The 115,343-nt window shown below is 71.0% G+C and carries 99 protein-coding genes, 4 tRNA genes and 1 pseudogene (2 of these 104 cut by a window edge); 48 read left to right on the top strand and 56 right to left on the bottom strand.

Going from position 1 to position 115,343, the window contains the following annotated elements; all coding sequences use genetic code 11:
• The 4 genes from recF to dnaA all read right to left on the bottom strand — a co-directional run.
• A protein-coding gene (recF, locus tag IE118_RS09350; protein ID WP_189557287.1) for a DNA replication/repair protein RecF crosses the window boundary here: on the bottom strand, nt 1-644 show its 5' portion. 478 nt of this gene lie to the left of the window's left edge; only the first 644 of its 1,122 coding nucleotides appear in the window; the start codon lies at nt 642-644; its stop codon lies beyond the left edge, outside the window.
• A 74-nt stretch (nt 645-718) separates the two neighbouring features.
• Complete coding sequence (gene gnd, locus IE118_RS09345) at nt 719-1,594, bottom strand: phosphogluconate dehydrogenase (NAD(+)-dependent, decarboxylating) (protein ID WP_189557286.1); 876 nt, start codon at nt 1,592-1,594, stop codon at nt 719-721.
• A gap of 139 nt (nt 1,595-1,733) precedes the next feature.
• Nucleotides 1,734-2,864 (bottom strand): DNA polymerase III subunit beta, encoded by a 1,131-nt coding sequence (dnaN, locus tag IE118_RS09340; RefSeq protein ID WP_189557611.1) that lies wholly within the window; start codon nt 2,862-2,864, stop codon nt 1,734-1,736.
• 856 nt (nt 2,865-3,720) lie between these two features.
• The gene (gene dnaA / locus IE118_RS09335) at nt 3,721-5,697 is read right to left on the bottom strand and encodes a chromosomal replication initiator protein DnaA (RefSeq protein WP_189557285.1); all 1,977 of its coding nucleotides are present in this window, start codon (nt 5,695-5,697) and stop codon (nt 3,721-3,723) included.
• A gap of 376 nt (nt 5,698-6,073) precedes the next feature.
• Here dnaA and rpmH point away from each other — a divergent pair, with 376 nt between their 5' ends.
• From rpmH to IE118_RS09290, 9 genes are all read left to right on the top strand, one after another.
• Nucleotides 6,074-6,211: a 50S ribosomal protein L34 gene (rpmH, locus tag IE118_RS09330; RefSeq protein WP_003975051.1), complete on the top strand. Its 138-nt coding sequence runs from the start codon at nt 6,074-6,076 to the stop codon at nt 6,209-6,211.
• A 21-nt stretch (nt 6,212-6,232) separates the two neighbouring features.
• A complete protein-coding gene (gene rnpA / locus IE118_RS09325; protein WP_189557284.1) occupies nt 6,233-6,604 on the top strand; it encodes a ribonuclease P protein component in 372 nt (123 codons plus the stop codon).
• Entirely contained in the window at nt 6,601-6,975 is a 375-nt protein-coding gene (gene yidD, locus IE118_RS09320) for a membrane protein insertion efficiency factor YidD (protein WP_189557283.1), read from the top strand. The genes rnpA and yidD overlap by 4 nt, the downstream gene beginning before the upstream one ends.
• A gap of 3 nt (nt 6,976-6,978) precedes the next feature.
• Nucleotides 6,979-8,244 carry a membrane protein insertase YidC gene (gene yidC, locus IE118_RS09315; protein WP_189557282.1) on the top strand — a complete coding sequence of 422 codons (1,266 nt, stop codon included), beginning with the start codon at nt 6,979-6,981 and terminating at the stop codon, nt 8,242-8,244.
• A gap of 15 nt (nt 8,245-8,259) precedes the next feature.
• A complete protein-coding gene (locus tag IE118_RS09310) occupies nt 8,260-8,772 on the top strand; it encodes a Jag family protein (protein ID WP_189557281.1) in 513 nt (170 codons plus the stop codon).
• Between the two features lie 116 nt (nt 8,773-8,888).
• Nucleotides 8,889-9,608, top strand: a complete 720-nt coding sequence (rsmG, locus tag IE118_RS09305) for a 16S rRNA (guanine(527)-N(7))-methyltransferase RsmG (protein WP_189557280.1) — start codon at nt 8,889-8,891, stop codon at nt 9,606-9,608.
• A 356-nt stretch (nt 9,609-9,964) separates the two neighbouring features.
• On the top strand, nt 9,965-11,041 hold the full coding sequence (locus IE118_RS09300; protein ID WP_189557610.1) for a ParA family protein: 1,077 nt from the start codon (nt 9,965-9,967) through the stop codon (nt 11,039-11,041).
• Nucleotides 11,038-12,138, top strand: coding sequence for a ParB/RepB/Spo0J family partition protein (locus tag IE118_RS09295; protein WP_189557279.1), 1,101 nt, complete (start codon nt 11,038-11,040; stop codon nt 12,136-12,138). Before IE118_RS09300 ends, IE118_RS09295 begins: the two co-directional genes overlap by 4 nt.
• 322 nt (nt 12,139-12,460) lie before the next feature.
• A complete protein-coding gene (locus tag IE118_RS09290) occupies nt 12,461-13,078 on the top strand; it encodes a GNAT family N-acetyltransferase (protein ID WP_189557278.1) in 618 nt (205 codons plus the stop codon).
• Nucleotides 13,079-13,188: 110 nt separating this feature from the next.
• Here IE118_RS09290 and trxA read toward each other — a convergent pair whose 3' ends face one another.
• From trxA to IE118_RS09255, 7 genes are all read right to left on the bottom strand, one after another.
• Nucleotides 13,189-13,521 carry a thioredoxin gene (gene trxA / locus IE118_RS09285; protein ID WP_007383275.1) on the bottom strand — a complete coding sequence of 111 codons (333 nt, stop codon included), beginning with the start codon at nt 13,519-13,521 and terminating at the stop codon, nt 13,189-13,191.
• A 41-nt stretch (nt 13,522-13,562) separates the two neighbouring features.
• Nucleotides 13,563-14,531 (bottom strand): thioredoxin-disulfide reductase, encoded by a 969-nt coding sequence (gene trxB, locus IE118_RS09280; protein ID WP_189557277.1) that lies wholly within the window; start codon nt 14,529-14,531, stop codon nt 13,563-13,565.
• A 191-nt stretch (nt 14,532-14,722) separates the two neighbouring features.
• The gene (locus tag IE118_RS09275) at nt 14,723-15,640 is read right to left on the bottom strand and encodes an anti-sigma factor family protein (protein ID WP_189557276.1); all 918 of its coding nucleotides are present in this window, start codon (nt 15,638-15,640) and stop codon (nt 14,723-14,725) included.
• Nucleotides 15,637-16,362: an RNA polymerase sigma factor SigM gene (gene sigM, locus IE118_RS09270; RefSeq protein ID WP_189557275.1), complete on the bottom strand. Its 726-nt coding sequence runs from the start codon at nt 16,360-16,362 to the stop codon at nt 15,637-15,639. The genes IE118_RS09275 and sigM overlap by 4 nt, the downstream gene beginning before the upstream one ends.
• A gap of 35 nt (nt 16,363-16,397) precedes the next feature.
• On the bottom strand, nt 16,398-18,119 hold the full coding sequence (locus IE118_RS09265; protein WP_189557274.1) for a protein kinase family protein: 1,722 nt from the start codon (nt 18,117-18,119) through the stop codon (nt 16,398-16,400).
• A gap of 148 nt (nt 18,120-18,267) precedes the next feature.
• A complete protein-coding gene (gene murJ, locus IE118_RS09260) occupies nt 18,268-20,562 on the bottom strand; it encodes a murein biosynthesis integral membrane protein MurJ (protein ID WP_189557273.1) in 2,295 nt (764 codons plus the stop codon).
• A gap of 42 nt (nt 20,563-20,604) precedes the next feature.
• Nucleotides 20,605-22,995, bottom strand: coding sequence for a DUF6049 family protein (locus IE118_RS09255; RefSeq protein ID WP_189557272.1), 2,391 nt, complete (start codon nt 22,993-22,995; stop codon nt 20,605-20,607).
• A 199-nt stretch (nt 22,996-23,194) separates the two neighbouring features.
• Here IE118_RS09255 and IE118_RS09250 point away from each other — a divergent pair, with 199 nt between their 5' ends.
• Complete coding sequence (locus IE118_RS09250) at nt 23,195-24,661, top strand: CCA tRNA nucleotidyltransferase (protein WP_189557271.1); 1,467 nt, start codon at nt 23,195-23,197, stop codon at nt 24,659-24,661.
• A gap of 98 nt (nt 24,662-24,759) precedes the next feature.
• Here IE118_RS09250 and IE118_RS09245 read toward each other — a convergent pair whose 3' ends face one another.
• The 4 genes from IE118_RS09245 to IE118_RS09230 form a co-directional block, all read right to left on the bottom strand.
• On the bottom strand, nt 24,760-25,257 hold the full coding sequence (locus tag IE118_RS09245) for an LppU/SCO3897 family protein (protein WP_189557270.1): 498 nt from the start codon (nt 25,255-25,257) through the stop codon (nt 24,760-24,762).
• Between the two features lie 122 nt (nt 25,258-25,379).
• Nucleotides 25,380-26,642 (bottom strand): MFS transporter, encoded by a 1,263-nt coding sequence (locus IE118_RS09240; protein WP_189557269.1) that lies wholly within the window; start codon nt 26,640-26,642, stop codon nt 25,380-25,382.
• Nucleotides 26,643-26,720: 78 nt separating this feature from the next.
• Nucleotides 26,721-27,803 (bottom strand): inositol-3-phosphate synthase, encoded by a 1,083-nt coding sequence (locus IE118_RS09235; protein ID WP_189557268.1) that lies wholly within the window; start codon nt 27,801-27,803, stop codon nt 26,721-26,723.
• 43 nt (nt 27,804-27,846) lie between these two features.
• Nucleotides 27,847-28,530 carry a PadR family transcriptional regulator gene (locus IE118_RS09230; RefSeq protein ID WP_189557267.1) on the bottom strand — a complete coding sequence of 228 codons (684 nt, stop codon included), beginning with the start codon at nt 28,528-28,530 and terminating at the stop codon, nt 27,847-27,849.
• 396 nt (nt 28,531-28,926) lie between these two features.
• Here IE118_RS09230 and IE118_RS09225 point away from each other — a divergent pair, with 396 nt between their 5' ends.
• Both IE118_RS09225 and IE118_RS09220 read left to right on the top strand, forming a co-directional pair.
• A complete protein-coding gene (locus IE118_RS09225; protein WP_189557266.1) occupies nt 28,927-31,548 on the top strand; it encodes a transglycosylase domain-containing protein in 2,622 nt (873 codons plus the stop codon).
• A 99-nt stretch (nt 31,549-31,647) separates the two neighbouring features.
• The gene (locus IE118_RS09220; protein ID WP_189557265.1) at nt 31,648-33,156 is read left to right on the top strand and encodes a glycosyltransferase family 87 protein; all 1,509 of its coding nucleotides are present in this window, start codon (nt 31,648-31,650) and stop codon (nt 33,154-33,156) included.
• 82 nt (nt 33,157-33,238) lie between these two features.
• On the opposite strand, the gene IE118_RS09215 is transcribed toward IE118_RS09220, so the two are convergent.
• The 3 genes from IE118_RS09215 to IE118_RS09205 form a co-directional block, all read right to left on the bottom strand.
• Nucleotides 33,239-34,270 carry an alanine racemase gene (locus IE118_RS09215; RefSeq protein ID WP_189557264.1) on the bottom strand — a complete coding sequence of 344 codons (1,032 nt, stop codon included), beginning with the start codon at nt 34,268-34,270 and terminating at the stop codon, nt 33,239-33,241.
• A 101-nt stretch (nt 34,271-34,371) separates the two neighbouring features.
• A complete protein-coding gene (gene femX, locus IE118_RS09210) occupies nt 34,372-35,493 on the bottom strand; it encodes a peptidoglycan bridge formation glycyltransferase FemX (protein ID WP_189557263.1) in 1,122 nt (373 codons plus the stop codon).
• Nucleotides 35,494-35,659: 166 nt separating this feature from the next.
• Nucleotides 35,660-35,974 (bottom strand): hypothetical protein, encoded by a 315-nt coding sequence (locus tag IE118_RS09205; protein WP_189557262.1) that lies wholly within the window; start codon nt 35,972-35,974, stop codon nt 35,660-35,662.
• Between the two features lie 314 nt (nt 35,975-36,288).
• Here IE118_RS09205 and rpsF point away from each other — a divergent pair, with 314 nt between their 5' ends.
• The 4 genes from rpsF to rplI all read left to right on the top strand — a co-directional run bounded on the left by rpsF (nt 36,289) and on the right by rplI (nt 37,998).
• Nucleotides 36,289-36,579, top strand: coding sequence for a 30S ribosomal protein S6 (gene rpsF, locus IE118_RS09200; RefSeq protein ID WP_019324683.1), 291 nt, complete (start codon nt 36,289-36,291; stop codon nt 36,577-36,579).
• Between the two features lie 78 nt (nt 36,580-36,657).
• The gene (locus tag IE118_RS09195; protein WP_189557261.1) at nt 36,658-37,254 is read left to right on the top strand and encodes a single-stranded DNA-binding protein; all 597 of its coding nucleotides are present in this window, start codon (nt 36,658-36,660) and stop codon (nt 37,252-37,254) included.
• A 42-nt stretch (nt 37,255-37,296) separates the two neighbouring features.
• Nucleotides 37,297-37,533: a 30S ribosomal protein S18 gene (rpsR, locus tag IE118_RS09190; protein WP_003949403.1), complete on the top strand. Its 237-nt coding sequence runs from the start codon at nt 37,297-37,299 to the stop codon at nt 37,531-37,533.
• Nucleotides 37,534-37,551: 18 nt separating this feature from the next.
• Entirely contained in the window at nt 37,552-37,998 is a 447-nt protein-coding gene (gene rplI, locus IE118_RS09185; RefSeq protein ID WP_149547905.1) for a 50S ribosomal protein L9, read from the top strand.
• Between the two features lie 91 nt (nt 37,999-38,089).
• Here the strand turns inward: rplI and IE118_RS09180 are convergent, their stop codons facing one another.
• Nucleotides 38,090-39,427 (bottom strand): MATE family efflux transporter, encoded by a 1,338-nt coding sequence (locus IE118_RS09180; RefSeq protein WP_189557260.1) that lies wholly within the window; start codon nt 39,425-39,427, stop codon nt 38,090-38,092.
• Nucleotides 39,428-39,886: 459 nt separating this feature from the next.
• Here IE118_RS09180 and dnaB point away from each other — a divergent pair, with 459 nt between their 5' ends.
• Complete coding sequence (gene dnaB, locus IE118_RS09175) at nt 39,887-41,365, top strand: replicative DNA helicase (protein WP_189557259.1); 1,479 nt, start codon at nt 39,887-39,889, stop codon at nt 41,363-41,365.
• Between the two features lie 28 nt (nt 41,366-41,393).
• Here the strand turns inward: dnaB and IE118_RS09170 are convergent, their stop codons facing one another.
• Complete coding sequence (locus IE118_RS09170) at nt 41,394-41,960, bottom strand: dihydrofolate reductase family protein (protein WP_189557258.1); 567 nt, start codon at nt 41,958-41,960, stop codon at nt 41,394-41,396.
• Nucleotides 41,961-42,195: 235 nt separating this feature from the next.
• On the opposite strand from IE118_RS09170, the gene IE118_RS09165 reads away from it, so the two are divergent.
• Complete coding sequence (locus IE118_RS09165; protein ID WP_189557257.1) at nt 42,196-43,581, top strand: serine hydrolase domain-containing protein; 1,386 nt, start codon at nt 42,196-42,198, stop codon at nt 43,579-43,581.
• A 60-nt stretch (nt 43,582-43,641) separates the two neighbouring features.
• On the opposite strand, the gene IE118_RS09160 is transcribed toward IE118_RS09165, so the two are convergent.
• Nucleotides 43,642-44,094 carry a GNAT family N-acetyltransferase gene (locus IE118_RS09160; RefSeq protein ID WP_189557256.1) on the bottom strand — a complete coding sequence of 151 codons (453 nt, stop codon included), beginning with the start codon at nt 44,092-44,094 and terminating at the stop codon, nt 43,642-43,644.
• A 9-nt stretch (nt 44,095-44,103) separates the two neighbouring features.
• On the bottom strand, nt 44,104-44,568 hold the full coding sequence (locus IE118_RS09155) for a MarR family winged helix-turn-helix transcriptional regulator (RefSeq protein ID WP_189557255.1): 465 nt from the start codon (nt 44,566-44,568) through the stop codon (nt 44,104-44,106).
• Between the two features lie 142 nt (nt 44,569-44,710).
• Between IE118_RS09155 and IE118_RS09150 the strand changes: the two genes are divergently transcribed.
• On the top strand, nt 44,711-45,919 hold the full coding sequence (locus IE118_RS09150; protein WP_189557254.1) for an MFS transporter: 1,209 nt from the start codon (nt 44,711-44,713) through the stop codon (nt 45,917-45,919).
• Nucleotides 45,920-46,008: 89 nt separating this feature from the next.
• Complete coding sequence (locus tag IE118_RS09145) at nt 46,009-46,431, top strand: GlcG/HbpS family heme-binding protein (protein ID WP_189557253.1); 423 nt, start codon at nt 46,009-46,011, stop codon at nt 46,429-46,431.
• A 66-nt stretch (nt 46,432-46,497) separates the two neighbouring features.
• On the opposite strand, the gene IE118_RS09140 is transcribed toward IE118_RS09145, so the two are convergent.
• From IE118_RS09140 to IE118_RS09115, 6 genes are all read right to left on the bottom strand, one after another.
• Complete coding sequence (locus IE118_RS09140; RefSeq protein WP_189557252.1) at nt 46,498-47,364, bottom strand: GNAT family N-acetyltransferase; 867 nt, start codon at nt 47,362-47,364, stop codon at nt 46,498-46,500.
• A gap of 77 nt (nt 47,365-47,441) precedes the next feature.
• Nucleotides 47,442-47,924, bottom strand: coding sequence for an NUDIX domain-containing protein (locus IE118_RS09135; protein WP_189557251.1), 483 nt, complete (start codon nt 47,922-47,924; stop codon nt 47,442-47,444).
• 87 nt (nt 47,925-48,011) lie between these two features.
• Nucleotides 48,012-48,917: a LysR family transcriptional regulator gene (locus tag IE118_RS09130; RefSeq protein ID WP_189557250.1), complete on the bottom strand. Its 906-nt coding sequence runs from the start codon at nt 48,915-48,917 to the stop codon at nt 48,012-48,014.
• A 278-nt stretch (nt 48,918-49,195) separates the two neighbouring features.
• Complete coding sequence (locus IE118_RS09125) at nt 49,196-50,368, bottom strand: cystathionine gamma-lyase (RefSeq protein ID WP_189557249.1); 1,173 nt, start codon at nt 50,366-50,368, stop codon at nt 49,196-49,198.
• On the bottom strand, nt 50,365-50,856 hold the full coding sequence (locus IE118_RS09120; RefSeq protein ID WP_189557248.1) for a low molecular weight protein-tyrosine-phosphatase: 492 nt from the start codon (nt 50,854-50,856) through the stop codon (nt 50,365-50,367). Before IE118_RS09120 ends, IE118_RS09125 begins: the two co-directional genes overlap by 4 nt.
• 5 nt (nt 50,857-50,861) lie before the next feature.
• The gene (locus tag IE118_RS09115) at nt 50,862-51,239 is read right to left on the bottom strand and encodes a phage holin family protein (protein ID WP_189557247.1); all 378 of its coding nucleotides are present in this window, start codon (nt 51,237-51,239) and stop codon (nt 50,862-50,864) included.
• 53 nt (nt 51,240-51,292) lie between these two features.
• On the opposite strand from IE118_RS09115, the gene IE118_RS09110 reads away from it, so the two are divergent.
• The 4 genes from IE118_RS09110 (at nt 51,293) to IE118_RS09095 (ending at nt 53,521) form a co-directional block, all read left to right on the top strand.
• Nucleotides 51,293-51,610 (top strand): cupin domain-containing protein, encoded by a 318-nt coding sequence (locus IE118_RS09110; protein ID WP_189557246.1) that lies wholly within the window; start codon nt 51,293-51,295, stop codon nt 51,608-51,610.
• A gap of 149 nt (nt 51,611-51,759) precedes the next feature.
• Nucleotides 51,760-51,972: a DUF5326 family protein gene (locus IE118_RS09105; RefSeq protein WP_189557245.1), complete on the top strand. Its 213-nt coding sequence runs from the start codon at nt 51,760-51,762 to the stop codon at nt 51,970-51,972.
• Nucleotides 51,973-52,253: 281 nt separating this feature from the next.
• Entirely contained in the window at nt 52,254-52,988 is a 735-nt protein-coding gene (locus IE118_RS09100; RefSeq protein ID WP_306430401.1) for an IclR family transcriptional regulator, read from the top strand.
• A 98-nt stretch (nt 52,989-53,086) separates the two neighbouring features.
• Nucleotides 53,087-53,521: an SsgA family sporulation/cell division regulator gene (locus IE118_RS09095; protein ID WP_189557243.1), complete on the top strand. Its 435-nt coding sequence runs from the start codon at nt 53,087-53,089 to the stop codon at nt 53,519-53,521.
• A gap of 81 nt (nt 53,522-53,602) precedes the next feature.
• Here the strand turns inward: IE118_RS09095 and IE118_RS09090 are convergent, their stop codons facing one another.
• Nucleotides 53,603-55,042 (bottom strand): YibE/F family protein, encoded by a 1,440-nt coding sequence (locus tag IE118_RS09090; RefSeq protein ID WP_189557242.1) that lies wholly within the window; start codon nt 55,040-55,042, stop codon nt 53,603-53,605.
• A gap of 254 nt (nt 55,043-55,296) precedes the next feature.
• On the opposite strand from IE118_RS09090, the gene thiC reads away from it, so the two are divergent.
• Complete coding sequence (gene thiC, locus IE118_RS09085) at nt 55,297-57,111, top strand: phosphomethylpyrimidine synthase ThiC (RefSeq protein WP_229846727.1); 1,815 nt, start codon at nt 55,297-55,299, stop codon at nt 57,109-57,111.
• Nucleotides 57,112-57,199: 88 nt separating this feature from the next.
• Complete coding sequence (locus IE118_RS09080) at nt 57,200-58,648, top strand: VWA domain-containing protein (protein ID WP_189557241.1); 1,449 nt, start codon at nt 57,200-57,202, stop codon at nt 58,646-58,648.
• 197 nt (nt 58,649-58,845) lie between these two features.
• Here the strand turns inward: IE118_RS09080 and IE118_RS09075 are convergent, their stop codons facing one another.
• The 3 genes from IE118_RS09075 to IE118_RS09065 form a co-directional block, all read right to left on the bottom strand.
• Complete coding sequence (locus tag IE118_RS09075; RefSeq protein WP_189557240.1) at nt 58,846-59,715, bottom strand: hypothetical protein; 870 nt, start codon at nt 59,713-59,715, stop codon at nt 58,846-58,848.
• A gap of 183 nt (nt 59,716-59,898) precedes the next feature.
• Entirely contained in the window at nt 59,899-60,981 is a 1,083-nt protein-coding gene (locus IE118_RS09070) for a metallophosphoesterase (protein WP_268248931.1), read from the bottom strand.
• A 371-nt stretch (nt 60,982-61,352) separates the two neighbouring features.
• Entirely contained in the window at nt 61,353-62,465 is a 1,113-nt protein-coding gene (locus IE118_RS09065; RefSeq protein ID WP_189557238.1) for a LacI family DNA-binding transcriptional regulator, read from the bottom strand.
• Between the two features lie 459 nt (nt 62,466-62,924).
• On the opposite strand from IE118_RS09065, the gene hisC reads away from it, so the two are divergent.
• The 5 genes from hisC to IE118_RS09040 all read left to right on the top strand — a co-directional run bounded on the left by hisC (nt 62,925) and on the right by IE118_RS09040 (nt 71,576).
• On the top strand, nt 62,925-64,004 hold the full coding sequence (gene hisC, locus IE118_RS09060; protein ID WP_189557237.1) for a histidinol-phosphate transaminase: 1,080 nt from the start codon (nt 62,925-62,927) through the stop codon (nt 64,002-64,004).
• Nucleotides 64,005-64,307: 303 nt separating this feature from the next.
• Nucleotides 64,308-65,813: a cytochrome ubiquinol oxidase subunit I gene (locus IE118_RS09055; protein ID WP_189557236.1), complete on the top strand. Its 1,506-nt coding sequence runs from the start codon at nt 64,308-64,310 to the stop codon at nt 65,811-65,813.
• A gap of 20 nt (nt 65,814-65,833) precedes the next feature.
• Nucleotides 65,834-66,838: a cytochrome d ubiquinol oxidase subunit II gene (gene cydB / locus IE118_RS09050; protein WP_189557235.1), complete on the top strand. Its 1,005-nt coding sequence runs from the start codon at nt 65,834-65,836 to the stop codon at nt 66,836-66,838.
• 12 nt (nt 66,839-66,850) lie between these two features.
• The gene (gene cydD, locus IE118_RS09045; RefSeq protein ID WP_189557233.1) at nt 66,851-70,360 is read left to right on the top strand and encodes a thiol reductant ABC exporter subunit CydD; all 3,510 of its coding nucleotides are present in this window, start codon (nt 66,851-66,853) and stop codon (nt 70,358-70,360) included.
• A gap of 157 nt (nt 70,361-70,517) precedes the next feature.
• Nucleotides 70,518-71,576, top strand: a complete 1,059-nt coding sequence (locus IE118_RS09040) for a M23 family metallopeptidase (protein ID WP_189557231.1) — start codon at nt 70,518-70,520, stop codon at nt 71,574-71,576.
• A gap of 4 nt (nt 71,577-71,580) precedes the next feature.
• Here the strand turns inward: IE118_RS09040 and IE118_RS09035 are convergent, their stop codons facing one another.
• The 4 genes from IE118_RS09035 to IE118_RS09020 all read right to left on the bottom strand — a co-directional run bounded on the left by IE118_RS09035 (nt 71,581) and on the right by IE118_RS09020 (nt 76,052).
• Nucleotides 71,581-72,468 (bottom strand): Cof-type HAD-IIB family hydrolase, encoded by an 888-nt coding sequence (locus IE118_RS09035; protein WP_189557229.1) that lies wholly within the window; start codon nt 72,466-72,468, stop codon nt 71,581-71,583.
• Between the two features lie 87 nt (nt 72,469-72,555).
• Nucleotides 72,556-73,458, bottom strand: coding sequence for an LLM class flavin-dependent oxidoreductase (locus tag IE118_RS09030; protein WP_189557227.1), 903 nt, complete (start codon nt 73,456-73,458; stop codon nt 72,556-72,558).
• A 153-nt stretch (nt 73,459-73,611) separates the two neighbouring features.
• The gene (locus IE118_RS09025) at nt 73,612-74,160 is read right to left on the bottom strand and encodes an RNA 2'-phosphotransferase (RefSeq protein WP_189557225.1); all 549 of its coding nucleotides are present in this window, start codon (nt 74,158-74,160) and stop codon (nt 73,612-73,614) included.
• A gap of 131 nt (nt 74,161-74,291) precedes the next feature.
• Nucleotides 74,292-76,052, bottom strand: a complete 1,761-nt coding sequence (locus tag IE118_RS09020; protein ID WP_189557223.1) for an SDR family oxidoreductase — start codon at nt 76,050-76,052, stop codon at nt 74,292-74,294.
• A 170-nt stretch (nt 76,053-76,222) separates the two neighbouring features.
• Between IE118_RS09020 and IE118_RS09015 the strand changes: the two genes are divergently transcribed.
• From IE118_RS09015 to IE118_RS08995, 5 genes are all read left to right on the top strand, one after another.
• Nucleotides 76,223-77,197, top strand: coding sequence for an ABC transporter ATP-binding protein (locus IE118_RS09015; protein WP_229846759.1), 975 nt, complete (start codon nt 76,223-76,225; stop codon nt 77,195-77,197).
• Entirely contained in the window at nt 77,187-78,101 is a 915-nt protein-coding gene (locus IE118_RS09010; protein ID WP_189557221.1) for an ABC transporter permease, read from the top strand. Before IE118_RS09015 ends, IE118_RS09010 begins: the two co-directional genes overlap by 11 nt.
• Nucleotides 78,102-78,153: 52 nt before the next feature.
• A complete protein-coding gene (locus IE118_RS09005) occupies nt 78,154-79,065 on the top strand; it encodes an ABC transporter ATP-binding protein (protein ID WP_189557219.1) in 912 nt (303 codons plus the stop codon).
• An 11-nt stretch (nt 79,066-79,076) separates the two neighbouring features.
• Nucleotides 79,077-79,796, top strand: a complete 720-nt coding sequence (locus tag IE118_RS09000; RefSeq protein WP_189557217.1) for an ABC transporter permease subunit — start codon at nt 79,077-79,079, stop codon at nt 79,794-79,796.
• A 314-nt stretch (nt 79,797-80,110) separates the two neighbouring features.
• Nucleotides 80,111-80,199, top strand: a tRNA-OTHER gene (locus tag IE118_RS08995).
• A 14-nt stretch (nt 80,200-80,213) separates the two neighbouring features.
• Here IE118_RS08995 and IE118_RS08990 read toward each other — a convergent pair.
• From IE118_RS08990 to IE118_RS08950, 9 genes are all read right to left on the bottom strand, one after another.
• Nucleotides 80,214-81,017, bottom strand: coding sequence for an HAD family hydrolase (locus IE118_RS08990; RefSeq protein ID WP_189557215.1), 804 nt, complete (start codon nt 81,015-81,017; stop codon nt 80,214-80,216).
• The gene (gene serS / locus IE118_RS08985) at nt 81,014-82,291 is read right to left on the bottom strand and encodes a serine--tRNA ligase (RefSeq protein ID WP_189557214.1); all 1,278 of its coding nucleotides are present in this window, start codon (nt 82,289-82,291) and stop codon (nt 81,014-81,016) included. Before serS ends, IE118_RS08990 begins: the two co-directional genes overlap by 4 nt.
• 550 nt (nt 82,292-82,841) lie before the next feature.
• On the bottom strand, nt 82,842-83,774 hold the full coding sequence (gene pheA / locus IE118_RS08980) for a prephenate dehydratase (RefSeq protein ID WP_189557212.1): 933 nt from the start codon (nt 83,772-83,774) through the stop codon (nt 82,842-82,844).
• A 70-nt stretch (nt 83,775-83,844) separates the two neighbouring features.
• Entirely contained in the window at nt 83,845-85,131 is a 1,287-nt protein-coding gene (gene efeB / locus IE118_RS08975; protein ID WP_189557210.1) for an iron uptake transporter deferrochelatase/peroxidase subunit, read from the bottom strand.
• 6 nt (nt 85,132-85,137) lie between these two features.
• Nucleotides 85,138-87,297 (bottom strand): copper resistance CopC/CopD family protein, encoded by a 2,160-nt coding sequence (locus tag IE118_RS08970; RefSeq protein WP_189557208.1) that lies wholly within the window; start codon nt 87,295-87,297, stop codon nt 85,138-85,140.
• Between the two features lie 13 nt (nt 87,298-87,310).
• Nucleotides 87,311-87,763, bottom strand: a complete 453-nt coding sequence (locus tag IE118_RS08965; protein WP_189557206.1) for a copper chaperone PCu(A)C — start codon at nt 87,761-87,763, stop codon at nt 87,311-87,313.
• Complete coding sequence (locus IE118_RS08960; RefSeq protein ID WP_189557204.1) at nt 87,760-88,416, bottom strand: SCO family protein; 657 nt, start codon at nt 88,414-88,416, stop codon at nt 87,760-87,762. The genes IE118_RS08965 and IE118_RS08960 overlap by 4 nt, the downstream gene beginning before the upstream one ends.
• An 88-nt stretch (nt 88,417-88,504) precedes the next feature.
• The gene (locus IE118_RS08955) at nt 88,505-89,257 is read right to left on the bottom strand and encodes a YcnI family copper-binding membrane protein (RefSeq protein ID WP_189557202.1); all 753 of its coding nucleotides are present in this window, start codon (nt 89,255-89,257) and stop codon (nt 88,505-88,507) included.
• A 296-nt stretch (nt 89,258-89,553) separates the two neighbouring features.
• On the bottom strand, nt 89,554-90,363 hold the full coding sequence (locus IE118_RS08950; protein ID WP_189557200.1) for a hypothetical protein: 810 nt from the start codon (nt 90,361-90,363) through the stop codon (nt 89,554-89,556).
• A gap of 220 nt (nt 90,364-90,583) precedes the next feature.
• On the opposite strand from IE118_RS08950, the gene IE118_RS08945 reads away from it, so the two are divergent.
• The gene (locus tag IE118_RS08945) at nt 90,584-91,045 is read left to right on the top strand and encodes an ATP-binding protein (protein ID WP_189557199.1); all 462 of its coding nucleotides are present in this window, start codon (nt 90,584-90,586) and stop codon (nt 91,043-91,045) included.
• A 75-nt stretch (nt 91,046-91,120) separates the two neighbouring features.
• Here IE118_RS08945 and IE118_RS08940 read toward each other — a convergent pair whose 3' ends face one another.
• Nucleotides 91,121-92,578 carry an aminopeptidase P family protein gene (locus tag IE118_RS08940; protein ID WP_189557196.1) on the bottom strand — a complete coding sequence of 486 codons (1,458 nt, stop codon included), beginning with the start codon at nt 92,576-92,578 and terminating at the stop codon, nt 91,121-91,123.
• A 219-nt stretch (nt 92,579-92,797) separates the two neighbouring features.
• Nucleotides 92,798-94,309 carry a PP2C family protein-serine/threonine phosphatase gene (locus IE118_RS08935; RefSeq protein WP_189557194.1) on the bottom strand — a complete coding sequence of 504 codons (1,512 nt, stop codon included), beginning with the start codon at nt 94,307-94,309 and terminating at the stop codon, nt 92,798-92,800.
• Between the two features lie 505 nt (nt 94,310-94,814).
• Between IE118_RS08935 and IE118_RS08930 the strand changes: the two genes are divergently transcribed.
• The gene (locus IE118_RS08930) at nt 94,815-95,480 is read left to right on the top strand and encodes a bifunctional DNA primase/polymerase (protein ID WP_189557192.1); all 666 of its coding nucleotides are present in this window, start codon (nt 94,815-94,817) and stop codon (nt 95,478-95,480) included.
• 129 nt (nt 95,481-95,609) lie between these two features.
• Nucleotides 95,610-96,119 (top strand): hypothetical protein, encoded by a 510-nt coding sequence (locus IE118_RS08925; protein WP_229846726.1) that lies wholly within the window; start codon nt 95,610-95,612, stop codon nt 96,117-96,119.
• 304 nt (nt 96,120-96,423) lie between these two features.
• Here the strand turns inward: IE118_RS08925 and IE118_RS08920 are convergent, their stop codons facing one another.
• The 3 genes and pseudogenes from IE118_RS08920 to IE118_RS08905 all read right to left on the bottom strand — a co-directional run bounded on the left by IE118_RS08920 (nt 96,424) and on the right by IE118_RS08905 (nt 99,242).
• Nucleotides 96,424-97,389, bottom strand: a complete 966-nt coding sequence (locus IE118_RS08920; RefSeq protein ID WP_189557188.1) for a DUF5926 family protein — start codon at nt 97,387-97,389, stop codon at nt 96,424-96,426.
• Nucleotides 97,390-97,590: 201 nt separating this feature from the next.
• Nucleotides 97,591-98,234: pseudogene (locus IE118_RS08915) on the bottom strand (ATP-binding protein).
• 177 nt (nt 98,235-98,411) lie between these two features.
• Nucleotides 98,412-99,242 carry a glycerophosphodiester phosphodiesterase gene (locus IE118_RS08905; RefSeq protein ID WP_189557187.1) on the bottom strand — a complete coding sequence of 277 codons (831 nt, stop codon included), beginning with the start codon at nt 99,240-99,242 and terminating at the stop codon, nt 98,412-98,414.
• A 289-nt stretch (nt 99,243-99,531) separates the two neighbouring features.
• On the opposite strand from IE118_RS08905, the gene IE118_RS08900 reads away from it, so the two are divergent.
• The 4 genes from IE118_RS08900 to IE118_RS08885 all read left to right on the top strand — a co-directional run bounded on the left by IE118_RS08900 (nt 99,532) and on the right by IE118_RS08885 (nt 102,817).
• A complete protein-coding gene (locus tag IE118_RS08900) occupies nt 99,532-101,007 on the top strand; it encodes a S1C family serine protease (protein ID WP_189557185.1) in 1,476 nt (491 codons plus the stop codon).
• Nucleotides 101,008-101,071: 64 nt separating this feature from the next.
• Nucleotides 101,072-101,158 (top strand) — tRNA-Ser (locus IE118_RS08895).
• Nucleotides 101,159-101,262: 104 nt separating this feature from the next.
• Nucleotides 101,263-101,703 carry a hypothetical protein gene (locus IE118_RS08890; RefSeq protein WP_189557183.1) on the top strand — a complete coding sequence of 147 codons (441 nt, stop codon included), beginning with the start codon at nt 101,263-101,265 and terminating at the stop codon, nt 101,701-101,703.
• Between the two features lie 253 nt (nt 101,704-101,956).
• Nucleotides 101,957-102,817 (top strand): GNAT family N-acetyltransferase, encoded by an 861-nt coding sequence (locus IE118_RS08885; RefSeq protein WP_189557181.1) that lies wholly within the window; start codon nt 101,957-101,959, stop codon nt 102,815-102,817.
• 9 nt (nt 102,818-102,826) lie between these two features.
• On the opposite strand, the gene IE118_RS08880 is transcribed toward IE118_RS08885, so the two are convergent.
• From IE118_RS08880 to IE118_RS08870, 3 genes are all read right to left on the bottom strand, one after another.
• Nucleotides 102,827-103,357, bottom strand: coding sequence for a DinB family protein (locus IE118_RS08880; RefSeq protein ID WP_189557179.1), 531 nt, complete (start codon nt 103,355-103,357; stop codon nt 102,827-102,829).
• Nucleotides 103,358-103,359: 2 nt separating this feature from the next.
• Nucleotides 103,360-103,791 (bottom strand): hypothetical protein, encoded by a 432-nt coding sequence (locus IE118_RS08875; RefSeq protein WP_189557177.1) that lies wholly within the window; start codon nt 103,789-103,791, stop codon nt 103,360-103,362.
• A 124-nt stretch (nt 103,792-103,915) separates the two neighbouring features.
• The gene (locus IE118_RS08870) at nt 103,916-104,782 is read right to left on the bottom strand and encodes a bifunctional DNA primase/polymerase (protein ID WP_189557175.1); all 867 of its coding nucleotides are present in this window, start codon (nt 104,780-104,782) and stop codon (nt 103,916-103,918) included.
• Nucleotides 104,783-105,141: 359 nt separating this feature from the next.
• On the opposite strand from IE118_RS08870, the gene IE118_RS08865 reads away from it, so the two are divergent.
• From IE118_RS08865 to IE118_RS08855, 3 genes are all read left to right on the top strand, one after another.
• On the top strand, nt 105,142-105,483 hold the full coding sequence (locus IE118_RS08865) for a hypothetical protein (protein ID WP_189557174.1): 342 nt from the start codon (nt 105,142-105,144) through the stop codon (nt 105,481-105,483).
• A gap of 259 nt (nt 105,484-105,742) precedes the next feature.
• Complete coding sequence (locus IE118_RS08860; protein WP_189557171.1) at nt 105,743-106,303, top strand: SigE family RNA polymerase sigma factor; 561 nt, start codon at nt 105,743-105,745, stop codon at nt 106,301-106,303.
• Nucleotides 106,304-106,450: 147 nt separating this feature from the next.
• Nucleotides 106,451-108,094, top strand: a complete 1,644-nt coding sequence (locus tag IE118_RS08855) for a long-chain fatty acid--CoA ligase (RefSeq protein ID WP_189557606.1) — start codon at nt 106,451-106,453, stop codon at nt 108,092-108,094.
• An 84-nt stretch (nt 108,095-108,178) separates the two neighbouring features.
• Here IE118_RS08855 and IE118_RS08850 read toward each other — a convergent pair whose 3' ends face one another.
• Nucleotides 108,179-112,414 (bottom strand): hybrid sensor histidine kinase/response regulator, encoded by a 4,236-nt coding sequence (locus IE118_RS08850; RefSeq protein WP_189557169.1) that lies wholly within the window; start codon nt 112,412-112,414, stop codon nt 108,179-108,181.
• 511 nt (nt 112,415-112,925) lie between these two features.
• Between IE118_RS08850 and IE118_RS08845 the strand changes: the two genes are divergently transcribed.
• Nucleotides 112,926-113,016, top strand: a tRNA-Ser gene (locus IE118_RS08845).
• A 212-nt stretch (nt 113,017-113,228) separates the two neighbouring features.
• Nucleotides 113,229-113,301: transfer RNA gene (locus tag IE118_RS08840), tRNA-Arg, on the top strand.
• A gap of 211 nt (nt 113,302-113,512) precedes the next feature.
• On the opposite strand, the gene IE118_RS08835 is transcribed toward IE118_RS08840, so the two are convergent.
• Both IE118_RS08835 and IE118_RS08830 read right to left on the bottom strand, forming a co-directional pair.
• On the bottom strand, nt 113,513-114,901 hold the full coding sequence (locus tag IE118_RS08835; RefSeq protein ID WP_189557605.1) for an FAD-binding oxidoreductase: 1,389 nt from the start codon (nt 114,899-114,901) through the stop codon (nt 113,513-113,515).
• Between the two features lie 158 nt (nt 114,902-115,059).
• Nucleotides 115,060-115,343, bottom strand: partial view of a potassium channel family protein gene (locus IE118_RS08830; protein ID WP_189557604.1) — the 3' portion only. 178 nt of this gene lie beyond the right edge of the window; 284 of the gene's 462 nt are visible here — the last part of the coding sequence; its start codon lies off the right edge, out of view; its stop codon occupies nt 115,060-115,062.

The following is a 115,343-nucleotide window of genomic DNA, read 5'->3' as shown; positions in this document are numbered from 1 at the left end:
TTGTCGGCCAGCGGCTGGAGGGCGCCGATCAGGTCCAGCCGCTGCGCCAGGAGCTCGGCGCCGGCCCGCGCCAGGTGCTGGTCCCACACGTCGAGCGTGGACAGGTCCAGCGTGCGTCCGCCGTGCCGGCGGGCCAGCGCGGCCGACTTCAGCAGGGTGTTGCGCTGCTTGAGCACCCGGTCGTAGTCGGAGCGGACCCCGGCCATGCGCGGCGAACGGGCGGTGATCAGCTCGTCCAGGAAGCGGCGCCGCTCACCGGGATCGCCCTTGATCAGGGCGAGGTCCTCGGGCGCGAACAGCACGGTGCGGACGATCCCCAGCACGTCCCGCGGCCTGACCTGCGAAGACCTGTTGATGCGGGCGCGGTTGGCGCGGCCCGGATTCAGCTCCAGCTCGATCAGCTGCTGCCGCTCACCCTGCCGGACCTGCGCCCGGACGATCGCGCGGTCGGCGCCCACGCGGACCAGAGGGGCGTCGGAGGAGACCCGGTGGCTGCCCAGGGTGGCGAGGTAGCCGACCGCCTCGACGAGGTTCGTCTTGCCCTGCCCGTTGGGGCCGACGAAGGCCGTCACCCCCGGGTCGAGCGGGACCTCGACCCGGGAGTAGGAGCGGAAGTCGGCCAGCGACAGATGCGTGACGTGCATGGTCGTTTCGCCGACCTCCCCGCGGCGTTGCGGACCGCCGAGCGGCCCTGTGGACGACGTGCGTGCCCTGTGGATTACTTCTTCTCGACCGCGTGACCGCCGAACTGGTTCCGCAGCGCGGCGATCATCTTCATCTGCGGCGAGTCCTCCTGCCGGGAGGCGAACCGCGCGAACAGCGACGCGGTGATCGCCGGCAGCGGCACCGCGTGGTCGATCGCCGCCTCCACCGTCCAGCGTCCCTCGCCGGAGTCCTGTGCGTAACCCCGGAGCCCGTCCAGGTGCTCGTCCTCGTCGAGTGCGTCGACCGCGAGGTCGAGCAGCCAGGAGCGGATGACGGTCCCCTCCTGCCAGGAGCGGAACACCTCCCGCACGTCGGTCACCGAGTCGACCTTCTCGAGCAGTTCCCAGCCCTCGGCGTAGGCCTGCATCATGGCGTACTCGATGCCGTTGTGGACCATCTTCGCGAAGTGGCCCGCGCCGACCTTGCCGGCGTGCACCGAACCGAAGTCGCCCTCCGGCTTGAGGGCGTCGAATATCGGCTGCACCTTGGCGACGTTCTCCGCCTCGCCCCCGTACATGAGCGCGTAGCCGTTCTCCAGGCCCCAGACGCCGCCGGAGACGCCGCAGTCGACGAAGCCGATGCCCTTCGCCGCCAGCTGTTCGGCGTGCTTCTCGTCGTCCGTCCAGCGGGAGTTGCCGCCGTCCACGACGACGTCACCCGGCTCGAGCAGCCCGGCGAGCTCGTCGATGGTGGACTGGGTCGGCCCGCCGGCCGGGACCATCACCCACACCACGCGCGGACCGCTGAGCTTGCCCACAAGCTCCCGCAGGCTGTGGACATCGGCGAGGTCCGGGTTGCGGTCGTATCCGAAGACGGTGTGGCCTGCGCGGCGGATCCGCTCGCGCATGTTGCCGCCCATCTTGCCGAGGCCGACGAGACCGAGCTCCATCAGTTGAGTTCCTTAGGTATGCGACGTGGCGTGACGGCACTTGTGTACCGGCGTCCGAGCCTAAACCCGGACGCTCGCGCACATCTGTGGGCATACGCGCTCACACGCACGCCCTCACCCGCGGCGTCGGCCCGGCCGCTCAGCCGCTGAGCCGCACCGGCATGATCAGGTACTTGTAGGCCTCGTCCGCCTCCGCGTCCACGGCCGGACGGCCGCTGAGCAGCGCCGGCTTGGTGGACGTGGTGAACGACAGCTGGGCCACCGGGGAGTCGATGGCGCTCAGACCGTCGAGCAGGAACGTCGGGTTGAAGGCGATCGAGATGTCGTCGCCCTCCAGCTGCGCGTCGACCCTTTCCACAGCCTGTGCGTCGTCGCTGGACCCGGCCTCCAGGATGAGCACGCCCTGCTCGAAGCTCAGCCGCACCGGGGTGTTGCGCTCGGCAACCAGGGCCACGCGCTTGACGGCCTCCACGAAGGGCGCGGTCTCGATCACGGCGACGCTGTTGAACTCCGTCGGGAAGAGCGTGCGGTACTTCGGGAGGTCGCCCTCCAGCAGTCGCGTGGTGGTCCGGCGGCCGGCGCCCTCGAAGCCGATCAGGCCCTCGCCCGCGCCCGAGCCGGACAGCGCCAGGATGACCTGGTCGCCGCTGGTGAGCGCCTTGGCGGTGTCCTGGAGCGTCTTGGCGGGCACCAGGGCGACCGCGGAGACCTCCGGGTTCTCCGGCTTCCACAGGAACTCGCGGACCGCGAAGCGGTAGCGGTCGGTGGAGGCGAGCGTGACGGTGTCGCCCTCGATCTCGATGCGCACACCGGTGAGGACGGGCAGCGTGTCGTCGCGGCCGGCCGCGATGGCCACCTGCTGCACGGCGGAGGCGAAGACCTCGCCGGGGACCGTGCCCGTCGCGTTCGGCATCTGCGGCAGGGCCGGGTACTCCTCCACAGGCAGTGTGTGGAGGGTGAACCGCGAGGAGCCGCAGACCACCGTCGCCCGTACACCGTCTGTGGAGATCTCGACCGGCCGGTTGGGGAGGGCGCGGGAGATGTCGGCCAGCAGCCGGCCGGAGACCAGGACGGTGCCCTCCTCCTCGACCTCGGCCTCGACCGACACCCGCGCGGAGACCTCGTAGTCGAAGCTGGAGAGGCTGAGCTGGCCCTCCTCGGCCTTCAGCAGCAGGCCGGCGAGGACAGGGGCCGGCGGACGGGCCGGGAGGCTGCGCGCCGCCCAGGCCACTGCCTCCGCGAGTACGTCGCGTTCCACCCGGATCTTCACTGTTGCCGCCTCCTGCTGTTGCCGGCGCTTCTCGCCCTGCCTGGCTTCGTCGTCTGACTCGGTGTCGTCCGCCCCTCGGCGGGGAAGGACACCGGGACCAGTCTGACGCACCGCACTGACAGTAGGTGCCTCTCGGGGTCAAGTCGTGACGAGGGGCAGCCGGGGCCGAGACAGCGAGTTGTGCACAGGACCCCCTTCGAAACGAATTCCTCGCTCTCTCTAGTTGGGAGTAGTAGTAGGGGCTGTGGATACCGTGGATAACCTCGTTTCCCCAGCTCAGAGTGGTTTTTTTGTCCACCGGCCCTGTGGGCGGCACCCGTGGACAACCCGGGGTTTCTGTGGAGAACAGAAAGTTCTGCACACAGCGTGCACAGGGAGGGCCGAGTTCTCCCCAGCTTCGTCCCCAGGTTCGTGGCTCTTTCCCACAGCCCTCTCCGGCAGCTTGGTGTGACGCCTTTCACTCGCCCCGGTGAGGAGGCGCGTCGCGTTGCCGAACAGTGGACAGCCATGTGGAGAAGCGCATGATCACTGGGGACAACCGGCTCCAGCCTGTGGGTTGCCCGTGGACAACTTGATGCACAGGGTGTGGACGGCTGCGTCGTCCACACCCTGTGGAGATCGTTCGTCCACGAATCCACAGGCGGCTGACCTGGGCGGACGGCGTGGGCGCCCCCGCTGCTGTGGACAAGATCGGGACAACTTCCCGGTCCCCAGCATGTGGACGGAAAAAAGTCCCCGAATCTGTGGAGGGAGGCCGTAACCCGGCCTCGAAATCGAACAGCGTGGGACGGGTGACGCACGAAGAAGGGCGCCCCCGGATCCCTCCGGGGGCGCCCTGAACCTGCCCGGGCGGCTGTCAGCCGGCCTTGATGCGGTTGGTGAGCTCGGTGACCTGGTTGTAGATCGAGCGCCGTTCGGCCATCAGATTGCGGATCTTCCGGTCGGCGTGCATGACCGTGGTGTGGTCACGGCCGCCGAAGAGCGCGCCGATCTTCGGCAGCGACAGGTCCGTCAGCTCCCGGCACAGGTACATGGCGATCTGCCGGGCGGTCACCAGGGCGCGTCCGCGCGAAGTGCCGCACAGGTCCTCCACCGTCAGCCCGAAGTAGTCCGCGGTCGCGCCCATGATGGCCGTCGAGGTGATCTCCGGGGCCGAGTCGTCGCCCCCGGGCATCAGGTCCTTCAGGACGATCTCCGTCAGCCCCAGGTCCACCGGCTGCCGGTTGAGCGAGGCGAACGCCGTCACCCGGATCAGCGCGCCCTCCAGCTCACGGATGTTCCGCGAGATCCGCGAGGCGATGAACTCCAGCACCTCCGGCGGGGCGTTGAGCTGCTCCTGGACCGCCTTCTTGCGCAGGATCGCGATGCGCGTCTCCAGCTCCGGCGGCTGGACGTCGGTGATCAGACCCCACTCGAAACGGTTCCGCAGCCGGTCCTCCAGCGTGACCAGCTGCTTGGGCGGCCGGTCGCTGGAGAGCACGATCTGCTTGTTGGCGTTGTGGAGCGTGTTGAAGGTGTGGAAGAACTCCTCCTGCGTCGACTCCTTGTCCGCCAGGAACTGGATGTCGTCGACGAGCAGGATGTCCATCTCGCGGTACCGCTTGCGGAAGCTGTCGCCCTTGCCGTCGCGGATCGAGTTGATGAACTCGTTGGTGAACTCCTCCGAGCTCACGTACCGCACCCGCGTGCCCGGGTAGAGGCTCCGCGCGTAGTGCCCGATCGCGTGCAGCAGGTGCGTCTTGCCGAGGCCCGACTCCCCGTAGATGAACAGCGGGTTGTAGGCCTTGGCGGGTGCCTCGGCGACGGCGACCGCGGCCGCGTGGGCGAAGCGGTTGGACGCGCCGATGACGAACGTGTCGAAGAGGTACTTCGGGTTCAGCCGCGCGGTGGGCTCACCCGGGCCGGTCGCCGGTGCCGGCTGGGCCGCCAGCGGGCCGGGCGCGCCCGTGGTGGGCAGGTTCGGGCCGACAGGGCCGCCGCGGTGGACGTGCCCCGAGCCGGGGGGCGGGTCGGGCACGTCCCGGCGCCGGGCGTCGCGCTGGTCGTAGTCGCCGCGCGGCGCCTCGTAGTCGGGACGCTGCTGGTCGTAGTCGGGGCGCTGCTGCTCGTAGGAGGACGGCCGCTCCATCGGCTGCGGGCGGTAGTCCTGGGCGGGCGGGCCGCCGTAGCCGTCCTGCGGGCCGTACCCGTCGCCCGGGCCGTAGGCGTCCTGGGACGGCGAGGCGTAGGGGTCCCGTTCCGGGAAGCCGAGACGCTGCTGCTGCCAGCCGTACTCCTCCTGCGGCGGCCGCGGCCAGGCACCGGGCTCGGGCCGCTGGTACTCCGACGGGTAGGCGGGGCGGGCGGTGGGGAGCTGCTGGTCGCCCGAGGGGCCCTGCTGCTGTTCGGCGCGGCGGCGGCCGTACCCGTCGTAGCCCTCGTAAGCGTCCCGGTCCTGCCTCTCGTGGCGATCGGGGCGATCGGGGCGATCGGGGCGCTCCTGGCGGACGGCGGGCAGCTCGGGCTCCTCGTAGCGCGGCTGCTGCGGGCGGGGCGCCGGCGGGGCGGGGGGCTCGCCGACGGTGTCGTCGACCGTGATCGCGATCCGGATCGGCCGGCCGCACTCGCGGCTCAGGCTCTCGCTGACGACGGGCGCGAGGCGCCCCTCGAGCACACCCTTGGCGAACTCGTTCGGCACGGCGAGTAGCGCGGTGTCGGCGACCAGCGCCAGGGGCTGGCAGCGCCGGATCCAGTGCTCGTCCTTGCCCTCGACCCCTTGTCCACGGCCCTCTCCCAGCAGCTGCTCCAGAACGCGTGGCCACACTGCGGCAAGATCGGCAGGTACGTCAGCCACAGGGCACGCTCTCTCACAGGTCCCTCGATCGTGTGATGCGGAGGACGGGGTCGGGATGTAAATCGGGTGGTGAAGGGTCAAGGGAACGAATCGGAGTCCAGCCACGGTAGTCAGCGCGGCGGGTATGGTTCAAGTTGTTGTCCCCAGGCTGTGGACAAGTGTCTCCCGGTGACCGCTGGTTTGACCGATTGACGCAGCCGCGCGTACCGTAACCAGGTCGAGTTGTCGATGGCTGCTGCCGCCTGCCTCCGATGGGCACAGATCGCGCAAGATGATCGGTCAGCGGTGCACTCGGGCGTAACGCGAGCTACTCGTGGGCGCACGGTGACAGCCAGGACGGCACCCCGCAACCACCGATTTCTTCTGGAGCCCCCGAGTGAGCAAGCGCACCTTCCAGCCGAACAACCGTCGTCGCGCCAAGACCCACGGCTTCCGGCTGCGTATGCGTACCCGCGCCGGCCGCGCGATTCTCGCGACCCGCCGCAGCAAGGGTCGCGCCCGTCTGTCCGCCTGATCCCGGTCAGGTCATGACGTCGTGCTGCCCACCGACAACCGGCTGAGGCGGCGCGAGGACTTCGCGACCGCGGTACGACGAGGACGCCGGGCCGGGCGCCAGCACCTCGTCGTCCACCTACGTAGCGGTGCCACGGACCCGCATGCGCCTGGGGAGAGCGCTCCCCCGTCGCGTGCGGGTTTCGTCGTGAGCAAGGCCGTGGGAGGTGCGGTGGTGCGCAACAAGGTGAAGCGCAGGCTTCGCCATCTGATGCGCGAGCGAGTCGACCTGCTGCCCCCCGGTAGCCTGGTAGTCGTACGAGCGCTGCCCGGTGCGGGCGACGCCGACCATGCACAACTGGCCCAAGACCTGGACGCCGCCCTGCGGCGGCTGCTGGGAGGGGGCGCGCGATGAAGTACCCGCTGCTGGCTCTGATCAAGATCTACCAGTGGACGATCAGTCCGCTGCTGGGGCCGGTGTGCAAGTACTACCCGTCGTGTTCCCACTACGGCTACACGGCCATCGACCGGCACGGTGCCGTCAAGGGCACAGCACTCACGGCCTGGCGCATCCTGCGGTGCAATCCGTGGTCGCTGGGCGGTGTGGACCATGTCCCGCCGCGCAAGCGCCCGCGGTGGCACGAAATGCTGCGTAACGCCTGGCGTGCACGCAAGGGCGGGACCTCCGCCGCCGTACCGGCCACCGAAGGACAGACTTCCCCCGCAGGTCCGACGAGTCCTTCGAGCCCGGCCGCAGAGACCTCGTCCCATGCCCAAGGAGCATGATTAGTGGACACGATTGCCAGCCTCTTCAGCTTCATCACAACGCCTGTCTCCTGGGTCATCGTCCAGTTCCACAGCGTGTACGGCGCCGTCTTCGGCCCTGACACCGGATGGGCCTGGGGCCTGTCCATCGTGTCCCTGGTGATCCTCATCCGCATCTGCCTGATCCCGCTCTTCGTGAAGCAGATCAAGGCGACGCGTGCGATGCAGACGCTCCAGCCGGAGATGAAGAAGATCCAGGAGCGCTACAAGAACGACCGGCAGCGCCAGTCCGAAGAGATGATGAAGCTCTACAAGGAGACGGGCACCAACCCGCTCTCCTCGTGTCTTCCCATCCTGGCCCAGTCGCCGTTCTTCTTCGCGCTCTACCACGTGCTCAACAGCATCGCGTCGAACGACACCGTCGGTGTGATCAACGAACGCCTGCTGGAGAGCGCGCAGAAGGCCCACATCTTCGGTGCCCCGCTCGCGGCGAAGTTCACGGACAGCTCGGAGAAGGTCGAGGCGCTGAACTCGTCGCTGACCGATGTCCGCGTCGTCACGGCGATCATGATCATCCTGATGTCGCTGTCGCAGTTCTACACGCAGCGCCAGCTGATGACGAAGAACGTCGACACCACGGTGAAGACGCCGTTCATGCAGCAGCAGAAGATGCTGATGTACGTCTTCCCCATCATCTTCGCCGTCTTCGGCATCAACTTCCCGGTCGGTGTCCTCGTCTACTGGCTGACCACCAACGTGTGGACCATGGGCCAGCAGATGTACGTCATCCACAACAACCCCACGCCGGGGTCCAAGGCCCAGGCCGCGTACCTGGAGCGCCTCCACAAGCAGGTCACCCGGCACGGCGGCACCCGCAACCGGCGTCAGCGCGTCATCATCAAGGCCATCGTCGCCAAGGGCCGGGACCGCAACGAGCACGAGCGCAAGTTCATCAACGGTCTCAGCAAGGCGGGTCTCGCGGCCCAGACCGACGGCGCGGTCATCAAGGGCGAGAGCACGGCCGCGGCCCAGGCGGAGGACGGTGCGACCACCGGAGCCACGCCCAAGCGGCAGCAGCCCAAGCGGCAGAGCAAGTCCCAGCGCCAGTCCACCCCGGCCAAGGCGGCGGGTGAGCCCACCTCCCTGACCAAGTCGGACGAGCCCCAGGGCACCACGCCCGCCTCCGCGGCGAAGAAGGGCGAGGCCAAGCCCGCCGGCAGTACCCGCAGCAAGGCCCAGTCCGGACAGCGCAAGGGTCCGCAGCGGCCCAAGTCCCCGTCCAAGAAGTAAGAAGGAGTCCATCCCGTGACGGAAGGCACCACCGCCGCCGCTGCCGAGGGCGCAGACACCCTGACCCGCCTGGAGCAGGAGGGCGAGATCGCGGCGGACTACCTGGAGGGTCTGCTCGACATCGCCGACCTCGACGGTGACATCGACATGGACGTCGAGGCCGACCGCGCCTCTGTCTCGATCATCAGCGACACGGGCGGCCGTGACCTGCAGAAGCTGGTGGGCCGTGACGGTGAGGTGCTGGAGGCACTCCAGGAGCTCACCCGTCTGGCCGTCCACCGGGAGACCGGGGACCGCAGCCGGCTCATGCTCGACATCGCCGGCTTCCGCGCCAGGAAGCGGACGGAGCTGTCCGAGATCGGCGCGAAGGCGGCCGCCGAGGCGAAGAGCAGCGGCAAGGCCGTGAACCTCGACCCCATGACGCCGTTCGAGCGCAAGGTCGTGCACGACGCGGTCAAGGCAGCGGGCCTGCGCAGCGAGTCCGAGGGCGAGGAGCCGCAGCGCTTCGTCGTCGTGCTTCCCGCCTGATCGGCTTCACGTTTCACCGGCCCCGTCTGTTGCGCAGGCGGGGCCTAGTGTTGTCAGCCCGATAGTTCTGGTGCCGGCGGTTCGTGTCGGCACGGTACGGAAGGACGGTCCCCCCAGTGACGGAGGCAGCGGAGCTTCCCCCTGCGCCCGAGCAGGCCCGCGAGGTGTTCGGCGATCGCTTCGCGGACGCGGTCCGGTACGCGGAGCTGCTCGCCGAAGCGGGTGTGCAGCGAGGTTTGATCGGTCCGCGTGAGGTGCCCCGCCTGTGGGAGAGGCATCTGCTGAACTGTGCGGTGCTCTCGGAGGTCGTGCCCGAGGGCGTGACGGTGTGCGATGTCGGTTCGGGAGCCGGGCTGCCGGGCATTCCTCTGGCGCTGGTCCGGGAGGACCTCAAAATCACTCTGCTGGAGCCGCTGCTCCGGCGCACCAACTTCCTCACCGAAGTCGTGGAACTGCTCGGCCTCGACCACGTCACGGTCGTACGCGGCCGAGCCGAGGAAGTCATGGGGAAGATTCAGCCGGTGCATGTGGTGACCGCCCGGGCCGTGGCTCCGCTCGACCGGCTCGCCACCTGGGGCATTCCTCTTCTGCGACCGTACGGCGAGATGCTCGCGCTGAAGGGTGATGCCGCCGAGGAGGAGCTGAAGAGCGCGAGCGCGGCGCTCAGCAAGCTCGGCGCCGTGGCGACCTCGATCGTGCACGTGGGTGACGGAGTCGTGGACCCGATGTCGACCGTGGTCCGGGTCGAGGTCGGCGAGAGCCCGGGAGGAGTGCGCTTCGCGGCGAAGCGCGCGAAGGCGGCTCGCACGGGGCGGACCCGGCGCCGACGCGGTTAGCGCGTGACTCCGCCCGTGGTGGACGGGCGACTCCGCCCCTCCCGCTGTGCGGGAACTGCTCGTCCTGAGGGTCGGGCGTACTCCACACAAGCTGCCAAACCTGCCCATGCCGGAGTGTCGCGGGGGGTGGGCCCTGGTCGCTGTGCATCGTGTTTCACGTGAAACGTCGCTCACTTCTGCACGGCATCATCAGTCGGGGCCGCGCCGCGGCCGAACCCCGGGACCGTAAGCCTCTCGGGTCCCTGGGTCAGGACTCTGTTCCCGACGAACCTGACCCCTCAAGGGGGATGGAGTTGTCCACAGAGGTGGATTTCTCCACAGAACGTCAGGCCTCACTGGTTCGCGACCCCGAAGGCATGGGAGGCTCTGTTCATTGCGAGCCTGAAGTCGAGGAGAGTGAATCCTTGCGGTCCGACGCCAACATCGCGGGACCGATGACCGACCCGGTCCCCGGTCCCCGTACCGAATCGATGGGGGCGGATGTTTCACGTGAAACACCGCCTCCGATGGACGACACTCCCATCGGTCGTGCTGCCCAGCTGGCGGTGGAGGCGCTGGGTCGTGCCGGTGAGGGTCTCCCACGGCCCGAGCAGACCCGTGTCATCGTGGTCGCCAACCAGAAGGGCGGCGTCGGTAAGACGACGACCACCGTCAACCTTGCCGCGTCACTCGCTCTGCACGGCGCTCGTGTCCTGGTGATCGACCTCGACCCGCAGGGCAATGCGTCCACCGCCCTGGGCATCGACCACCACGCAGAGGTCCCCTCCATCTACGACGTACTGGTGGACAGCAGGCCGCTTGCGGAGGTCGTTCAGCCGGTCCCCGACGTCGAGGGTCTGTTCTGCGCGCCCGCCACCATCGATCTCGCCGGTGCGGAGATCGAGCTGGTGTCGCTGGTGGCGCGGGAGAGCCGGCTCCAGCGGGCCATCCAGGCCTATGAGCAGCCGCTGGACTACATCCTCATCGACTGCCCGCCCTCCCTCGGTCTGCTGACGGTCAACGCCCTGGTGGCCGGTCAGGAAGTCCTGATCCCGATCCAGTGCGAGTACTACGCACTGGAGGGCCTGGGGCAACTGCTCCGCAACGTCGACCTGGTCCGGGGGCACCTCAACCCCACCCTGCACGTTTCGACGATCCTGCTCACCATGTACGACGGTCGCACGCGGCTTGCGTCGCAGGTCGCGGACGAGGTGCGCACCCACTTCGGCGACGAGGTGCTGCGGACGAGCATCCCCCGCTCCGTCCGTATCTCGGAGGCGCCGAGCTATGGGCAGACAGTGCTGACTTACGATCCAGGATCAAGCGGTGCCCTCTCCTACTTCGAGGCGGCACGAGAGATCGCGCTGAGGGGGGTCGGCGTCAGGTATGACGCGGCGCAGGCACACATCGGCGCACAGCAGAATGATCCGACCATGGTGGAGGGCGTCCAGTGAGTGATCGACGGAGGGGGTTGGGCCGCGGTCTCGGTGCGCTGATCCCTGCTGCCCCGACAGAGAAGACGGTGCCTCCGGCCGCGTTGGGGGGAGGCACCGCCTCTACCTCACCTGCCGCGGTTCCGGCGCTGCCGAATGACCGTGGCATCGCCGCCGCGAAGGTGGCGACACTGCCGTCCGTTTCACGTGAAACGGAAGAGGCGTTGGGAAGAGCCGTTGGTGTCCCCGCGCCGCCCATGGGTGCTCATTTCGCGGAGATCCCCCTCGACGCCATCACGCCGAACCCCCGGCAGCCGCGTGAGGTCTTCGACGAGGACGCACTGTCCGAGCTGATCACCTCCATCAAGGAGGTCGGTCTTCTTCAGCCGGTCGTTGTGCGGCAGGTCGGTCCGGGACGCTACGAACTCATCATGGGTGAACGCCGGTGGCGCGCATGCCACGAGGCGGGCCTCGAGGCCATCCCGGCGATCGTGCGGGCCACGGACGACGAAAAGCTGCTCCTGGACGCCCTGCTGGAGAACCTGCACCGTGCCCAGCTGAACCCGCTGGAAGAGGCCGCCGCCTACGACCAGTTGCTGAAGGACTTCAACTGCACGCACGACCAGCTGGCGGACCGCATCGGCCGGTCCCGCCCGCAGGTGTCCAACACGCTCCGCCTGTTGAAGCTCTCGCCCACCGTCCAGCGCAGGGTCGCCGCCGGTGTGCTGTCCGCCGGACACGCTCGTGCTCTGCTGGCCGTGGAGGACTCCGAGGAGCAGGACCGGTTGGCTCACCGGATCGTGGCCGAAGGCCTTTCGGTCCGGGCCGTCGAGGAGATCGTGACCCTGATGGGGTCCCGGCCCCAGAAGGCGCAGCGTTCCAAGGGGCCGCGCGCCGGCGCTCTGGTGTCGCCGGCGCTGACAGAGCTGGCGACGCGTCTTTCGGATCGCTTCGAGACCCGGGTCAAGGTCGACCTGGGGCAGAAGAAGGGCAAGATCACCGTCGAGTTCGCTTCCATGGAGGACCTGGAGCGCATTCTCAGCAGCCTCGCCCCGGGTGAGGGGCCGGTCCTGCAGAAGAGTCTAGTGGACGACGACTCCACGGAGGCCGACTCCTGAGCCGACGGCTGCGCGGTGATGCCGGGCAGCCGACCAGGACGGGTCGTGTCCGGGTTGTACCGGAACACGGTCCGTCCTTTGCTTTTTGGCGGTATCGATGGAATCGCTTCCTGGATACGATGCGTTCGGACATGACGCATCCAACCCGGTAGTTCCTCTGACAGCAGGCAGGGGCCATGCGAATGACGAGCCGCACCGGACTGGTGAGCGCAGGACTGGGGGTGGGCGTCGTCAGCGGCTTCATCGGCAGCCTGCTCAGGGAACGGAGCGCTCTGACAGCCGCCCGTGAGGCAGCGGGCGAAGGAAGCGAGGAACAGCCTCTATGGGCCGTCGGCTCGTACCGCTCACGCTGGACAACCTCCAGGATCTTCCCCAGCGCTGTCGCTCGTGCGTCTTCTGGGAAAGGGACCCGGTCAGTGGCGAAGCAGCGGTGAAAGCGGGGACATCCGCGCTCGAGAAGGAGTCATGGATCTCCTCGGTCCTCCTGGACTGGGGATCCTGCGGTCGGGTCGTCTACGTCGACGACATCCCGGTGGGCTTCGTCCTCTACGCTCCCCCCGCCTACGTACCTCGCTCCACGGCGTTTCCCACGAGTCCCGTGGCCTCCGACGCCGTGCAGTTGATGACCGCGTTCATCATGCCCGGCTACCAGGGGCAGGGGCTCGGACGGGTGATGGTGCAGACGGTGGCGAAGGATCTGCTCCGACGAGGCTTCAAGGCGATCGAGGCATTCGGTGACGCTCGTTGGAAGGAACCCGCCTGTGTCCTGCCGGCCGACCACCTGCTGGCCGTGGGCTTCAAGACGGTCCGCCCCCACCCCGCTTACCCCCGGCTGCGGCTGGAACTGAGGACGGCACTCTCCTGGAAGGAAGACGTGGAGATGGCGCTGGACCGCTTGCTCGGGGCCGTGCAGAAGGAGCCGGCGCTCCGCCCCCTCTGACCCGGATCGCGGTTCTTCCGCAGCGGCTCATGCGAAAGGGGCCGACCCATCAGGGCCGGCCCCTTTCGTGTTTCACGTGAAACATCTGCCGCCGGTGAGGCGACCCGCTTCTACTCGGCGATGAAGTCCTCGAGGTCGCGGACGATCGCGGCCTTGGGCTTGGCACCGACGATGGTCTTGGCGACCTCGCCACCCTGGTAGACGTTCAGGGTCGGGATGGACATGACGCCGTACTTGGCGGCCGTGCCCGGGTTCTCGTCGATGTTCAGCTTGACGATCTCGATCTTGTCCCCGTACTCGGCGGCGATGGCCTCGAGGGACGGAGCGATCTGACGGCACGGGCCGCACCAGGCGGCCCAGAAGTCCACCAGCACAGGCTTGTCGCTCTTCAGGACGTCCTGCTCGAAGGAATCGTCGGTCACGTTCTTCAGGGTGCCGGCCACAGGGGGCTCCTTAACTGGTTGATGCGTGGGGCGGGAGAGGGTCAGACAGCGGTCTTCTCGGGCTCCGCGTTCTCCTCGTCGGAGAGGGCGGCGAGGAAGCGCTCGGCGTCCAGAGCGGCGGAACAGCCGGTACCGGCGGCGGTGATCGCCTGGCGGTAGGTGTGGTCGACCACGTCACCCGCGGCGAAGACGCCCGTGAGGTTGGTGCGCGTCGAGGGTGCCTCGACCTTCAGGTAACCCTCCTCGTCCAGCTCCAGCTGGCCCTTGAAGAGCTCGGTACGCGGGTCGTGGCCGATCGCGATGAACAGGCCCGTCACCGCCAGGTCGGAGAGCTCGCCCGTCTTGACGTTGCGCAGCTTCAGACCCGACAGCTTCTGGTCGCCCTGGACCTCGGCGACCTCGCTGTCCCAGACGAAGGAGATCTTCGGGTCGGCGAAGGCGCGCTCCTGCATCGCCTTGGAGGCGCGCAGGGTGTCACGGCGGTGGACGATCGTCACGGACTTGGCGAAGCGCGAGAGGAAGGTGGCCTCCTCCATCGCGGTGTCACCGCCACCGATCACGGCGATGTCCTGGTCCTTGAAGAAGAAGCCGTCACACGTGGCACACCAGGAGACGCCGCGTCCGGAGAGCGCGTCCTCGTTGGGGAGACCGAGCTTGCGGTGCTGCGAGCCGGTGGTGACGATGACGGCCTTGGCCTTGTGCACCGTACCGGCGGTGTCCGTGACGGTCTTGATCTCTCCGGTGAGGTCGACGGAGACCACATCGTCCGGGATGAGCTCGGCACCGAAGCGCTCCGCCTGACCCCGCATGTTGTCCATGAGCTCGGGGCCCATGATGCCGTCCTGGAAGCCGGGGAAGTTCTCCACCTCGGTGGTGTTCATCAGGGCCCCGCCGGCGGTGACGGCGCCCTCGAACACCAAGGGCTTCAGCGACGCACGGGCGGTGTAGAGCGCCGCCGTGTAGCCGGCGGGCCCCGAGCCGATGATGATCACGTTACGGACGTCACTCACGGCTTGTTTCCTCGTCTCTGGTCTGCGTCGTTCGACCGGGGGAGTTTCTGTCGGGACTCTCACCCCACCCAACGGATCCTAAGGGGCGTGCATTCCCGGCGTGCCCGCGCACACGCGTACGCCCCACCGGAGGCCGGAAGGGGCACACACCGTAGGGGATACCACGCAGGGCGAAGACCACGCGTGGATCGTCAGCGCGTGTACGAGTGCTGCAGCAGAACCTCTGCCGTGACGGTCGAGGACGGGGTGTCCACACAAGCCGTGTCGACGACGTACGCGATGACACGGGTCTCGTCCGAGGCATCGGGGAGCACCACGAGAAGTGCCTTCTTCCCCTCGTACGTGCCCTGCTCGGAGGCGAGGGCGATGTCGTCGCGCCCGATGCCTTCGCGGACGCACTGCGGCACCAGGGGCTCCTTGAGCACCCTCGGGCTCGCGGCGCCGCCTCTCTCCGACTCCAGCCCGAAGGTCTGCGGGGATCCGGTCCCCTTGGCCTGGCTGTCGCCCTTCGCGAGGAGATCGGAGACCTGCTGCTCCAGCTTTCCCTCGGAGAAGGTGTCCGCCGCGGTCGTCCGATGCCTCTCCTGAGGCCCTGTGCCGTCGTCCAGGGAAGAGAGGATCACGGAGCCTAGACCCAGAGCGGCGACGGTGAAGACGGTCCCCAGGACGGCGGCCCGACGGCGTCCGCCGCGCAACCGGCCCTTGCGCCCCGGGCCGGTGCTGGACGAGCGGGGACGCCCGGCGGGCCGCTCCGTGGACACCGATGTTTCACGTGAAACATGCGAGGCATCGTCGTCCGGCACGGCGGGCGTCACGACAAGCGGCGCGTCGGCCGTCCCGGTCCCCGGCGCGGTGGCCTGGAGCAGTGCCTCCGCGGCGAGCGCCGCATCGATACGCCCTGCCACCTCGGCGGGCATGCGGGGCGGCCCGTCCACCGCACCGAGCAGGTGACGGATCTCCTGGAGAGAGGAGTGGACGTCCGCGCAGAGAGGGCACGTCTCCAGATGCCGGCGCACGTCGGCACTCCGGGCCGAGGGGAGGAGCCCCTCGGTGAGGTCGGAGATCTCCGTGACGTCCGGGTGCTCCGCCATGTCCTTCGTCGATGTCACGCTCGCCCACCTCCGCCCTTCGCTGCAGCCGGGTCGTTCTTCCCCGCGTCCGGCGGGTCCGGTTGTCGTGGGCCCGCTGCGGGTGGGACGGACGTCCCCTGGGTCCGGTTCCGTACCTCGTCGTGCTTCGTGTTCTTGCCGCCACCGTCCGGCCGCAGGTGACTCAACAGGGGCAGCAGTCTGGCTCTGCCGCGGGCGCAGCGGCTCTTCACCGTCCCGGTGGGCACGTCGAGGACCCGGGCGGCCTCGGCCACCGGGTAGCCCTGCATGTCCACGAGGACGAGCGCGGCCCGCTGATCGGGAGGCAGCGTGCCCATCGCTTCGATGAGCTGGCGGTGCAGATCGTTGCGCTCCGCGGGTGCCGAGGCGGACTCGTGCGGCTCCAGCAGTTGCTCCAGGCGCTCCGCGTCGTCGACCGGGGAGGTCCTCCGGGAGGCCGCCTTGCGCGCACGGTCCAGACAGGCGTTCACGGTGATCCGGTGCAGCCAGGTCGTGACGGCGGACTGGCCGCGGAAGGTGTGGGCGGCCCGGTAGGCGGAGACGAGGGCGTCCTGGACGGCGTCAGCGGCTTCCTCGCGGTCACCCAGCGTGCGCAGGGCCACCGCCCAGAGCCGGTCCCTGTGCCGGCGGACGAGCTCACCGAAGGCATCCGGGTCGCCGTCCACATGGCGGGAGAGGAGTTCCTGGTCGGTCGCGTCGCCGTACGCGGTGCCGTCGGCCATCCGACCCCTCCCCCTTCGTCGACTTCGTCGAGGCGTCAGCCGATGAACTTCAGGTCGGTGATGCCCTGCTTGTAGCCGGCGTTGCTGAAGGTGTCACCGGGCGCGTACGGCATCGCGGTGATCCAGACCAGCACGTACCGGGTCTTCGCCGGCTTGTCGGCCTTCACCGTGGCCTCGTTCTCGTTCGTCTTGACCGTGCCCAGCTTCTGCATGGCGTCGATGGGGGTCGACGAACTCATCGAGTCCGTGGCGTACAACGTGACGGTCGTGTGGGCGCCGGCGTAGCGGAGGCCTATCGTCGACGACGCGACCGTCTGCTCGGAACCGAGGTCGTAGACGATCCCCACGCCCGGCTTGAAGGCCGGGTTCATGTCCGGCCCCTCGACGAAGCTGTTGGTGCGCCAGTAGGTCGAGCTGTCGCCGTCGTAGGTCTTCGCCACGTCACCCGGCGCCTGGGCCTGGCCCTTGGCGATGTACTCCTGGGCACCCTGGACGGCGAGCGGTTTGGGAGGCGCGGGCTTGTTGTCGCTCTTGTCGTCCTCATCCGTCGTCTGCGTCTTGTTCGTGTCCTCCGCCTTGCCGCCCTGCTCCATCAGGGCGTCGGCGAGCTGCCAGCTGCCCAGACCGAGCGCGGCGATCAGCAGTGCCGAGACGGCCCACTTCAGCGCCTTGCCGGTACGGCTCTGCAGCGGGGGAGGCGGAACCGGCACGGGCTGCGTGGCGCCCGGACGCGGCGCGGGCCGGCCGTAGGTGCCCTGCTGGTAGGTGGTGCGCTGGTAGTCGGGCGGGGTGGTGAAGGCGGGCTCCGGCGGACGGATGCGGGGCATCTCGCCGATCGCCTTGACCAGTTCCTCCGGCGTGGTGCACGGAGCCTCGTGGCGCGAGGCCGTGGCGCCGTCGTTGGCGAGCGCGCGCATGGCCAGCTCGGACAGACCGCGGTGGACACCGGCCCGCACCTGATCGGGCGGGATCAGCCCGATGTCCTTCGGCAGGCCGGACATGCCGTAGGCGTCGTTCTCGTACGGCCAGCGCTGGGTGAGCGCCGCGTAGAGCAGCGCACCGATGGACTCGGTGTCGGTGCGCTGCGGGGTGTCGGAGCTGACGCCGCGCAGCGCCGCGTTGACGGCGAGACCGCGGATGCGCCACTGGCCGGTCGAGGTACGCAGGACGGCGTTCGGGTTCAGACGCAGATGGGCGAGGCCCTCACGGTGGGCCGCGGCCATGGCGGCCGAGACCTGACTGACCATCTGGTAGGCGTCGTACACCTCCAGCGGTCCCGTCGCCAGGAGGGTGGTCAGCTCGGTGGCGTCGGGGAGCCACTCGTGCACGACGTAGACGACGTCGTTCTCCTCCACGGCGTCCAGCACCTGGACGAAACGGGGGTCGCCCAGCAGGGCGGAGGAGCGGGCGGCGGCCAGCACGGACCGGGCACGTGTGTGCTCGGCGGGCAGGATGTGCACGCCGACGGCACGGCGGAGCATCTCGTCGACGGCACGCCAACTGCTGAACCCGTCCAGACGGGTGACGCACTCCTCGAGGCGGTAGCGTCTGGCCAGCTTGTGGCCGCTGTGCAGTTCGGGCGGCGAGGTCTTCCCGGCACCGTCGGTTCCGGAGCTCTCCTGTGCCTCGTCGCTGTCCGTGTCCTGCTCCCGGTTCTTGGCCACCCCGTCGGCCGTGGACTGGTCCGCCTGTGCGGTCAGCGGCTGTTCGCCGCTGTTGTCTGCCACGTCGACGGCAGCTGTGCTCCGTTCTGCCACCGTCGTTCCCTGCCTCCCCATCCATTGCGCGTCGGCCGGCGTCCGTCGCGCCGTACGACGCCGAGACCAATTGTGCCCACAGTCCGCCGCTATGCACGACACACGGGGGCTGTTGATGGTTGTGCGCCCTGTGCGCCTACCCCCTGCCTCAGCGTCCCAGGCGTCCGCGCACCATACCGACCAATGAGTTGACTTCGTCGATGCGCATCCGCCGGGCGGCCACGAAGAAGGTCCCGAACAGGACGACCCCGCCGCCCAGGAGCGCGGCGAACGAGCCGGCGACCCCCTGGCCGAGTGCCTGGCTGATCCCGTAGCAGGCCGCGCCGCTGAGCAGTGCGGCCGGGACCGAGGCGATGCACAGCCGGGCGTAGGTCCGCAGCACCCGGGCGCCGTCCAGGTCCCCGCCCAGCCGGGTACGGAGCCGGCGCCAGGCGACGCCGACGCCGATCACGTAGGCCAGACCGTACGAGGCCGCCATGCCGACCACGGCCCAGCGGGCCGGGAGCACGATGTAGCAGATGACCGCGGCGATCGCGTTGCCCGCCGCCACGATGACCGTGTTGTAGAAGGGGGTCCGGGTGTCCTCGTACGCGTAGAAGGCCCGCAGCACGACGTACTGCACGGAGTACGGGATCAGCCCGAGGCCGAAGGCCATCAGCATGTAGCCCATGTTGGTGGCCGCGTCCGTGCCCGAGGCGCCGAACATCAGCGTGCACATCGGGATGCCGAGCGCCAGGAAACCGAAGGCGACCGGCACGATCGCGACGGCCGTCGTGCGCAGACCCTGGGAGATGTCGTCGCGGACGGCGCCGGCGTCGTCGTCGGCCGCCGAGCGGGAGATACGGGGCAGGAGCGCGGCCATCAGGGAGACGGTGATGATGGCCTGGGGCAGTCCCCAGATCAGCTGGGCGTTGGAGTAGGCGCTGAAGCCCGTTCCGTCGATGCTGGTGTCCTTGACCGACGCGGTGGCCAGCTGGGTCACCACCAGCGCGCCCGCCTGGTTGGCCAGGACGAACAGGATGGTCCACTTGGCGAGCTTCGCCGCCTTGCCGAGCCCGTGACCCTTCCAGTCGAAGCGCAGCCGGATACGGAAACCGGTCTCCCGCAGGTAGGGGATCATCGCCAGCGCCTGGACGACGAGCCCGAGCAGAACACCCACGCCGAGGAGCCGCAGGCCCTCCGGCGGGATGTTCGTGACCTTCATGTCGGAGTCCGCGGCGCTGCCGTAGACCCAGATGAACGTGCCCAGCGTGACGATGATGACGATGTTGTTCAGGACGGGCGTCCACATCATCGCGCCGAACCGGCCGCGCGCGTTGAGGATCTGACCCATCACCACGTGGACGCCCATGAAGAAGATCGAGGGCAGGAAGAAGCGGGTGAAGGTGACGGCGACGTCGTTGGCGTGCGGGTCGGTGGCGACCGGCACGGACAGGGCACGCACCAGGAGCGGCGCCGCCAGCCATGCCAGGGCGGTGAGTGCGGCCAGAGCCACCATGACCAGGGTCAGCAGACGGTTGGCGTACGCCTCGCCACCGTCCTCGTCCTCCTTCATCGCCCGCACCAGCTGGGGCACGAAGACGGAGTTCAGGCCGCCGCCGACGGTGAGGATGTAGATCATCGTGGGCAGCTGGTACGCGATCTGGAAGGACTCGCCCAGCAGGGCGAGGCCGAGCGCCGAGACGATCATCGCGGACCGGATGAACCCCGTGAGGCGGGACACCATCGTGCCCGCCGCCATCACGGCGCTCGACTTCAGCAGTCCCCCGGCCCGGCCGCCCTTCTTCGGAGCGGGTGCGGGCTCCGGTACCGGTGCCTCGGCGGCGGGCGGCGGAGTGGCTCCCGCGTAATGACCGGGGGTCGGGGAGGCGGGGCCCGGTACCGGTGCCGACGCGTACTGCTGCGGGCCGCCCACCGGGGCGTGCCCGGGGCGCCCGGCGGCGTACTGCTGGTCCGGGAAGGCGCCGCCCTGCTGCTGGTCGCGGAAGAGGTGGGCGAAGGCGTCCGGCTCGTGACGCTGGTCCCCGGACTGGCCGACCAGGTCGTCCACGCCCACGAACTGTGTGGTGCGCGGGTCGTCGCCGTAGGGAAGGTGCTGGGTCGGACCGTCCGGCTCCGGCGCGGGGGTCGGGGCCCACACGCGCGGATCGGGGGCGTACGGAGACTGCGGCGGCTGCCCGTAGAGCGGCTGCTGAGGGGGGTGGCTGCCCGGAGGGGGCGGCGGGTGCGCGGCCCGGTCGTAGAGCGCCTCGGTGACCGGGTCCTGGGCGGTGAGGTCCTGCGCCCGGTAGGGGTCCTGGTCGTAGGCGTCCTGGAGATACGGGTCCACGGGGGGTGGCGGCACCTGGCCGTGCCCGGGCGGCGGACCCTCGTGGGGGTCCGACTCGGGGTGGCCCGAGTTGCCCGCGGCATGGCCGCGGTCACCGTCGTACGGCGCGTTCATGGCTACCCCACCTCATCCCCGGGCCCACCGGCCACGACATCCTCAACGGTCCACTCTCTCACCCGTGCCCGACGGGCCTGCGCTTTCCGGTGCGGTGTCCGGTGCCGGGTCACTCGGCTGCTCGGGGTCGTCCTGCCGGCAGCCCGTCGACGACTCCGGGGGGAGACGCTCGGCCGGGGCCTCGGGGTTCTCCCGACCCTCGCGGTCCTCGCCCGCCTGCTGCTCCTGCGCCTGCTCCCCGGTCTCGCGGGCCACGGCGCGCTTGCGCTGGGTGTACATCCGGAAGCCGGCGAGGACGAGCATCAGCACGCCGCCACCGATGACGAGCATCACCGTGGCGGTGATCTCGGTGACCTTGACGTCGAAGGTGACGGGGGCGCCGTACTTCCGGCCGTCCTGGGTGTACAGCTGGGCCACCACCGTCGCCCGGCCGTTGGCGTTGGCGGACGTGGTGAACTTCACCGACTGGCTGTGTCCTCCGGAGACGGAGACGGGCTGTTCCTCGAAGGCGGCCCCGTCGATCTCCAGACGGGTCGGGTTGGTCGAGGTGAGCCGCAGCACCAGGTGCTCCACGCCCTGCACCAGGTTGTTCTGCACCGTCACGGGGATCGTGGCACTGCGGCCGGAGAGTTTCGTCTCCGACTTGTCGATCAGTCTCACGCGGCCGATGAGCCCGTCCAGATACGACTCGACACCGCTCCGGTAGATCGCCGCCTCGGCCTGGCGGCCCCGCCACGACACGGACATGCCCCGGTTGAGGGCGCGTCCGAACGGGGTGACCACGCGGGACTCGTCGGACAGGATCACCTTGAACTTGTCGAGCTTGGTCTGGGTCCTGACGATCTGCTCGAACGTCGCCTTCGGCAGTTCCCGCTTCCGCAGCGAGGAAGGGTAGGAGGAAGCCGGGGGGACCTCGGTGGTAGCGGCGGGGTCCGGTTCGGCTCCCGCGGCGGCCGTGAGGTTCTGCGCCTCGGTCCAGGTGCTGTCCTGCAGGATTCCGATGGCCTCGGCCATCGTCTGCGCCTGGCTCGCCGAGGGTGTGCGCTGCGGCGCCACGACGACGCTGCGCTGCCGGTCCGTCTGCAGGTCGAGGGTCAGGCTCTGGGCCAGGAACCGCTGCACGGCGAGCGCCGAGGACGAAGCCTTGGTCAGGTCGCCCTGGAACGCCGTGGAGAGCCGTGCGTCCGCGACGACGGCCGTGGTGCCGCCTCCGATGGGGCGCGGCGCGGACGTCGTGTACGTCAGCCCGGTCTCCTCGAAGGTGTCGCTGCGGGCGATCACCTTGTCGGCTCCGGCGGATGTGGCGACCCGGACGACGGAGGGGTCGACGGCGCCGTTGACGGGCCAGGCGAAGTCCGTGGCGGGCGTCACGTGGAGGATCGACTCCACGGTGCGGGAGGCGACGTCCGTGGCCTCCTTGAGATGGCTCAGCGAGCCGGTGACCGATGTGCCGTTGTGGGCGAGGGAGGCCAGGTCGGGATCGCCGAACGGCAGCGCGACGATCTCCTTGTCCGCCACCGCCTGCTGCACCTCGGTGAGCCATCGTTTGGCGACCGCCTGGTGACTGCCGACGCCGTTCTCCTCCCCCTCACCGGGAATTTCGTAACGGTCGGTCATCGCCTCGACGGATGCCAGCAGGTCGGGATCGATCACCCAGGTGACGTCGAGGTCCTTGCCCAGCGCCACCATCCGGTCCAGCCGGCCGCCCGGGGAGATCTCCTCGGCGAGTTCGTCGTCGCGGAAGACCGGCGTCTGCTGCTCGTCCGAGCCGGTCTCCGCCGTCATGTGGACCGTCGAGATCAGGGGCCACATGACGGCGGTCTTCGTCTTCCTGCCGGCCGCCTCGGGCTTCCAGGGCAGGAACGTCCGCTGGATGCCGAGTGTCCGCTCCCAGGGCTGCGAGGAGGTCTCCCCGGCCAGCGAGACGGCGAGCTCGTAGACGCCGTCGCGTCCGAGGTCCAGCTCGTCGACCGGCACGGACAGGGTGAAGGGCTGCGAGACTCCCGGGGTGAGCTCGGGGAACTTCTTCGCGTACTTCTCGTCGATCTCCGGGCCGACGGTGCTCCCGACGTCGTCGCTGTTCTTGGCGACCCGGTCGATGCCCGAGCGGGTGTCCAGCAGCGGCCCCACGCGGAGGCCGACGTGCGCGTCGGTGACGGGTTGCCTGCCCTTGTTGGTCACCGTTCCCGACACGGTCACGGTGTCGCCCTCGGCAGGAGCACCCGGCGTGAGGGAGTTCACCGAGACGGCGACCGAGCCTGTCTCCGCAGGGGCCTGCGAGGCCTCCGGCGCGGCCGCCCCGGCGGGGGACGCGGCCGGCAACTGGAGAAGCCCCGCCAGCAGCGGCGCTCCGGCGAGCAGGGCTCCGGTGCGCCGCAGCCAGCGGCGGGCAGGTGAGGGACTCGTCCCCTGGAAGTCTGCCGCCTCGGCCACGCGCTCGCCCGTCCCTCGTCGTCGTCAGTGGTCGTCGGAATGTGCGTCCAGGCATGGTAACGATGCGCGCTGAGGGGAAGTGCCGCGGACCGGTCCGCAAGATCGGCGGGCGCGGGCCTTGTCCATGTATCGACGGTGGTGTCCGCGCGCGCTCAATGAGGGAGCTTCCGGTCGTGCGGGCCACGTACCCTCTTCTGTTGTGCCGAACGCCAACGAAGACATCAGTGCCCTGAGCCAGGCGCAGGACCGCGCCGTGAGCGAACTGCTCCGGGTGGCCCCTGTCGCCGACGAGCTCGCCCGCCGCTTCCAGGAAGCCGGGTTCTCACTCGCCCTGGTCGGAGGCTCGGTGCGGGACGCGCTGCTCGGCCGCCTCGGCAACGACCTGGACTTCACGACGGATGCCCGTCCGCAGGACGTACTGAAGATCGTGCGCCCCTGGGCCGACGCGGTCTGGGACGTCGGGATCGCCTTCGGCACGGTCGGCGCGCAGAAGGACGCCCGTGTCGGTGACACCGACCGACGTTTCCAGATCGAGGTGACCACCTACCGTTCGGAGGCGTACGACCGTACCTCGCGCAAGCCGGAGGTGTCGTACGGCGACTCCATCGAGGAAGACCTGGTGCGCCGCGACTTCACGGTCAACGCGATGGCCGTCGCGCTCCCGGAGAAGCGGTTCATCGACCCGCACGGCGGGCTCGCCGATCTGGCCGAGCGGGTGCTTCGCACCCCGGGGACGCCCGAGGAGTCCTTCTCCGATGATCCGCTGCGCATGATGCGGGCCGCCCGCTTCGCCGCTCAGCTCGACTTCGAGGTGGCGCCCGAGGTGGTCGTGGCGATGAAGGAGATGGCGGGACGCATCGAGATCGTCTCCGCCGAGCGGGTACGGGACGAGCTGAACAAGCTGATCCTGTCCGCTCACCCCCGCAAGGGCCTGTCCCTGCTCGTGGACACGGGGATCGCCGAGTACGTGCTGCCCGAGCTGCCGGCCCTGCACCTGGAGAGGGACGAGCATCACCGGCACAAGGACGTCTACGAGCACACGCTGATCGTTCTGGAACAGGCCATGGCCCTGGAGGAGGAGGGGCCCGACCTGACCCTGCGCCTCGCGGCCCTCCTGCATGACATCGGCAAGCCGCGTACCCGTCGTTTCGAGAGCGACGGCCGTGTCTCGTTCCACCACCACGAAGTGGTGGGGGCCAAGATGACCAAGAAGCGGATGACGGCGCTCAAATACTCCAACGAGCTGGTGAAGGACGTCTCGCGACTCGTGGAATTGCATCTGCGCTTCCACGGCTACGGCACGGGAGAGTGGACGGACTCAGCTGTCCGCCGTTATGTCCGCGACGCGGGACCGCTCCTCGGCCGGCTGCACAAGCTCACCCGCTCGGACTGCACCACGCGCAATCGGCGCAAGGCCGCCGCGCTCTCCCGTGCCTACGACGGGCTGGAGGAGCGGATTGCGCAGCTGCAGGAGCAGGAGGAGCTGGACGCCATCCGCCCGGACCTCGACGGCAACCAGATCATGGAGATCCTCGGCGTCGCGCCGGGGCCGGCGGTGGGACAGGCGTACAAGCATCTGCTGGAGCTGCGGCTGGAGAACGGCCCGATGGAGCATGAGGCCGCCGTGGAGGCGCTCAGGGAGTGGTGGGCAGCACAACAAGGCTGAGGAAGCAGAGGGGCGTCATGTTTCACGTGAAACATGACGCCCCTCTCCATGACGGAGGGCGGTGTTTCACGTGAAACACCGCCCTCGGTTCGTCTGTCCTACTTGTCCTTCAGGCAGAGGAGGAAGCTCTTGCTGCCGTTGGTCTCGGTGTAGGAGTACTGGAAGTCCTTGGCCTCCGCCTCGCACTTGGTCTGCGCCGTGAGGCCGGAGAAGTTGCCCTCGACCTTGGCGAGCACCTTGTACTGGGCCTTGGCGTCACCGCAGTCGACGACCTCGAGGTCCGGGTTGTTGTCGTCGGTGCTGCCCCGGTGCATGCAGTCTCCGACCGCGGCGGTGTTCGCGTCGTCCTGGCTGGTGATGTAGGCGCCGATGGCCACACCGGCGATGATCAGAACGATGACGATGTTCTTGATCGTCTTGAAGCTGAGCTTCCGGCCCTGCTGCGGCGGTACGGGAGCACCCGGCGGGGGGAAACCGGGCTGACCGGCCTGCGGGAAGCCACCCTGGGCAGGGTCGGGCGCCTGGCCCTGGGGCTGGCCGTAGGGCTGCTGCTGGCCCTGCGCGAACGGGTTGCCCTGAGGCGGCGGAGTGGTCACTGGGGGTCCCCCTGGAACATGAGTGCGTGACGCAAAAGATGCGTTGATAAGACGCACGTAAGCTACCGGCCCGCACTGACAACAGGGCAGCCGGATACGGCAATGTGGCATTGATGTGACACTTAATGACGCTCAAACCGGGCCATAGCCACAGCTACTGCTCCGTAGATAACGGCGATCGTTACCACCAGCGGGACCGATCGACCGTCCGGCGGCAGCATCAGGGCGGCCACGGCGGCGGCCCCGACGAAGGCCACGTTGAACAGGACGTCGTAGAGGGAGAAGATTCGGCCGCGGTAGTCGTCCTCGACGGTGGACTGCACGACGGTGTCGGTGGCGATCTTCGCGCCCTGAGTGGTCAGCCCCAGCACGAACGCCCCGGCCAGGAGCGGGCCGGTGGCGAACGGCAGCCCCAACGCCGGTACCAGCACCGCCGCGGACGCGGCGCACACCACGATCCAGCGACCCGGACCCAGCCGGCCGACGGCCCAGGGCGTCATGACGGCCGCCGCGAAGAAGCCGGCGCCCGAAGCACCCAACGCCAGGCCCAGCAGGGCGAGTCCCTCGTCGGTGGTCGAGGTCAGCGCGTACCGGCACAGCATGAGCAGCAGGACGAGGACGGCGCCGTAGCAGAAGCGCATCAGCGACATCGCCGCGAGGGCCCAGGCGGCTTCCCTGCGCGGGGGCGCGGCCAGGTGCAGCAGGCCCTCCTTGAGGCCGCGGGCGGTGCCGGTCAGCGCGGCGGTCAGCCGGGGGTGCACCAAGGCCCGTGCGGGGCCCAGCAGTTCCTTCGCCATGCGCAGCGAGGCCAGGGCCGCGCACAGGTACAGCGCGGCGCCCACGAGCACCACGGCCGCGTCGGAATCGGCGACGACGAGGCGGACGACGAAGGCCAGGCCGCCGCCCGCGGTCGCGGCCAGTGTGCCGGCGGTCGGGGAGAGGGAGTTGGCGATGACCAGCCGGTCGGCGTCCACGACGCGCGGCAGTGCGGCGGACAGCCCCGCGAGGACGAAGCGGTTGACGCCGGTGACGCAGAGCGCGGAGACGAAGAGGAGCCAGTCGGGCACCCCGCCGAGGATGAGCACGGCGGTCACCGAGGCCATCAGGGCGCGCAGCAGATTGCCGTACAGGAACACCTGGCGTCGGCGCCAGCGGTCGAGGAGGACACCGGCGAAGGGCCCCACCACGGAGTACGGGAGGAGCAGCACGGCCATCGCCGAGGCGATCGCCGCGGCGGACGTCTGCCGCTCCGGCGAGAAGACCACGTAGGCGGCGAGCGCGACCTGGAAGACGCCGTCGGCGCCCTGGGAGAGCAGCCGGACGGCGAGCAGGCGCCTGAAGCCCTGGAAACGCAGCAGAACGCGCAGGTCACGGACGACGGCCATGGGGCACAGCCTCACATACGAAGAGGGTCTCCGGGACATACGACCCGGAGACCCTCAACTGCCCGCAGTGGGGAGGTCCTAGCGCTCGACCTCGCCCTTGATGAACTTCTCGACGTTCTCACGGGCCTGGTCGTCGAAGTACTGCACCGGCGGCGACTTCATGAAGTACGAGGAAGCCGACAGGATCGGGCCGCCCACGCCCCGGTCCTTGGCGATCTTCGCGGCGCGCAGGGCGTCGATGATGACACCGGCGGAGTTCGGGGAGTCCCAGACCTCGAGCTTGTACTCCAGGTTCAGCGGGACATCACCGAAGGCGCGGCCCTCGAGGCGGACGTAGGCCCACTTGCGGTCGTCCAGCCATGCGACGTAGTCGGACGGGCCGATGTGGACGTTCTTCTCGCCGAGCTCCCGGTCGGGGATCTGCGAGGTGACGGCCTGCGTCTTGGAGATCTTCTTGGACTCGAGGCGGTCGCGCTCGAGCATGTTCTTGAAGTCCATGTTGCCGCCGACGTTCAGCTGCATCGTGCGGTCCAGGACGACGCCCCGGTCCTCGAACAGCTTCGCCATGACGCGGTGCGTGATGGTGGCGCCGACCTGGGACTTGATGTCGTCACCGACGATCGGGACGCCCGCCTCGGTGAACTTGTCCGCCCACTCCTTGGTCCCGGCGATGAAGACGGGGAGGGCGTTGACGAAGGCGACCTTGGCGTCGATGGCGCACTGGGCGTAGAACTTCGCCGCGTCCTCGGAGCCGACGGGCAGGTAGCAGACGAGGACGTCGACCTGCTTGTCCTTGAGGATCTGGACGACGTCGGCCGGCTCCTCGGAGGACTCCTCGATGGTCTCGCGGTAGTACTTACCGAGACCGTCGAGGGTGTGGCCGCGCTGCACCGTCACGCCGGTGTTGGGGACGTCGCAGATCTTGATGGTGTTGTTCTCGGAGGCGCCGATGGCGTCCGCGAGGTCGAGACCGACCTTCTTGGCGTCCACGTCGAACGCGGCGACGAACTCGACGTCGCCGACGTGGTACTCGCCGAACTGGACGTGCATCAGGCCCGGCACCCTGGACGCCGGGTCGGCGTCCTTGTAGTACTCGACTCCCTGCACCAGCGATGCGGCGCAGTTGCCCACGCCGACGATGGCTACGCGAACCGAACCCATTCCGGTTGCTCCCTGTGTGTACGAGTGAGGCCCCGAACGGGTCTCACGTGGCGGTGTCGGCGGGCGGATCCGGCCGGGGTTCGTCCCCCGGCCGGGGCAGGCCGCCCGTCGCTCCAGATGTGGTGTCCTGCTGAGCGGGCCCCCCGGCGGCGGAACCCTTCAGGTCCCGTCCCGCCCGCTCGCTCTCGATGAGCTCGTTCAGCCAGCGCACTTCGCGCTCCACGGACTCCATTCCGTGGCGCTGGAGCTCGAGCGTGTAGTCGTCGAGGCGCTCCCGGGTCCGCGCCAGGGAGGCGCGCATCTTCTCGAGGCGCTCCTCCAGCCGGCTCCGGCGGCCCTCGAGCACGCGCATCCGTACGTCGCGCGACGTCTGCCCGAAGAAGGCGAAGCGCGCGGCGAAGGTCTCGTCCTCGTACGCGTCCGGTCCCGTCTGGGAGAGCAGCTGCTCGAAGTGCTCCTTACCCTCCGCCGTCAACCGGTAGACGATCTTGGCGCGGCGCCCCGTGAGGGGAGCGGCGAGGGCGTCCTCGGTGGTGTGCCCCGGTTCCTCGATCAACCAGCCGTTGGCGACCAGCGTCTTGAGGCAGGGGTAGAGCGTCCCGTAGCTGAACGCGCGGAACACACCCAGTGACGTATTGAGTCGTTTGCGCAGCTCGTAGCCGTGCATGGGGGACTCGCGGAGCAGGCCGAGGACGGCGAACTCGAGGATGCCGGAACGCCGGCTCATGGTCGCCTCCCCTCTCCCGCGGTCGTGCCGTGACGGCTTCGCGGACGGCTCGTCACCGTCCTTATGCCGCGCTGATGTATCGACTCGATACATCACGACGATAGAACGGCGTTCCGGATGCGACAAGAGGGGGGAGGGTGAACGGGATCACATCGTCGATTCGTTGCGAGCAAGTTGCCTGATTTGAGGTGAACTTCTGTGCTCGGCGGGTTTTGGCGGTGCGTAGTCTGTGCGCCATGCATACCGCCGGGAACCGAGTGAAGTCTGGGGGCGTCTTGGTCCCCGGTGCGGTACGGGTGAATGCGCACAGCGCCGCATCCGTACTTCGGGGGGACCGGAAACCAGCCGCCGTTTCCAGGCGCGCAAGGGTGCGCCTGCCCGAGGAGTAGTCGTTCGATGAGCGAGCACCGTCGCAAACCGCCGCAGCCGCAGGGAGGCGGACGTGCCGCGGCCCGACGCGGCCAGTCCGGCTCGTCCTCCGGCCGCCGCGCGGCACCGCGAGGCGCCACCGGATCTCCGTCCGATTCCTATGGGTCGGGGTCCCGTGGCTCGGGGGGAGAGGACCACACGTACGGCAGTCGCGCCGAGGCGCGACGCGCGGCACAGCGCGGCGGGGCCCGGCGAGCAGGCCCCGCCGGTCCCGGTCGGGGCCGGGGCCGCGCGGCCCCGCCCGCCAAGAAACGGGTCATCGACTATCCGCGTCACGACAAGGACGGCTGGCGCCGCTGGACACCGTCCTGGAAGCTCGTCTCCGGCCTGTGCATCGCGTTCTTCGGAAGCCTGGTGGCCGTGGCGGGGATCGGGTACGCGATGGTCAGCGTGCCGGACGAGGGACACGCCGCGGCGACGTCCGAGAACAACGTCTACTACTGGGCCGACGGCACCCAGATGGTCGCCACGGGCAGCGGCCAGAACCGGCAGAACGTCACCATCGACCGCATCCCCGAGGCCATGCAGTGGGCGGTGATCTCGGCCGAGAACAAGAGCTTCTACGACGACTCCGGCGTCGACCCGATGGGCATCGCCCGCGCCCTGGGCAACATGGTGCGGGGCGGTGACACGCAGGGTGGTTCGACGATCACCCAGCAGTTCGTCAAGAACACCTACCTGAGCCAGGAACAGACGATCTCCCGGAAGTTCAAGGAGATGTTCATCTCGATCAAGGTGGGCACCAAGCTCTCCAAGGACGAGATCCTCCAGGGCTACCTGAACACCTCGTACTACGGCCGCGGCGCCTACGGCATCCAGGCCGCCGCCCAGACCTACTACGGCAAGGACGCCGTCAAGCTCACCCCGAGCGAGTGCGCCTTCCTCGCCGCCCTGCTCAAGGGCCCGACGTACTACGACCCCGCGGGCAACCAGAACCTCGACACGTCCGCCACCGCTGACGCCAACCGCAAGCGTTCCGAGGACCGCTGGGGCTGGATCCTGGAGCAGATGCACGGCGACGGACGCCTCACGGACGCCGAGTACCAGGAGGCGACCAAGAAGTACCCCGTGCCCCAGGACCGCAAGGCGATCAAGGGCATGACCGGCCAGATCAGCTACCTGGTCGACACGGCGAAGCGGTACGTCCTGAAGAACTCCGACATCACGGAGGCGCAGTTCGACCAGGGCGGTTACCAGATCACCACGACGTTCGAGAAGGACAAGGTCGACGCGCTGGCCAGGGCCGTCAAGAAGGTCGAGAAGGAGAACATCGACCCGAAGCGCGAACTGGACAAGCACGTCCAGTTCGGTGCGGCGACCGTGAAGCCCAACGACGGTGCGATCGTCGCCCTCTACGGCGGTGCCGGCTTCGAGAACGGCCACTTCAACAACAACGCCGACACCTCCGGCATCCCCGTCGGTTCGACGTGGAAGCCGTACGTGATGGCCGCGGCGATGCAGCACGGTACCTACAAGACCGACGGGGAGGGCGTCTCGCCGCAGAGCAAGTACAACGGCGACGACAACCTGGAGGTCCGGAACAACGACGGCTCGCTCGTGCTCAAGAAGGACAACACGCCCTTCCGCCAGAAGAACGAGAGCCCCTACCCATGGGGCTACATCACCTTGCGCAAGGCGATGGAGCAGTCCGTCAACACCCCGTTCGTGCAGCTCGGCATGGATGTGGGCATGAAGAACGTGGCGGATGTCGCCGAGCGGTCCGGCATCCTCAAGGACAGCTTCGCCGGACTGAACGCGTCGTTCGCGCTCGGTACCTCGACACCCAGCGCGATCCGCATGGCCGACAGCTACGCGACCTTCGCGGCGTCGGGGAAGCAGGCCGATCCGTACTCGGTGACCTCCGTCAAGCACAAGGGGACGGAACTGCCCGGCTTCGCAAAGCCGCGGATCAAGCAGGCCATGCCCGAGAACGTGGCGAACAACATCACCGACATGCTCGAGAACGTGATCGAGAACGGTACCGCCCAGCACGCCAAGGAACTGGGCCGTGCGGCAGCCGGCAAGACCGGTACGACCGACGAGAACAAGTCGGCGTGGTTCGTCGGCTACACCAAGCAGCTCTCGACGTCCGTCGCGATGTTCCGTGAGGATCCCAAGAGCCACAAGCTCCTCTCCATGAACGGCACGGCGGGCAAGGACTCGATCCACGGTGGTGACATCCCCACGGAGGTGTGGACCGAGTTCATGAAGGCCGCGCTGAAGGGCGAGCCCGATCCCGGGTTCCCCGAGGCGGAGAAGATCGGCGAGATCGCGGACGGGCTCGGTGCGCCGACTCCGACTCCGACCGCCACCGAGACCGAGGAGCCGACTCCTTCGGCACCTCCGTCACCCACGAAGACCGAGACCACCGCTCCGCCGGAGCCCACGCAGTCCGAGACGTGCGATCCCTTCGACTTCCGTTGCAGGGACGACGAGGAGGAGACGGGCGGAACCGGCCCGGGCGGCACGGACACCGGCGGTACGGACGGAGGAGCCTCCTCCTCCCCCGATCCCACGGAGAGCGGTGAACCCGGGAACAGCAGAGGAGGCGGCAACGGAGGCGGTCTCTTCGGAGGCACGGCCGACTAGCTCCGTTATCGCCCGGCTTGGGTGTTTCACGTGAAACACGGGCCGCCGTACCCACCGGGTACGGCGGCCCTCGGCGTATCCGCCCCCGGGTACGGCAGGATGTGCGGCATGCCCAGTGGAGAATCGACGCAAGCGAGCGTCCAGGAGCCGGAGCCCGTGCGGCCGACCCAGGAGGACCGGGTCGCCGCGGCAGGCAGTGAGCTGATCGGCGGACCGCTCGGGCGGCGCGTCCTGCCCGGCAGATCCTGGTGGACCCCGGTACGGGTGATCGCGCTCGTGGCGATCGGCATGTTCGCCCTCGGCCTCGTGCAGAAGGCGCCCTGCTACAACGGCGGCTGGTTCTTCGGCGCGACTTCCCAGTACACGCACGCCTGTTACTCGGACATCCCCCACCTCTACCAGGGGCGCGGCTTCGCCGACGGACTGGTGCCGTACTTCGACCGCCTCCCCGGGGACATGCAGTACCTCGAGTACCCGGTGCTGACCGGCGTGTTCATGGAGGTGGCCGCCTGGCTCACCCCTGGCAGTGGCAGCATCCAGGACCAGGAACAGTGGTACTGGATGGTCAATGCCGGGATGCTCATGGCCTGCGCGGCCGTCATCGCCGTCTGCGTGACCCGCACGCACGCCCGGCGCCCCTGGGACGGTCTGCTGGTCGCCCTGGCTCCCGCCTTCGCGCTGACCGCGACCATCAACTGGGACCTGCTGGCGGTCGCTCTGACGGCCGCCGCGATGCTGATGTGGTCGCGAGGCCGTTCCCTGGCGTTCGGCCTCCTCCTGGGCCTCGCCACGGCCGCCAAGCTCTACCCCGTGCTGTTGCTCGGGCCGCTGCTGGTGCTGTGCTGGCGGGCGGGCAGGTGGCGGCAGTACGGCACGGCCCTCGCCGGCGCGGCGGTCGCCTGGATCGTCGTGAACGGCCCCGTGATGCTCTTCGCCTTCGAGGGCTGGTCGAAGTTCTACACCTTCAGCCAGGAACGGGGTGTCGACTTCGGGTCCTTCTGGCTGATCATGGCGCAGAACTCGGACGATCCGCTGAGCACGGACACCGTGAACACCCTGGCCACCCTGCTGATGCTGCTGTGCTGCGCGGGTGTCGCCGCCCTGGCGCTCATGGCTCCCCGCCGGCCGCGGTTCGCCCAGCTGGCCTTCCTGATCGTCGCGGCGTTCATCCTCACCAACAAGGTGTACTCACCGCAGTACGTCCTGTGGCTGGTGCCGCTGGCGGCCCTCGCCCGGCCGAAGTGGCGTGACTTCCTCGTCTGGCAGGCCTGTGAGGTGGCGTACTTCCTGGGCATCTGGATGTACCTCGCGTACACGACCAGCGGCGACGCCCACAAGGGCCTGCCCGCCGACGGCTACCACTGGGCCATCGGGATCCACCTGCTGGGGACGCTCTACCTGTGTGTCATGGTCGTGCGCGACATCCTGATGCCGGAGAGGGATCCGGTGCGCCGGTCCGGTGACGACGACCCGTCGGGCGGGGTGCTCGACGGCGCCGAGGACGTCTTCGTGCTCGGCCCCGCACACCGTCCCGCGCGGCACGTGGCCCACTTCGAAGGGCCCCGGGTGGAATGGGGCAGGACGGGCGCCACAGGGGGTTCGCTCTGAGCGAACAGCTCGCGGAGTGACGTCCGTTCGAGCACGGAGAAGGCCGGGCACGGAGGATCCTCCGTGCCCGGCCTTCTCGCTGTCAGCGGTCGACGAGCCGGTCGAACTGGGTGGTGGTGTGCCGGAGGTGAGCCACCAGTTCCTCACCGACCGTCGGCTCCGGTGCGTCGGACGGGACGAACAGGATCGACACCTGCATGTGCGGGGGCTCGGCGAACCAGCGCTGCTTGCCGCCCCAGACGAACGGCGAGAGGTTCCGGTTGACCGTGGCGAGACCCGCCCGGGCGACGCCCTTGGCGCGCGGCATGACGCCGTGCAGGGCCTTGGGGGCCTCCAGGCCCACCCCGTGCGACGTACCGCCCGCCACGACCACCAGGTAGCCGTCGGAGGCGGCCTTCTGCTGCCGGTACCCGAACCGGTCCCCCTTGGTGACGCGCGTGACGTCCAGAACCGCGCCCCGGTACTCGGTCGCCTCGTGGTCGCCGAGCCACAGCCGGGTGCCGATCCGGGCACGGAAGCGGGTCTGCGGGAACTGCTGCTGCAACCGGGCGAGTTCGTCGGCCTTGAGGTGGCTGACGAACATCGTGTGCAGCGGGAGGCGGGCCGCCCGCAGGCGGTCCATCCAGCCGATGACCTCCTCGACGGCGTCGGAGCCGTCCGTGCGGTCCAGCGGCAGGTGGATGGCGAAGCCCTCCAGCCGTACGTTCTCTATCGCGGAGTGCAGCTGGGGCAGGTCCTGCTCGCTGATGCCGTGACGCTTCATCGAGGACATCACCTCGATGACGACCCGGGCACCGACCAGGCCGTACACGCCGTCGACCGACGACACCGAGCGGATGACCCGGTCCGGCAGCGGCACCGGCTCCTCACCCCGCCGGTACGGCGTCAGCACCAGCAGGTCCCCGCCGAACCAGTCCTTGATCCGGGCCGCCTCGTACGTCGTGCCGACGGCGAGGACGTCCGAGCCCAGCCGGGTGGCCTCCTCGGCGAGGCGCTCGTGGCCGAAGCCGTAGCCGTTGCCCTTGCAGACCGGGACCAGTCCCGGGAACTGCTCCTGCACGTGCTTGTGATGCGCCCGCCAGCGCGCGGTGTCGACGTAAAGCGTGAGCGCCATGGCCGGACCTGGAACCTTTCTGGTGGCTGCGGTGTATCAAAGGTAGGGGAGCCGACGCGGCCCTCGGGGGCGCGCCGGCGAAGAGCGTGACGACGAGCCGGTCAGCGGCGCGACATGTAGATGTCGAGCGCCTTGTGGAGCAGCTTGTTCAGCGGGAAGTCCCACTCGCCGAGGTACTCGGCCGCCTGGCCACCGGTGCCCACCTTGAACTGGATCAGCCCGAAGAGGTGGTCGGTCTCGTCCAGCGAGTCGGAGATGCCGCGCAGGTCGTAGACGGTGGCGCCGAGCGCGTAGGCGTCGCGCAGCATCCGCCACTGCATCGCGTTCGAAGGCCGGACCTCACGGCCGATGTTGTCGGAGGCGCCGTAGGAGTACCAGACGTGCCCGCCGACGATCAGCATCGTCGCCGCGGAGAGGTTCACGCCGTTGTGGCGGGCGAAGTACAGCCGCATGCGGTTGGGGTCCTCGGTGTTGAGGGCCGACCACATGCGCTGGAAGTACGACAGCGGGCGGGGCCGGAAGTGGTCGCGCACCGCCGTGATCTCGTACAGCCGCTGCCACTCGGGCAGGTCGTCGTAACCGCCCTGGACGACCTCGACGCCGGCCTTCTCCGCCTTCTTGATGTTGCGGCGCCACAGCTGGTTGAAGTTCTTGTGGACCTCTTCCAGGGAACGGTTGGCCAGCGGCACCTGGTAGACGTAGCGGGGCTGGACGTCACCGAAACCGGCACCGCCGTCCTCGCCCTGCTGCCAGCCCATACGGCGCAGCTTGTCGGCGACCTCGAAGGCGCGCGGCTCGATGAAGTCGGCCTCCAGGTCGCGCAGGCGCTTCACGTCCTGGTCCTGGATGCCCTTCTTGATGGTCGGGGCCTCCCAGCGCCGGATGATCACCGGCGGCCCCATCTTCACCGAGAACGCGCCCTGCTGCTTCAGGTGGGCGAGCATCGGCTCCATCCACTCCTGGAGGTTCGGCGCGAACCAGTTGATGACCGGACCCTCGGGCAGATAGGCGAGGTAGCGCTTGATCTTGGGCAGCTGACGGTAGAGGACGAGGCCGGCGCCGACCATCTCACCGGTCCGGTCGTCGAACCAGCCGAGGTTCTCCGAGCGCCACTCCGCCTTGACGTCGGCCCACGCCGGGACCTGCATGTGACTCGCCGACGGCAGGCTCTGGATGTACGCCAGATGCTGCTCTCGGCTGATGGTCCTCAGGGTCAGGCTCATTCGGGGCGCTCCTCGGGCTGGTGTGTCCCCATGGGTTCAGGGGCTCCGGCTCTCGCGCGAAGCCTACTGCGCCTCGGGGGCGCCCCGGTTGGGCGCACGGGACCTTCGCCCCGGCTCGGGTCCGGCCGGGGCGTCCGGCGATGTTCACGAAGGGTGGTGCCCGGTGTCAGTCGAGGACGCCGCCGAAGAGACCACCGTGTGCCATGCCGAGGAAGAACCCGACCGCCGAGGCGCCGAGGCCCAGGACGAGACCGAAGCGCCCCCGCGTCGTCGACGAGATCCACTGGCCGTACGCGCCGGTGAGGATGCCCACCAGGCCGGTCCAGGAACTGACCAGGTGCAGATGGTGGAACATCGCCGTGACGAAGGCCGTGATGCCCAGCACCAGGGTCACCGCGAGGAGGGTGTCCTGGAGCGGGTGGGGCTTGCCGTCGGTGGCGAAAAGGCCTCCGGCGGTGTTGGGTCGCAATGCCTGTGCCATGGGGCACCTCCTGCGAAAGGCGGCGGATCGTAGCGCCGTACACACCCGATGTGTCCAGATTGACGGTCCTCCCGCCCGGATTTCAACCGGAAGGCGCTGTGCGGGTACTCTGTAGCGTCTGCACCGGTGTCTGTCCGGACAGAGCCAGACGGAGGCAGGGAAGGGCCACGCTCCTCCCGGCCGGTCTGGAATCCGCCGCCCGGCTCGATTGTCAGTGGCGGCTGTTTTACTGACAGGCATCGTTGCGCAACGCATCACGACCCTCCTGCCACGGAACGACCGTGGCCGCTGAGTCCAAAGGAGGTGGGTTCCACATGCGTCACTACGAGGTGATGGTCATCCTCGACCCCGATCTCGAGGAGCGTTCTGTCTCCCCGCTGATCGAGAACTTCCTTTCTGTCGTCCGTGACGGCGGCGGAAAGGTCGAGAAGGTCGACACCTGGGGCCGTCGTCGTCTCTCGTACGAGATCAAGAAGAAGCCCGAGGGCATCTACTCGGTCATCGACCTGCAGGCCGAGCCTGCGGTCGTCAAGGAGCTCGACCGCCAGATGAACCTGAACGAGTCGGTCCTCCGGACCAAGGTCCTCCGTCCCGAGACCCACTGAGCCCTTCAGCTCAGCTGATCCCGGGATCCGAGTAGCAGCACAAGCAGCCAAGCAGCAAACCCGCCGAGAGGTTCCCCCATGGCAGGCGAGACCGTCATCACGGTCGTCGGCAATCTTGTCGACGACCCCGAGCTGCGCTTCACCCCGTCCGGTGCGGCCGTCGCGAAGTTCCGTGTCGCGTCGACCCCCCGCACCTTCGACCGTCAGACGAACGAGTGGAAGGACGGCGAGAGCCTGTTCCTGACCTGCTCGGTCTGGCGTCAGGCGGCGGAGAACGTCGCCGAGTCGCTCCAGCGAGGCATGCGCGTCATCGTGCAGGGCCGGCTGAAGCAGCGGTCCTACGAGGACCGTGAGGGCGTCAAGCGCACGGTCTACGAGCTGGACGTCGAGGAAGTCGGCGCCAGCCTGCGCAACGCCACGGCCAAGGTCACCAAGACCACCGGCCGCGGTGGCCAGGGTGGATACGGCGGTGGCCAGGGCGGCGGTGGCGGCCAGGGTGGCGGCGGCTGGGGCGGCGGCCCCGGTGGCGGCCAGCAGGGCGGCGGCGCTCCGGCCGACGACCCGTGGGCGACCGGCGCTCCCGCCGGTGGCCAGCAGGGCGGTGGCGGCGGCTGGGGCGGTGGCTCCGGCGGCGGCCAGCAGGGCGGCGGCTACTCGGACGAGCCCCCCTTCTAGGTGGGCCGTACCCACACTTCTTGATCACACAGGAGAAACATCATGGCGAAGCCGCCTGTGCGCAAGCCTAAGAAGAAGGTCTGCGCATTCTGCAAGGACAAGGTCACGTACGTGGACTACAAGGACACGAACATGCTGCGGAAGTTCATTTCCGACCGTGGCAAGATCCGTGCCCGTCGCGTGACCGGCAACTGCACGCAGCACCAGCGTGACGTCGCCACGGCCGTCAAGAACAGCCGTGAGATGGCGCTGCTGCCCTACACCTCCACTGCGCGATAAGGGAAGGGTGACCGACTCATGAAGATCATCCTCACCCACGAGGTCTCCGGCCTCGGTGCCGCGGGCGACGTCGTCGACGTCAAGGACGGTTACGCTCGCAACTACCTGGTTCCGCGGAAGCTCGCGATCCGCTGGACCAAGGGCGGCGAGAAGGACGTCGAGCAGATCCGTCGTGCTCGCAAGATCCACGAGATCCAGACCATCGAGCAGGCCAACCAGGTGAAGGCCCAGCTCGAGGGCGTCAAGGTTCGCCTGGCCGTCCGCTCCGGCGACGCCGGTCGTCTCTTCGGCTCCGTCACGCCGGCCGACATCGCTTCCGCGATCAAGGCCGCCGGTGGTCCCGAGGTCGACAAGCGCCGCATCGAGCTGGGCGCGCCGATCAAGACGCTGGGCGCCCACGAGACGTCCGTGCGTCTGCACCCCGAGGTTGACGCCAAGGTCAACATCGAGGTCGTCGCCGGCTGAGTGCCGAGCTCGCTGATGCAGTGAGTCCATGGGGCCGCACCTTTCAGGTGCGGCCCCATGGCTGTTTCACGTGAAACGTGCAGCGAATCGGTCAGCGGGCCGCGCCCGTGACGATCCAGCGGCCCGAGCGGGTGCGGAACCACAGGGTCAGCATCCGCACGGTCATCATGAGGGTCATCGTCGCCCACAGAGCGGTGAGCCCGCCCCCGAGCGCGGGGACCAGCAGCGCCACCGGAGTGAACACGGCCAGGGTCACCAGCATCGCCCAGGCCAGGTACGGCCCGTCGCCCGCACCCATCAGCACGCCGTCCAGGACGAAGACGATGCCGCAGATCGGCTGGGACAGAGCCACCAGCACCAGGGCAGGCAAGGCCGCGTCCTTGACCGTGGCGTCGCTGGTGAAGAGGGGCAGGAACGCCGGCCGGGCGAGGATCACCACGATGCCGAGAACGACACCGGCCGCGATGCCCCACTGGACCATGCGACGGCAGACCTCACGGGCGCCCTCGGTGTCGCCGGCCCCCAGGTAGCGGCCGATGATCGCCTGCCCGGCGATGGCGATGGCGTCTAGGGCGAAAGCGAGCAGGCTCCACAGGGAGAGGATGATCTGGTGGGCAGCGATGTCGGAGTCGCCCAGACGTGCGGCGACGGCTGTCGCGATCATCAGGATGGCCCGGAGGGAGAGGGTGCGCACCAGCAGGGGGACGCCTGCCTGGGCGGAGGCCCGGATCCCGGCGGCGTCGGGACGCAGTGAGGCCCCGTGTCTGCGCGCTCCGCGGAGCACCACGGCCAGGTAGACCGCGGCCATGCTGAATTGCGCGATGACCGTGCCCCAGGCGGATCCCGCGATCCCGAGTCCGGCGCCGTAGACGAGGACGACATTGAGGACGCCGTTGGCGACGAAGCCGCCGACGGCGACGTACAGGGGGGTCTTGGTGTCCTGAAGGCCCCGCAGGACACCGGTCGCGGCGAGTACGACGAGCATGGCCGGTATGCCGAGGGTGGAGATCCGCAGATATGTGATCGCGTAGGGAGCCGCTGTCTCTGAGGCGCCGAAGAGGTCCACGACGGCGGGCGCCGTGGGCAGGAGGACGGCCACCACGGCGGCGCCGAGCAGCAGTGCCAGCCAGATGCCGTCCATGCCCTGGCGGATGGCCGACGCCAGGTCACCGGCTCCGACCCGCCGGGCGACGGCGGCGGTGGTGGCGTAGGCCAGGAAGACGAAGACGCTGACGGCGGTCATGAGGAGGGCCGAGGCGACGCCGAGACCGGCGAGCTGCGCCGTGCCGAGATGGCCGACGATGGCGCTGTCGGCCATGACGAACAGGGGCTCGGCGACGAGGGCGCCGAAGGCCGGAACGGCCAGCAGGACGATCTCTCGGTCGTGCTGCCGGCGTGCGGCTTTCGGGCGCGCGGGGGCCTGTGTCATGTGCACCAATCTAATCGTCCACAGGTAAGAGATGCAAAGCCCTGGGGACCCTTACTCAGTGGCTCAGGGTGTGGGCTTGCGTACACCCCATGCGCCGATCTTGATCCGACTGGGGAAGTTTTTCTTCTGCACAGCCCGTGGACGGCAAAAGGGCAGGTCACGGGCTTGCGTGGCAGAGGGTGCCGGGCTTGTTCACAGGGCTGTCCACCGGCTCGTGCACAGGTTTGGAGCAGTTCTCCACAGCAATGGGCCAGTCGTCCACATGGCCTGTGGATAACCAGATTGGCTGACGGTGCCGACGGGCCTACGGTTATCCGGCGCCCGCTCCGTCCGCCGGTTCTGCAAACGTCACAAAACCGGCGCGCGTCAACCGGAGTTGGGCCTCTTATTTGTCAGTGCCGTGCCGTAGAACTGAGGGGCACGGCGAGGTCCGCTCGGCGGACGGGAGGAGGTGGCTCGGTGAGCATTTCCGAGCCCTTGGACGACCCGTGGGCCGACAGCGGTCCCAGTGATCGTCTGCCCGCCTCCCGCCGTCGGGACGACCGCGGCACCGGCCGCGGTGAACAGCACGAGCGGGGCCGGGACAGCGGAGAGTGGGACGGTGGCGGCTCCGCGTTCGAGAGAGTGCCGCCCCAGGACCTCGTGGCGGAGCAGTCCGTCCTGGGCGGCATGCTGCTGTCCAAGGACGCCATCGCCGACGTGGTCGAGATCCTCAAGGGCCATGACTTCTACAAGCCGGCCCACGAGACCGTCTACACCGCCATCCTGGACGTCTACGCCAAGGGTGAGCCGGCCGACCCCATCACGATCGCCGCGGAACTGACCAAGCGCGGCGAGATCAACAAGGTGGGCGGGGCGTCGTATCTGCACACCCTCGTCCAGACCGTCCCCACGGCGGCGAACGCGGCGTACTACGCGGAGATCGTGCACGAGCGCGCCGTGCTGCGCCGGCTGGTCGAGGCGGGGACGCGCATCACCCAGATGGGATACGCGGCCGACGACGACGTGGACGAGATCGTCAACCGTGCCCAGGCGGAGATCTACGCCGTCACCGAGCAGCGCACCAGTGAGGACTACCTGCCGCTCGGCGACATCATGGAGGGCGCCCTCGACGAGATCGAGGCGATCGGCTCGCGCAGCGGTGAGATGACCGGGGTGCCCACCGGGTTCACCGACTTCGACTCGCTCACCAACGGCCTGCACCCCGGGCAGATGATCGTCATCGCCGCCCGTCCCGCGATGGGCAAGTCGACGCTCGCCCTGGACTTCGCCCGGGCCGCGTCCATCAAGAACAACCTGCCCAGCGTCATCTTCTCGCTGGAGATGGGGCGCAACGAGATCGCGATGCGCCTGCTCTCCGCCGAGGCGCGCGTAGCACTGCACCACATGCGTTCCGGCACGATGACCGACGAGGACTGGACGCGCCTGGCGCGCCGCATGCCGGACGTCTCCGCGGCGCCGCTCTACATCGACGACTCGCCGAACCTGTCGATGATGGAGATCCGCGCCAAGTGCCGTCGCCTGAAGCAGCGCAATGATCTCAAGCTCGTCGTCATCGACTACCTCCAGCTGATGCAGGCCGGCGGATCCAAGCGGTCCGAGAGCCGTCAGCAGGAGGTCTCGGACATGTCCCGTAACCTCAAGCTGCTCGCCAAGGAGCTGGAGATCCCGGTGATCGCGCTCTCCCAGCTGAACCGTGGCCCCGAGCAGCGCACCGACAAGAAGCCGATGGTCTCCGACCTGCGTGAGTCCGGTTCCATCGAGCAGGACGCCGACATGGTCATCCTGCTGCACCGTGAGGACGCCTACGAGAAGGAGTCCCCGCGTGCCGGTGAGGCGGACCTCATCGTGGCGAAGCACCGAAACGGCCCGACGGCGACGATCACGGTCGCCTTCCAGGGCCACTACTCACGCTTCGTGGACATGGCGCAGACCTGACCGGTTGTCGCGGGGCTCGGGAAGCTGCTCAGCGCCTCGTCTCGTACCTGGTCAGGGCCACGCCGCCGGGGAACGTCCGCGTCTCCACCAGGCGCAGCTTCACCCAGCTGTCCACCGCGGTGAAGAACGGCGTGCCGCCGCCGACCAGGACCGGATGCGTGGCGATCACGTACTCGTCGATCAGCCCGGCGCGCATGGCCGCCCCGGCGAGCGTCGCGCCGCCGATGTTCATCGGGCCGCCGTCCTCGGCTTTGAGCCGGGTGATCTCGGCGATCGCGTCGCCGGTGACCAGGCGGGCGTTCCAGTCCACCTGGTCGATCGTCGAGGAGAACACCACTTTCGGCGTGTCCCGCCAGTTGCACGCGAACTCGATCTCCGCCGGGGTGGCGTCGGGCTGCTGGTCGCCGGTCGGCCAGTGGGAGCTCATCGTCTCCCACAGCTTGCGTCCGTACAGCGACAGGGAACTCGCCTGCTCGTGGTCGAGCCACCACTGGAACAGTTCGTCGCTCGGCGGCCCGCTCCAGCCGATGTCGTCGCCGGCCGCGGCGATGTAGCCGTCCACACTCAGGTTCATGCCGTAGACAAGTCTTCGCACAAGCCGGCCTTCCGTCCGTGGGTGTCCGGCGTACAGACCGGTGCGGCGCGGGAAACTCATCGCTGCGTGCGGTCCGGGCTCGCCGGTGGTCCTCATGCTCGGTGTTCAGCGTGGTGCAGGCGGTGGGTGCGGGCAAGCGGCCCCCCTCCCGCGGGTCGGGCACGGTGGACAGTCACGAGCGGTGAGCCCCCACCGGTCACCACCGCCCGTCCGCCGGCCGTGCTGGACTGGGGGCATGACGATCGCTGAGGAAGAGCTGCTGCCCGGAACGCGGCGTGCCCTGCTGCACCGGATCGCCGTGGCGCAGAGCGAAGGACGGACGCCTTCGCTGGTCGCGGCCGTGGTGCGGGGCGGGAGGACGGTGTGGACCGGGGCACGGACCTCGATGGAGGGGCATGCCCCGGACGAGGACGTGCAGTACCGGATCGGGTCGATCACCAAGACGTTCACGGCTGTTCTGGTGCTGCGGCTGCGCGACGAGGGCGTGCTGGAGCTCTCCGACCCGTTGGAGAAACACCTGCCGGGAACGGGTGTGGGCGAGGTGACCGTCGCCGAGCTGCTCTCGCACAGCGGCGGGCTGGCCGCGGAGACGCCGGGACCCTGGTGGGAGCGGACGCCCGGGGCGCTTCGGACGGACCTGGACGAGGTGCTGGGTCCGCGGCCGCTGGTACATCCCAAGGGCAGGCGCTTCCACTACTCGAACCCCGGATACGCGTTGCTCGGCGCCCTGGTCGCGAAGCTCCGGGGTGCCCGCTGGGAGGACGTCCTGCGACGGGAGGTGCTCGAGCCGCTGGGCCTGGAGCGTACGAGCACGGGCCCGGTCGCGCCGCACGCGGGTGGCTGGGCGGTGCATCCGTGGGCGGACGTGATGCTGCCCGAACCTCTGGAGGACCTCGGCCTGATGGCACCCGCCGGGCAACTGTGGTCCACAGCGGGTGACCTGGCGCGCTTCGCGGCCTTCCTGGCCCGGGGGGACGAGAAGGTGCTGGGCGTGGAGTCGCTGCGGGAGATGAGGACGCCGGCGGCACCGGCCGAGGCGACGGACGTGACCGACGGCTACGCGTACTGTCTGGGCCTGGAGCTCCGTCACCAGAAGGGACGGGCTCTCGTCGGGCACACCGGATCGCTCCCGGGCTTCCTCGCCTGCCTGACGACCAGCATGGCGGACGACGTGAGTGCGGTCGTGCTCGCCAACTGCACGTCCGGGCCCGCGCCGTTCACGATCGCCGCCGACCTGGTCGGGATCGTCGCCCAGGCGGAACCGCGCGTCCCCGCGCCCTGGAAGCCGTTGCGCGAGGCGGATCCCGCGTCGCTGGAGCTGGTGGGCCAGTGGTACTGGGGCACGTACGCCTTCGCCCTCAGGCTCACCGCCGACGGTCTCGTCTCCCTGGAGCCGCTGTCCGGGAAGGGGCGTCGCTCACGTTTCCGCGCGAACGGGGACGGGACGTGGACAGGCCTGGAGGGGTACTACGCCGGTGAGCACCTGATGCCCGTACGGCGGCCGGACGGAGCGGTGAGCCATCTCGACGTCGGCTCGTTCGTGTTCACGCGCCAGCCGTACGAGGAGGGGAGCCCGGTGCCGGGCGGAGTGGACCCCGAGGGGTGGCGAGGCATCGGCTGACACTGCGTCACCGCTCCCCGGGGAGCCGTGTTTCACGTGGAACACGGCCCCACGGGGGTGTCACAGCGGCAGCTTGAATCCCACATGGGAGGCCGTGAAGCCGAGCCGCTCGTAGAACCGATGGGCATCGGTGCGGGTGTTGTCGGACGTCAACTGGACGAGTCGGCAGCCCTCGTGGCGGGACGTTTCGATCGCCCACTCGATGAGCCGGGTGCCCAGGCCACTGCCGCGCTCATCCGCGTGGACGCGGACACCTTCGACGATGGAGCGCGTGGAGCCGCGGCGGGACAGTCCCGGAACGATCGTCAGCTGCAGCGTGCCGACGACGCGTCCCTCGCGGACCGCGACGACCAGGTGCTGGTTCGGATCGGTGCTGAGCCGCTCCAGGGCGGTCGCATAGGGGACGAGGTCGTCCGGCGACTCGCGCTGCGCACCCAGGGGGTCGTCCGCGAGCATGCCGACGATCGCGGGAAGGTCGTCGGCGACCGCGGCCCGTATCTCAAGATCTCCCATGCCCGCACTCTAGGCGGGCACAGGGGCCTTCAGGGTTTCCACGGCCCTGACCAGCGGGGCCAGCTCCGGGTTGCCCGCGGCTGCGTCGAGGGCCTCCCGCAGGGCGGCGTCATTGGTCGGCCGTGCCGCTTCCAGCAGCTCGAGACCCGCTTCGGTGACATTGGTGTAGATGCCCCGCCGGTCGGTGGGGCACAGATAGCGCTCCAGGAGCCCGCGGTCCTCGAGCCGGGTGACCAGGCGGGTGGTGGCGCTCTGGCTGAGAACGACAGCGTCGGCGACCTGCTTCATCTGCAGGTGACCGCCCTCGTCGTCATGCTGACGGCTCAGGACGTCGAGCAGGGAGTACTCCCGCACGCTCAGGTCGTGACGGGCCTGGAGGGCGCGCTCGATGTGGGCCTCGATCCTCCCGTGCAGCAGGGAGAGTGCGCACCACCCCTGAGCGAGGGCGGTGAGTGCTGGGTCCTTGGCTGTCATGGGCCATTCCTCCGTCCAGGAGCTCCTGCACACCAGGGTAGAGCACGTCCGCAATAGACGTCGCTTGCAACTAACCCGCGCATGCAACTATTGTCTGAGCACGTAAAGCGCTCACGCAATCGTTGGAAGGTCTGTTACCGCCATGCCTCTCGCGCTCGTGGCCCTCGCGATCGGGGCCTTCGGGATCGGAACCACGGAGTTCGTGATCATGGGCTTGCTGCCCGAGGTCGCGGCCGACTTCGGTGTCTCCATCCCCACCGCCGGCTACCTGGTCACCGGCTACGCGCTGGGCGTCATGCTCGGCGCCCCGGTGATGACCGCGCTCGGCACCAGGATCTCGCGCAAGCGGATGCTGATGCTGCTGATGGGACTGTTCGTCGTCGGGAACCTCCTCTCGGCCCTGGCTCCGTCCTTCGGCCTCATGCTGACCGGACGGGTGGTCGCCTCCCTGACCCACGGCGCCTTCTTCGGCATCGGCTCGGTCGTCGCGGCCGATCTCGTCGCTCCGGACAAGCGGGCGGGAGCCATCGCCTCGATGTTCACCGGACTGACCGTCGCCAACGTCGTCGGCGTCCCGCTGGGCACGCTCGTCGGCCAGTCCGCCGGCTGGCGCGTCACCTTCGGCATCGTCGCCGCCCTCGGCGTCGTCGGCCTGGCCGGTGTCGCCAAACTCGTCCCCGACATGCCCAAGCCCGAGGGCGTACGCCTGCGCCACGAGCTGGCCGCCCTGAAGAACGCCCAGGTGCTGCTCGCCATGGCGATGACGGTCCTCGGTTTCGGCGGGGTCTTCGCCGCGATCACCTACATCGCGCCGATGATGACGCAGGTCGCCGGCTTCGCCGACGGCTCCGTCACCTGGCTGCTCGTCCTCTTCGGCCTCGGCATGGTCGGCGGCAACATCGTCGGCGGCCGGTACGCCGACCGCGCCCTGATGCCCATGCTGTACGTGTCCCTGGGCGCCCTCGCCGTCGTCCTCGCGCTCTTCACCCTGACCGCGCACCACAAACTCGCCGCCGCCGTCACCATCACCCTGGTCGGAGCCCTGGGGTTCGCCACGGTGCCGCCGCTGCAGAAGCGGGTCCTGGACCAGGCCCACGGTGCCCCCACCCTGGCCTCGGCCCTCAACATCGGCGCCTTCAACCTCGGCAACGCGCTGTCCGCCTGGCTCGGCGGGCTGGTGATCGCCGCCGGGCTGGGCTACACGGCTCCCAACTGGGTCGGTGCCGCCCTCGCCGCGGCCGCCCTGGTGCTCGCCTTCGTCTCGGCCGCTCTCGAACGCCGCACAGAAGCGCCCGGTACCGCGCCCGGTGAGCCCGTATCCACCGAGCGGCCGACCGCGATCACTCACTGACTCCCGGCACCGGCAGTGCGGGGCCGTCCCCGCACTCCCGCGCCGCCCCCGCAACGACCGACACCCCCCGCACCGCAAGGAGAAACCCCATGCACACCGCCACCGCTGTCGCCCCCCTGACCACCGCGGACGCCGAGCACCTCGTCACGGCCGCACGCGAGGCCGCCGAAGCGGCCGGGGTCACCGTCAGCGTCACCGTGCTCGACGCCGGCGGGCACCTGCTGACCTTCCGCCGGGACGACCGCGCGGTGCTGATCTCGGGGGAGACCAGCACCCGCAAGGCGTACACCGCGCTCCAGCTGAACGCACCCACCACCGAACTGGTGGATGCCGTACAGCCCGGTGGCCTCTTCCACACCCTGCCCACCGCACTCGACCGGCCGCTGCTGTTCATCGCCGGCGGGGTGCCGGTCCGGCGCGACGGCCGGCTGATCGGTGCGATCGGTGTCGGCGGCGGTGCCCCGGAGCAGGACCACGCCTTCGCCACGGCCGCCGTGGCCTCCCTCGTCTGACGAAGGCCGTACACACAGCGCGATGCCGGCCCCGGTCACGGGGCCGGCATCGCGCTGTCGCCCGTGTCAGCCCGCCGCGACCGTCACCGGGGCGAACCGCCGGCTCCCGTCCCCGGGCAGCTCCGTGATCCCGTACGTCATGACGGCGTTGAACGCCACGGACGCCAGCCCGTGCTCCTTCGCCCAGCCCAGCAGCTCGCCGTGCCGCACGTCGATGTCGGTGCGCAGCGGCCGGCCGGTGTGCGCGGCGAGCGAGGCGATGAGCGCCTTGGCGGTCTCGGTGTCACGGGCGATCAGCGGTCCCACCACATGGGTGTCCATGTTGGGCCAGGCAGCCGCGTAGCCGGTCAGCCGCCCATCCGCCTCGGCGACGCGCAGCAGGTCGGCGAAGGCGGGCAGCCGGGTGACGATGTGTGTCCGGTCCGCTCCGAACACTTCCTCGTCGAGCCGGAGGATCGCCGGCAGGTCCTCCGCGGTGGCGGCACGGGTGGCGACCTCCGGCAGGACGGCCGGGGGAACGAAGCGGCCCCGCAGCATCTCGGCACGGCCGGTGGTCTTGAACCCGAGCTCCTCGTAGAGCGGCCGGCCGAACTCGGTGGCGTGCAGGGTGAGAGGAGTGGTGCCCATCGCGGCGACGACATGGCGCATCAACCGGCGTCCCACACCCCGGCGCGCGTACCGACCGGCGACCAGGACCATGCCGATGGCCGCGAGAGAGGGCTGCTCCTGCGGTCCGTACGCGGTGACGACGCAGGCGGCCACCAGACCACCGCCGGGGTCGTCGATGCCGTAGCCCTTCCCGGCCGCGAGGAGGAGACCCCACTTGTGCTCCTCCCGTGGCCACCCCCGGTCCTCGGACAAGTCGGCGCAGGCGGTGAGATCGCGGAGCGTCAGACGGCGGATGGGCAGGGAGTCAAGGGAAGGTGTCGACACGCAGGTCAGGCTGTCCGACGGGAGGCTGCGGCGTCCACCCGATTGAGCAGACTCGTGCGGGCTTTCGGCCAAGCGGGTCAGCCCAGATCGGGTGCGTGCATGGCGCGCACGCCCTCGATGTTGCCGTCCAGATAGTGCCGCAGGGACAGCGGCACGAGATGGACGGAGGCGATGCCGACACGGGTGAACGGCACGTGGACGATCTCGTACTCGCCGATGGGTTCGTCGACCTCCGGACCGTGCCGTAGGGACAGGTCCATGGACTCCAGGCGGCAGACGAAGAAGTGCTGCACCTTCACCCCGGTGGCGCCGCCGTCCTCGCCGATGTGTTCCACGGTGTCGACGAAACAGGGCACCACATCGGCGATCTTCGCACCGAGTTCCTCGTACACCTCACGGTGCAGGGCGTCCACGACGGTCGAGTCCCCGGGCTCCACCCCGCCGCCCGGGGTGACCCAGTACGGATCCATGCCGGGTTTGGTGCGCTTGATCAGGATCAGGTGCTCGCCGTCCAGCAGGACGGCTCGGGCGGTGCGCTTGACCACGGGTCGGACGGTCATGGGGAAAATGTGGCCCGGCTTGTTCCACGTGAAACATCGCGTGACGCCCCGGGGCCGGGTTCCCGTGCGAGGAACGCCCCCGGCCGCTCAGCACCAGTCGCCGGCCGCCCGCTCCAGCCACGCGTGGGCCCGCGCGATGTGCGGCATCGCCAGCGTGCCGGTGCGCACCACCAGGAAGTAGGTACGCAGCGGCGGCACCGCCGGTTCGTGCAGGGCGACCACCTCACCCCGGGCCAGTGCGGCCGTGCACAAGTAGCGGGGCAGCACCGCAAGCCCCGCTCCCGCGGTGGCACAGGCCAGCACCGCGCGTAGATCCGGGACGACGACGGTGCCCGGCGCGACCGGACGGGAGTCGAAGACGGATGCCCAGTAGCGGGAGACGAACGGCAGTGACTCGTGGACCTCGACCACCGGGATCTGGTCCAGGGCCGCCGGTCCGGTCCTGCGGAGTGTGCCGGATCCGATCCGCCCGGCCCAGCGCGGAGCGGCGACCAGGACGTGTTCCTCGTCGCAGAGCGCGGTCGCAGTGAGCAGGGCGCCGCGGGGACGCGCCGTACTGATGGCCAGATCATGATGCCCGGCGGCAAGCCCTTCCAGGGTTTCCTCCGCCGTTCCGAAGGAGGCGCGCAGGGCGAAAGCCTGGCCGTCCTCCCCGGTCAGCTCCGTCAGCGCGGGCAGCGCCCGCTCGGCGGTGAACTCCGGAGGGCCGGCCAGGTGCAGCGTCCGTAAGGAGGAGTCCTCCTCCACCCCGGACTCGGCTATCTCCACCAGGGCGTCGAGATGGGGCGCGGCCTTGTGGGCGAGCTCGTCGCCGATGGTCGTCGGAGTCACACCGCGTGCCTGGCGCAGGAACAGCGGGCGTCCCAGCTGGCGTTCCAGAGTCCGGATCTGGGAGGTGACGGCCGGCTGGGACAGCCCGAGCAGGGCGGCGGCACGGGTGAAGGAACCGGCCCGGTGCACGGTCACGAAGGTCCGCAGCAAGGCCAGATCCACGGAACACCCTCCTCGCTTCGGCCCTCGCCGCAGGTCCGGACTCGGCCAACTATAAATAAGTCGATAGGCCGCTGTCGCTACTGTGATTGGACACTGACAGTGAGTCAACTAGCCTAGACCGCGCGGTTCTTCGCGCGCAGAACCGAGGACGGTCCGAGCCACGAGGGGGGAGGCTCGGACCGTCCGCCGCGACGCACGCCCGCCCGACGCGCGGACATCCGGCACTCGGACGCCCGCCGGCACTCGGACGTCCGCCGGCGCCCGGGCCGCCGGGGCCGTCAGCCGGCTGACGCGTCCAGGGCCCGCAGCACGTCCGCCACCAGGTCCGCCGGATCCTCGGCGCCCACGGAGAAGCGGACGAAGCCCTCCGGGACCGCGTCCCCGCCCCAGCGCCCGCGCCGCTCGGCCGTGGACCGCACCCCGCCGAAGCTCGTCGCGTCGTCCACCAGTCGCAGCGCGTCGAGGAACCGGTCGGCTCGCGCGCGCGAGGGCAGGGTGAAGGACACCACGCATCCGTAGCGCCGCATCTGCAGCGAGGCGGTCTTGTGCGAGGGGTCGTCGGGCAGGCCCGGGTAGCGCAGGTCCGTCACCTCCGGCCGCTCCCGCAGCGCTCGGGCGAGCGTCAGAGCGGTGGCGTTCTGCCGGTCGACCCGCAGCTGGAGCGTGGCGATCGAGCGGTGCGCGAGCCAGGCCTCCATCGGTCCGGGGATCGCCCCGGCGATCTTGCGCCAGCGTCGGACGGCGGCCATCGCCTCGCCCGAGCGGCCCGTGACGTACCCCAGCAGCACATCGCCGTGTCCGGTGAGCTGCTTGGTGCCGCTGGCCACGGCGAAGTCGGCGCCGAGCTCCAGCGGCAGCTGGCCGAGCGGTGTGGCGAGGGTGTTGTCCACGGCGACCAGGGCGCCCTGCGCGTGCGCCGCCTCGGCGAGCCGCCGCACGTCGCACACGTCCAGGCCGGGATTGGAGGGTGTCTCGATCCACAGCAGCCTCGCCCCGTCGAGGACCTCGAGCTGGGCATCACCGCCGGTGGGCGCCGTGCGCACCTCGATGCCGTACGCCTCCAGCTGCGCGCGTACCAGCGGCAGCGCCTGGTAACCGTCGTCCGGCAGGACCACGGCGTCCCCGGCGCGCAGCTGGGAGAAGAGCACCGAGGAGATCGCGGCCATGCCCGAGGCGAACACCAGCGTCTCGACGTCGTCCCGCCCGGGCGCCTCCAGCTCCGAGATGGCCCGTTCGAGCAGCGTCCAGGTCGGGTTCTCGTCCCGGCCGTAGGTGTACGGGCCGGTGGGGTCGCCCGGCAGATGGAAGTGGGCCGCGAACACCGGCCCGGGCAGGGTGGGCTCGTGCTTGACCGGCTCGGGCAGCCCGGCCCGCACCGCACGGGTGCCGTCACCGGCCCCTCCGGGCACGACCGGGCCGTGGCCCGCGCCCGTCGACGTCGCATCGTTCATGCCGCATGTCCTTCCACGTGCTTGCGTACCGCGGCGAGCAACCCGCTGCTCGCCGACTCCACCATCTCAAGACATGCGTCGAAACCGTCCGGCCCGCCGTAGTAGGGATCCGGCACGTCGAGGTCGTCACCGGCGGCGGGGTCGTACGAACGCAGCAGGCGTACCTTGTCCGAGTCCCGCTCCGTGGGGGCGAGGCGCCGCAGCGCCCGGAGGTGGCTCTCGTCGAGCGCGACGACGAGGTCGAGGCGGGCGAACCAGGACGCATCGAACTGCCGGGCCGTGTGGTCGGCGTCGTAACCGTGCCCGCGCAGCACGGTCTCCGTGCGGGGGTCGGCACCCTCGCCCTCGTGCCAGCCGCCCGTGCCGGCGCTGTCCACCTCGACCAGGCCGTCGAGCCCGGCCTCCGCCACCCGTGCGCGGAAGACGGACTCGGCCATCGGGGAGCGGCAGATGTTGCCGGTGCAGACGAAACAGACGCGGTAGGTCATCGCGGTCAGTCCCTGTCGGGCAGCACGACGTTGAGTGCCCAGGAGACGACGGAGATGATCAGACCGCCCAGTACGGCCGTCCAGAAGCCCTCGACGTGGAAACTCAGGTCGAGCTGGTCCGCCAGCCAGGAGGTGAGCAGCAGCATCAGGGCGTTGACCACCAGGGTGAACAGTCCGAGCGTCACGATGAGAAGCGGCAGGCTCAGCAGTTGCACGACCGGCTTGACCAGGAAGTTCACCAGGCCGAAGATCAAGGCGACCAGGAGCAGGGTGCCGATCTCCTTGCCCGTGCTGTTGCCGGTGAGGGTGATCTTGTCGAGCAGCCACACCGCCACGGCCAGGGCGCCCGCGTTGGCGATCGTCTTGACTAGGAAATTCATCATGTGTCTGATCGTGGCAGACACGATCGGGCGCGAGGCAGGGGCGGGACCAGGAGATGAAGGCATTCCGGCTGGACGAACTGGAGGCGGAACGCGCCGCCAACGACGGGGCGTACCTGCAGTTCCTGCGGGAGCGGAACATGTCGGTGGGCCTCTACGCCCTCGACGCCGGCTCCCAAGATCCACAGCAGCCGCACAGCCAGGACGAGGTGTACTTCGTCGTGAGCGGCCGGGCGTCGATCACCGTGGGCATGGAGACCACGCAGGTGGCGCGCGGCAGCGTGGTCTACGTACCGGCGGGGGTGGCCCACAAGTTCCACCACATCAGCGAGGACCTGCGGGTCCTGGTGGTGTTCTCTCCCCCGGAGAGCTGAGCCGGGCACCGCGGGTTCCCTAGGGGATCGGTCAGGGGAGGACAAGGGGTCCGCGGCCCCCGTGGGACCCCCCGCCGCCCTAGCATCAGGTGCAGGACATCATGAACGCGCTCCGGCACCCGACCGGCGGAGAGACAAGGACGAGGGCGATGCGAGAGATCTTCACGGGAATGCCGTGGTGGGTGAAGTGGATCGCGGTGCCGGTCATCGCCCTGGTGGTGTTCGGCGGACTCATAGCGAGCGTGGTCGGTTTCGTGATCGGTCTGCTCTTCAAGCTGCTGGTGTTCGTGGCGCTGGTCGGCGGACTGATCTACGTCGTCCGCAAGTTCATGTCGAGTTCCTCGTCGCGCAGCGACTGGTGAGCCGAGGGGGACCGGCGGGGCGGTGACAGGAACTGCCGGTTCCCTCGGGTGGGGGAAGTTTCTCCTACGGGCCGTATGCGTGAGGTGACAGCCCGTTAGAGTCCGGAACTCGACGCGGGGACGGTCCCCGCGAGCGGCGACCCCCCACCCCGTGTTCCCGCACGGGCTGCCCCCTCGCGTTACGGGAGTGACCCTTGGCCACGACTGGCACCTCCGCCCATCTGACCGCGGTCCCCCCGCAGCCCCGGTCCCCGGCGCCGCCACCGCCCACCGCGACGCTCATCGGCTCCGTGCAGAGGGCCGTGCGCCTGCTGGAGACCGTCGCCGGACACGCCTACGGGGCCCCCGCCAAACAGCTGGCGCGTGAGACCGGGCTCGCCCTCCCCACCACGTACCACCTGCTGCGCACCCTCGTGCACGAGGGCTATCTGCGCCGGGACAAGGGGCTCTTCTTCCTCGGCGAGGCGGCCGAGCGGCTGAGCGGCAGCGGAGCCCGGCAGAAACGTCGCAGCAAGGTCGTCGACACCCTCGCCCGCTGGCGGGACGCGATCGGCGTCCCGGTGTACTACGCGGTGTACCGCGAGGGTGAGATCGAGGTCCTCTGCGTCTCCGACACCCCGGGCAACCCCGCGGTCGAGGAGTGGGCCGACTTCCGCGAGACCGGCCACGCCCACGCCATCGGACAGTGCCTGCTCGCCCAGCTCGACGGGGCGGCCCGCCGCGACCACCTGAGCCGCTACCCGGTGCGTCCCCTCACGCCGTACACCGTGCGCGACGATCACGACCTGCTCAGACGCCTGGACCGGACCCGGCGCATGGATCTGGTGACGGAACGGCAGGAATACGCCCCGGGGACGGTGTGCGCGGCCATCCCGATCACCGTCGGCGCCACGGCGGCCTCGATCGCCCTCTCCCTGCCCGCACACCAGGGCGACCGGCTGCTCCCCGCGGCCCAGCACCTCCAGGCCGAACTGGGGCGCATGCTGGGGTCGTTCGCACTGTCTATCAGTATCTGAAAACTCACTCCTTGTGATCTGCCGTGTACGTTCAGCAAGATTTCATGTGGTGTCAGAGTCCATGCCCGGCCAGTCCGCGGCGAATGACGGGGTAGGCGATGCGCGAATCCGTACAGGCAGAGGTCATGATGAGCTTTCTCGTGTCGGAGGAGCTGTCCTTCCGCATCCCGGTGGAGCTGCGTTACGACACCTGTGATCCCTACGCCGTGCGGCTCACCTTCCACCTGCCCGGGGACGCGCCCGTGACCTGGGCCTTCGGCCGTGAGCTGCTCATCGACGGCGTGGGCCGACCGTGCGGGGAGGGGGACGTCCGGGTGTCGCCGGTCGATCCCGACATGCTGGGCGAGGTCCTGATCAGACTTCAGGTCGGCAGCGACCAGGCACTGTTCCGCTCGTCGACGGCACCGCTCGTGGCGTTCCTCGACCGCACCGACAAGCTGGTGCCGCTGGGGCAGGAGGGCGCGCTCGCCGACTTCGACGCCCACCTCGACGACGCACTGGACCGGATCCTGGCGGAGCAGAGCGCCGGCTGACCTGGTGGTCCACCGGACGGCCGGGCCGGTGGCGGAACGCTTCAGCGCGGTTCCGCCCCGGCTCGCGGAGCCTCGCGGGTCTCAGCGCTTGCGGCGCCTTCCCCTGCCACCGCGTCCCACGGCCGACCGGGCATCCGGAAGCTGGCCGCCGGCCCGCGGCGCGCGCTCCTGGCCCTGAGTCTGCGCGGACGTCGGTGCCGTCGGGCGGTCGGCGGCGACCATCAGCGCGGCCAGCGCCGTGGTGACCGGCACCGAGGCGACCAGACCGATGGAGCCGATCAGGGTGCGCACGATCTCCTCCGCCACCAGCTCGCTGTTGGCGACCGTGCCCACGCTGCTCTGCGCGATGGAGAACAGCAGCAGCAGGGGCAGGGCAGCCCCCGCGTAGGCGAGGACCAGGGTGTTGACCACGGACGCGATGTGATCCCGGCCGATCCGGATTCCCGCGCGGTACAGGCCGCGCCGCCCCAGCGAGGGGTTGGCCTCGTGCAGTTCCCAGACCGCGGACGTCTGCGTGACCGTCACGTCGTCGAGGACACCGAGCGACCCGATGATGACACCGGCCAGCAGCAGACCGCTCATGTCGATCCCGGGGAACAGCCCGTGGATCAGCCCGGTGTTGTCGTCGGTGTTGCCGGTGAGCGCGGCCCAGCCGATGAACACCGAGCCCAGGACGCCGATCAGCAGCAGGGAGATGAGCGTGCCGAGCACCGCCACCGAGGTGCGTGCGGAGAACCCGTGACAGAGGTACAGGGCGAGCAGCATGATCACGCTCGCTCCCACCACCGCCACGACCAGGGGGTTCGAGCCCTGGAGGATGGCCGGCAGGATGAAGAAGTTCAGCACCAGGAAGCTGACCGCGAGGGCGACGAGGGCCATGACACCGCGGATCCTTCCCACGGCCACGACGGCGAGCGCGAAGATACCGGCGAGCAGTGCCAGCGGGAGGCGCCGGTTGATGTCGGTGACCGAGTACTGCAGGTCCGCGGGGGCCGAGGGCTCGTAGGCGACCACGACCTCCTGTCCCAGCTCCAGCTGACGGGACTGGTCCGGCTGCACGATCTCGTCGAACGTACGGCCCTTGTCGTCGCCGGTGTCGACCCGGATCGTCGCCTTCTTGCAGGTGCCGTCCGCCTGTTGCTGTGCGGAGGAACCCTCGGCGGTGGAGGTGTCACCGGTGGGGACACCCCCGGAGGCGTTCACGGACTGGCAGCTCACCTCGACCACCTTGGTGACCGTGGCGTGTTCCGTCTGCCGGTCGAAGCCGACGCCGGTGCGTTCGTGCGCCGGTGCGCCGCCGGGCCACAGCACGGCGAGCGCGATCAGTACCGCCGCGGCGAACGGGATCAGGATCGCCGCGATGACCCTGCGCAGATGCCGGGAGACGGGCGCCGCCGGACCGTGGCTGTGGCTGTGCCCATGGCCGTGCGCGTGCCCCTGTCCGGGACCGTGCCCGTGACCGGCGCCGGAGCCGTGCGGTGGTTCGGGTGGTGGGTACGGAGGAGGCTGAGTCGGGGTCACCGCTCGATCATCGCAAGAACGACGGGGGCCCTCTGTTCACCGCGCCAGAAAGGACGCTAGCGTGGTGGCACCTTTTGTACACGCGGGAGCTCGGAGCACCGGGCTGAGAGGGCGCTGACCTCCGTCCCAGCGACGTTTCACATGAAACATCACCGATGTCGAGTGATGTTTCACACGGAACGCCGACAGACGGACAACGCTGCGTCGACCGCCGAACCTGTTACCGGGTAATGCCGGCGTAGGGAGTAGGTCTCATGACCAACAAGGACGCACGCACGCCTGCCTCCACGCAGAACCCGACGGAGACGTCGGTGGACGGGGAGGCCGGGAAGTCCGTCGGCTGGCACAAGGCGTACGTCGGCGGCAGCCGCCCCGACCTGCGGGTGCCGGTCCGTCAGGTGCACCTCACCAACGGACGGTCGGTCACCCTGTACGACACGTCCGGTCCGTACACCGATCCGCTCGTCGACACGGATGTCCGCCGCGGGCTGAGTCCGCTGCGGGAGAGCTGGATCGTCGCCCGTGGGGACACCGAGGAGTACGCGGGCCGTCCCGTCCGTCCCGAGGACGACGGGATCAAGCACACCTCACCGCGCGGCGGACTGCGCAATCTGGACGCCGTCTTCCCCGGCCGGCCACGCCAGCCACGGCGGGGCCGGAGCGGCCGGGCGGTCACCCAGCTGGCGTACGCGCGCCGCGGCGAGGTCACGCCCGAGATGGAGTTCGTGGCGCTCCGGGAGAACGTCTCTCCCGAGGTGGTCCGTGAGGAGATCGCGGCGGGCCGGGCGGTGCTGCCGGCCAACGTCAACCACCCGGAGATCGAGCCGATGATCATCGGCAAGCGGTTCCTGGTGAAGGTCAACGCCAACATCGGCAACTCGGCCGTGACGTCCTCCATCGAGGAGGAAGTGGAGAAGATGACCTGGGCGACCCGCTGGGGCGCCGACACGGTCATGGACCTCTCCACGGGCCGCAACATCCACACCACCCGCGAGTGGGTGCTGCGCAACTCCCCCGTTCCCATCGGGACGGTGCCGCTCTACCAGGCCCTGGAGAAGGTCGACGGCCGGGCCGAGGAGCTGACCTGGGAGATCTACAAGGACACCGTCATCGAACAGGCCGAGCAGGGCGTCGACTACATGACGGTCCATGCGGGCGTGCGCCTCGCGTACGTACCGCTCACCGCGCACCGCAAGACGGGCATCGTCTCCCGGGGCGGCTCCATCATGGCCGCGTGGTGCCTGGCGCACCACAAGGAGTCGTTCCTGTATGAGAACTTCGAGGAGCTCTGCGAGATCCTCGCCGCGTACGACGTCACCTACTCGCTGGGTGACGGCCTGCGGCCCGGCTCCATCGCGGACGCCAACGACGAGGCGCAGTTCGCGGAGCTGCGCACGCTCGGCGAGCTCAACAGGATCGCGAAGCGCTTCGACGTCCAGACCATGATCGAGGGCCCGGGACACGTCCCGATGCACAAGATCAAGGAGAACATCGACCTCCAGCAGGAGATCTGCGACGAGGCCCCGTTCTACACGCTCGGCCCGCTGACCACCGACGTGGCGCCCGCGTACGACCACATCACCTCCGGCATCGGCGCCGCGATGATCGCCTGGTGGGGCACCGCCATGCTCTGCTACGTCACGCCCAAGGAGCACCTGGGCCTGCCCAACCGGGACGACGTCAAGACCGGCGTGATCACCTACAAGATCGCCGCACACGCCGCGGACCTCGCCAAGGGGCACCCCGGCGCGCAGGAGTGGGACGACGCACTGTCCGACGCCCGCTTCGAGTTCCGGTGGGAGGACCAGTTCAACCTCGCCCTTGACCCGGACACCGCCCGGGAGTTCCACGACGAGACCCTCCCGGCGGAACCCGCCAAGACGGCCCACTTCTGCTCGATGTGCGGCCCGAAGTTCTGCTCGATGAAGATCAGCCACAGCATCACGGAGCGGTTCGGCGGTACGGCGGCCGAGGGGGCGTCCTCCGAGGAGATCGCCGAGGGGATGCTGCGCAAGTCGAAGGAGTTCGCGGCGAGCGGGAACAGGGTGTACCTGCCGATCGCGGACTGACGTCCCTCGCGGGAGCGGCGTGCGGGAAGGGCGCCGCTCCTGCGGAGGCTGCCTCGTCTTCGGCGGGGCGGGTGGGCAGACTGGGCTCATGACAGCGAGTTCCATGAGCAAGGGGTCCAACCTTCCCGTCGACGCCTCCGTGGTGCGTGCCGAGCTCGCTTGGGGGGCAGGCGCCGGCGTGCCGGACATCGACGCCTCGGCGTTGCTGCTCACGGAGGCGGGGCGGGTGCGGGACGACGGCGACTTCGTCTTCTACAACCAGCCGCGGCACACGTCCGGTGCCGTGACCCACCTGGGCAAGCGGAGCGCGGCCGGTGCCACCACGGACACCCTGGAGGTGGACCTGGGCGCGGTCGCATCGGACGTCGAACGGATCGCCCTGTGCGCCTCGGCCGACGGCGGGACGTTCGGCCAGGTGCCGGGGCTTGTGCTCAGGCTGCTCGACGCGGGCACGGGAGGCGAGATCGCCCGGTTCGACATGGCCGCGGGGACCGAGACCGCCTTCATCGGCGGCGAGTTGTACCGGCGCCAGGGGAAGTGGAAGTTCCGCGCGGTGGGGCAGGGCTACGCCGCCGGGCTCGCCGGGCTGGCCACGGACTTCGGCATCACCGTCGACGAGCCCGCTGCGGCGACCGCCCCGGCGCCTGCCGTGAGCGCAGCTCCGCCGGCCCCGCCGGTCCCGCCCGCCACTCCGGCCCGGACGCCCGTCGCCCCGGCACAGACGTCCGCCCCGCCGGCGGGGACAGCCGTCGCCCCCGCTCAGACGTCCGGCCCCCGGCTCTCCAAGGGTGAGGAGCACCTGCCCGTCGACATGCGCAAGCGGCTGTCGCTGCGCAAGGAACAGGTGGCGGTCAGTCTGCGCAAGCACGGCGCCGCCCATGTCACCGCGCGCGTCATCCTGGTCCTGGACGCCTCCGGGTCCATGTCCTTCCTGTACTCCAAGGGCATCGTGTCCGACGTCGTCGAGCGGATGGCCGCGGTCGCGGCCCAGCTGGACGACGACGGGGAGATGCAGGCCTGGACGTTCGCCTCGAATCCGGCCCGGCTGCCGGACCTGCGGATCGGCGAGCTTCCCGAGTGGCTGCGGCTGCACGTGCGGGTGGGTGAGGTGGGTCTCTTCCGGCGCGGGCGGAAGAAGGGGCTGGATCCCAGCCAGGTCGACATGCGGGACGTCGGCATCCAGAACGAGGAGCAGAAGGTCATCGCCGAGGTGCGCGCGTTCGTGCGCGACCGTCCGGCGTCCGCCCCGACGCTGGTGCTGTTCTTCTCGGACGGCGGGGTCTACCGCAACAAGGAGATCGAGCGGGAGCTGCGCGAGGCCGTGGAGGAGCCCGTCTTCTGGCAGTTCGTGGGGCTGGGCAAGTCCAACTACGGTGTGCTGGAGCGGTTCGACACGCTGCCGGGACGCCGCGTCGACAACGTCGGCTTCTTCGCCGTCGACGACATCAGCACCGTGCCGGACCCGGAGCTGTACGACCGGCTTCTGTCCGAGTTCCCGCTGTGGATCACCGCCGCGGGGCGTGCGGGCATCCTCTGAGAGCCGGGCCGCCGGGCCGCCGGGCCGCCGGGCCGCCGGGCCGCCGGGCCGCCGCGCCGACCGGCCGTCTGGCCGTCTGGTCCGCCGGGAACCGGCCGAGACCGGGCCCGCCGGTGTCCGGCCCGTCCACCCGGCTCGCGCCCCCGGAGCGGGGGCGCAAGCCGACGGACGGACTCCGGGCCGTCCCGGCCGCCGGGTCACTCCGGCTGGTGCTCCGGGCCCCCGAAGTCCGGGCTCGAGTAGTCCGGACTGGAGTAGCTCGGCCGTGTACCGCGGGTCGAGCCCTTGTCGGGGCTGGAGAAGCCCGGGCGGTCGTATCCGAGGTGCGGCATACGACCGGCCGGCGCCGACGGTGCCGTGGGCTGGAGCGCGGCGGCCGTCGCCGGATCGGTGAGGGCCTCCCGCAGGAACGGGACGATCCCCCGCTCCAGCAGGGCGTCCCGCCAGACGTCCCTGGCCCGGGTCACCTCCTCGTCGAGCTCGCGGTACGCGCCGCCGAGCGCCGAGGGCTTGTTGCGAAGCGCGGTGATCAGCAGCCCCACGGCCGCCACGAGGATGGCGACCGCAGTCACCGCGCCGAACACCCAGCCCGTGGTGAGCATGGTCCGGGCGAACGCGGCTTCGGGGTCGAGCATCCGCAGGACGTAGCCGACGAGCAGGAAGATCGCCGCGGCCGTTCCCGCCAGGACGGGGGCCAGGACGGCGACCACGGCCACGGCGCCCGCGCCTGCCGTCTCGGCGACCTCGCCCATGGTGGCGGCGAGTCCCGACGCGCCCGAGCCCGGCTCGGCGGAGCCGGAGTCCCGGACGGCCGGGGCGGCCTGCGCCGGCGGCCGGCGCAGTTCCTCGCGGACCTTCACGTAGTGCTGGTACTCGGTCGCCGCGGCCGCTGTGATGAGCGCGGTGGCGCTGAGCGCCATCGTGCGCAGTTGTTCCGTGTTGAGCCGCTGCCCGGCAGCGGCCAGTTCCGGGTTGTGTGGTGCGGAGCGCAGCGCCTCATCGAGAATCCGCTCGTATTCCTGGCGGTCCTCGTTCAGCAGGTGCTGCGGAACGCTGTTCATGTGCATCCCCCGATGCTCCGTAGGGCTTGGGGCTCGGCATGCTGACGAGCCGTCGGGCAGAAACGGAGGGGAGCCTGCTACGGATAAGCCGATGGTAGAGCGGTGACGGCGCGCGGTGACAGGGGGTTTACCGAAATTGCCGTCCGCGCGGTGCGCCGGCGGGCCGCGCGGATGCGGCCCGCGGAACGCTCAGACGCCCAGCGGCAGTTGCTGGACCAGCAGTTTTCCGGCCATGGTGACCCCGCCGTCCATCGCGATGGCGAGTCCGTCGGCGTACACATGGGGTGCGGCGATCACCGGGCCGCTGTCGTCCTCGCCGTCCTCGGAGCCCACTTCGCCCAGCAGATACGGAATGGGGCTGTGGCCGTGAACGACCCGGGTGCCGCCGTACGTATCCAGCAGGGAGCGCACCGCGTCGGCGCCGCCCTCGTCGCGGAAGGAGAACCGCTTGGTCAGCTTGCGGAACAGGTCCCAGACCTCGTCGGCGTCGTTGCGGGTGAGCGTCTCGCGGACGGTGTCGTTGACCTCTTCGATGGAGCGGCCGTAGTCGAGGTAGGCGGTGGTGTCGGAGTGGAGCAGCAGGTGGCCGTCGACCTCCTCGACGGCGTCGAGGCGGGCCATCCACTGCAGGTGGTGGTCCTGGAGGCGGTCCATGTCGGTCTTCTGGCCGCCGTTGAGCAGCCAGGCCGCCTGGAAGGTGGCGGTGCCGGCCCCGGAGTTGACGGGGGTGTCGCCGAACCGCTTGGCGCCGAGCAGCAGCAGCTCGTGGTTGCCCATGAGCGCCTTGCAGTAGCCGCCGGCCGCGGCGGCCTCGGCGGACAGCCGCATCACGAGGTCGATGACGCCGATGCCGTCCGGGCCGCGGTCGGTGAAGTCGCCGAGGAACCACAGCCGCGCGGTGCCGGCGCACCACTGGCCCGCGGAGTCGACGAGACCCTGTTCCCGGAGGGCGGCCAGCAGCTCGTCGAGATAACCGTGGACGTCACCGACCACGTACAGCGGTCCCGGACCGGTGGCGGACTGCGGGGCGGGCGCGGGGTCGACGGTCACCTGGACGGTGTCACCCCGGTTGATGACGGGGAGGTCCCGCTGCGTGGGCGTGTACCCCTCGGGGTGGACCTCGTCGGGCGGGACGACGTCACCGGGGTGCGGGCTCCGGGCGTACGGGCCGGTCTCGTGGACGTAAGCGGGTACCCGGAAGTCGCGCAACGTCGCCGTCCGCTCCACCTCGGGTCCCTGACCGGCCCCCTGAGTCATCGACCCCTCCACCATCGCGCCGCGTCTGCACCGCGTCGGACTGCCTGGTCGCAGCGGCCCGCGGTGTCGTGGGCCCATCATAGGAATGCGGATCGCTCTGTGTGATGACCCAGGGGTGGTGAATCGGGACGAGACTCCGGGTCGCTGTGTCTTTCGTCCCTTTTACGGCTTTCTGGGCGGCTCCCTTGCCGCCTTCGCCGCGTGCTCTCCGCCGTGACCTCCCCTGCCGCGTGTCCTCCTCCGGGCGGGCCTTCCGGCCCGGCCGTCCCGCCGCGGGTGATCCGGTCACCCGTGCCGGTCCCGCGGGGCAGGCCGGGCCGGCGTCGCTCCCGCTTCCCCCCTCCGGAAGCGGAGTGTCCACACAGCGGGCCCTCCCGCTCCCGCCCTCACGACCCCTTCGGCGATCTCGGCGGGCTGACGGTCGTGCGGGGCGGGCGGCGCTGCGAGGAGGTACGCACGATCAGTTCGGTCGGTATGACCTGCTCGACCGGGTGGTCGGAGTCGACGCCCTCGATGGCGTCGATCAGCAGCTGGACCACCGCCGTGCCGATGCGGCGCGGCTTCAGGGAGAGCGTCGTGACCGGCGGCTCGGTGCCGGCGTAGACGGTGGACTCGCTGCAGCAGACGAGCAGCAGGTCGTCCGGGACGCGCAGGCCGTAGCGGCGGGCGGCGGCGAGCAGGTCCGTGCCGTTCGGGTCGAACAGGCCGTACACGGCGTCGGGGCGGTCGGGGCGGGCGAGGAGCCGGTCGGCGGCGACGGCGCCCGCGCACGGATCGTGCGCCGGATAGGCCTCGTACACCGGGTCCTGGCCCACCCGCTCGCACCAGTGCAGGTAGGCGGTGGTCGACAGGTGGGTGTAGGTGTCGGTGGTCGTGCCGGTGAGCAGGCCGATCCGGCGGGCGCCGGCGGCGGCGAGGTGGTCCAGGATGCCGAGGACGGCGGCCTCGTGGTCGTTGTCGACCCATGCCGTGACCGGCAGTGATCCGGCCGGACGGCCGTCGGAGACGACGGGTAAGCCCTGGCGGACCAGTTCGCTGACCACCGGGTCCTGGTCGGAGGGGTCGATGACGACCGTGCCGTCCAGGGCGACGTTGGACCACACGTCGTGGCGGGAGGTCGCGGGAAGGATCACCAGGGCGTAACCGCGGGCGAGCGCGGCGGACGTCGCGGCACGCGCCATCTCGGCGAAGTACGCGAACTCGGTGAAGGTGAAAGGTTCATCCCCGTACGTCGTCACGGTCAGGCCGATGAGTCCGGATTTCCCGGTGCGGAGCGTACGGGCGGCGGCCGAGGGGCGGTACCCCAGTCTGTCGGCCACCTCGCGGACGTGGCGCCGGGTGGCGTCCGGGAGTCTGCCCTTGCCGTTGAGGGCGTCGGAGACGGTCGTGATGGAGACTCCGGCGGCGGCGGCCACGTCCCTGATGCCCGCTCGACCCGGCCGGCTGCCTCGGCGTGAGGTTTCCGCGCGACTCACCTGGTGCTTCCCTGCTGCTGTCATGGCGAGCCGATAGTAGGGCTCATGCGGTGGGGTAGGGCGGACGCATATGCACGCGTTGACAGGCACGTTTCTGCAAGATCATTAGCGGTCAATAACCTCGGAAACAAAGGGTGTTGAACGTTCCAAAACCAGGACCTGGCCTGTCGGCGCATGCGGGCCTGCCGAGGGTCCGATGTTGCGAAGAGGTCTCAACTCACCTGCACGAGGGATGCGCGCCACGGCGCGAACCACCGGCGCATAGATATATGTGCGGCGCGCCCCTCGCCCGCGCGCCGTTCGTACCCCTACGGGTGATGTTGCCCCTGTTACCGCCGTGAACGGTGGGGCGGATGCGGTCTGTGTCTCTCGGAGGTGCGCCTCCGCCGCCCCTATACGCAGCGGCGCCGAATCCTCATAAGGTGAGCAGTATTGGATGTCGGCGGCGGTCATGGGCCGCCGGTCTTCGCGAGGAGGACTGCGGTGAGCGAGACGAGCCCCAAGCTGCGCGCCGAGCTGGAGGGGATCCCCACGTACAAGCCGGGCAAGCCGGCGGCGGCCGGCGGCCCGGCGGCGTACAAGCTGTCCTCCAACGAGAACCCCTATCCGCCGCTGCCTGGCGTGATGGAGACCGTGGCGGCCTCCGCGTCCGCCTTCAACCGCTACCCGGACATGGCGTGCACGGCCCTGACGGCCGAGCTGGCCGAACGGTTCGGGGTCCCCGCCTCCCACGTGGCCACCGGTACCGGTTCGGTCGGTGTCGCCCAGCAGCTGCTGCAGGCGACCTCCGGGCCCGGTGACGAGGTGATCTACGCCTGGCGGTCGTTCGAGGCGTACCCGATCATCACCCGGATCAGCGGTGCCGCGTCGGTCCAGGTGCCGCTGACCCCGGGCGATGTGCACGACCTGGACGCGATGGCCGACGCGATCACCGACCGGACCCGGCTGATCTTCGTCTGCAACCCGAACAATCCCACCGGCACGGTGGTGCGACGGTCCGAGCTGGAGCGTTTCCTCGACCGGGTGCCCGGTGACGTCCTGGTCGTCCTCGACGAGGCCTACCGCGAGTTCATCCGGGACACCGAGGTGCCGGACGGGGTCGAGATCTACCGGGAGCGGCGCAACGTCTGTGTCCTGCGGACCTTCTCGAAGGCCTACGGACTCGCGGGGCTGCGGGTGGGCTTCGCCATCGCGCACGAGCCGGTGGCCGCGGCGCTGCGCAAGACGGCCGTGCCGTTCGGGGTGAGCCAGATCGCCCAGGACGCGGCGGTCGCCTCGCTGCGGGCCGAGGACGAGCTGATCGGCCGGGTGGGCTCGCTGGTGTGCGAGCGGAACCGGGTGATGGACGCGCTGCGGACCCAGGGATGGACGGTGCCCGAGACGCAGGCCAACTTCGTGTGGCTGCGGCTGGGGGAGAGCACGGTGCCGTTCGCGCAGGCGTGCGAGCAGGCAGGAGTGGTCGTCCGGCCGTTCCCGGGGGAGGGCGTGCGGGTCACGATCGGGGAGACCGAGGCGAACGACATCTTCCTCAAGGTGACGGAGGGCTTCCGCAAGGGGGTCTGACCAGGTCTGACCTGCACGGACGCGGTGATCGGGACGACCACCGCGATCGGCACGCAGGAGTTCCGAGCAGCACGCTTCCGAGCGGCCGGCAGGCATCCCCGCCGGCCGCTTCCCTGTGTCCACGGAAGGGCGCGCGAAGGGGTTGACATCACACGGGACCCCCCTTCCGGGTCTGAAAAGCAGTAGGTCATAATTGCTTGTGAATGTGAACGCGTTCACAAGCGCATCCCGTTTTCCCGAGATGCGGCGGGACGAACGGGATCAAGCGGTCGCTGTGACCACCGCTGAGTAAGGAGCGACGACGTGGATCTGGCTCTGGCGCCGGAGACCCTGGCGCGATGGCAGTTCGGCATCACCACCGTCTACCACTTCCTCTTCGTTCCCCTGACGATCTCGCTGGCCGCCCTTGTCGCCGGGCTGCAGACCGCCTGGGTGCGTACCGGGAAGGAGAAGTACCTCGGAGCCACGAAGTTCTGGGGGAAGCTCTTCCTGATCAACATCGCGATGGGCGTGGTCACCGGCATCGTGCAGGAGTTCCAGTTCGGCATGAACTGGTCCGACTACTCGCGGTTCGTCGGTGACGTCTTCGGCGCCCCGCTCGCCTTCGAGGCCCTCATCGCGTTCTTCTTCGAGTCCACCTTCATCGGCCTGTGGATCTTCGGCTGGGACAAGCTGCCCAAGAAGATCCACCTGGCCTGCATCTGGATGGTCTCGATCGGCACCCTGCTGTCGGCGTACTTCATCCTGGCCGCCAACTCCTGGATGCAGCACCCGGTCGGCTACCGGATCAACGAGGAGAAGGGCCGCGCCGAACTCACCGACTTCTGGCTGGTGCTCACCCAGAACACCACGCTCAACCAGGTCTTCCACAGCTTCTCCGCGGCCTTCCTGACCGGCGGTGCCTTCATGGTGGGCATCGCGGCCTTCCACCTCATGCGCAGGAAGCACATCCCCGTGATGCGGACCTCCCTCCGCCTCGGCCTGGTCACCCTCGCGGTCGGCGGCCTGTTCACCGCGGTCAGCGGCGACACCCTCGGCAAGGTCATGTACGAGCAGCAGCCGATGAAGATGGCCGCCGCCGAGGCCCTGTGGGACGGCGAGGAACCCGCCCCCTTCTCCGTGTTCGCCTACGGGGACGTCGACGAGGGTCACAACAAGGTCGCCCTGGAGATCCCCGGACTGCTCTCCTTCCTCGCCCACAGCGACTTCGACTCGTACGTGCCCGGGATCAACGACACCAACGAGGCCCTTCAGGAGAAGTACGGCCCCGGTGACTACAAGCCCATCGTCCCCGTCGCCTACTGGGGCTTCCGCTGGATGATCGGCTTCGGCATGGCCTCCTTCTCGCTCGGTCTGCTCGGCCTCTGGCTGACCCGCAAGAAGTTCCTGCTGCCGGCCGCCCACCGCACCGGGGAGGACGAGGTCCCGCGCCTGGTGCTGCTGAAGAACCCGCTCGGCTCCCGGCTCACCCGGCTGTACTGGCAGCTGGCGCTGTGGACCATGGCCTTCCCGCTGATCGCCAACGCCTGGGGCTGGATCTTCACCGAGATGGGCCGGCAGCCCTGGGTGGTCTACGGCGTGATGCGGACCGAGGACGCCGTCTCCCCCGGCGTCTCCACGGCCGAGGTCATCACCTCGATGTCCGTCTTCACCCTGCTGTACGCCGTCCTCGCCGTCATCGAGGTCAGGCTGCTCGCCAAGTACGTCAAGGCCGGCCCGCCGGAGCTCAGCGAGTCCGACCTCAACCCGCCCACGAAGCTCGGCGGCGACCTCCGTGACGCCGACAAGCCGATGGCCTTCTCGTACTAGGCCGAGGGAGCCCCACTGTCATGGAACTGCACAACGTCTGGTTCGTCCTGATCGCCGTCCTGTGGATCGGCTACTTCTTCCTGGAGGGCTTCGACTTCGGAGTGGGCATCCTCACCCGGCTGCTCGCCCGCGACCGCGCCGAGAAGCGGGTGCTGATCAACACCATCGGCCCCGTCTGGGACGGCAACGAGGTGTGGCTGCTCACGGCCGGCGGCGCGACCTTCGCCGCCTTCCCCGAGTGGTACGCCACCCTGTTCTCCGGCTTCTACCTGCCCCTGCTGCTCATCCTGGTCTGTCTGATCATCCGCGGTGTCGCCTTCGAGTACCGGGCGAAGCGACCGGAGGAGAACTGGCAGCGCAACTGGGAGACGGCGATCTTCTGGACCTCGCTGCTCCCCGCGTTCCTGTGGGGCGTGGCCTTCGGCAACATCGTGCGCGGGGTGAAGATCGACGCCGACTTCGAGTACGTGGGCGGCCTCGGGGACCTGTTCAACCCGTACGCGGTGCTGGGCGGCCTCGTCACCCTGACGCTGTTCACCTTCCACGGAGCGGTGTTCACGGCCCTCAAGACGGTCGGTGAGATCCGCGAACGCGCCCGGGCGCTCGCCCAGCGCGTGGGTCTGGTCACCGCTGTACTGGCGCTGGTCTTCCTGCTCTGGACGCAGGTCGACAAGGGGGACGGCACCAGCCTCGTCGCGCTGGCCGTGGCGGTCGGTGCGCTGGTCGCCGCGCTGCTGGCGAACCGGGCGGGACGCGAGGGATGGTCGTTCGCCTTCTCCGGCGTCACGATCGTGGCCGCCGTGGCCATGCTCTTCCTGACGCTGTTCCCGAATGTCATGCCGTCGACGCTCGACCCGGCCTGGAGCCTGACCGTCACCAACGCCTCCTCCAGCCCCTACACGCTGAAGATCATGACCTGGCTCGCCGTGATCGCCACGCCGATGGTGATGGCCTACCAGGGCTGGACCTACTGGGTGTTCCGCAAGCGGATCGGCACCCAGCACATCGCCGACCCCGTGCACTGAGGTGTGTTTCACGTGAAACCAATCGACCCGCGACTGCTCCGGTACGCCCGGGCCACCCGGGGCTTCCTGGTGGCGGTCGTCGGCCTGGGCGTCGTCGGCGCGGTGCTGGTCATCGCCCAGGCCATGCTCATCGCTGAGATCGTGGTGGGCGCGTTCGAGGACGGACTCACCGCCCGTGAACTCGGCACTCCCCTGCTGCTGCTCGCGCTCGTGGCGGCCGGCCGGGGACTGGTCGGCTGGCTGACCGAACTGGCCGCGCACCGGGCGAGCGCCGCGGTGAAGTCGGAACTGCGTGGCCGGCTCCTGGAACGGGCGACGGCGCTGGGCCCGCAGTGGCTGGGCGGACAGCGCACCGGATCGCTGGTCGCCCTGGCCACCCGGGGAGTCGACGCGCTCGACGGCTACTTCTCGCGTTACCTGCCCCAGCTGGGGCTCGCGGTGGTCGTTCCCGTGGCGGTGCTGGCGAGGATCGTCACCGAGGAGTGGGTCTCGGCGGCGATCATCGTCGGGACCCTGCCGCTCATCCCGGTCTTCATGGTGCTGATCGGCTGGGTCACCCAGTCCCGGATGGACCGCCAGTGGCTGATGCTGTCCCGGCTGTCCGGACACTTCCTGGACGTCGTCGCCGGACTCCCCACGTTGAAGGTGTTCGGACGGGCCAAGGCGCAGGCGGAGTCGATCCGGCGGATCACCTCCGACTACCGCCGGGCGACCATGCGGACGCTGCGGATCGCCTTCATCTCCTCCTTCGCCCTGGAACTGCTCGCCACCCTCTCGGTGGCGCTGGTCGCCGTGACCATCGGCATGCGGCTCGTCTACGGCCAGATGGATCTCTACACCGGCCTGCTCATCCTGATCCTGGCGCCGGAGGCCTATCTGCCACTGCGGCAGGTCGGCGCCCAGTACCACGCGGCCGCGGAGGGGCTCGGGGCCGCCGAGGACCTCTTCTCCGTGCTGGAGACACCCGTGCCCGCGCCCGGAACGGGCACGGTCACGCAGGGCGCCGTCGCCTTCGAGGACGTGACGGTCCGCTACCCCGGCCGGTCCGCGGACGCCGTGACGCATGTGTCGTTCACCGTCTCCCCCGGTGAGACGGTGGCGCTCGTCGGCCCGAGCGGGGCGGGAAAGTCGACCCTGCTGCACGTACTGCTGGGTTTCGTCCGTCCCACGGAGGGTGTCGTGCGGGTCGGGGGAGCCGACCTCGGCGGACTCGACCTCGCCGCGTGGCACGACCACGTCGCCTGGGTGCCCCAACGCCCGCACCTGTACGCCGGGACCATCGCGGAGAACGTACGGCTGGCCCGGCCCGGCGCGGACGACGACGCCGTGCGGCGCGCGCTGCGGGACGCGGGTGCGCTGGAGTTCGTGGACGCGCTGCCGGAGGGTGCCGGCACCGTGCTGGGCGAGGACGGGGTGGGTCTGTCGGCCGGGCAGCGGCAGCGGCTCGCACTGGCCCGGGCGTTCCTGGCCGACCGGCCCGTTCTCCTGCTCGACGAACCGACGGCCGCCCTCGACGGCGCCACCGAGGCCGAGATCGTGACGGCGGTACGGAGGCTGACGGCCGGACGCACGGTGCTGCTCGTGGTGCACCGGCCGGCTCTGCTGGCCGTCGCGGACCGGGTGGTCCGGATCGCGGAACCGGCCGCCACCGGCGGCCACGGAAACCCTGCGGCCACGGCGGCCGCCCCAGCGGCCGCACCGGCGCCGGAGGCCGAGGCCGGCCGTGCGCCGGAGGGCGGACCCGCCCGGCCCGGCGACGCGGAACCGGTCCGGGGCGGTGTGCTCGCCCGGGTCCGTGCCCTGTCCGGCGCCCGCCGGGGGCGGATCACCTTCGCGCTGCTGCTGGGCACCCTCGCCCTGGGGAGCGCGGTCGGGCTGATGGCGACGTCCGGGTGGCTCATCTCCCGGGCCTCCGAGCAGCCTCCCGTGCTGTATCTCATGGTGGCCGTGACGGCGACGCGGGCCTTCGGTATCGGCCGGGCCGTGTTCCGGTACGCCGAACGGCTCGTCTCGCACGACGCCGTCCTGCGCATGCTGGCCGACACCCGGGTGGCGGTCTACCGGCGCCTCGAGCGGCTGGCGCCCGCCGGACTGCGCGGTGCCCGCCGGGGCGACCTGCTCTCCCGGCTGGTCTCCGACGTGGACGCCCTCCAGGACTACTGGCTGCGCTGGCTGCTGCCGGCCGGCGTGACCGTCGTGGTCTCCGCGCTGTCCGTCGGCTTCACCGCATGGCTGCTGCCCGAGGCCGGTGCCGTGCTCGCGGCGGGCCTGCTGGCGGCGGGCGCCGGTGTGCCGCTGCTGACCGGCGCGGTGGCCCGCAGGGCGGAGCGCAGGCTGGCCCCGGCCCGGGGCGTGCTGGCGACCCGGGTGACCGACCTGCTCACCGGTACCGCCGAGCTGACTGTCGCCGGCGCCCTGCCCTCCCGGACCGCCGAGGCGCGGCGGGCCGACGGCACCCTCACCCGGATCGACGCGCGTGCCGCCGCCGCCACCGCGCTCGGCGACGGACTGACCGCGCTGATCTCCGGCCTGACCGTCGCGGCAGCCGCGCTGGCCGGCGTCCAGGCGGTGGCGACCGGCCGGCTGGACGGTGTCGCGCTGGCCGTCGTGATCCTCACCCCGCTCGCCGCGTTCGAGGGCGTCGCGGGAATGCCGCTCGCCGTGCAGTACCGGCAGCGGGTCCGCCGCAGCGCGGAGCGCGTGTACGAGGTGGTGGACGCCCCGGCGCCCGTGAGTGAGCCCGGGACGCCTCGGCAGGCACCCGTCTCGCCGTTCCCCCTCGTGGTGAAGGGGCTGACCGCGCGCCACGCCGGGCAGCACCGGGACGCGCTCGCCGGCCTGGACCTGTCGCTGGAGCGGGGCCGCCGCATCGCGGTGGTCGGCCCTTCCGGGTCGGGCAAGACCACACTCGCCCAGACGCTGCTGCGGTTCCTGGACCCGGCCGGGGGCTCCTACACGCTGGCCGGAGTGGACGCCCGCGCCCTGGACGGCGACGACGTGCGGCGGCTGGTCGGACTGTGCGCGCAGGACGCGCACCTCTTCAACAGCTCCGTGCGGGAGAACCTGCTGCTGGCCAGGAAGGACGCCACGGACGACCAACTGCGCGACGCGCTCGGCCGGGCCCGGCTGCTGGACTGGGCCGACGGGCTGCCCGACGGACTCGACACGCTGGTCGGCGAGCACGGTGCGCGGCTGTCGGGCGGACAGCGGCAGCGGCTGGCCCTCGCCCGGGCGCTGCTCGCGGACTTCCCCGTCCTGGTGCTGGACGAGCCGGCGGAACACCTCGACCTGGCGACCGCCGACGCGCTCACCGCCGATCTGCTGGCCGCCACCGAGGGGCGCACGACGCTGCTCATCACCCACCGGCTGGCCGGACTCGACGCCGTGGACGAGGTCGTCGTGCTCGAAGCGGGGCGCGTGGTGCAACGCGGCCCGTACGCCGAACTCGTCGCCGCCGACGGACCCTTGCGGACGATGGCCCGGCGGGAGGAGGAGACGGAGCTCCTGATGACGGCCCGTTAGGGGTCCCCGCCCGGCTCCTCGCCGTTCATGACAGAAAGTCACGCCTGCAGCGGCGTACCGCTGTTCGGCTGAACCGGTGGTCCGTCCGGGGGCACTGGTCCCCCAAGTGCACGACGTGAGGAGGCCCGGGCGTACCGGCGGGGCCAGGATCGCAGTCATGCGCCTCGCCCGCCGTCATCCGCTGCTCGTCGCCGTACCGCTGTGCGCGCTCGCCGTGCTCGCCGCCCGGCCCGCCGACGGTGACGGCTCCCACGCCCCCGGCCACGGCACGGCCTCCGGAGTGAGCGCGGAGGTGGCGCGGCTGTACGAGGAGGCGGCGACGGCGACCGAACGGTACGAGGCCGGTCTGCGCGAGGCGGACGAGCAGCGGGCCAGGGCACACGAGCTCGAGCGGCGCCTCGACCGGGAGCGGCGGGAGACGGCCGTCCTGCGGGAGGAACTGGGCCGGATCGCCAGCTCCCAGTACCGGGACGGCGGCGGACTGCCGCTCACCGCGCACATGCTGCTCGCGGACGACCCCGAGGAGCTGATGCGGGGTCAGCGCGTGGTGCAGAAGGCCGCGACGGCGCTGGACGAGGCGATCGGCCGGAGCGAGCGGGCCGAGGCCCGGCTCACCCGGGACGAGGCCCGGGCCGCGGCGGCGTGGCGGAAGCTGGACCAGCGCAACGGCGAACTCGCCGCTCTGAAGCAGGGCATCGAGGCGAAGCTCGAGTCGGCGCGGTGGCAGCTCCAGGGGCAGGCGGACGCCTCGGTCGCCGCCGGTGCCTGCCGTGGTGCGGTCCGGCTGGACCAGCCGGAGACGCGTTTCACCACCCGCTGGGTGGCGCCCGTGGAAACGTACGAGCTGTCCGCGTCCTACGGCAGCGGCGGCGCACGGTGGGCGAACCGGCACACGGGGCAGGACTTCGCGGTGCCGATCGGAACGCCGGTGCGGGCCGTGGGGACGGGCACCGTGGTGAAGGTGTCCTGCGGAGGGGCCTTCGGTGTCGAAATCGTGGTCCGGCACGCGGGCGGGTACTACACCCAGTACGCCCACCTCGCCGCCGTCGCCGTCGACCAGGGTGACCGGGTGAGCCCCGGTCAGTGGATCGGGCAGTCGGGCACCAGCGGCAACTCCACGGGCCCGCACCTGCACTTCGAGGTGCGGGTCACGCCCGAGATGGGATCGGCGGTGAACCCCGTGTCGTGGCTGGCCCGGCACGGGGTGTCGCTCTGAGCGGCTACAGCCGCCCGTCCAGCAGCCGCTCGATCACCACGGCCACCCCGTCGTCGTTGTTGGCGACGGTGTGCCCCGAGGCTGCGGCGATCACGTCCGGGTGCGCGTTGCCCATGGCGTAGGAACGGCCCGCCCAGCTCAGCATCTCGACGTCGTTGGGCATGTCTCCGAAGGCGACGACCTCGTCGTGCGAGATGCCCCGCTCGGCGCAGCACAGGGCGAGCGTGCTGGCCTTGGACACCTCCGGTCCGCTGATCTCCAGCAGCGCGCTGGGGCTGGAGCGGGTGACGTTGGCGCGGTCGCCGATGGCGAGGCGGGCCAGGGTGAGGAAGGCGTCGGGATCGAGCGTGGGGTGGTGGGCGAGGATCTTGAGCACCGGTTCGGCGGCGGTGGGGGACTCCGGGTGCAGCAGGTCCTCGGCGGGCGCCAGGACGTCCGGGATCTCCATGTGCAGCTTCGGGTAGTCCGGCTCCTGGTGGAAGCCGTAGGTCTGCTCGACGGCGTACACGGTGCCGGGGGCGGCATCGCGCAGCAGTCGCACCGCGTCCAGCGCGTTCTTTCGGGGGAGCTCCCGCACCTTCACGAAGCGGTGCGCGCCGGGGCCGCCGTGCAGGTCGACGACGGCGGCGCCGTTGCCGCAGATGGCGAGGCCGTGGCCGTGGACGTGGTCGCTGACCACGTCCATCCAGCGGGCGGGCCGCCCGGTGACGAAGAAGACCTCGATGCCGGCTTCCTCGGCGGCGGCCAGCGCGGCGACGGTGCGCGGGGACACCGACTTGTCGTCACGCAGCAGGGTGCCGTCGAGGTCGGTGGCGATGAGCCGCGGTGGGGTGGCGGCTGCCGGGGGCTCGGACTGTCGGGTCGCTGAGATCACCCGGCCATTGTCCCGCATATGCCCGCACGGCCGTGCGGGACTGCGGACATCTGAGTGGTAACCGTCGTCACCAGGGGTGGTGTCCCCCTGCCGAAGCGTCGGGGGTCAGCGCAGTTGCGCCGGGGCCTCCATGGCGATCCGTTCGAAGACCTTCTCGTCGGCGGCGAAGTCCGAGTCGGGGATGGGCCAGTGGATCACGATCTCGGTGAAGCCCAGTTCGGCATGGCGTCCCGCGAAGTCGACGAAGGCGTTCAGGGACTCCAGTGGCCGGCTCCGGTCCGGCGTGAAACCGGTGAGCAGGATCTTGTCCAGTTCGGTCACGTCCCGGCCGAGCTCGGCGCAGGCGTCGGCCAGCTTCTCCGCCTGACCGCGAATGGCCTGAACCGACTGCTCGGGCGTACCGCTCTCGAACAGCCGGGGGTCGCCCGTGGTCACCCATGCCTGCCCGTGACGGGCCGCGAGCCGCAGTCCGCGCGGACCGGTCGCCGCCACCGCGAACGGCAGCCGTGGCCGCTGCACACAGCCCGGGATGTTGCGTGCCTCGTGCGCCGCGTAGAAGTCACCCTCGTACGAGACCGAGTCCTCGGCGAGCAGCCGGTCGAGCAGCGGGACGAACTCGGCGAATCGGTCGGCGCGCTCGCGCGGCGTCCACGGCTCCTGGCCCAGCGCGGTGGCGTCGAACCCGGTGCCGCCCGCTCCTATGCCCAGCGTGACCCGCCCCCCGGAGATGTCGTCGAGGGTGATGAGCTCCTTGGCCAGGGTGACCGGGTGCCGGAAGTTCGGCGAGGTCACCAGGGTGCCCAGCCGCATCCGGTCGGTGACCGCCGCGGCCGCGGTGAGGGTCGGGACGGCGCCGAACCACGGGCCGTCCCGGAAGCTGCGCCAGGAGAGGTGGTCGTAGGTGTAGCCCGTGTGGAAGCCGAGCTCCTCGGCACGCGTCCAGGCGGCACGAGTGCCCTCGTGCCAGCGGCGGTAGGGGAGGATCACAGTGCTCAGGCGCAGGCTCATGCCATCGAGCCTATGCGCCCCCACGGGTTTCACGTGAAACGTCGGCCCACGCGCGTCCCCGCGGGAGGGAACCGCCGGGACCGGTGGTCACGCCGACGTCCGGGAGGTGTCACCGGCTCACGGCACCCGCCCGTCGTAGCGCCGCTCACGCGGTCAGTGGCCGGCGGGGAAGCGCAGATACCGGCTCGGTACGGCCCGGGTCAGCCATACGCCGTTCTCGCTCAGGTGGAAGACATGGCCGTCGCGGTGCATCGCGCCCGTGTCCACGGACAGCACGACCGGCCGCCCCCTGCGGGCACCCACGCGGGTCGCCGTCTCGCGGTCGGCGGAGAGGTGCACGGTGTGCCGGTCCATGGGGCGCAGCCCCTCGGCCCGGATCGCCTCCAGGTTCCGGGCGACGGTGCCGTGGTACAGGTACGGCGGCGGAACGGCCGGGGGAAGGCCGAGATCGACGTCGACACTGTGCCCCTGACTGGCGCGGATCCGGGTGCCCTCCACGGCGAAGCGCCGCTTGTCATTGGTGGCGACGACGTGGTCCAGCTCTTCCCGGGTGAACGGGAATCCGTGCGCGGTCGCCGCGGCGATCAGCGCCTCGATCTCGGTCCAGCCGCCCTCGTCGAGGGTGAGGCCGATCCGCTCCGGCTGGTGGCGCAGATGCCGGGAGAGGTATTTCGACACCTTCACGGTGCGTCTTTCGTCCATCCGTCCAGGGTGCCGGGAGAGACGCGCATCACGCGATCCCTTTAGGTGCGGAGGTTTGATCCACAGTCACGTGCGGTTTTCCACAGTGGATGGGGTCTCCGCTGTGGACAACGGGCCGCACCCCGGGGGTCTCACAGCGGCGGCTTCAGCCGCGCGATCCGGCGCAGCGCACCGGGCATCCACCGCGCGAGCGCGTACGCCGCCCGGGCCTCCGGGGTGACCGGGACCACCGCCCGGTCACGCGCCACCGCCCGCAGGATCGCGGCGGCGACCTTCTCCGGCGGGTAGCCGCGCAGCCCGTACAGACGGGCCGCCCGCTTCCGCAGCCGCCGCTCCTCCTCGGCGTCCACCCCTGCGAACCGCGCGGTGGAGGTGATGGCGGTGTCCACGAACCCCGGGCACACCACCGTCACGCCGATGCCGCAGCCGGCGAGCTCCGCACGCAGGCACTCGCTCAGCATCAGCACCGCCGCCTTGGAGGTGCTGTAGGCCGGCAGCGCCCTGGAGGGCTGGAACGCCGCGGCGGACGCCACGTTGACGATGTGGCCGCCCTGCCCGCGCTCGGCCATCCGCCGCCCGAAGAGGCGGCAGCCGTGGATCACACCCCACAGGTTGACGTCGAGGACCTTCCTCCAGTCCTCCGCGGTGGTGTCGAAGAAGGAGCCGCTCAGTCCGATGCCGGCGTTGTTCACCAGGACGTCCGGCACGCCGTACTCGGTGCCGACCCGCTCGGCGAGCTTCTCCATCGCCTGTTCGTCGGACACGTCCACCGTCTCCGCCCAGGCCGCCGCGGCGCCCCGGCTGAGGGCCTCCCCGGCGGTGCCGGCCGCGGCCTCCGCGTCCCGGTCGACCGCCAGCACGCGCGCACCCGCCTCGGCGAACGCGAGCGCGGTGGCCCGCCCGATGCCGCTGCCCGCCCCGGTGACCAGGACCAGCTGTCCGCCGAACCGGTCGGCGTGCGGGCCGGCCGCCGGCACCGGGGCCCGGCCGCCCTCCTCCACGGACGTCACGAAGTCGGAGATCCACGTCGTCAGCTGGTCCGGGCGGCTGCGCGGCACCCAGTGCCTGGCCCGCAGCGTCCGCCGGGTCAGCCGCGGCGCCCACTGCTCGAGATCCTCGTAGAGCCGCTCCGAGAGGAACGCGTCGTCCAGGGGCGTGATGAGCTGCACGGGCGCGTGCGCGTAGGCGTCGGAGCGGGGGTTGCGCAGCCGCGGGCGCACGTTGTCCCGGTAGAGCCAGGCGCCGTGGGCCGCGTCCGACGGCAGGGAAGCGGTCGGATAGCCGTCGCCGGGCACCTTCTCCAGGCGCTCGAGCAGCCGCGGCCAGACCCTGCCGAGCGGCCCGCGCCACGCCAGCTCCGGCAGCACGGGCGTGTGCAGCAGGTAGACGTACCAGGACTTGGCGCCCTGCCCCAGCAGCCGGCCGACCCGGCGCGGGGTCGGCCGCTTCACCCGGCGGTCGATCCAGTGCCCGAAGTGGTCGAGCGAGGGGCCGGAGATCGAGGTGAAGGAGGCGATCCGCCCCTCGGCGCGCCCGACCGTCACGAACTCCCAGGACTGCACCGAGCCCCAGTCGTGCCCCACCAGGTGCACCGGGCGGTCCGGGCTCACCGCGTCCACGACCGCCAGGAAGTCGTCGGTCAGCTTCTCCAGCGTGAACCCGCCCCGCAGGGGACGCGGCGCCGTGGACCGGCCGTGACCCCGCACGTCGTACGCCACGACGTGGAACCGCTCCGCGAGCCGGACCGCGACCTCGGACCACACCTCCTTGCTGTCCGGATAGCCGTGCACCAGGACCACCACCGGCCGTCCCGGTTCCCCCAGCTCGGCCACGCACAGCTCGACCCCGCCCGTACGCACCCGGCGCTCCCGCGCACCGCTCATCCCCGTCACACCCGCGAATGTGGCAGTCGTCAACGGACTCGTCAACGGTGCCCCCGCCCCGCGCATAGCTCTCAGGCAGGGCTTCCCTTACGGGCCCGTACGACTCCAGGGGGACCCCAAGACGGCTCTCCGGGCTGACGACCCGAGTGGTGCGGGTCACTACCGTCGGGGACGTGACTGTGATCGCGACCGAAAGCCTGAGCAAGCGGTTCCCCCGGGTGACCGCTCTTGACCGGCTCTCCGTGGACGTCGGGCCCGGTGTGACCGGACTCGTCGGAGCCAATGGAGCCGGCAAGTCCACACTGATCAAGATCCTTCTGGGTCTGTCCCCCGCCACCGAGGGCCGCGCCGAGGTGCTCGGCCTCGACGTGGTCACCAAGGGCCCCGCCATCCGCGAGCGGGTCGGCTACATGCCGGAACACGACTGCCTGCCCCCGGACGTCTCGGCCACCGAGTTCGTCGTCCACATGGCGCGCATGTCCGGCCTGCCGCCCACCGCCGCGCGGGAACGCACCGCGGACACTCTGCGCCACGTCGGCCTGTACGAGGAGCGCTACCGCCCCATCGGCGGCTACTCGACCGGCATGAAGCAGCGCGTGAAGCTCGCCCAGGCCCTCGTGCACGACCCCCAGCTGGTCTTCCTGGACGAGCCGACCAACGGCCTCGACCCGGTCGGCCGCGACGAGATGCTCGGCCTGATCCGCCGGATCCACACCGACTTCGGCATCTCCGTCCTGGTCACCTCGCACCTGCTGGGCGAGCTCGAACGCACCTGCGACCACGTCGTCGTCATCGACGGCGGCAAGCTGCTGCGCTCCAGCTCCACCACGGACTTCACCCAGAAGACCACGACCCTCGCGATCGAGGTCACCGACACCGACGAGCACCCGGACGGCACCCGCGCGGTGCGCGAGGCGCTGCAGGCGCGCGGCGTGGCCGTCGAGGACGGCAGCGGACTGCCGGGCGCCGGGCACGTCCTGCTGCTCACCGCGCAGGGCGAGGAGACGTACGACCTGGTCCGCGACCTCATCGCGGACCTCGGCCTCGGACTGGTGCGCATGGAACAGCGCCGGCACCACATCTCCGAGGTCTTCACCGACCACGACGAACAGCGTGACGAGCAGCGGAAGGAGGCGGTCGGCCATGGCAGCTGAGCAGTCCGTGCAGACACCAGCCACTGCACCGGGTGACACCCGCATCCACAACATCGGCTACCGCTCCTACGACGGCCCCCGGCTGGGCCGTGGCTACGCGCGGCTGTCGCTGTACTCGCAGTCCCTGCGCGGCTCCTACGGCCTCGGCCGGTCGGTGAAGTCCAAGGTGCTGCCGATGCTGCTGTTCGTGGTGATGTGCGTGCCCGCCGCCATCATGGTGGCCGTCGCGGTCGCCACCAAGGCCAACGACCTGCCCGTGGACTACACGCGGTACGCGATCGTCATGCAGGCCGTCATCAGCCTCTACGTCGCCTCCCAGGCGCCGACGTCCGTCTCGCGCGACCTGCGCTTCAAGACCGTACCGCTGTACTTCTCGCGTCCCATCGAGACCGCCGACTACGTGCGCGCCAAGTTCGCCGCGCTGGCCTCGGCCCTGTTCATCCTCACTGCCGCCCCCCTGCTGGTGCTGTACGTCGGCGCGCTGCTGGCCAAGCTCGACTTCACCGACCAGACCAAGGGATTCGCACAGGGACTGGTCTCCGTGGCACTGCTCTCCCTGCTCTTCGCCGGCATCGGGCTGGTCATCGCGTCGGTCACGCCGCGCCGCGGCTTCGGCATCGCGGCCGTGATCGCCGTCCTGACCATCTCCTACGGCGCGGTCTCCACGCTCCAGGCGATCGCCGACGTCCAGGGCAGCGGCGACGCCGGCATCTGGATCGGTCTGTTCTCGCCCATCACCCTGATCGACGGAGTGCAGTCCGCCTTCCTGGGCGCGAGCTCCGCCTTCCCTGGCGGGGTGGGTCCGGACCAGGGCGAGGGCGTCGTCTTCGTGGTGTTCACCCTCGGACTGATCGCCGCCTGCTACGGCCTGCTGGTGCGCCGCTACAAGAAGGTGGGCCTGTGACCGCGCCCGACCCGTCGCCCGCCACCACCTCCTCAAGGAACCGGCTGCGCCCATGAGCACTCTCACGATCGACCACGTCTCCCGCTGGTTCGGCAACGTGGTCGCCGTCAACGACATCACCATGACCATCGGCCCGGGCGTCACCGGCCTCCTCGGCCCCAACGGTGCCGGCAAGTCCACCCTCATCAACATGATGGGCGGCTTCCTCGCCCCTTCCACCGGCTCCGTCACCCTGGACGGCCGGCCGGTGTGGCGCAACGAGACCATCTACCGGCACATCGGCATCGTCCCCGAGCGCGAGGCGATGTACGACTTCCTGACCGGCCGTGAGTTCGTCGTCGCCAACGCCGAACTGCACGGCCTGGGTGCCAAGGCCGCCCAGAAGGCCCTGGCCACGGTCGAGATGGAGTACGCACAGGACCGCAAGATCGCCACGTACTCCAAGGGCATGCGGCAGCGCGTGAAGATGGCCTCCGCGCTGGTCCACGAGCCGTCGCTGCTCCTGCTGGACGAGCCCTTCAACGGCATGGACCCGCGCCAGCGCATGCAGCTGATGGACCTGCTGCGGCGCATGGGCGACGAGGGCCGCACCGTGCTGTTCTCGTCCCACATCCTCGAAGAGGTCGAGCAGCTCGCCTGGCACATCGAGGTCGTCGTCGCCGGCCGGCACGCGGCCAGTGGCGACTTCCGCCGGATCCGCCGCCTGATGACGGACCGTCCGCACCGCTACCTGGTGCGCTCCAGCGACGACCGCGCGCTCGCGGCCGCGCTGATCGCCGACCCGTCGACGTCCGGCATCGAGGTGGACGTGGCGGAGGGCGCGCTGCGCGTCCAGGCCGTCGACTTCGGACGCTTCACGTCCCTGCTGCCGAAGGTCGCGCGCGAGCACGGCATCCGGCTGCTCACGGTCTCGCCGTCCGACGAGTCCCTCGAGTCCGTCTTCTCGTATCTCGTCGCGGCGTAGGAGGCCGAAGAATGTACGACCCCACAGTCGCCCGGCTCACCTACCGGGCCCTGCTCGGCCGCCGCCGGGCTCTCATCCTGGGCGCGCTGCCCCTGCTGCTGATCGCGATCTCCCTGGCGGTGCGCGCGCTCGCCGGCGCCGACGACCAGACCGCCGCCGACGTGCTGGGCGGACTGGCGCTCGCCACCATGGTGCCGATCATCGGCGTCATCGCCGGTACCGGCGCGATCGGTCCCGAGATCGACGACGGCTCGGTGGTGTACCTGCTCTCCAAGCCGATCAAGCGGCCCACGATCATCTACACCAAGCTGATCGTCGCGGTCGCCGTCACCATGGTGTTCTCGGCGGTCCCGACCCTGATCGCCGGCTTCGTCCTGAACGGCAACGGCCAGCAGGTCGCCGTGGCCTACACGGTGGCCGCGCTGGTCGCCTCCATCGCCTACGCCGCCCTCTTCCTGCTGCTCGGCACGGTCTCGCGGCACGCGGTGGTCTTCGGGCTGGTCTACGCGCTGGTCTGGGAGGCGCTGTTCGGCTCCCTGGTGCCCGGCGCGCGCACGCTGAGCGTCCAGCAGTGGGCGCTGGCCGTGGCGCAGAAGGTCTCCGGCGGTGACCTGGTCACCTCGGACGTGAGCCTGACGACCGCGACGGTGCTGCTCGCCGCGGTCACCGTGCTCGCCACCTGGTACGCGGGCCAGAAGCTGCGCACGCTGACGCTCGCCGGCGAGGAGTGAGGCGCCGCCGTCCGCCGGACGGGTGGCGGCGTCGCCCGGCGTGGCGGCGGCGCCACCCGTTCTTATTCGGTGGCGCCCCGTTCGTCCGGCGGGCAGAGTGAGGGTTGTCCGCAACGCCGGGATCGTCCGGCGTCCTGTACCGGGAGAGGAGCGGGGACGATGTCCATGCACGGCATCACGTCCTGCTCCCTGCGGGGCAGCCCGCGGCGGGCTCCGGAGTAATCCCTACTGCTCCGTCGAGTCCGCCCGCACGGGAGCTGCCCGGGGCGGCCGCTTCGAGCACGCGCGCCTTCGTCGCGTGGGCCGCCCCACCCGGAGGATTGGCCGAGAGGTAAGGCACTGGCTCCGTTCGAGCCACGGTCGGGTCCGAGAGCCCGCGCACGTTCGATCCGTGCATCCTCCGCGCGACGCCGGGCGTCAGCCCAGCAACCGCTCCAGCACCACCGCGATGCCGTCCTCCTCGTTGGAGGCCGTCACCTCGTCGGCCACCGCCCGCAGGTCCGGGTGGGCGTTGGCCATGGCCACGCTGTGTCCGGCCCAGGCGAACATCGGGAGGTCGTTCGGCATGTCGCCGAAGGCGATCGTGCCTGCCGCCTTCACACCCAGCCGGCGTGCCGCCAGCGACAGTCCCGTCGCCTTCGACAGGCCGAGCGGGAGCAGCTCGACGATCCCCTCACCCGCCATGGTGACGGTGACGAAACCCCCCGCCGTGCGGGTGGCCGCCTCGGCGAGCTCGTCGGAGGTCAGGTCCGGGTGCTGGATGTACAGCTTGTTCAGGGGCGCGGCCCACACGTCGGAGGCGTCCGTGAAGGGGATCGAGGGCAGCGCGCCGTGGACCTCGTACCCGGGACCGACCAGCACCTCGCCCTCCAGCCCGTCGCGGCTGGCCGCCAGGTACAGCGGGCCGACCTCCGCCTCGATCTTGGCCAGTGCCACTCCCGCGAGCTGGCGGTCCAGCGTCACCGACGTCAGCAGCCGGTGGGCTCCGGCGTCGTACACCTGTGCGCCCTGACCGCAGACGGCCAGTCCGGTGTAGCCGAGGTCGTCGAGTATGGGACGGGTCCAGGGCACCGCGCGGCCGGTGACGACGATGTGGGCGGCGCCCGCCGCGGTGGCCGCGGCGAGCGCGTCACGGGTGCGGCGGGAGACCGAGTGGTCGTCCCGCAGCAGCGTGCCGTCGAGGTCGGTGGCGACGAGCCCGTAGGGGAAGGCCGCGCTCACTTGGCGACCGGTTCCAGGAGCTCCCGGCCGCCCAGGTACGGACGCAGCACCTCCGGCACGCGGACCGAGCCGTCGGCCTGCTGGTGGTTCTCCAGGATCGCCACGATGGTGCGCGGTACGGCGCACAGCGTGCCGTTGAGCGTGGCCAGTGGGCGCACCTTCTTGTCCTCGCGGACCCGGATCGACAGCCGGCGCGACTGGAACTCGGTGCAGTCCGAGGTCGAGGTCAGCTCGCGGTACTTGCCCTGGGTCGGGACCCACGCCTCGCAGTCGTACTTACGCGCGGCCGAGGAACCCAGGTCGCCGGAGGCGACGTCGATCACGCGGAACGGCAGCTCCAGCGAGGTCAGCCACTGCTTCTCCCACTCCAGCAGGCGCTGGTGCTCCGCCTGGGAGTCCTCCGGGGCGACGTACGAGAACATCTCGACCTTGTCGAACTGGTGTACGCGGAAGATGCCCCGGGTGTCCTTGCCGTGCGAGCCGGCCTCACGGCGGAAGCAGGGCGAGAAGCCCGCGTAGCGCAGCGGCAGCCGGTCGGCGTCGATGATCTCGTCCATGTGGTACGCCGCCAGCGGCACCTCGGAGGTGCCGACCAGGTACAGGTCGTCCTTCTCGAGGTGGTAGACGTCCTGCGCGGCCTGGCCGAGGAAGCCGGTGCCCGCCATCGACTGGGGGCGGACCAGGGCCGGGGTGAGCATCGGCGTGAAGCCGGCCGCGGTGGCCTGGGCGATCGCCGCGTTCACCAGGGCGAGCTCCAGCAGGGCACCGACACCGGTGAGGAAGTAGAAGCGCGAGCCGGAGACCTTGGCGCCGCGCTCGACGTCGATGGCGCCGAGGAGGTGGCCGAGCTCCAGGTGGTCCCGGGGCTCGAAGCCCTCCGCGCCGAAGTCGCGGATGCTGCCGTGCGTCTCCAGCGTGACGAAGTCCTCCTCGCCGCCGACGGGCACGTCGGGGTGGACGAGGTTGCTCAGCCTGGACAGCAGCTCCTGCGTCTCGGCGTCGGCCGCGTCCCGCTCGGCGTCGGCGGCCTTCACGTCGGCCTTGAGCTGTTCGGCCTTGCGCAGCAGCTCGGCCTTCTCGTCGCCGGCCGCCTTGGGGATGAGCTTGCCGAGCGCCTTCTGCTCGGCGCGGAGCTCGTCGAAGCGGACGCCGGACGACCTGCGCCGTTCGTCGGCAGACAGGAGGGCGTCGACGAGCGCGACGTCCTCTCCACGGGCGCGCTGCGACGCACGCACACGGTCGGGGTCCTCACGGAGCAGGCGAAGGTCAATCACGCGGTCAAGGCTACCGGTGCGGGATGACGGCCCACGACTCACTATTGCGGAGGGACACGTCACGTCGCGTTATGGGTGAAATGCCCTGTGCGTCCCCCGGCTGAATCGAGCGGCGTGATCACCTTGAACGGGTCACTCCGTCGCCGTCGGTTGACCGGAGTCCCTTGCGTGAGGCGGCACTTGGGCCCGGTTGTCCACAGGTGGCCCCGCTTTCCGGAAAGTTATCCACAGGGTGTGGGGAAGATCTGTGGATTCCGGAATTGATCACTCCGAAAAGCCCGGTCGGCACCGTGGATTCCCCGTACAAACCCCCTCTATCCCCACCTTTGAGGGGAAAGAGTTCGCCCCAAAGGGTTGACCAAAGGAAAAGGGTGGACGAAGGGTGAGGTGCGGAACGATGAACGCGATCATGCCCTGAAGGGCGATTTGTCGACGGAACGGCCCGTCGGTGTCGACTTGTCCCCAGGTCGAGAAGCGAGCCTGTGGATAACTCCTGTGGACAACGACAATCAGCAGGTAGGACCGGGCTGCCGGCTGAACGCCTCCGGCCTCAGAACCGGCCGTCCTGGCAGCGCGCCACCCAGTCCGCCGCGCCCACGAACTCCTCGTCGGACGTCCCGGGGAACGGGGGCCGCACCTCTCCCGGACGTACGTCCGCACGCGGGTACGAACCGAGATAGCGCACCTGGAGGCAGATCCGTTTCAGCCCCATCAGCGCCTCGGCCATCCGGCGGTCCGAGATGTGCCCCTCGGCATCCACACAGAAGCAGTAATTGCCGATCCCGGCGCCGGTGGGCCGGGACTGGAGCAGCATCAGGTTGATGCCGCGCGTGGCGAACTCGCCCAGCAGATCGCGCAGGCCGCCGGGATGGTCGTCGCGCTGCCAGAGCACCACGGAGGTCTTGTCCGCGCCGGTGGGCGCGGCCGGCCGGGCGGGGCGACCCACCAGGACGAACCGGGTCTGCGCGTTCTCCGCGTCGTGGATCCCCGTCTCCAGGGGCTCCAGGCCGTACCGGGCCGCCGCGAACTCTCCGGCGAAGGCCGCGTCGTAGCGGCCCTCCTGGACCAGGCGCGCACCGTCGGCGTTGGAGGCGGCCGATTCCCAGACGGCGTCGGGGAGGTGCGTCTTCAGCCAGTTGCGCACCTGCGGCTGGGCCGCCGGGTGGGCGGTGACCGTCTTGACGTCCGACAGCTTGGTGCCCGGCCGCACCAGCAGCGCGAAGGTGATCGACAGCAGGACCTCGCGGTAGATCATCAACGGGGTACCCGCGACGAGCTCGTCAAGGGTGGTGGTGATGCCGCCCTCGACCGAGTTCTCGATGGGGACGAAAGCGGCCTCCGCCTCGCCGACCCGCACCGCGTCGAGCGCGGACTGCACGGACACGTAAGGGATCAGCTCACGGGTCGCCGCCTCGGGAAGGGTACGCAGGGCCACTTCGGTGAAGGTGCCCTCTGGGCCGAGATACGCATAGCTCGCTGGCATGTCCTCACCCTAATGGGCCTCCGCCGACGGACACTCCCGGAAAGCCCTCAGGGGCGACTCGGGGCCGTTCTCACCCCTCCAGCAACGCCTGACCCACATACTCTCCCTCCGCCGCGCCGCCCGGGACCGCGAACAGCCCGCTCGCCTCGTGACGGATGAACGGGGTCAGTGCGTCGCCCCGGTCCAGCTTGCGCTGCACCGGCACGAACCCGCGCAGTGGATCCGCCTGCCAGCAGATGAACAGCAGACCCGCGTCCGGGACCCCGTCCGAGTCGATCCCGTCGTGATACGAGAACGGGCGGCGGAGCATCGCCGCGCCACCGTTCTGATCGGGACGCGTGATCCTCGCGTGGGCGTTGAACGGGACCACGAGAGCACCCTCGGCGTCGGTCTTCTCCAGATCCATGGCGGACGTCTCGCCGCCTCCGGACAGCGGTGCCCCGTCGGACTTCCGGCGCCCGATCACCTGCTCCTGCTCCGTGACCGACAACTGCTCCCAGTCGTCCAGCAGCATGCGGATACGGCGGACGACGGCATAGGAGCCGTTCGCCATCCAGGCGGGCTCCCCCTTCTCCGGTACGAAGATCCGCTGGTCGAAGTCGGAGTCGGCGGGCTTGGGATTGCGCGTGCCGTCGACCTGGCCCATCAGGTTGCGGGCGGTCATGGGATGGGACGTGGCGCCCGGGGACCGGTTGAACCCGTTCATCTGCCAGCGCACCCTGGCCGCCGAGCCGGCATCCTTCTGGACGGCACGAAGGGCGTGGAAGGCCACGAGGGCATCGTCCGCGCCGATCTGCACCCACAGGTCGCCGTTGCTGCGGGCCTTGTCGAGCCGGTCGGAGGAGAAGTCGGGCAGCGGGTCCAGGGAGACCGGGCGCTGCTTCTGCAGTCCGGTACGCCCGAAGAAGCTGTGACCAAAACCGAAGGTGAGGGTCAGCGAGGAGGGTCCGGCGTCACGGGCCACATCGGTGTCACCCTGGGCCGCCGGCTCGCCCGCCATCAGCCGGCGAGCCGTGTCCGACCAGCGGCGCAGCAGGGCGGCCGCTTCCTTGCGACCGGCGCCGGGGGCGAGATCGAAGGCGATGAGATGGCCCCGGGCCTGGAGGGGCTGGGTGATGCCGGGCTGATGTTTCACGTGAAACGGCACGCGGTTGTCGCCCACCGAGGACAACGGGGTGGCCGCCGCGGGCGCCGAGGCATGCCCCACGGCCCCGCCCGCAGCTCCGAGGACGAGCCCCGTGGCACCCGCCGTGCCCAGCAGCCGACGGCGGGAAATGCCGGCCCCTGTGGTCCGGACGACAGGCTCCTCCGGGAGCGCCTGCGGGGTACGGACCTGCGGAATGGAATGGTCAGCCATGGTGGTTCAGCCGATCTGCGTGTTCTTCGAGACGGTCACCTGGTCGATGTCGGAGGTGCGCACGGTCACCTCGACCTTCCAGTCGCCCGCCATGGGGAGCTGCACCCCGCTCGCCGACCAGTGTCCGGGGGAGACGCGGTCGGGGACGACGGGCAGCGGCCCGATGTCCTGGGCGGAGAGGGTGAAGGCGATCGCCACCTCGGGGACGTCGAGGGGACGGCCGCCCGGGCCTTCCACATAGAGGTGCGTGGTGTTGTTCCCGACGCCGGCCGGATCGAGGTCGATCGTGACGACGCCCTTGCCGTTGGCGCCGCCGGTGTCGAAGGGCATGTTCAGGGTCACCGCGCCGGTGCCCTGGCCGGTCGAGGTGGAGGCCGAGGAGGAAGCACCGGCCGCCTGGGCCTCCTGTTCCGTGCGCCCCGGCTCGGTCTGCGTCAGCACGGTGGTGACGGCGAGCAGGACGACGGCGATGCCCGCCTCGGCGAGCACGGAACGGCGCAGCCCCGTGCGGTGGGGGTCGGCGTCCCGCAGGCGCTTCTGCCGGGCGTTCTCGACAGCGGCCCGCTGCCGGGCGAGCTGAGCGGCCCGCGCGGAGCCCGCGCCGTCCGCCCCTCCGGCCCCGGCCTTCGCCTCCCCGGTGTCCGCGGCCGTCCCGGTCCGTCCGGCGGTGACCCCGGCCTGGGGAGCGCCGGACGTCCGGACGCCGGACCGCTCCGGCCCGGCCGTACCGGTGCCTGCCTTCTCGGCGGACCCGGCATCGGCGGACGCGGCCTTCTCGGCGGACCCGGCGTCGGTGGACAGTGCCTTCTCGGTGGAAACGACCGCCTTCTCCGGGCGCGCGGCCTCCTGGGCGGACCCGGCGTCGGTGGACAAGGCCTTCTGGGCGGACCCGGAGTCGGCGGCCTCGGCCCCCGGGGTGGACACGGCTGCCGCGGGGGCCTGCGCCAGCCGGGCCGTCCACCGCCGTGAGAAGAAGGCGACACCGACCAGCAGCGCCACGAGCCCGAGCTTGACGAGCAGCAGCTGCCCGTAGCGGGTGTCGGTGAACGCCGACCAGGAGCCGAGCTGCCGCCAGCTCTGGTAGATCCCGGTGACGACCAGCACGATCACGCTGCCGAAGGCCAGTCGCGAGAACCGCCGGACGGCGTCCCGGCCGACCGGCGTTTCGGCGGGTGCCCTGAAGAGCGCGACGAGCAGTGCGGTCAGCCCGCCGAACCAGGCGGCGACGGCCAGCAGGTGGACCACGTCGACCGGCATGGCGATACCGGGCTGGAGCCCCTGGGAGGCGTGCTCGGACATCGCCCAGCTCGCGGCCAGACCGGACGCCACGACCGTGCCGCCGATCGCGAGACCGAAGGTCACATCCCGCTTCTCCTCGTCGTCCCGCTTGTCGTGGGAGCCGAACAGCACGGCGATGAACAGCGCCGCCGCGGCGAGCAGCAGCAGCCGGGAGACCAGTGCCGCGCCCGTCTTGGTCTGGAGCACGTCCCCGAGCAGCGAGAGGTCGAAGACGTCGCCGAGCCTTCCCGAGGTGGTGTAGGAGCCGCGCAGGAGCAGCAGCCCGAGTGTGGCCGCGGTGAGTGCCACCCATCCGGAGACGACCAGCCGCTGCACCGCCCGCACCCCGGAGCCGCGCGGCCAGCAGGCGAGCACGAAGGCGGCACCGCCGGCCATGACGGCGAACCCGGCGTAGGACACGTACCGGCCGAAGGCGTACAGCCAGCCGACCGGGCCGTCGTCGGACCCCTGGGCGGAGACCGAGACGGATGTCTCGGACGGGGCGCCGATGGAGAAGGTGAAGGCACCGGCGACCGGATGGCTGTCCGCGGACACCACCTGGTAGGCCACGGTGTAGGTGCCGTCGGGCAGCCCGCTGAGCAGGCGCACGGTGTAGGTGGTGCCGCTCGGGTTGGCCGGGTCGCCCTTGTCCACCCGCGTGCCCTTGGGGTCGAGCACCCGCACCGCGTCGTCGCCGACGGCGACCGGCTCGGAGAAGGTGAGCGAGACCTGGCTGGGGGCCGTGGCGACCACCGCCCCGCGCCCGGGGTCGCTGCCGGTCAGCGCGGCGTGCGCGGACGCGGGAGCGGCCCCGGCGAGGAGCGCGCCGGTGACGGCCAGGAACAGCAGCACCAGGGTGCGCACGCGGGGGGCGATGGTCTGGGTCACAGGGGTGTCTCCCTCAGTGTCCGGTCTTCGGGGTGTAGGTGGCGGGCTTCACCGGGATCTCGACCGTGACGGGGTCGGAGCGGTCGAAGCGCAGTTCCACGGCCACCTTCTGGCCCTGCTTCGGCCGCTGCTTCAGCTGCTCGAACATCAGGTGGTTGCCGCCGCTCTCCAGCACCAGGCTGCCGTGGGCCGGGATGTCCAGTGCCTCGACCTCCTGCATGGCACCGTCCACCGTCTCGTGCACGGTGACCTCGCCGAGGTCGCTGGTGACCGAGGTCAGCCGGTCCCCGGTGTCACCGTCGTTGGTGATGGTGAGGAAGCCGGCGGCCATGTCCGAGACCGGCTGCGGCATGTAGGCGGAGTCCACGGACAGGTCCGCCCCGCCGCCGGAGCCTCCGGAGCCGCCGCATCCGGCCAGCGTCAGCGCCCCGGCGACGGCCAGGGCCGCCGCCGTCAGGCGCCTCACGGGTTCTCGCCCTTGATGAGCTTCGGGAGGTCCGCGGTGTAGTCGTCGACGGTGGCGTCCTCGCCGTAGAGGACGTAACCGCCGTCGGTCTTCGGGGAGAAGGCGATGACCTGGGTGCCGTGGTCGGAGACGGTCTTGCCCTTGTCGTCCTTGCGCGGCGGGTCGATGGTGATGCCGAGGGTGCGGGCCCCGGCCTGGATGGTGGCGAAGTCGCCGGTCAGACCGACGACCTGGGAGTCGATGCCCTTGAGCCAGGTGCCGAGCGCGGCGGAGGTGTCCCGCTCGGGGTCGGTGGTGACGAACACGATCCGCAGCTTGTCCTGCTGGTCCTGGGGGAGCTGCTTCTTGGCGACGGCGAGGTTGTTCATCGTCAGCGGGCAGACGTCGGGGCAGTGCGTGTAGCCGAAGTAGACGAGGGTGGGCCGTCCCGCGGTCTTCGCGCGGAAGTCGTACTCCTTGCCCTGCGTGTCGGTCAGGACGAGGTCGGGCTTCTCGAACGGCTTGTCCAGAACGGTGGCCGCCTTCTCGGCGCCGGGCTCCTCGGACACCACGGCCACGGGGTCGCCGCCGTCGTTGTTCCCGCTGCCGCAGGCGGAGAGGCTGAGGGAGGCGGCGGCGAGCAGGGCCGCCGCCGCGAAGGTCTTCTTGCGCATGGATGGTTCCTGGAAGTGAGTGCCGGGCGCGCGCCGGGCCGCCGCGGGGCGGCGGACGGCCCGGCGCGCCGGGTGGAGAGGTGGGGGATCAGGCGGTGGTGCGCCGGCGCCCGGCGAGCACGCCGTAGGCGACGCCCGCCACGCCGATCACGATGCCGACGACGCCGAGGACCCGGGCGGTGGTGTCCGTGCCGCCGGAGTCGCCCTCGTCGGAGGAGGCGGACGTCTGGGCGGACGCCTTCTCGGCCGAGGCGGAGTCGGAGCCGGATGCCTTGGCGTCGCCGGAGGCGCCGTGGTGATCCCCGGTGGCGGCGGACAGGGCGAGCACGGGAGCCGGGTGGTCCGGTTCCTCCTGGCCCTTCTGCGGCACCTCGATCCAGCGGACGACCTCCTTGTTGGAGTACGTCTGCAGGGCCTTGAAGACGAGCTCGTCGGCGTCCTCGGGCAGGGTGCCGACGGACACCGGGAACTTCTGGAAGAAGCCCGGCCCGATGCCGCCGCCCTTGGCGGTCCAGGTGACCTTGGTGACCGCCTCGTTGATCTTCTTGCCGTGCATCTCGAGCGGCTCGGCCAGCTTGGACTTGGTGACCTGGATGTCCCAGCCCTCGACGGGCTGCGGCATCACGGAGGCCAGCGGGTGGTCCGCGGGGAAGTTGATCTCGAGCTTGGTGGTCGAGGCGTTGTCCCGCTCGTTGGGGACCTTGAAGCCGAGGACCGCGTAGCCGCCCTTGGCGGCTTCGCCCTCGGGCTGCACGCTGACATGGGCGAGGGCGGGGGAGGACAGGGCGAGGACGGTGGCACCGGCGACGGCGGCGGTGGCGGCGATACGAGAAGCCTTCACGAGAAGCACTCCGCTTCGATCGAGGTTTCGCTGACGGTGAGGGACGTGCCGCGGGAGCGGCCGGCGGGCCGCCCTCATGACGGGGGCCCCGGACGCACACGGGCGACGGACGCACGCGCGCGGGCCGCACGCGGGCGTCGCCTCTCCTCACCCAAAAGCCCCGAGGCTCAAGCCCGGAGCCCGGAGCCCGGAGCCCGGAGGCCGGAAGCCCGGAGGCCGGAAGCCCGGAGGCCGGAAGCCCGGAGGCCGGAAGGCCCCGATGCCCCGGAGGTGGCGGAGGTGGCGGTCGCCCCGCGTCAGGCGGCGAGAGCGAGTGCGGTGACGGTGGCGGGCGGGCCCCGGCGGATCACCGTGTGCTGGAGCGCGGGGCTCCGGGGCACGGGAGCCGCGAGCAGAGCGGTACGCGCCCGGCGCGGAGCCTCCTGCGGTGCTCCCGGGAGACCGGCGCGCAGGGCCCGGACCAGGGCGAGCGCCGCACGGAGCGACCGTACGCGGGTGGCCTCGGCGACACCGTGCGCGGACAGCTCGGTCAGCCGCAGCAGGGCCAGATCGCCCCGGCGCAGCAGCCACCCCGCGGCGAGAGCCGCGAGGAGGTGGCCGAGCAGCATGGGCAGCGACGGCAGCAGGGCCGCGGGTGAACCCGGGCCGGCCGCCAGGGCGTCCGCCGCGTGGGCGTCCGGCCCGCCGGGGTGGATCCCCGCGTCGGTGAGGACGCGCTCGGCCCGTGCCGGGCTGATCCCCGCCGCGCTGGTGCCGCACAGCAGCCGTGCGGCCCGCTCGACCAGCGCGGCGTCGGACAGCGCGGACGACGGACCCGTGGCGGGTGCGCCGTGCTGTCCGAGACCGAACAGGACGTGCAGTGCCGTCTGGCCGAGCGCCAGCGTCGCCGCGATCCCGGTCAGGGAACGCGCGCGTCCGGCGAGCGGAGCGGCGAGGGCGACCGCGCCGAGGAATCCCGCGACCAGCGTCCACAGCGGGACGGCGGTGCGGGAGGCGAGGGTGTGGCCTGCCCCGGCCAGCACGACGCAGACCGCGGCGAACACCGCGGCCCGCAGGATCCGGAGACCTCGTCCGGAGCGCACCGTGTGCGGATGGGGGGCAGACATGGCGGCCTCATCATCGCACCGGCGTCCCGGCCGCCGTACGGCAGGTCCGCAAGATGAGGTACAACCGGAAGGTCGCCTCTGCCACGAGCCGCACCACATACACCGGTCGGTACCGCGTCACATCCGCCATATGGGCGGAGTCACGTCAACTTCACGCTTACAAGTGAGTACTCAGGGCAATACGTAACGGTACGTCGAGCCGCAGCCAGGAGGCTGGAGCATGAGCATCTGGTGGTCACTCCATCTGCGGCGCGATGCCGCCAGTGTGCCGCTCGCCCGGCGCCTGCTGCTCGGCACCATGGAGACCGCGGGCGTCGACCCCGACGTCTCCTACGACCTCTCCGTCGCCCTGAGCGAGGCTTGCGCGAACGCGGTGGAGCACGGCGGGGACACCGCGCGGGGCTGCACGTCGGAGGCGTTCCGGGTGACCGCCTATCTCGACGGGGAGAAGTGCCGCATCGAGGTCACCGACGCGGGCCCCGGATTTCCCGCCGCGGGCGGCCGGCCCCGGCCGCCGGTCCGTCCGGCACCGTCCGAGGCGGAGAGCGGCCGGGGCCTGTGCCTCATCCAGGAGCTGGCCGACCACGTGCACTTCGGCAACAAGCCGGGCCGGGGCGGCGCGGTGGTGAGCTTCGACAAGATCCTGAAGTGGCGCGAGGACGCCCCGCTCGTCGCGGTGTAGCGCCGCCGTCCCCTCGGTACGGCGACGGCCGGACACGCGAGCGCGTACCCGGCCGTGCGGTCGTCGTGCGGTGGCTCAGCCCTTCAGGCCCGCCATCCACGCCTCGACCTCGTCCGACCGGCGGGGCAGCCCCGCCGACAGGTTCCGGTTGCCGTCCTCGGTGACGAGGATGTCGTCCTCGATGCGGACGCCGATGCCCCGGTACTCCTCGGGCACGGTCAGGTCGTCCGCCTGGAAGTACAGGCCCGGCTCGACGGTGAGCACCATGCCGGGCTCCAGGGTGCCGTCGACGTAGGTCTCGGTCCGCGCGGCGGCGCAGTCGTGGACGTCCATGCCGAGCATGTGACCCGTGCCGTGCAGCGTCCAGCGGCGCTGCAGCCCGAGCTCCAGCACCCGCTCGACCGGACCCTCGACCAGACCCCATTCGACGAGCCGCTCGGCCAGTACGCGCTGGGCGGCGTCGTGGAAGTCGCGGTACTTGGCGCCCGGCTGCACGGCCGCGATACCGGCCTCCTGGGCGTCGTACACGGCGTCGTAGATCTTCTTCTGCAGCTCGCTGTAGCGGCCGTTGACCGGCAGCGTGCGGGTGACGTCGGCCGTGTAGTACGTGTGCGTCTCCACGCCCGCGTCGAGCAGCAGCAGGTCGCCGGAGCGGACCGGGCCGTCGTTGCGGACCCAGTGCAGCGTGCAGGCGTGCGGGCCGGCGGCGCAGATGGAGCCGTAACCGACGTCGTTGCCCTCCACACGGGCGCGCAGGAAGAACGTTCCCTCGATGTAGCGCTCGCTGGTCGCCTCGGCCTTGTCCAGGACCTTCACGACGTCCTCGAAGCCGCGGACGGTGGAGTCGACGGCCTTCTGCAGCTCGCCGACCTCGAAGTCGTCCTTGACCAGCCGCATCTCGGAGAGGAAGACGCGCAGTTCCTCGTCGCGCTCGGCGGTGACCTTGTCGGTCAGCGCCGCCTCGATCCCGGCGTCGTGGCCGCGCACCACGCGGACCGGGCCGGTGGCCTCGCGCAGCGCACCGGCGAGTTCGCGCACGTCGGAGGCGGGGATGCCGTAGAGCTTCCCGGCCTCGGTGAGGGAGTGGCGGCGGCCGACCCACAGCTCGCCCTGGCCGTCCAGCCAGAACTCGCCGTTCTCACGGTCGGAGCGCGGCAGGAGGTAGATCGTCGCCTGGTGCCCGTCGGTGGTGGGTTCCATGACGAGGACGCCGTCCTCCGTCTGGTTGCCGGTGAGGTAGGCGTACTCGACCGAGGCGCGGAAGGCGTACTCGGTGTCGTTGGAGCGGGTCTTCAGGTTGCCCGCGGGGACGACCAGACGCTCGCCCGGGAAGCGGGCGGACAGCGCCGCGCGGCGTGCGGCGGTCTCGGCGGCCTGCGCGATCGGCTCCAGGTCGTGCAGCTCGGTGTCGGCCCAGCCGCTCCTCATGTTCTCGGCCAGCTCGTCCGACACGCCCGGGTACAGGCCGTTCTTGCGCTGCTTGACGGGCTCTTCCTCGGCAGTCTCCGGGGTCTCCGGCAGCTCCTCGGCCACGGTCATCCTCCTCGATACGGCACTGGACCACCCCCATCGTACGGTCGGGCGGAAACGGACGAACCGGCGCAGCACCTGTTACCGGCGGCGCACGCGAGAGGACCGGAGGGGGCGGGGGTGCGGACGGCGGGCGCACCGGTCCTCCGCCCGGCACCGGGACGCACGGTGTTTCCGCCGGGGCAGCGGCGCTCCGCCCCGGGGTGGCTCCGGGTAAGGCCGCTAGTCGAACCGGGCCGCCAGCAGCACCACGTCCTCCGAGGAGTCCGCGGTGTCGGCCCCCTCCGGCAGCACCGCGCGCAGCACGTGGTCGGCGACGGCGCCGGGATCCCGGCGCAGGGCGGTGGGCACTCCGGCCGCCGCGGCGTGCAGCCGGGCGAAGGCCCGGTCGGTCGGGTCGCCGGTGCGGTGCAGCAGCCCGTCGGTGTAGAGCAGCACCGTCTCCCCCGCCTCCGCCTGGACCTCCACGCTCGGCGCCTCCCAGCAGGCGAGCATGCCGAGCGGGGCGGAGACCGACGTCTCGACGTACTCCGTGCGGCGGTCCCCGAGCAGCAGCGGCGGACTGTGCCCGGCCCCGGCGAGCGTGATCCGGCGCAGGGCGGGCTCGCAGTAGCCGAACAGGGCGGTGGCCGACCGGGCGGGCTCGGTGAGCCGGAGCAGCAGCTCCAGGTCGGACAGGACGGCGACCGGGTCCTCGCCCTCCATCACGGCGTACGCCCGCAGCGACGCCCGCAGCCGGCCCATCGCCGCGACCGCGCTGGGACCCGACCCGGTGACGGACCCGACGGCGAGACCGAGGGCCGCGTCCGGCAGCGGCAGCGCGTCGTACCAGTCGCCGCCGCCGCGCGGGGACGTGCGGTGCCGCGCGGCCAGCTGGACGCCGGCGACCCGGGGGAGGCGGGAGGGCAGCAGTTCCTCGGTCATCGTGGCCATGGACGCGCGCGTGCGTTCGAGTTCCAGCAGCCGGCCCAGATGCTCGGCGGCCTGGCGGATGTAGAGGCCGACGAGGTGGCGCTGCCGCTTCGACGGTGCGGCCGGATCGTCGTACAGCCACACCGCGGCGCCCAGGCGTCCGGTGGCAGCGGTGGTCAGGGGGAGGGCGAAGCTGGCGGCGTAGCCGAGGCGGGCGGCGACCTCGCGGTGGCGGGGGTCCAGTCCCTTCTCGGCGAACAGGTCGGGCTCGCTGATGCCGTCGTCGGCGCCGGGCAGGCCGTCCAGGATCCTGCCGTGGGAGAGGGAACCGCGGGGCACCGTCTCGATGTGCCCGAGGTCCGCCTGGGCCAGCCCGAGACCCACGGTGGTGGCCGGGCCGAGCCCGTCGGCGGGCTCCAGGGCCATGAGACCGCGGCGCGCGCCGACCAGGGCGGCTCCCGCCCGGAGCAGCTCGCGGAGCGCTTCGTCGAGGGTGGCCGCGCGGACCAGGCGTTCCGTCAGCTCGTGGAGGGTCGTGAGGTCGGAGACCCAGCCGGCGAGACGGTCCTGGAGCAGCGCGCCCGGTGCGGTCTGGGGGTTTGCCGCCGGGACAGGAGAGGTACCCGTGACGGACGCGACAGTGTGTGCGGGTGCGGGAACCGTCGAATCGATTCCGGCCACTTTCGACGGGTGCGGGGCGTTCATGGCGTCCGGCTTTCCGACCGGTACGTACTGCTCGAAAGCATCGCAAACCCCCATGTCATTCTGCGTCGCCGGCAGTGTCTCCACATGTACACGTACTCGTGAGGAGATGTCCAGCATTGTCCTGCTGGGATTACTGGTGTCCGTGAGGTCGAAGGGAACTCGCGGCAGACCCCTTGCCGAAAAGCGAAGTTGGCTTGAAACTGCCTCAGGGGGAGGCATATTGCGGTCGACTGGCCTTGCTCGACGGAAGCGTCACAGCGGTCGTGATGGGTACGTACTCGGTGAAGGCCAGGGGTGGTTGGGAACCGCTCGGGAACCTGGCGACGGACCCGGGCGTCTTAACCACCGACGACCGTGCCCCATCCTCCCGTGGCGGAGGCGGAGAGAACCACGCGCGACGGTAAACGCCAGACTTCGCCACCCCCACGCCACGCCCGCACTTCTGATAGACGCAGTACGGGTGGAACGGCCGCGGAGGCAGCCCATGCTCGGCCCGGAGGGGTTACCCCTGCCCGGCGCGGGGGTGTGATGCGCCAACAGGTACGCACAGTGAAGTGATCGACACATGACGTGATCTGGACCACGGTGTTGCCAGGCGTGCAACGGAAAGGAACGAGCGCTCATGCGCGAGATCCTCGGAAGGCGACGCAGGCTCCTGTCCCGGCGCGGCGACGGGGGGCCCGAGCTGATCGGCGCGGCCCTGACCTACGCGGCGCAGTGGCAGTGGCCCGTACTCCCCGGCGTGGCGGCCGACCCGCAGGGCCGGTCCCGCTGCGGCTGCCCCGACCCCGAGTGCACAGTGCCGGGCGCCCACCCGTTCGATCCCGGCCTCCTCGCCGCCACCACCGACGCGCGCATGGTGCGCTGGTGGTGGGGCAACCGGCCGGCGGCGCCGATCATCCTCGCCACCGGTGGCAGGGCTCCGTGCGCGGTGTCGCTGCCCGCCGTGCCGGCCGCGCTTGCCCTCGCCGCCCTCGACCACAGCGGCATGCGGCTGGGGCCGGTCGTCGCCTCGCCCGACCGCTGGTCGATCCTGGTGCGGCCGTACTCCATGGAACAGCTCGGCGAGCTGCTGTACGCCAAGGACTTCGTCCCCGGCTCCCTCCGTTTCCACGGCGAGGGCGGCTATCTCGCCCTGCCCCCGTCCGAGACGGCGCAGGGCGGGGTCCGCTGGGAGCGGGCGCCGCTGCCCGGTTCCGCCTCGCCCTGGGTGCCCGGTGTCGAAGCGGTGGTGGACGCCGTGGTCGAGGCCCTCACCCGTACGGGCGTGAGCGCGCCCGAGATGTGATCCGGACCGGCGCGCGCGGTGCCGGCCCGCCGCCCCGGGACGCTGTCTTCCCGGGGCATGTCGCGTCATGCCGGGGACCGCGTCCGGGCTGCCCGAAGAGCTTCCCTGCTCGCCCTCGCGGGTGCCGTCATGGCCACCGTCGCGGCCTGCGCGGTCGCGCCGCCACCCGGGACGGAACCCACGGGCCCGGACCGCCGGCCGCACGACGCCCAGCCCCCTTCCTCCGGGGAGTCCGGCGCGCCCGGTGACGGCACGGCGCGGACGCCGTCCGGCGTCGGCCCCTCACCGTCCGGTCCGCACGGCTCCACCGCCCTCCGCTGCGGCCCCGCGCTCTCCTCCCCCGACGGCATCGAGGCGCAGACCTGCGTGGTGGCCCAGGGTGACATGGTCCGGGCACGGACCTACCGGACCTACTGCCGCAACGCCAGCGGTGAGGAACGGGCCGTCGCGCTGAGCCTCCTGGGGCCGGACGGCAGGACCCCGCTGACGCACTGCGCGCTGGACACCGGGGACGAGCCCGCCCGGTGCGAGACCCCGCGCGAGCGCGGCACCGGAGGGTTCGCGCGGTACACGGTGGTCGCGGAGTTCGCGGACCGCACACCGGGAGGGCGGCTGCTGCTGCGCTCCGGCAGCAACTGACGCACCCGGGCGGGCGGTCGTGGACGAGGCCGGCCGGCTGACCGGCGGGGACGACCGGTGGGCCGGCGGTCGCGCTGCGTGAGCGGCGGCCGACACACGAAGACCCGGTTGCTGGCGACGGGGGATGCACCAGCAACCGGGCTAATGGAACGGTAACAAGAGATCGGCGGTTCGCAAATTCGAACTCGGCTTTCCGGTCACCGACTGGCTTGTCCGCGAGGGGAGTTGTGCGCCGGCGGCCGAGGAGCGACCCGGCGGTTCCGCCGGGCGGGCCGCCGGCGGAACCCCTCGGCGCGCGGGCGTCTCAGCTGAGGGTGACCTGGCGGTTCGTCAGACCACCGCGGGCACGGCGCTCGTCGGCGGTGAGCGGCGTCTCCTCGGCGAGCGCGGCGGTGAGCCGCTCGGCGAACTCGGCGGCCGGCTTCTCCACGTCGTCGGCCCCGACCCCGCTGGGCAGGTCCCAGACCGGCACGGTGAGCCCGTGAGCGCGGAAGGAGCCCACGAGACGGGTGCCCTCGCCGAGGGAGGAACGGCCCGCCGCGTGCAGCCGCGCGAGAGCGTCCAGAAGCTGCTCCTCGGGGTACGGCATGACCCACCGCAGGTGGTTCTTCTCAGGGGTCTCGCACCAGTACGCGGAGTCCACGCCCGACAGCTTGACGGTCGGGATGGCCGCGGCGTTGGCCCGCTCCAGGGAGGCGGTGACGTCCGGCGTGGCGTTCTCCGGGTCCGGGACCCAGAACTCGAAGCCGCTGTGCACCACGGGCTCGAAGGCACCGTCGGGATCCAGCAGGTCCTGGAGCCGGGGGCCGTCGGCGGGCGCGCGCCGGGCCTGCACCGGCGTGCCCGGGTCGGCGGCGAGCGCGCGCTGCAGGGTGTCGGCCAGATCGCGGCTGATGTCACCGGAGGAGGTGTCGTTCTGCAGGCCGAGCAGGACCGAGCCGTCGTCGCGGCGCAGGGCGGGCCAGGCCATCGGCAGCACCGTGGCCAGGGTCACCGAGGGGACGCCCTCGGGCAGGCCGTCCTTCAGCGTCAGCCCTACGGTGGCGGCCGGCACCAGCTCGCGCAGCGCCACCCAGTCGCACTCGCCGGACAGGCCCTCGAACGGGCGGTGCACCAGCTCGGTCACGGCGTGCGCGGCGGCACGGCCGTGGCACGCCTTGTAGCGGCGGCCGCTGCCGCAGGGGCAGGGCTCGCGGGCGCCGACGACCGGGATCTGCCCGTCCGTGAGCTGCGGGCGCTTGGCCTTCGTCTGGGGTCGCTTCTTGGCCATCGTGGGTGTCTCCCGGTTACGGCTCGTCTCGTACGGGCGCGAGCCTAGCCGTTCGCGCCCCGACCGGCGGGAACCTGTGGACAACGGGGCGGGCCGTGGCCGGGCGCGCGGGCCGACCGGACCCGGCCGTTCCCCGCCGGGGTCGTGCCCACGCCGGGTCGCCCTCAGCCCGGGCCGGGCCGTCCTCAGCTCGGGCCGTCCTCAGCCCAGGTCGTCGAAGACGTCCGCGAAGTCCAGCCCCGTGATGCGGGTGACCGGCGGGGCCGTCACGCGTGCCGCGAAGTCCTCGCGCCGGTGCGCGGCCCGCGCGTCCGGGTCGTACACGTCCTGGTGGACGACGACCCACACCGTGACCTCACCCGGCACCTCGTCGCGCACACCCCAGTCGTCGGCCAGCGCGGTGATGATGTTCAGCCCCCGCCCGCCGTGCGCCGTGACCGACGGGGTCGCCGGCGCCGGGCGGGTCGGACCGCCGCCGTCCGTGACCTCGACGACGAGCCGCCCGCACGGGTCCACCCGCCAGGCGGCCCGCACGTCGCCGTCCCCGGCCGGCACGTCGCCCAGGGGCCGGCCGTGCTTGCACGCGTTGCTCAACAGCTCGGAAAGGATGAGTACGGCATCGTCGATGACCGTGTCCGCGACGCCCCCGTCACGCAGCTGCGTGCGCATCCGGTGCCTCGCCTTCCCCACGCCCGCAGGGCCATGGGGAACGGCCATGCTCGACGACGCGGGCACCTCCTGTGCCACCACCAACGCCACCCCCGAGACCTCCTTCGCCCACGCCACGGTGTGGATGCCCCATTGGCCTGAACCGGAAACCGGCCAATCCATGAGGGGTGACGCACTCGAAACGATCGAATACGCACCGAACGCGCCGGAGCACTCCCCGTAACCGTGTGGCTGGAATTCTTCGGTGTGGCCGAGAAGTGAGGATGCGCCCGGCCGCAGCCCCAGGTCAAGACATCGGCGGGTATTTCCTGGGGCGGATGGGGCGGAAGTGACAAGAAAGGATCATCGCGCGGTCAGCGGCCGAGCCGGTCGAGGACCGCGCGGGGGCGGTTGGTGATGATGGCGTCCACCCCGAGGCGCACGCACAGGTCGACGTCCCGGGCCTCGTCCACCGTCCACACGTGCACCTGGTGGCCGGACTCCTTCAGGCGCTCGATGTAACCGGGGTGGCTGCGGGCGATGCGGATCGACGGCCCCGCGATCTCCACGCCGGCGGGCAGCCGCCCGTCGCGCAGGCGCGGCGTGACGAACTGGGTCAGGTAGACCGTCGGCAGCGTCGGCGACGCGGCCCGCACCCGGTGCAGCGAGCGCGCGGAGAAGCTCATCACGCGCACCGTCGAGTCCTCGGGGGCGGCGGGACTGTCGAGCCCGAACCGTTTCAGCAGGAGCAGCAGCCGCTCCTCCACCTGCCCCGCCCAGCGCGTCGGGTGCTTGGTCTCGATCGCCAGCTCGACCCGGCGCCCGGCGTCGGAGACGAGTTCCAGCAGCCGTTCCAGGGTGAGCACGGAGGTGGCCTCCCGGTCCTCCGGGCGGTGCTCCCAGTCGGGTTCCTCCACGCGCGGACCGCCGGAGGGGTCGCGGCTCTTCCAGGAGCCGAAGTCCAGGGCGGCGAGGTCGGAGAGCTCGAGCGCCGAGACCGCGCCGCGCCCGTTGGACGTACGGTTGATCCGGCGGTCGTGCACGCACACGAGGTGGCCGTCGGCGGTGAGGCGTACGTCGCATTCGAGCGCGTCCGCGCCGTCCTCGATCGCCTTGCGGTAGGCGGCCAGGGTGTGCTCGGGGGCGTCCTCGGAGGCCCCGCGGTGCGCGACGACTCGGGGCTGGTGCTGCCGTGCGTGGGTCACCGCGTCATGGTGCCACCGTGACCGGGTAGACGTGTGCCCGGAGTGGTGGGAACGGTGTGGACGTCCGGTCGGAGGCATCGGGTGGCGCGCCTTACGTGAGTAATGCCCTATATAAAGAATGGCCCCGGACCCACAGGAACGGCTTATGGTGCCCTGACGGCCCGTGGGAAAAGCTGACGTCATACAAAGGGACAAGCACAGCTGCCTCGCACCGGACCCGTGGACGTACGTGCACGAGCGGGACCGAGTGCGACCGGGAGACAACAGCCGTGGATCGAGGAGTGAAGCTGTGAGCACCGAGAACGAGGGCAAAGCGGTACCCCCGGCCCCGTCGGCACCGCCGTCCGCGCCGGTGGATGCTCCCGCTGCTTCGGCGCACCAGGGCCACCCGGACCCGGGAGCGGCCCCGTACCCGGCAGCCCCGCAGGGATACGGTCCGCAGGACACCCCGGCCGGCGACGCGCACCAGGATCCCGCCGCCCGGGGCGGCGCACCGGGCGGCCCGCACGCCGGCACCGGGGCCCACGCCTCGTCCGTGCCCGACCCCGCCTGGCCCCCGCCCCCGCCGCCCGCCACCCCGTCGTACGGCGACGGGGGTGCCGGACACGGCGGCTGGGGCGCCTCGTACCAGCCGCCGGCGCCGAAGAACGGCGGTGGACGCGGCCGCACGATCGCCGCGGTCCTGGTGGCCGCGCTGGTCGCGGGCGGCCTGGGCGGCGGTCTCGGCTACACGCTGGCCAGGGAGAACGACAGCAGCGGCTCGACGACCGTGTCGTCGTCCACCAGCGGCGGCAACGTGAAGCGCGACCCGGGCACGGTCGCCGCCGTGGCGGCCAAGGCGCTGCCGAGCACGGTCACCATCGAGGCCCAGAGCAGCAGCGGCGAGGGCGGCACCGGCACCGGCTTCGTCTTCGACACCCAGGGCCACATCGTCACCAACAGCCACGTGGTGGCGGAGGCCGTCGACGGCGGCAAGGTCTCGGCGACCTTCCCGAACGGCAAGAAGTACGCGGGCGAGGTCGTCGGCCACGCGCAGGGGTACGACGTCGCGGTCATCAAGCTCGACGACGCCCCCTCCGACCTGAAGCCGCTCACCCTCGGCAACTCCGACGACGTGGCCGTCGGCGACTCGACGATCGCCATCGGCGCGCCCTTCGGCCTGTCCAACACGGTGACGACGGGCATCATCAGCGCGAAGAACCGCCCGGTGGCCTCCAGCGACGGCAGCGGCAGCCAGGCCTCCTACATGAGCGCGCTGCAGACCGACGCGTCCATCAACCCGGGCAACTCCGGCGGCCCGCTGCTGGACGCGCAGGGCAACGTCATCGGCATCAACTCCGCGATCCAGTCCACCAGCAACGGCGGTTTCGGCACGGGCCAGGCCGGCTCCATCGGCCTCGGCTTCGCCATCCCGATCAACCAGGCCAAGTACGTCGCCCAGGAGCTCATCGAGACGGGCAAGCCGGTGTACGCGAAGATCGGCGCGTCGGTGTCCCTGGAGGAGGGGGCGGACGGCGCGAAGATCACCGAGGAGGGCGCGGGCGGCTCCGAGCCCGTCGACCCCGGCGGCCCCGCCGACAAGGCCGGCCTCGAGCCCGGCGACGTCATCACCAAGCTCGACGACCGCGTCATCGACTCCGGCCCGACCCTGATCGGCGAGATCTGGACCCATAAGCCGGGCGACGAGGTCACGATCACCTACGAACGCGACGGCAAGGAGCGCACCACGGAACTCACCCTGGGTTCCCGCGTGGGCGACAGCTGACCGCACCCGCACACCCCGAACCCGTTACCCTTGTCCCCGCGCCGTCGATCACCGGCAGGCGCGGGGAGGCGTGCCCGAGCGGCCGAAGGGAACGGTCTTGAAAACCGTCGTGGCAGCGATGTCACCGTGGGTTCAAATCCCACCGCCTCCGCGTTGAGAGCAGAGGGAACGGCCCCCGGCCCGGATGTCCGGTCGGGGGCCGTTCCCGTGGGCGGGTGGCGTGCCGCACTCGCGGGCGGGTGAGGAGGGGGCACGGTGCCGGTGCCTCTGCTGGGGATGCTGCTGTTCGCCGGGCTGGCCACCGCGGGGGCGAGCGTCGTGACCGTCGTGCTGATGCTGAACACCCCACCCCTGGCTCTGAGCAGGCTCTGTGCCGTGCTCGCCCTGTTCTCCGGGTCCTCGGCGGCAGCCGTGTACTGCTACGGCCTGCTCTCCGCCCTGTTGGGAGGGCCGTTTCCCGGACTGTGCGAGGACCGGAACCTCTCCGGAGCCGCGCTGGAGGGCGTCGTGCAGGAGTACTGGCCTCTTCGCAGCGCCTGTGTCTACGCCGACGGTGCGACGGTGGAGCGCGTCCCGCTGTCGGTCAGCGTGCTCGTCTGCCTGGCGGGGGGTCTCGCCGTCGTTCTGGCGTGTGCCGGTGCGGTCCTGCGCGGGAGGGTGGTCCACCCGGTGGCGGACCGGAGGACGAACTCCTGACAGCGGTGCAGAAAGGCTCGCGGACCGGGTAGTTGGTCGGGGGCCGTTCCGTACGTGCTTGCTTCGGAGGAGGGTGACGTCCATGGCTGTTCCGCTGGCGTACAAGGGGCTCGAGGTGATGCCGACCTGGTTCGTCGGCGTGGTGGGCGTGCTGGCCGCCGTCGGGATCGTCCTGGCCTGGCGCCGGAGGCGCTGACGGGCGGGAGGAGACGGGGACACCCCGCGGCGGGAGGCGGTGGGGCAGGGTGGGGGCATGGGATCTGATGGCTGGTACCTGACCGGCGATGTCGACGCCTTCCTCGGGCGGGCCGGGGACTTCCTGCGGGCACGGCCCGGCGTGCACGTCATGCAGTTGACGTGGGCGGAGCGGGTGCGCAGGCGGGGAGCGGGTGCGTTCGGCGGCGAAGGCGTCCTCTTCGGGGTGCTGGAGCGGGCGGGCGAGGTGGAGGGGACGTTCTACCGGCTGCCGGGGCGCGGGATGTGCGTCAGCCCGCTGACGGAGGGGCGGGCGGCGGGCCTCGCCGATCGTCTGGCCGCCGTCCTGCCCTCCCTGCCCTCGGTCAGCGCGGACCACGACAGCGCCACCGTGTTCGCCGAGGCCTGGCGGCGGCGTACCGGCGCGGCACCGGGGATGCGGGACACGCGGCTGCGGCTGTACCGGCTCGGCACGCTCACCCCGCCGGACCCGCCGCCGGCCGGGCGGGCGCGCGTGCTGGGCGAGGACGACGTGGCGGAAGCCGCGCACTGGTGCCGGCAGTTCGCCGAGGCGGTGGGCGAGGAGGTCGGCTGGGACGTCGGCACGTGGCAGGAGAGCCGGTACGCCGACAAGCGCTACACGCTGTGGGAGACCCCGGACGGCACGCCCGTCGCCGTCGCCGGGATGAATCCGCTGATCGGGGGCCAGGTGCAGGTGGACGTCGTCCACACCCCGGCCCACCTGCGCGGCCGGGGGTACGCGGGTGCCGTGACGGCGGAGGTCAGCCGGGCCGCGCTGGGGACGGGCGCGCGGGACGTCGTACTGTTCGCGGACCGGTCCAACCCCGCCAGCAACGCCCTGTACCAGCGGCTCGGTTACCGCACGCTCGCCGACTGGTCGGTGTACGACTTCACGTGAGGGAACCGCTCAGGAGGCGGCCCGCAGCAGGCGGAGCTGGCCGATCTCCGCGACGTTCTTCATCAGTTCGGCGTTCACCCAGGCGAGCATGTGGGCCCGGGTGTGCGCCGGGTCGTCCGGCGAGGGGAACGAGGCCGGGGTGTCGAGGCCGGTGTCGGTCATGCCGTCCAGCAGGGCGAGCCAGTCCCGGCGCAGGCCGCGGAGCCACTCCACCGTCGCCCGGCCCTCGCCGGGCCAGGTGATCTCGGTCCGGTCCCGGGGGCGGTGCCCCCGGGCGTGGTCCAGCGTCACGCTCCACCACCAGCCGATGTGCCAGGTCAGCCAGGCGACGGTCGGGACGGGCACCGGGTCCGGTTCGGTGTCCGCCCAGTCGGGGACCCAGGTGCCGTCGGGGGCGCGGCGCACCGTCCAGCAGAGCGGGCCCGGTTCCCAGAGGAAGTCCTCCGGTTCCAGTCGCTCCAGGTGGTACTCGAACAGGGACCAGGTCAGGTCGAACTGCCGGCGGAGCAGCTCGGTCCGGGGCGTGGTGGAGGCGGGCATCGTCACAGCTCCTCGTCGGTGGCGAGCAGTTCCCAGGAGAGGTCCCGCAGGGCGGGTTCGGCGTCACAGCCCGACGGGACGTGCGGGGCGGGCTGGAACCAGACCACGGTGAGGTGGGAGCGGTACAGGACGCGGTCGTGGGCCGGGTCGACGGCCTCGGAGCGGAACCGGCCGACGCAGGTCACGGCGGGCAGCGTCTCCACCGGGCCGAAGGCACCCGCGTACTGGTCGGGGTACTCGCGCGGCGGCGGGATCAGATGGACCGGCGTGCCGGGGAAGGTGTGCTCGGCGGACCGGAGCAGTCCGGCGATCCTGAGGTCGTTGAGGCGTTTGCAGGGGTACCCCTCGAGCAGTCCGCCGTACGTCGACGACATGCGCAGCTCGGAGAGGTCGACCGAGCGGCCGGAGGAGAGGACGACGCGGGCGAGTGCCATGGTCGGCACCTTAGAACGGTGGTGCATTCAGCGCTTTCGGTTTTCGCCGGGGCGGGACGGGACGGGGCGGGGAATGGAGGGGCGGGGCGGACGGGTGGGGCGGGCCGGAGGAGGAGGGGCCGCGTCAGTGGCCGGTCATGCGGGCGGCCGACGCGATCGTCGCGCGGGCCTCGCGTTCGGACAGGCCCGTGGCGCGTGCCGCGTCGGCCAGGGAGTCGGCCAGGGCGGGGCCCGTGCCGTCCTCGTAGGCGCGGCAGGCCGCCCAGAACAGGCGGGTGTTGCGCTGGCCCTCGTGCGCCGCGAGGACGAACTGGACCAGGGCCTGGCCGTGTCCGCCGGTGGATGCGGGTGTCGGGTGGTGGGCGCGGGGCGGTGGGAGGAGCAGGCGCAGCAGGGCGGGCGGGCAGGCCGCCGGGGGGAGGTGCGCGGTGCCCGGGGCGGCCGTGTAGGTGCCGTGGTCGGTGCGTGAGCCGGGGCCGACGAGGTAGCCGCCGGCGCCCCTGATGTCGATGCCGGGGGCGAGGCGGCCGGCGGAGTTGGGGACGACCACGTCGGGCGGGCCGCTCAGCCACAGGTGGCGGCCGCCGCTCGGGGTCAGGACCACGACGGTGGCGGGGATGGTGAAGAGGTGACGCAGCGCCAGCTCGCGCAGGGCGGCCGTGGCGTCCGTGCCGGTCTTGGTGTCCAGGTCGACGCCGATGAGGTGGTGCGGGGGGAGGCCGCAGGCGATGCCGTAGCCGGTGGCGCGGGGTGCGGCGGCGAACAGGGCGCGGATGCGGGAGGGATCGGTGGAGGCGTCGTGGACACCGTGTCCCCAGCGGCCGCACTCGCCGCGGCAGGGCGGCCCCGCGGGCTGCGGGTCGTCGCGGTGCGGGGAGCGCAGGGCCGGGAGTTTCGTCCGGGACAGGGGGATGACGGCCAGACCGCGCTCGGCGGCTGACAGGGCGTGTGCGAGGGCCAGCGTCGTGGCCTGCCGGTCGGTGGTGGCCATGACTCTATTTTCGTACACGCGTTCGAAGAAGGGAAGGGGGCCGGGAGGGCGGCACGCCGGGGCGGAGCGGGGTGGCGGGGAAGTGCCGTAACGCTTCCTCCCTTGCGGGGCTTGGGGGCGGTGGGGGTCCTGAGGGTGCCTGGTCACCTCGATGAGGTTCTGGGGTTTATCGCCCGGTCGTCACGCTTGCGTGCGAATCGCGTCGTCCGGGGTGGTTCCGGCGGATCCGGTGGGCAATCCTGATCTTGCGACGTCGCGAACGACACCGGGGCGGGGGGCAACTCCCCTGGTGACAGCCGTACTTCACGCACTTGAGGCACTGAGCCGGTGCGTCCTGTGGGTTCTGGAGGGAACACAACATGGCAAGCATCCGTACCGCCCGTGTCATCGCCGCGGCCGCCGCGCTCCCGCTCGCGGCCGCTCTGCTCGCCGGCGTGGCGACGGCGGACAGCGGCGCCCTCGCGGACGACGGATCGAACGCGACGGCCGTCAGCGGGGAGGCCGGGGCCCTCGGCACCGGTGTCGGCGGTGACAACTTCGGCACCTCGGCCACCGCGCAGCAGCAGGCGAGCGGTCCCGGCGCCCTGAACCAGAGCAACACCTCCCAGGTCAACGGTTCCGCGTTCACGGCCGTCAACCAGGGCACCGACAACGTGGCCATCAGCTTCACCCCCCTGTGGTGGGAGGCGCCGGTCGTCTGACCGGGCCGGGGGGCTCCGTGGGGTGGGGGACGTCTGCGCGGCGGTGCTCCGGCAGCGCCGCGCAGGTGTTCCCCGGGTGCCGGGCCGTCGGCGGAGGCCCGCGTCCCGCGCCGTCTCGGGGGCCGACCCGCAGTAGCCCCTCATCCGCTCGTCCACCTCCAGGAGGTGTGGAAAGCCCCACCCCTACAACCTGAGGGGGACGCGGCTTCGGGACCTGCGGCCGATCCGCCGGACGGGGCTCGCTCCTAGCGTGGAGGACATGACCACACTCGTCTGCACCAGCGCCTCGGACGCCGCTGCTCCACCGACGCAGACCCTTCCGTATCCGTCGTTCTCGTCGTACATGAGGGCCCGCCATCCGGTGCTCCTGCGTACCGCCCGGTCGCTCACCGGGAATCCGAGCGACGCGGAGGACCTGCTGCAGACCGCGCTCACCAAGACGTACGTCGCCTGGGAGCGGATAGAGGACCACCGCGCGCTCGACGGCTACGTGCGCAGGGCGCTGCTCAACACGCGTACGTCGCAGTGGCGCAAGCGCAGGGTCGACGAGTTCGCCTGCGACGAGCTGCCCGAGCCCGAACCGGTGCCCGGCGGCGACGACCCGGCCGAGCTGCAGGCGCTGCGCGACGCGATGTGGCGGGCGATCATGCGGCTGCCCGCGCGGCAGCGGGCGATGGTCGTACTGCGGTACTACGAGGACCTCAGCGAGGTGCAGACGGCCGAGGTGCTCGGCGTCTCGGTCGGCACGGTGAAGTCCGCCGTGTCGAGGGCGCTCGGCAAACTCCGCGACGACGCTGAGCTGGGGCTTGTCAGAAAATGAACTGATTTCGAGGGAAGTGGCCCCTCGGGGCTGTCTGATCGATCATCCGTCCCCCTAGTGACATACCGCGCGGTATGTGCGCAGAATCAGCGCAACCCGTACCGACGTGTAGGCGATGTCGCCCAGGAGGACGCCGTGCTGAGCACCATGCAGGACGTACCGCTGCTGATCTCGAGGATCCTGACCCACGGGTCGACGATCCACGGCACATCGCAGGTCGTCACCTGGACCGGCGAGGGCGAGCCGCAGCGCCGTTCCTACGCGGAGATCGGCGCCCGTGCGGCCCAGCTGGCCCACGCCCTGCGCGAGGACCTCGGTGTCACCGGCGACGAGCGGGTCGCCACCCTCATGTGGAACAACGCCGAGCACGTCGAGGCGTACTTCGCGATCCCCTCCATGGGTGCCGTCCTGCACACCCTGAACCTCCGCCTGCCGCCCGAGCAGCTCGCGTGGATCGTCAACCACGCCGCCGACCGGGTGGTCCTCGTCAACGGTTCGCTGATCCCCCTGCTCGCCCCGCTGCTGCCGCACCTGAAGACCGTCGAGCACGTGGTCGTCTCCGGTCCCGGTGACCGCTCGGCCCTGGCCGGCGTCACCGCGCGGGTGCATGAGTACGAGGAGCTGATCGCCGGGCAGCCCGTCGCCTACGACTGGCCGGAGCTGGACGAGCGGGCCGCCGCCGCCATGTGCTACACCTCCGGCACCACCGGCGACCCCAAGGGCGTCGTCTACAGCCACCGCTCGATCTACCTGCACTCGATGCAGGTCAACATGGCGCAGTCGATGGGCCTCACCGACGAGGACACCTCGCTGGTCGTCGTCCCGCAGTTCCACGTCAACGCGTGGGGTCTGCCGCACGCCACGTTCATGACCGGCGTCAACATGCTGATGCCGGACCGCTTCCTGCAGCCCGCCCCGCTCGCCGAGATGATCGAGAGCGAGCGGCCGACGCACGCCGCCGCCGTCCCCACCATCTGGCAGGGCCTGCTCGCCGAGCTGACCGCCAGGCCCCGGGACGTCTCCGCCCTCACCCAGGTCACCATCGGCGGCTCCGCCTGTCCGCCCTCCCTGATGGAGGCCTTCGACAAGCTGGGCATGCGCGTCTGCCACGCCTGGGGCATGACGGAGACCTCCCCGCTCGGCACCATCGCCCGCCCGCCGGCGAGCGCCGTCGGTACCGAGTCCGAGTTCGCCTACCGGCTGACCCAGGGCCGCTTCCCGGCCGGCGTCGAGGCCCGCCTCACCGGCCCCGGCGGCGAACGCCTCCCCTGGGACGGCGAGTCGGCCGGTGAGCTGGAGGTCCGCGGAGCGTGGATCGCGGGCGCCTACTACAACGGCCCCGGCGCCGAACCGCTGCGCCCCGCCGACAAGTTCAGCGAGGACGGCTGGCTGAAGACCGGTGACGTCGGCACCATCAGCCCCGACGGCTTCCTGACCCTGACCGACCGTGCCAAGGACGTCATCAAGTCCGGTGGCGAGTGGATCTCCTCGGTCGAGCTGGAGAACGCGCTGATGGCGCACCCGGACGTGGCCGAGGCCGCCGTCGTCGCCGTCCCGGACGACAAGTGGGGCGAGCGCCCGCTGGCCACGGTCGTCCTGAAGGAAGGCTCCACCGCCGATTTCGACACCCTGCGCGCCTTCCTCCAGGAGGAGGGCAGGATCGCCAAGTGGCAGCTCCCGGAGCGCTGGACGGTGATCGAGTCGGTGCCGAAGACCAGCGTCGGCAAGTTCGACAAGAAGGTCCTGCGCCGGCGGTACGCCGAGGGGACGCTGGACGTCACCCAGATCTGACACACGCACGGCGACGCGCCGGGCGGTGGGCGGGAAGACCCCCGCCCAACGCCCGGCGCTCGTCGTCGAGGGGGCGGACGCCGGTCAGTTGGTCCCAATCCGCGCGAGCAGGTCGACGATCCGCTCCTGCACCTCGGAACTGGTGGACCGCTCCGCGAGGAACAGCACCGTCTCGCCGGACGCCAGCCGCGGCAGGTCCGCCTGGTCGACGGCGGCCGTGTAGACGACCAGCGGGGTGCGGTCGAGCTGCCCGTTCGCGCGCAGCCAGTCGATGATCCCGGCCTGCCGGCGGTGCACCTGCATCAGGTCCATCACCACGAGGTTCGGCCGGAACTGCCCGGCCAGCGCCACCGCGTCCGCGTCGCTCGCGGCCCGCGCGACCTGCATCCCGCGCCGCTCCAGCGTCCCGGTCAGTGCCAGGGCGATCTCCGCGTGCTCCTCGATCAGCAGCACCCGCGGGGGGTGCTGCTCGCTGTCGCGCGGCGCGAGCGCCTTCAACAGCACGGCGGGATCGGCGCCGTACGCGGCGTCGCGCGAGGCCTGTCCGAGCCCGGCCGTGACCAGCACCGGCACCTCGGCCGCCACCGCCGCCTGGCGCAGCGACTGCAGTGCCGTCCGCGTGATGGGCCCGGTCAGCGGGTCCACGAACAGCGCGGCGGGGAAGGCCGCGATCTGCGCGTCGACCTCCTCGCGCGAATGCACGATCACCGGGCGGTAGCCGCGGTCGCTCAGGGCCTGCTGCGTCGAGACGTCCGGCGCCGGCCACACCAGCAGCCTGCGCGGGTTGTCCAGCGGCTCCGGCGGCAGTTCGTCGTCCATCGGCTGCGGACGCGGGTGGTCCGCCACCTCGACGGCACCGCCCGGCCCGTCCAGCGGCTCTGGCCCCTCGGCGGCGTCCGCGTCGGGCGCGCCTATGGCGTAGGAGCGTCCGGCGGCCTCGGCCTGGGGCGCGAGCCGGGACTGACCGGCGGGGGACGGCTGTGCCTGCGCCTGGCCGAGGGCCGGTGCGGGGACCTGCTGCGGGGCCGGAGCCGGCGCGGTGGCGGGTTCGGCGGCCGCCGGGTGCGGGCCCCCGTGCTGCTCGGCGCCGGTGCCCGCGGCAGCGTCGGGGCGCGTGCCGAGCTTGCGGCGTCGTCCGGAGCCGCCCGGCTGGTGCGGAGGCGGCGTGGCCGTGGGCAGCGGCTGCTGGACCTGGGCCGCCTGCCGGTTGAACGGCACGCCCTGCCCCAGCGTCCGCACGCTGATCGCCCGGCCCTGCGTCGAGTTCGGGTCCACCGGCGCCGCGGCCTCCTCGGGCAGCGGCTGAGCGGCCCGCGGCGCGGGCGCCGGCGCGCCTTCCGGCGGCAGCGGCGTACCGCCGGCGGGCGTCGGCTGCGGCGGGTTCGGGACCTGCGGTACGGGCGCGGCGGCGCCGGAGTCGTCACCGGCGGACCACGGCTGCGGAACCGGGGTGCCCTCCGCCGGGGTCACCTGAGCGGGAGCGGGAGCGGTCTCGGCGGGGAGCGGCTGGGCCGCGGGGAGCGGCGCCGCTGCCGGGACCCGGTCCGGGGCCTGGGGGTGCCCCTGTGCGGGCACGGGTACGGGTGTCCCCTGCGGAGGCACCGCGCCCCACTGCTCCGGAGCACCCGGAGTACCCGGAGCATCCGGAGCCCCGACGACCGGCGGGGCCGGTGCGGTCTGCGCCGTCTCCGCCGGCTGCGCGACGGCCCGCCGACGGCGTCCGGTCGGCGCGCTGGTGGGATGCGGCTGCGGCGGGGTGTGGTCGTCGGCCTGGTCGTGCGGTACGGCGTCGTGGCGGCCCTCGCCGGCCGGAGCGCCACCGTTCGCGGCGGCTCCGTTCGCGGCGGCCGGTACCGGCTGCCCGACGACCTCGGCCTGCCCGGTCTCCTCCCCCTGGTCCGCCTCGGCCGGCGGCAGCGCGAACACGGTGCGCGGCGCGGCCTCCTGCGCAGCGGCCCGCTCGGTGGCGGCGGCCAGCGCCCGCCGGCGCCGTCCCGTCGGCTGCTGCTCCGCCTGTCCGGACGCCTGTCCCGACGCCTGGGCCGGTACGTGCACGGCCACTGCGGCCGACGGGGGCGCCCCGGCCGACCCGTTCCGGCCGGCGGAGGGCGCGGGCAACGCCGGCGGCAGCGCCTGCTGCTCGGCGGCCCCCTGCCCGGCCCGTCGGCCGGCGGGCGCGGGAACGCCCTGCGGCGGTACGGTCCCGCCCAGGCCGGTGTTCGAGGCGGCGGCGCCCGCCGCGTGCTCGGCGGCGGTGACGACGGCCCCCTCGGAGACCCCGCCACCGGCGAGTTCGAGCCGGGCGCCGGCCGACGCGTCCTCGGCGGGCCTGCCACGCCGCCGGCCGGTACCGCCGGACGCCGTCGTGGCCTCACCGGGCGCCTGGGCCGGAAGCTGTGCCACCGCGGGCTCTTCGGCGGCCGCGCGGCGCCTGCGCCGGCCGGTGGGCGCCGCACCGGTGGGCGCCGGCCCGGCGGCCGCGCCCTCGTCCGTGCCGGACACCTCGCTGTCCAGGAAGGCGTCCACGGAGGAACGCCGTGCCCGTCGCCGCCCGCCACCGGCCTCCACGGCCGGCACCTCGGCCTCAGCCGGCACCGGAAGCTCAGCCGTCACCGGGGCCTCGGCCGGTACGGGAGCCGGAGCGGCCGCCACGGCCCCCGCCCCGCCGCCGATCGGCACCTCCAGGACGAAGGCGCTGCCGCTCATCCCCGGCACCTCGTGCGTCTGCAGCACACCGCCGTGCGCGCGGACGATCCCGCGCACGATCGGCTCGTGCACCGGGTCGCCGCCGCCGTACGGGCCGCGCACCTCGATGCGGACCACCTCGCCGCGCTGCGCGGCCGCGACCACCACGGTGTTGTCCAGGTAACCGCCCGCCGACAGGGGCGTGTTGCCGGTCGCGTCGACACCGGCGACGTCCGCGACCAGGTGCGCGAGGGCCGTGGCGAGCAGCCGCGGGTCCACCTCCGCCTCGATGGGCGGCGCGTGCACGGCGAACTGCACCCGCCCCGGACCGATCAGTTCCACGGCCCCGTCGACCCCGGCGGCGACGACGGCGTCGAGCATCACCTTCGTCCGGGCCACCTGCTCGGCGCCGACGTCGAGCCGCTGGTAGCCGAGCACGTTGTCGATGAGGGTGGTGATGCGGGCGTAGCCGGCCGACAGGTGGTGGAGCACCTGGTTGGCCTCCGGCCACAGCTGTCCGGCGTCGTCGGCGGCCAGCGCGGACAGCTCGCGGCGCAGTTCGTCCAGCGGGCCGCGCAGGGACCGGCCGAGCAGGGTGAGCAGCTGTTCGTGCCGGGCGGCGAGGGCCTCGTACCGGTCCTTCTCCCGCTCGCCGAGGGCGGCGTAGCGCTCCTCGTTCGCGGCGAGTTCCTCCGCGTGCTGCTCGGTGAGCTGTTCCAGTTCGGCGATGTGGCTCTGGCGCAGGGCGGTGAGCTCCGAGCCGTGTTCCTCGGCGAGGCGCTCCAGCTCCTCGGCGTGCTCCCGCTCGGCCGCCTCCTTCTCGCGGGCGAGCGCGTCGTAGGGGCGGCGGTCGAGGAAGGTCATGACGGCGCCGACGAGCTGGTCGCCGTCGCGCACCGGAGCGGTCGTCAGGTCGACCGGCAGCTTGTCGCCGCTCTTGGAGTACAGCACCTGCCCGCGCACCCGGTGCTTGCGTCCGGAGCGCAGGGTGTCGGCGAGCGGGGACTCGTCGTAGGGGAAGGGGGAGCCGTCGGCGCGCGAGTGCAGGACGAGGGTGTGCAGTTCGCGCCCGCCGAGTTCACCGGCCCGGTAGCCCAGTATCTGGGCGGCGGCCGGGTTGACGAGGACGATCCGTCCGTCGGTGTCGGTGCCGACGACGCCCTCGGAGGCGGCGCGCAGGATCATCTCGGTCTGCCGCTGCGACCGCGCGAGTTCGGCCTCGGTGTCCACGGTGCCGGAGAGGTCGCGGACGACGAGCATCAGCAGTTCGTCGCCGGCGTAGCCGTAGTTGTCGTAGGCCTGCTGACCGGTGTCCAGGTTCGCGCTGGTGACCTCGACGGGGAACTCGCTGCCGTCGGTGCGCCGGGCGGTCATCCGGGTCGGCTTGGTGCGCGCGCGGGGGTCGATGTGGTCGGGCCGCCGCATGGACCCCGGGATGAGCTTGCTGTCGAACTGCGGCAGCAGGTCCAGCAGCCCGCGCCCCACCAGCGCCGTGCCCGGGGTCTCGAAGGCCTCCAGGGCGATGGTGTTGGCGTTGACGACGGTCCCGTTGGCGTTGACCAGCACCAGCGCGTCGGGAAGCGCGTCCAGTATGGCTGCGAGGCGAGCAGCGCCTCGGGATGGCCTGCTGCTCACGAGACCGCTTCCTCCCTGTTACCGCGACGTGCCGACCGCTCGGGCCATCTTGCCAACCTGCCCGCAACGTGTCACGCGAGGGAGTCTACGGGCTGGGGTCGCGCTCGCGGCGCCGGATGGGACGTACATCGCATCAGGAAGTGACGGCGCCGTGACGCCCGGTGCCCTCCGGAGCGGTGTCTGCCTGCATCGACGCGTCCCGGATCTTCGCGGGACCTTTACGCCCCCCTGTGCCCCGACTCGCCGTCCGGGCCCGGAAGGACAGCCGTCCGGGCCCGGGAGGACAGCCGTCCGGGCCCGGGAGGACAGCCGTCCGGGCCCGGGAGGGAAAGGGGAGAGCCGGCCCCGCGGCGGGCGGTCACCGCGCCACGCCGGACCGATGACCGGAAGTGCTTTGCCCTGCGGGCTTCCCGCCTAGTACCGTGGGCACCGATTGGTGACACCCCACGCGGTTGTGTCATCATCGGCACGCATCGACCGCCCGCGCTCACGCGCGGAAGGTCATGTGTGAGGAGGCGTCGCCTAGTCCGGTCTATGGCGCCGCACTGCTAATGCGGTTTGGGTCTTAAAGCCCATCGAGGGTTCAAATCCCTCCGCCTCCGCACCGCCACGAAGCCCCGGCCCCTGCGGCCGGGGCTTCGTCGTGCGGTCCCCCTCCGGCTGCCCCCGGCTCCCCCCTCGGATCCGGCGTTCGTGCAGGTCACAAGGGGTGAGGCCAATGGATTTCACATGGCGGCGGCAGTCATGTAATGTTCTTCCTGTCGCCGCGAGCGGGCCGCAAGGGCCGGGAGCGGCGAGACAACTGAAAAGACAAGCACTCGTAGCTTAACGGATAGAGCATCTGACTACGGATCAGAAGGTTGCAGGTTCGAATCCTGCCGAGTGCACAGTGAGCAGAGGCCCCGCGGAGTGATCCGCGGGGCCTCTTTCGTTGATTGCGCACCGTCGGTCGAGGGCCCGGTTCTTTCCGGCGGTGGTCAAGAAGGTCCGCTCGAAGAAGAAGGCGGGGAAGACCTTCGAGAAGGGCATTGAGGTCTTCGAGGGGGCGGGCAGCGGCCTCGGCGGGATCACCGCCGGGCACCCCGCGGCGGGTGGCGGTCAGGCCGCGGCCGGGACGATGTTCTGGTTGGCGTGGAAGAAGTTGTGCGGGTCGTAGGCGCGCTTGACCGCCGCCAGACGGTCGTAGTTGTCGCGGTAGGTGGAACGGACGCGTTCCGGGCCCTCCGCCTCGCCGAGGAAGTTGACGTACGAGCCGCCCATGGAATGCGGGTGGAGGTCGGTCCAGTAGTCGACGCACCACTGGCGGATCGTGTCGGCGTTGGCAGGGTCGGGGTCGATGCCGGCGATGACACCGGACCAGACGGCGTCCCGGTAAGCCCAGGCCGACTCGCCGGGGGCGACCCGGTGGGCCGCTCCGTCCACCGGGTACAGGTGCATCGTCGACAGACCCGTGGGGAGGGCGTGGCCGTAGCGCTCGTGCACGGCGACGGCGTCGTCGGGGATGCCGTCGAAGAAGTCGCCCCGCCAGTACCACTGCAGGCCCTTGGGGACGAGCTCGTCGAACATGGTCTGCAGGGCGGGGTAGGGCATCGGCGTGGCGAAGTGGAAGGCCGGCGGGGCCGGGTCGTTCACCACGGACAGCGTCTCCTCCAGGCGGCCGTCCGCGATGTCGCCCGTGCAGCACCAGATCACGGCGCACATCTTCTGGCCGTGGATCGGTTCCGGGAAGGGCGGTGCCGGCGGCACGGTCATCAGCGCGAAGAACCCGTTGATGTCCTCCGGCGCGGCCGGCAGGAACTCGCGGTACCAGCGCAGCACCTCCGGTGTGCGCTCCACCGGCCACACGGTCGCCGCCACCCCGACGGTGTCCACCGGATGCGTCCGGAACGTGAACGACGTGACCACTCCGAAGTTGCCCCCGCCGCCGCGCAGCGCCCACAGCAGGTCCGGGTGCTCCTTCTCGGAGACGGCGATGACGCTGCCGTCGGCCAGGACGACGTCGGCGCCGATCAGACTGTCGGCCGTCAGGCCGTACTTGCGGGTGAGGTGGCCGTGGCCGCCGCCCAGGGTGAGGCCGCCGACCCCGGTGGTCGAGTTGATCCCGCTCGGTACGCCCCGGCCGAAGGAGTGCGCCTCGTGGTCCAGGTCGCCGAGCTGACTCCCGCCGCCCACCCGCACGGTGCCGGACTCCGGGTCGACCCGGGCCCAGCGCATCGGGGACAGGTCGAGGGTGAGCCCGCCGTCGATCAGGCACAGGCCCGGCCCGCTGTGCCCGCCGCCGCGGACGGCGAGGTCGGCGCCCGTCTCCTGGGCGAAGGCGATGGTGGTGCGCACGTCCGCCGCGCCCGTGCACCGGGCGAGGGCGGCGGGGCGCCGGTCGATCATGGCGTTGTAGATGCTGCGGGTCTCGTCGTACTCCGCGTCCCGCGGAGTGACGACACGTCCTCGCAAGGCCGTGCGCAGGCTGTCGAGAGCAGTTGCGTCCATGCCGCTCATGAGCGGACACCCCTCGGAAGGTTGCGGTACCGGATGGCCGCGGGCGGACGTCGACGGCCGGATCGGCCGGCGTTCGTCCGGGGGCCGGGGAAGCGGATCCCCACCGTTACTAGTGTGACGCAGCTCACATTAGGGCGCGATGTGGCGGATCACCTCGGCCGGTGCGGGTGCTCGCGGCGGCGGAGCGTCTCGCGCAGGTAGCGGGTCAGGCTGGTGGCCGCGGCGGTGAGGAAGACGAACGTGTAGAGGATCTGCAGGACGGCGACCAGCCGCGCGGTCTGCCCGTGCGGGGTGATGTCGCCGTAGCCGATCGTGGCGAGGGTGACCAGCGTGAAGTAGAGGGCGTCCAGCCGGGTGGCGATGCCGTCGATCTCCCCCGGGCTCTTCGCCAGCGCCAGGTAGGCGGTGGCGAAGACCAGGATGGACAGGCACA

The organism is Streptomyces pilosus (assembly GCF_014649835.1).
GTDB classification, from domain to species: Bacteria; Actinomycetota; Actinomycetes; order Streptomycetales; family Streptomycetaceae; genus Streptomyces; species Streptomyces pilosus.
This window is presented reverse-complemented; position numbering and strand designations above follow the sequence as displayed.

Bases quoted from the DNA above. Each gene is read 5' to 3' on its own strand.
- murJ (WP_189557273.1), bottom strand. From the start codon at position 20,562: ATGAACGCGCCGTACGACGGTGACCGCGGCCATGCCGCGGGCAACTCG.
- IE118_RS08870 (WP_189557175.1), bottom strand. From the start codon at position 104,782: ATGGCCACCACCGACCGGCAGGCCACGACGCTGGCCCTCGCACACGCC.
- IE118_RS09125 (WP_189557249.1), bottom strand. From the start codon at position 50,368: ATGAACGATGCGACGTCGACGGGCGCGGGCCACGGCCCGGTCGTGCCC.
- yidD (WP_189557283.1), top strand. From the start codon at position 6,601: ATGAAGTACCCGCTGCTGGCTCTGATCAAGATCTACCAGTGGACGATC.
- IE118_RS09160 (WP_189557256.1), bottom strand. From the start codon at position 44,094: ATGGGAGATCTTGAGATACGGGCCGCGGTCGCCGACGACCTTCCCGCG.
- IE118_RS09240 (WP_189557269.1), bottom strand. From the start codon at position 26,642: ATGGCCGTCGTCCGTGACCTGCGCGTTCTGCTGCGTTTCCAGGGCTTC.
- IE118_RS09035 (WP_189557229.1), bottom strand. From the start codon at position 72,468: ATGCGGGACAATGGCCGGGTGATCTCAGCGACCCGACAGTCCGAGCCC.
- IE118_RS08885 (WP_189557181.1), top strand. From the start codon at position 101,957: ATGGGATCTGATGGCTGGTACCTGACCGGCGATGTCGACGCCTTCCTC.
- IE118_RS09165 (WP_189557257.1), top strand. From the start codon at position 42,196: ATGACGATCGCTGAGGAAGAGCTGCTGCCCGGAACGCGGCGTGCCCTG.
- IE118_RS09230 (WP_189557267.1), bottom strand. From the start codon at position 28,530: ATGAGCCGGCGTTCCGGCATCCTCGAGTTCGCCGTCCTCGGCCTGCTC.
- IE118_RS09110 (WP_189557246.1), top strand. From the start codon at position 51,293: ATGAAGGCATTCCGGCTGGACGAACTGGAGGCGGAACGCGCCGCCAAC.
- IE118_RS08855 (WP_189557606.1), top strand. From the start codon at position 106,451: ATGCAGGACGTACCGCTGCTGATCTCGAGGATCCTGACCCACGGGTCG.
- gnd (WP_189557286.1), bottom strand. From the start codon at position 1,594: ATGGAGCTCGGTCTCGTCGGCCTCGGCAAGATGGGCGGCAACATGCGC.
- IE118_RS09215 (WP_189557264.1), bottom strand. From the start codon at position 34,270: ATGGCGCTCACGCTTTACGTCGACACCGCGCGCTGGCGGGCGCATCAC.
- IE118_RS09235 (WP_189557268.1), bottom strand. From the start codon at position 27,803: ATGGGTTCGGTTCGCGTAGCCATCGTCGGCGTGGGCAACTGCGCCGCA.
- pheA (WP_189557212.1), bottom strand. From the start codon at position 83,774: ATGCCAGCGAGCTATGCGTATCTCGGCCCAGAGGGCACCTTCACCGAA.
- IE118_RS08920 (WP_189557188.1), bottom strand. From the start codon at position 97,389: ATGGCCAAGAAGCGACCCCAGACGAAGGCCAAGCGCCCGCAGCTCACG.
- IE118_RS09150 (WP_189557254.1), top strand. From the start codon at position 44,711: ATGCCTCTCGCGCTCGTGGCCCTCGCGATCGGGGCCTTCGGGATCGGA.
- IE118_RS09095 (WP_189557243.1), top strand. From the start codon at position 53,087: ATGCGCGAATCCGTACAGGCAGAGGTCATGATGAGCTTTCTCGTGTCG.
- cydB (WP_189557235.1), top strand. From the start codon at position 65,834: ATGGAACTGCACAACGTCTGGTTCGTCCTGATCGCCGTCCTGTGGATC.
- sigM (WP_189557275.1), bottom strand. From the start codon at position 16,362: ATGGCCGACGGCACCGCGTACGGCGACGCGACCGACCAGGAACTCCTC.
- rpsR (WP_003949403.1), top strand. From the start codon at position 37,297: ATGGCGAAGCCGCCTGTGCGCAAGCCTAAGAAGAAGGTCTGCGCATTC.
- IE118_RS09155 (WP_189557255.1), bottom strand. From the start codon at position 44,568: ATGACAGCCAAGGACCCAGCACTCACCGCCCTCGCTCAGGGGTGGTGC.
- IE118_RS09080 (WP_189557241.1), top strand. From the start codon at position 57,200: ATGACAGCGAGTTCCATGAGCAAGGGGTCCAACCTTCCCGTCGACGCC.
- IE118_RS08835 (WP_189557605.1), bottom strand. From the start codon at position 114,901: ATGGACGCAACTGCTCTCGACAGCCTGCGCACGGCCTTGCGAGGACGT.
- IE118_RS09075 (WP_189557240.1), bottom strand. From the start codon at position 59,715: ATGCACATGAACAGCGTTCCGCAGCACCTGCTGAACGAGGACCGCCAG.
- IE118_RS09195 (WP_189557261.1), top strand. From the start codon at position 36,658: ATGGCAGGCGAGACCGTCATCACGGTCGTCGGCAATCTTGTCGACGAC.
- thiC (WP_229846727.1), top strand. From the start codon at position 55,297: ATGACCAACAAGGACGCACGCACGCCTGCCTCCACGCAGAACCCGACG.
- rpsF (WP_019324683.1), top strand. From the start codon at position 36,289: ATGCGTCACTACGAGGTGATGGTCATCCTCGACCCCGATCTCGAGGAG.
- IE118_RS09000 (WP_189557217.1), top strand. From the start codon at position 79,077: ATGTACGACCCCACAGTCGCCCGGCTCACCTACCGGGCCCTGCTCGGC.
- IE118_RS09105 (WP_189557245.1), top strand. From the start codon at position 51,760: ATGCGAGAGATCTTCACGGGAATGCCGTGGTGGGTGAAGTGGATCGCG.
- IE118_RS09115 (WP_189557247.1), bottom strand. From the start codon at position 51,239: ATGATGAATTTCCTAGTCAAGACGATCGCCAACGCGGGCGCCCTGGCC.
- IE118_RS08865 (WP_189557174.1), top strand. From the start codon at position 105,142: ATGGCAAGCATCCGTACCGCCCGTGTCATCGCCGCGGCCGCCGCGCTC.
- IE118_RS09010 (WP_189557221.1), top strand. From the start codon at position 77,187: ATGGCAGCTGAGCAGTCCGTGCAGACACCAGCCACTGCACCGGGTGAC.
- femX (WP_189557263.1), bottom strand. From the start codon at position 35,493: ATGAGCCTGACCCTGAGGACCATCAGCCGAGAGCAGCATCTGGCGTAC.
- IE118_RS09040 (WP_189557231.1), top strand. From the start codon at position 70,518: ATGCGCCTCGCCCGCCGTCATCCGCTGCTCGTCGCCGTACCGCTGTGC.
- IE118_RS09070 (WP_268248931.1), bottom strand. From the start codon at position 60,981: ATGGTGGAGGGGTCGATGACTCAGGGGGCCGGTCAGGGACCCGAGGTG.
- IE118_RS09205 (WP_189557262.1), bottom strand. From the start codon at position 35,974: ATGGCACAGGCATTGCGACCCAACACCGCCGGAGGCCTTTTCGCCACC.
- efeB (WP_189557210.1), bottom strand. From the start codon at position 85,131: ATGGCTGACCATTCCATTCCGCAGGTCCGTACCCCGCAGGCGCTCCCG.
- rplI (WP_149547905.1), top strand. From the start codon at position 37,552: ATGAAGATCATCCTCACCCACGAGGTCTCCGGCCTCGGTGCCGCGGGC.
- IE118_RS09030 (WP_189557227.1), bottom strand. From the start codon at position 73,458: ATGAGCCTGCGCCTGAGCACTGTGATCCTCCCCTACCGCCGCTGGCAC.
- IE118_RS09300 (WP_189557610.1), top strand. From the start codon at position 9,965: ATGGGAGGCTCTGTTCATTGCGAGCCTGAAGTCGAGGAGAGTGAATCC.
- IE118_RS08860 (WP_189557171.1), top strand. From the start codon at position 105,743: ATGACCACACTCGTCTGCACCAGCGCCTCGGACGCCGCTGCTCCACCG.
- IE118_RS08875 (WP_189557177.1), bottom strand. From the start codon at position 103,791: ATGGCACTCGCCCGCGTCGTCCTCTCCTCCGGCCGCTCGGTCGACCTC.
- IE118_RS09025 (WP_189557225.1), bottom strand. From the start codon at position 74,160: ATGGACGAAAGACGCACCGTGAAGGTGTCGAAATACCTCTCCCGGCAT.
- IE118_RS09145 (WP_189557253.1), top strand. From the start codon at position 46,009: ATGCACACCGCCACCGCTGTCGCCCCCCTGACCACCGCGGACGCCGAG.
- IE118_RS09290 (WP_189557278.1), top strand. From the start codon at position 12,461: ATGGGCCGTCGGCTCGTACCGCTCACGCTGGACAACCTCCAGGATCTT.
- IE118_RS08945 (WP_189557199.1), top strand. From the start codon at position 90,584: ATGAGCATCTGGTGGTCACTCCATCTGCGGCGCGATGCCGCCAGTGTG.
- IE118_RS08930 (WP_189557192.1), top strand. From the start codon at position 94,815: ATGCGCGAGATCCTCGGAAGGCGACGCAGGCTCCTGTCCCGGCGCGGC.
- IE118_RS09180 (WP_189557260.1), bottom strand. From the start codon at position 39,427: ATGACACAGGCCCCCGCGCGCCCGAAAGCCGCACGCCGGCAGCACGAC.
- IE118_RS08925 (WP_229846726.1), top strand. From the start codon at position 95,610: ATGGCCACCGTCGCGGCCTGCGCGGTCGCGCCGCCACCCGGGACGGAA.
- IE118_RS08960 (WP_189557204.1), bottom strand. From the start codon at position 88,416: ATGCGCAAGAAGACCTTCGCGGCGGCGGCCCTGCTCGCCGCCGCCTCC.
- IE118_RS09135 (WP_189557251.1), bottom strand. From the start codon at position 47,924: ATGACCGTCCGACCCGTGGTCAAGCGCACCGCCCGAGCCGTCCTGCTG.
- IE118_RS08950 (WP_189557200.1), bottom strand. From the start codon at position 90,363: ATGTCTGCCCCCCATCCGCACACGGTGCGCTCCGGACGAGGTCTCCGG.
- IE118_RS09065 (WP_189557238.1), bottom strand. From the start codon at position 62,465: ATGACAGCAGCAGGGAAGCACCAGGTGAGTCGCGCGGAAACCTCACGC.
- IE118_RS08935 (WP_189557194.1), bottom strand. From the start codon at position 94,309: ATGCTGGACATCTCCTCACGAGTACGTGTACATGTGGAGACACTGCCG.
- IE118_RS09225 (WP_189557266.1), top strand. From the start codon at position 28,927: ATGAGCGAGCACCGTCGCAAACCGCCGCAGCCGCAGGGAGGCGGACGT.
- IE118_RS09005 (WP_189557219.1), top strand. From the start codon at position 78,154: ATGAGCACTCTCACGATCGACCACGTCTCCCGCTGGTTCGGCAACGTG.
- IE118_RS09120 (WP_189557248.1), bottom strand. From the start codon at position 50,856: ATGACCTACCGCGTCTGTTTCGTCTGCACCGGCAACATCTGCCGCTCC.
- IE118_RS09220 (WP_189557265.1), top strand. From the start codon at position 31,648: ATGTGCGGCATGCCCAGTGGAGAATCGACGCAAGCGAGCGTCCAGGAG.
- IE118_RS08880 (WP_189557179.1), bottom strand. From the start codon at position 103,357: ATGCCCGCCTCCACCACGCCCCGGACCGAGCTGCTCCGCCGGCAGTTC.